110 protein-coding genes, 3 tRNA genes and 1 riboswitch (2 of these 114 cut by a window edge) are annotated in these 111,773 nt (G+C 72.2%); of the genes, 45 read left to right on the forward strand and 68 right to left on the reverse strand.

Annotated features, from left to right (window positions below):
- Both LQF12_RS10410 and LQF12_RS10415 read right to left on the reverse strand, forming a co-directional pair.
- On the reverse strand, window positions 1–1,146 hold the 5' portion of the coding sequence (locus tag LQF12_RS10410) for a cation:proton antiporter family protein (protein ID WP_231052868.1). It extends 429 nt beyond the left edge of the window; only the first 1,146 of its 1,575 coding nucleotides appear in the window; its start codon is at window positions 1,144–1,146; the stop codon falls past the left edge of the window.
- Window positions 1,147–1,240: 94 nt separating this feature from the next.
- Complete coding sequence (locus LQF12_RS10415; protein ID WP_231052869.1) at window positions 1,241–1,840, reverse strand: M15 family metallopeptidase; 600 nt, start codon at window positions 1,838–1,840, stop codon at window positions 1,241–1,243.
- An 86-nt stretch (window positions 1,841–1,926) separates the two neighbouring features.
- Here LQF12_RS10415 and LQF12_RS10420 point away from each other — a divergent pair, with 86 nt between their 5' ends.
- The 4 genes from LQF12_RS10420 (at window position 1,927) to LQF12_RS10435 (ending at window position 5,061) form a co-directional block, all read left to right on the forward strand.
- Entirely contained in the window at window positions 1,927–2,586 is a 660-nt protein-coding gene (locus tag LQF12_RS10420) for a response regulator transcription factor (RefSeq protein WP_231052870.1), read from the forward strand.
- The gene (locus LQF12_RS10425; RefSeq protein WP_231052871.1) at window positions 2,583–3,662 is read left to right on the forward strand and encodes a sensor histidine kinase; all 1,080 of its coding nucleotides are present in this window, start codon (window positions 2,583–2,585) and stop codon (window positions 3,660–3,662) included. The genes LQF12_RS10420 and LQF12_RS10425 overlap by 4 nt, the downstream gene beginning before the upstream one ends.
- Window positions 3,663–3,775: 113 nt before the next feature.
- Entirely contained in the window at window positions 3,776–4,264 is a 489-nt protein-coding gene (locus LQF12_RS10430) for a GyrI-like domain-containing protein (protein ID WP_231052872.1), read from the forward strand.
- The gene (locus tag LQF12_RS10435) at window positions 4,261–5,061 is read left to right on the forward strand and encodes a MerR family transcriptional regulator (RefSeq protein WP_231052873.1); all 801 of its coding nucleotides are present in this window, start codon (window positions 4,261–4,263) and stop codon (window positions 5,059–5,061) included. The genes LQF12_RS10430 and LQF12_RS10435 overlap by 4 nt, the downstream gene beginning before the upstream one ends.
- A 44-nt stretch (window positions 5,062–5,105) precedes the next feature.
- Here LQF12_RS10435 and LQF12_RS10440 read toward each other — a convergent pair whose 3' ends face one another.
- Both LQF12_RS10440 and LQF12_RS10445 read right to left on the reverse strand, forming a co-directional pair.
- Entirely contained in the window at window positions 5,106–5,813 is a 708-nt protein-coding gene (locus LQF12_RS10440) for a response regulator (protein ID WP_231052874.1), read from the reverse strand.
- A gap of 9 nt (window positions 5,814–5,822) precedes the next feature.
- The gene (locus tag LQF12_RS10445) at window positions 5,823–7,163 is read right to left on the reverse strand and encodes a sensor histidine kinase (protein WP_231052875.1); all 1,341 of its coding nucleotides are present in this window, start codon (window positions 7,161–7,163) and stop codon (window positions 5,823–5,825) included.
- Window positions 7,164–7,270: 107 nt separating this feature from the next.
- Between LQF12_RS10445 and LQF12_RS10450 the strand changes: the two genes are divergently transcribed.
- From LQF12_RS10450 to LQF12_RS10475, 6 genes are all read left to right on the forward strand, one after another.
- Entirely contained in the window at window positions 7,271–8,035 is a 765-nt protein-coding gene (locus LQF12_RS10450) for an ABC transporter ATP-binding protein (RefSeq protein ID WP_231052876.1), read from the forward strand.
- Window positions 8,020–9,813 carry a hypothetical protein gene (locus LQF12_RS10455; RefSeq protein WP_231052877.1) on the forward strand — a complete coding sequence of 598 codons (1,794 nt, stop codon included), beginning with the start codon at window positions 8,020–8,022 and terminating at the stop codon, window positions 9,811–9,813. The genes LQF12_RS10450 and LQF12_RS10455 overlap by 16 nt, the downstream gene beginning before the upstream one ends.
- 41 nt (window positions 9,814–9,854) lie before the next feature.
- On the forward strand, window positions 9,855–10,472 hold the full coding sequence (locus LQF12_RS10460; RefSeq protein ID WP_231052878.1) for a TetR/AcrR family transcriptional regulator: 618 nt from the start codon (window positions 9,855–9,857) through the stop codon (window positions 10,470–10,472).
- Window positions 10,469–11,293, forward strand: coding sequence for an NAD(P)H-binding protein (locus LQF12_RS10465; RefSeq protein WP_231052879.1), 825 nt, complete (start codon window positions 10,469–10,471; stop codon window positions 11,291–11,293). The genes LQF12_RS10460 and LQF12_RS10465 overlap by 4 nt, the downstream gene beginning before the upstream one ends.
- A gap of 87 nt (window positions 11,294–11,380) precedes the next feature.
- Window positions 11,381–12,466 (forward strand): YihY/virulence factor BrkB family protein, encoded by a 1,086-nt coding sequence (locus tag LQF12_RS10470; protein ID WP_231052880.1) that lies wholly within the window; start codon window positions 11,381–11,383, stop codon window positions 12,464–12,466.
- 201 nt (window positions 12,467–12,667) lie between these two features.
- On the forward strand, window positions 12,668–13,879 hold the full coding sequence (locus LQF12_RS10475) for an IS481 family transposase (RefSeq protein WP_231052881.1): 1,212 nt from the start codon (window positions 12,668–12,670) through the stop codon (window positions 13,877–13,879).
- A 57-nt stretch (window positions 13,880–13,936) separates the two neighbouring features.
- Here LQF12_RS10475 and LQF12_RS10480 read toward each other — a convergent pair.
- The 19 genes from LQF12_RS10480 to rplU form a co-directional block, all read right to left on the reverse strand.
- A tRNA-Ala gene (locus LQF12_RS10480) sits at window positions 13,937–14,009 on the reverse strand.
- Window positions 14,010–14,035: 26 nt separating this feature from the next.
- Window positions 14,036–14,686: a histidine phosphatase family protein gene (locus LQF12_RS10485; RefSeq protein WP_231052882.1), complete on the reverse strand. Its 651-nt coding sequence runs from the start codon at window positions 14,684–14,686 to the stop codon at window positions 14,036–14,038.
- Window positions 14,683–15,075: a ribosome silencing factor gene (gene rsfS, locus LQF12_RS10490; protein ID WP_231052883.1), complete on the reverse strand. Its 393-nt coding sequence runs from the start codon at window positions 15,073–15,075 to the stop codon at window positions 14,683–14,685. The genes LQF12_RS10485 and rsfS overlap by 4 nt, the downstream gene beginning before the upstream one ends.
- Before the next feature lie 8 nt (window positions 15,076–15,083).
- Window positions 15,084–16,238, reverse strand: a complete 1,155-nt coding sequence (locus tag LQF12_RS10495; protein WP_231052884.1) for a hypothetical protein — start codon at window positions 16,236–16,238, stop codon at window positions 15,084–15,086.
- On the reverse strand, window positions 16,235–16,870 hold the full coding sequence (gene nadD, locus LQF12_RS10500; protein ID WP_231055583.1) for a nicotinate-nucleotide adenylyltransferase: 636 nt from the start codon (window positions 16,868–16,870) through the stop codon (window positions 16,235–16,237). The genes LQF12_RS10495 and nadD overlap by 4 nt, the downstream gene beginning before the upstream one ends.
- 36 nt (window positions 16,871–16,906) lie before the next feature.
- Window positions 16,907–17,068, reverse strand: a complete 162-nt coding sequence (locus LQF12_RS10505) for a hypothetical protein (RefSeq protein ID WP_231052885.1) — start codon at window positions 17,066–17,068, stop codon at window positions 16,907–16,909.
- Between the two features lie 72 nt (window positions 17,069–17,140).
- Window positions 17,141–18,439, reverse strand: coding sequence for a glutamate-5-semialdehyde dehydrogenase (locus LQF12_RS10510; RefSeq protein WP_231052886.1), 1,299 nt, complete (start codon window positions 18,437–18,439; stop codon window positions 17,141–17,143).
- A 31-nt stretch (window positions 18,440–18,470) separates the two neighbouring features.
- The gene (locus LQF12_RS10515; protein ID WP_231052887.1) at window positions 18,471–18,899 is read right to left on the reverse strand and encodes an SRPBCC family protein; all 429 of its coding nucleotides are present in this window, start codon (window positions 18,897–18,899) and stop codon (window positions 18,471–18,473) included.
- Complete coding sequence (locus tag LQF12_RS10520; protein ID WP_231052888.1) at window positions 18,896–19,237, reverse strand: ArsR/SmtB family transcription factor; 342 nt, start codon at window positions 19,235–19,237, stop codon at window positions 18,896–18,898. Before LQF12_RS10520 ends, LQF12_RS10515 begins: the two co-directional genes overlap by 4 nt.
- 33 nt (window positions 19,238–19,270) lie before the next feature.
- Complete coding sequence (locus LQF12_RS10525; RefSeq protein ID WP_231052889.1) at window positions 19,271–20,518, reverse strand: MFS transporter; 1,248 nt, start codon at window positions 20,516–20,518, stop codon at window positions 19,271–19,273.
- A 210-nt stretch (window positions 20,519–20,728) separates the two neighbouring features.
- On the reverse strand, window positions 20,729–21,709 hold the full coding sequence (locus LQF12_RS10530; RefSeq protein WP_231052890.1) for an LLM class oxidoreductase: 981 nt from the start codon (window positions 21,707–21,709) through the stop codon (window positions 20,729–20,731).
- Between the two features lie 274 nt (window positions 21,710–21,983).
- A riboswitch (SAM riboswitch) is annotated at window positions 21,984–22,114 on the reverse strand.
- Window positions 22,115–22,177: 63 nt separating this feature from the next.
- Entirely contained in the window at window positions 22,178–24,520 is a 2,343-nt protein-coding gene (locus LQF12_RS10535; protein ID WP_231052891.1) for a CHAT domain-containing protein, read from the reverse strand.
- Between the two features lies 1 nt (window position 24,521).
- Entirely contained in the window at window positions 24,522–26,087 is a 1,566-nt protein-coding gene (locus LQF12_RS10540; RefSeq protein WP_231052892.1) for a S8 family peptidase, read from the reverse strand.
- A gap of 1 nt (window position 26,088) precedes the next feature.
- Window positions 26,089–26,511, reverse strand: a complete 423-nt coding sequence (locus LQF12_RS10545) for a hypothetical protein (RefSeq protein WP_231052893.1) — start codon at window positions 26,509–26,511, stop codon at window positions 26,089–26,091.
- Window positions 26,504–27,076, reverse strand: coding sequence for an RNA polymerase sigma factor (locus LQF12_RS10550; RefSeq protein WP_231052894.1), 573 nt, complete (start codon window positions 27,074–27,076; stop codon window positions 26,504–26,506). Before LQF12_RS10550 ends, LQF12_RS10545 begins: the two co-directional genes overlap by 8 nt.
- An 83-nt stretch (window positions 27,077–27,159) precedes the next feature.
- On the reverse strand, window positions 27,160–28,302 hold the full coding sequence (gene proB, locus LQF12_RS10555; protein WP_231052895.1) for a glutamate 5-kinase: 1,143 nt from the start codon (window positions 28,300–28,302) through the stop codon (window positions 27,160–27,162).
- Window positions 28,299–29,843 (reverse strand): GTPase ObgE, encoded by a 1,545-nt coding sequence (obgE, locus tag LQF12_RS10560; RefSeq protein WP_231052896.1) that lies wholly within the window; start codon window positions 29,841–29,843, stop codon window positions 28,299–28,301. The genes proB and obgE overlap by 4 nt, the downstream gene beginning before the upstream one ends.
- A gap of 122 nt (window positions 29,844–29,965) precedes the next feature.
- Window positions 29,966–30,223 (reverse strand): 50S ribosomal protein L27, encoded by a 258-nt coding sequence (rpmA, locus tag LQF12_RS10565; protein WP_231052897.1) that lies wholly within the window; start codon window positions 30,221–30,223, stop codon window positions 29,966–29,968.
- 55 nt (window positions 30,224–30,278) lie between these two features.
- The gene (gene rplU / locus LQF12_RS10570; protein WP_231052898.1) at window positions 30,279–30,599 is read right to left on the reverse strand and encodes a 50S ribosomal protein L21; all 321 of its coding nucleotides are present in this window, start codon (window positions 30,597–30,599) and stop codon (window positions 30,279–30,281) included.
- Between the two features lie 257 nt (window positions 30,600–30,856).
- On the opposite strand from rplU, the gene LQF12_RS10575 reads away from it, so the two are divergent.
- Both LQF12_RS10575 and LQF12_RS10580 read left to right on the forward strand, forming a co-directional pair.
- A complete protein-coding gene (locus tag LQF12_RS10575; protein ID WP_231052899.1) occupies window positions 30,857–31,594 on the forward strand; it encodes a Type 1 glutamine amidotransferase-like domain-containing protein in 738 nt (245 codons plus the stop codon).
- A gap of 40 nt (window positions 31,595–31,634) precedes the next feature.
- The gene (locus tag LQF12_RS10580) at window positions 31,635–33,689 is read left to right on the forward strand and encodes a hypothetical protein (RefSeq protein WP_231052900.1); all 2,055 of its coding nucleotides are present in this window, start codon (window positions 31,635–31,637) and stop codon (window positions 33,687–33,689) included.
- 6 nt (window positions 33,690–33,695) lie between these two features.
- Here the strand turns inward: LQF12_RS10580 and LQF12_RS10585 are convergent, their stop codons facing one another.
- Window positions 33,696–36,878: an Rne/Rng family ribonuclease gene (locus LQF12_RS10585; RefSeq protein ID WP_435531181.1), complete on the reverse strand. Its 3,183-nt coding sequence runs from the start codon at window positions 36,876–36,878 to the stop codon at window positions 33,696–33,698.
- Between the two features lie 408 nt (window positions 36,879–37,286).
- On the opposite strand from LQF12_RS10585, the gene LQF12_RS10590 reads away from it, so the two are divergent.
- The 5 genes from LQF12_RS10590 (at window position 37,287) to LQF12_RS10610 (ending at window position 44,821) form a co-directional block, all read left to right on the forward strand.
- Window positions 37,287–38,789 (forward strand): cytochrome ubiquinol oxidase subunit I, encoded by a 1,503-nt coding sequence (locus LQF12_RS10590; RefSeq protein ID WP_231052901.1) that lies wholly within the window; start codon window positions 37,287–37,289, stop codon window positions 38,787–38,789.
- 8 nt (window positions 38,790–38,797) lie between these two features.
- Window positions 38,798–39,841 carry a cytochrome d ubiquinol oxidase subunit II gene (cydB, locus tag LQF12_RS10595; protein ID WP_231052902.1) on the forward strand — a complete coding sequence of 348 codons (1,044 nt, stop codon included), beginning with the start codon at window positions 38,798–38,800 and terminating at the stop codon, window positions 39,839–39,841.
- Entirely contained in the window at window positions 39,838–41,496 is a 1,659-nt protein-coding gene (cydD, locus tag LQF12_RS10600; RefSeq protein ID WP_231052903.1) for a thiol reductant ABC exporter subunit CydD, read from the forward strand. The genes cydB and cydD overlap by 4 nt, the downstream gene beginning before the upstream one ends.
- A 134-nt stretch (window positions 41,497–41,630) precedes the next feature.
- Complete coding sequence (gene cydC / locus LQF12_RS10605) at window positions 41,631–43,241, forward strand: thiol reductant ABC exporter subunit CydC (RefSeq protein ID WP_435531238.1); 1,611 nt, start codon at window positions 41,631–41,633, stop codon at window positions 43,239–43,241.
- On the forward strand, window positions 43,238–44,821 hold the full coding sequence (locus tag LQF12_RS10610; protein WP_231052905.1) for a sensor histidine kinase: 1,584 nt from the start codon (window positions 43,238–43,240) through the stop codon (window positions 44,819–44,821). The genes cydC and LQF12_RS10610 overlap by 4 nt, the downstream gene beginning before the upstream one ends.
- Window positions 44,822–44,825: 4 nt before the next feature.
- Here LQF12_RS10610 and LQF12_RS10615 read toward each other — a convergent pair whose 3' ends face one another.
- From LQF12_RS10615 to LQF12_RS10625, 3 genes are all read right to left on the reverse strand, one after another.
- Window positions 44,826–46,211, reverse strand: coding sequence for a dipeptidase (locus LQF12_RS10615; protein WP_231052906.1), 1,386 nt, complete (start codon window positions 46,209–46,211; stop codon window positions 44,826–44,828).
- Between the two features lie 20 nt (window positions 46,212–46,231).
- Entirely contained in the window at window positions 46,232–46,876 is a 645-nt protein-coding gene (locus LQF12_RS10620) for a response regulator (RefSeq protein ID WP_290370684.1), read from the reverse strand.
- A 123-nt stretch (window positions 46,877–46,999) separates the two neighbouring features.
- Window positions 47,000–47,977: a LacI family DNA-binding transcriptional regulator gene (locus LQF12_RS10625; RefSeq protein WP_231052907.1), complete on the reverse strand. Its 978-nt coding sequence runs from the start codon at window positions 47,975–47,977 to the stop codon at window positions 47,000–47,002.
- 117 nt (window positions 47,978–48,094) lie between these two features.
- On the opposite strand from LQF12_RS10625, the gene eda reads away from it, so the two are divergent.
- The 4 genes from eda (at window position 48,095) to LQF12_RS10645 (ending at window position 50,817) form a co-directional block, all read left to right on the forward strand.
- A complete protein-coding gene (gene eda, locus LQF12_RS10630; protein WP_231052908.1) occupies window positions 48,095–48,733 on the forward strand; it encodes a bifunctional 4-hydroxy-2-oxoglutarate aldolase/2-dehydro-3-deoxy-phosphogluconate aldolase in 639 nt (212 codons plus the stop codon).
- A 33-nt stretch (window positions 48,734–48,766) separates the two neighbouring features.
- Window positions 48,767–49,867: a sugar kinase gene (locus LQF12_RS10635; RefSeq protein WP_231052909.1), complete on the forward strand. Its 1,101-nt coding sequence runs from the start codon at window positions 48,767–48,769 to the stop codon at window positions 49,865–49,867.
- A gap of 106 nt (window positions 49,868–49,973) precedes the next feature.
- Window positions 49,974–50,414 (forward strand): MerR family transcriptional regulator, encoded by a 441-nt coding sequence (locus LQF12_RS10640; protein ID WP_231052910.1) that lies wholly within the window; start codon window positions 49,974–49,976, stop codon window positions 50,412–50,414.
- Complete coding sequence (locus LQF12_RS10645) at window positions 50,350–50,817, forward strand: VOC family protein (RefSeq protein WP_231052911.1); 468 nt, start codon at window positions 50,350–50,352, stop codon at window positions 50,815–50,817. Before LQF12_RS10640 ends, LQF12_RS10645 begins: the two co-directional genes overlap by 65 nt.
- A gap of 16 nt (window positions 50,818–50,833) precedes the next feature.
- Here LQF12_RS10645 and mutM read toward each other — a convergent pair whose 3' ends face one another.
- The 5 genes from mutM to coaD are packed head-to-tail and all read right to left on the reverse strand — an operon-like array spanning window position 50,834 to window position 54,087.
- Window positions 50,834–51,760 carry a bifunctional DNA-formamidopyrimidine glycosylase/DNA-(apurinic or apyrimidinic site) lyase gene (gene mutM / locus LQF12_RS10650; RefSeq protein ID WP_231052912.1) on the reverse strand — a complete coding sequence of 309 codons (927 nt, stop codon included), beginning with the start codon at window positions 51,758–51,760 and terminating at the stop codon, window positions 50,834–50,836.
- The gene (gene rnc, locus LQF12_RS10655) at window positions 51,760–52,461 is read right to left on the reverse strand and encodes a ribonuclease III (RefSeq protein WP_231052913.1); all 702 of its coding nucleotides are present in this window, start codon (window positions 52,459–52,461) and stop codon (window positions 51,760–51,762) included. The genes mutM and rnc overlap by 1 nt, the downstream gene beginning before the upstream one ends.
- Window positions 52,458–53,057, reverse strand: a complete 600-nt coding sequence (locus tag LQF12_RS10660) for a YceD family protein (protein ID WP_231052914.1) — start codon at window positions 53,055–53,057, stop codon at window positions 52,458–52,460. The genes rnc and LQF12_RS10660 overlap by 4 nt, the downstream gene beginning before the upstream one ends.
- Window positions 53,054–53,584 (reverse strand): ATP synthase subunit B family protein, encoded by a 531-nt coding sequence (locus tag LQF12_RS10665; RefSeq protein ID WP_231052915.1) that lies wholly within the window; start codon window positions 53,582–53,584, stop codon window positions 53,054–53,056. Before LQF12_RS10665 ends, LQF12_RS10660 begins: the two co-directional genes overlap by 4 nt.
- Window positions 53,581–54,087: a pantetheine-phosphate adenylyltransferase gene (coaD, locus tag LQF12_RS10670; RefSeq protein ID WP_231052916.1), complete on the reverse strand. Its 507-nt coding sequence runs from the start codon at window positions 54,085–54,087 to the stop codon at window positions 53,581–53,583. Before coaD ends, LQF12_RS10665 begins: the two co-directional genes overlap by 4 nt.
- A 109-nt stretch (window positions 54,088–54,196) precedes the next feature.
- Here coaD and LQF12_RS10675 point away from each other — a divergent pair, with 109 nt between their 5' ends.
- Window positions 54,197–55,750, forward strand: a complete 1,554-nt coding sequence (locus LQF12_RS10675; protein WP_231052917.1) for a UxaA family hydrolase — start codon at window positions 54,197–54,199, stop codon at window positions 55,748–55,750.
- Window positions 55,751–55,768: 18 nt separating this feature from the next.
- On the opposite strand, the gene LQF12_RS10680 is transcribed toward LQF12_RS10675, so the two are convergent.
- Entirely contained in the window at window positions 55,769–56,062 is a 294-nt protein-coding gene (locus tag LQF12_RS10680) for a hypothetical protein (protein ID WP_231052918.1), read from the reverse strand.
- A 101-nt stretch (window positions 56,063–56,163) separates the two neighbouring features.
- The gene (locus LQF12_RS10685) at window positions 56,164–56,889 is read right to left on the reverse strand and encodes a ThuA domain-containing protein (protein ID WP_231052919.1); all 726 of its coding nucleotides are present in this window, start codon (window positions 56,887–56,889) and stop codon (window positions 56,164–56,166) included.
- Between the two features lie 122 nt (window positions 56,890–57,011).
- On the opposite strand from LQF12_RS10685, the gene LQF12_RS10690 reads away from it, so the two are divergent.
- Together LQF12_RS10690 and LQF12_RS10695 are read left to right on the forward strand one after the other, a co-directional pair.
- The gene (locus LQF12_RS10690; protein ID WP_231052920.1) at window positions 57,012–57,872 is read left to right on the forward strand and encodes a DUF6807 domain-containing protein; all 861 of its coding nucleotides are present in this window, start codon (window positions 57,012–57,014) and stop codon (window positions 57,870–57,872) included.
- Window positions 57,869–58,993 carry a Gfo/Idh/MocA family protein gene (locus LQF12_RS10695; protein ID WP_231052921.1) on the forward strand — a complete coding sequence of 375 codons (1,125 nt, stop codon included), beginning with the start codon at window positions 57,869–57,871 and terminating at the stop codon, window positions 58,991–58,993. The genes LQF12_RS10690 and LQF12_RS10695 overlap by 4 nt, the downstream gene beginning before the upstream one ends.
- Window positions 58,994–59,115: 122 nt before the next feature.
- Here LQF12_RS10695 and rsmD read toward each other — a convergent pair whose 3' ends face one another.
- From rsmD to LQF12_RS10715, 4 genes are read right to left on the reverse strand one after another with little or no spacing between them, the layout of a single operon-like run.
- Window positions 59,116–59,667, reverse strand: coding sequence for a 16S rRNA (guanine(966)-N(2))-methyltransferase RsmD (gene rsmD / locus LQF12_RS10700; RefSeq protein ID WP_231052922.1), 552 nt, complete (start codon window positions 59,665–59,667; stop codon window positions 59,116–59,118).
- Window positions 59,664–61,304, reverse strand: a complete 1,641-nt coding sequence (locus tag LQF12_RS10705; RefSeq protein WP_231052923.1) for a DUF6297 family protein — start codon at window positions 61,302–61,304, stop codon at window positions 59,664–59,666. Before LQF12_RS10705 ends, rsmD begins: the two co-directional genes overlap by 4 nt.
- Window positions 61,301–62,011 carry an ABC transporter ATP-binding protein gene (locus LQF12_RS10710; protein WP_231052924.1) on the reverse strand — a complete coding sequence of 237 codons (711 nt, stop codon included), beginning with the start codon at window positions 62,009–62,011 and terminating at the stop codon, window positions 61,301–61,303. Before LQF12_RS10710 ends, LQF12_RS10705 begins: the two co-directional genes overlap by 4 nt.
- Window positions 62,004–64,241, reverse strand: coding sequence for an ATP-dependent DNA helicase RecG (locus LQF12_RS10715; protein ID WP_231052925.1), 2,238 nt, complete (start codon window positions 64,239–64,241; stop codon window positions 62,004–62,006). The genes LQF12_RS10710 and LQF12_RS10715 overlap by 8 nt, the downstream gene beginning before the upstream one ends.
- Before the next feature lie 215 nt (window positions 64,242–64,456).
- On the opposite strand from LQF12_RS10715, the gene rpmB reads away from it, so the two are divergent.
- Window positions 64,457–64,648, forward strand: coding sequence for a 50S ribosomal protein L28 (gene rpmB / locus LQF12_RS10720; protein WP_231052926.1), 192 nt, complete (start codon window positions 64,457–64,459; stop codon window positions 64,646–64,648).
- Between the two features lie 76 nt (window positions 64,649–64,724).
- Here rpmB and LQF12_RS10725 read toward each other — a convergent pair whose 3' ends face one another.
- Together LQF12_RS10725 and LQF12_RS10730 are read right to left on the reverse strand one after the other, a co-directional pair.
- Window positions 64,725–65,156 carry a CBS domain-containing protein gene (locus LQF12_RS10725; RefSeq protein ID WP_231052927.1) on the reverse strand — a complete coding sequence of 144 codons (432 nt, stop codon included), beginning with the start codon at window positions 65,154–65,156 and terminating at the stop codon, window positions 64,725–64,727.
- A gap of 37 nt (window positions 65,157–65,193) precedes the next feature.
- A complete protein-coding gene (locus LQF12_RS10730; protein WP_231052928.1) occupies window positions 65,194–66,168 on the reverse strand; it encodes a thiamine-phosphate kinase in 975 nt (324 codons plus the stop codon).
- A gap of 42 nt (window positions 66,169–66,210) precedes the next feature.
- On the opposite strand from LQF12_RS10730, the gene LQF12_RS10735 reads away from it, so the two are divergent.
- Window positions 66,211–66,732, forward strand: a complete 522-nt coding sequence (locus tag LQF12_RS10735; RefSeq protein ID WP_231052929.1) for a DUF3515 family protein — start codon at window positions 66,211–66,213, stop codon at window positions 66,730–66,732.
- Window positions 66,733–66,735: 3 nt separating this feature from the next.
- On the opposite strand, the gene LQF12_RS10740 is transcribed toward LQF12_RS10735, so the two are convergent.
- A complete protein-coding gene (locus LQF12_RS10740; protein WP_231052930.1) occupies window positions 66,736–67,851 on the reverse strand; it encodes a D-alanine--D-alanine ligase family protein in 1,116 nt (371 codons plus the stop codon).
- A 56-nt stretch (window positions 67,852–67,907) separates the two neighbouring features.
- Here LQF12_RS10740 and LQF12_RS10745 point away from each other — a divergent pair, with 56 nt between their 5' ends.
- Both LQF12_RS10745 and LQF12_RS10750 read left to right on the forward strand, forming a co-directional pair.
- Window positions 67,908–69,080 (forward strand): trans-sulfuration enzyme family protein, encoded by a 1,173-nt coding sequence (locus LQF12_RS10745; RefSeq protein ID WP_231052931.1) that lies wholly within the window; start codon window positions 67,908–67,910, stop codon window positions 69,078–69,080.
- 32 nt (window positions 69,081–69,112) lie between these two features.
- Window positions 69,113–69,787 (forward strand): AMIN-like domain-containing (lipo)protein, encoded by a 675-nt coding sequence (locus tag LQF12_RS10750; protein WP_231052932.1) that lies wholly within the window; start codon window positions 69,113–69,115, stop codon window positions 69,785–69,787.
- A 4-nt stretch (window positions 69,788–69,791) separates the two neighbouring features.
- Here the strand turns inward: LQF12_RS10750 and LQF12_RS10755 are convergent, their stop codons facing one another.
- From LQF12_RS10755 to leuC, 5 genes are all read right to left on the reverse strand, one after another.
- Window positions 69,792–70,400, reverse strand: a complete 609-nt coding sequence (locus LQF12_RS10755; protein ID WP_231052933.1) for a response regulator transcription factor — start codon at window positions 70,398–70,400, stop codon at window positions 69,792–69,794.
- The gene (locus LQF12_RS10760; protein ID WP_231052934.1) at window positions 70,397–71,635 is read right to left on the reverse strand and encodes a sensor histidine kinase; all 1,239 of its coding nucleotides are present in this window, start codon (window positions 71,633–71,635) and stop codon (window positions 70,397–70,399) included. Before LQF12_RS10760 ends, LQF12_RS10755 begins: the two co-directional genes overlap by 4 nt.
- A 336-nt stretch (window positions 71,636–71,971) precedes the next feature.
- Window positions 71,972–73,285: a UDP-N-acetylglucosamine 1-carboxyvinyltransferase gene (gene murA / locus LQF12_RS10765; protein WP_231052935.1), complete on the reverse strand. Its 1,314-nt coding sequence runs from the start codon at window positions 73,283–73,285 to the stop codon at window positions 71,972–71,974.
- A gap of 67 nt (window positions 73,286–73,352) precedes the next feature.
- On the reverse strand, window positions 73,353–73,991 hold the full coding sequence (leuD, locus tag LQF12_RS10770) for a 3-isopropylmalate dehydratase small subunit (RefSeq protein ID WP_231052936.1): 639 nt from the start codon (window positions 73,989–73,991) through the stop codon (window positions 73,353–73,355).
- 26 nt (window positions 73,992–74,017) lie between these two features.
- A complete protein-coding gene (gene leuC / locus LQF12_RS10775) occupies window positions 74,018–75,499 on the reverse strand; it encodes a 3-isopropylmalate dehydratase large subunit (protein ID WP_231052937.1) in 1,482 nt (493 codons plus the stop codon).
- Between the two features lie 107 nt (window positions 75,500–75,606).
- On the opposite strand from leuC, the gene LQF12_RS10780 reads away from it, so the two are divergent.
- Window positions 75,607–76,329, forward strand: coding sequence for an IclR family transcriptional regulator (locus tag LQF12_RS10780; protein WP_231052938.1), 723 nt, complete (start codon window positions 75,607–75,609; stop codon window positions 76,327–76,329).
- 14 nt (window positions 76,330–76,343) lie between these two features.
- On the opposite strand, the gene LQF12_RS10785 is transcribed toward LQF12_RS10780, so the two are convergent.
- Window positions 76,344–78,293 carry a penicillin-binding transpeptidase domain-containing protein gene (locus LQF12_RS10785; RefSeq protein ID WP_231052939.1) on the reverse strand — a complete coding sequence of 650 codons (1,950 nt, stop codon included), beginning with the start codon at window positions 78,291–78,293 and terminating at the stop codon, window positions 76,344–76,346.
- Between the two features lie 54 nt (window positions 78,294–78,347).
- Between LQF12_RS10785 and LQF12_RS10790 the strand changes: the two genes are divergently transcribed.
- Both LQF12_RS10790 and LQF12_RS10795 read left to right on the forward strand, forming a co-directional pair.
- On the forward strand, window positions 78,348–78,893 hold the full coding sequence (locus tag LQF12_RS10790; protein ID WP_231052940.1) for a pyridoxamine 5'-phosphate oxidase family protein: 546 nt from the start codon (window positions 78,348–78,350) through the stop codon (window positions 78,891–78,893).
- Between the two features lie 199 nt (window positions 78,894–79,092).
- Complete coding sequence (locus LQF12_RS10795) at window positions 79,093–79,590, forward strand: FBP domain-containing protein (protein WP_231052941.1); 498 nt, start codon at window positions 79,093–79,095, stop codon at window positions 79,588–79,590.
- 71 nt (window positions 79,591–79,661) lie between these two features.
- Here the strand turns inward: LQF12_RS10795 and LQF12_RS10800 are convergent.
- The 7 genes from LQF12_RS10800 to LQF12_RS10830 form a co-directional block, all read right to left on the reverse strand.
- Window positions 79,662–79,734 (reverse strand) — tRNA-Glu (locus LQF12_RS10800).
- A gap of 56 nt (window positions 79,735–79,790) precedes the next feature.
- Window positions 79,791–79,862, reverse strand: a tRNA-Gln gene (locus LQF12_RS10805).
- A gap of 127 nt (window positions 79,863–79,989) precedes the next feature.
- A complete protein-coding gene (locus LQF12_RS10810) occupies window positions 79,990–81,099 on the reverse strand; it encodes an ATP-grasp fold amidoligase family protein (RefSeq protein WP_231052942.1) in 1,110 nt (369 codons plus the stop codon).
- Window positions 81,099–82,598, reverse strand: coding sequence for a glutamate--tRNA ligase (gltX, locus tag LQF12_RS10815; protein WP_231052943.1), 1,500 nt, complete (start codon window positions 82,596–82,598; stop codon window positions 81,099–81,101). Before gltX ends, LQF12_RS10810 begins: the two co-directional genes overlap by 1 nt.
- A 13-nt stretch (window positions 82,599–82,611) precedes the next feature.
- Window positions 82,612–82,818: a PLDc N-terminal domain-containing protein gene (locus tag LQF12_RS10820; RefSeq protein ID WP_231052944.1), complete on the reverse strand. Its 207-nt coding sequence runs from the start codon at window positions 82,816–82,818 to the stop codon at window positions 82,612–82,614.
- Window positions 82,802–83,830 carry a Gfo/Idh/MocA family protein gene (locus LQF12_RS10825; protein ID WP_231052945.1) on the reverse strand — a complete coding sequence of 343 codons (1,029 nt, stop codon included), beginning with the start codon at window positions 83,828–83,830 and terminating at the stop codon, window positions 82,802–82,804. The genes LQF12_RS10820 and LQF12_RS10825 overlap by 17 nt, the downstream gene beginning before the upstream one ends.
- On the reverse strand, window positions 83,827–84,615 hold the full coding sequence (locus LQF12_RS10830) for a ThuA domain-containing protein (protein ID WP_231052946.1): 789 nt from the start codon (window positions 84,613–84,615) through the stop codon (window positions 83,827–83,829). Before LQF12_RS10830 ends, LQF12_RS10825 begins: the two co-directional genes overlap by 4 nt.
- A gap of 87 nt (window positions 84,616–84,702) precedes the next feature.
- Here LQF12_RS10830 and LQF12_RS10835 point away from each other — a divergent pair, with 87 nt between their 5' ends.
- Window positions 84,703–85,695, forward strand: coding sequence for a LacI family DNA-binding transcriptional regulator (locus tag LQF12_RS10835; protein WP_231052947.1), 993 nt, complete (start codon window positions 84,703–84,705; stop codon window positions 85,693–85,695).
- Between the two features lie 10 nt (window positions 85,696–85,705).
- Here LQF12_RS10835 and LQF12_RS10840 read toward each other — a convergent pair whose 3' ends face one another.
- Complete coding sequence (locus LQF12_RS10840) at window positions 85,706–86,470, reverse strand: fumarylacetoacetate hydrolase family protein (RefSeq protein ID WP_231052948.1); 765 nt, start codon at window positions 86,468–86,470, stop codon at window positions 85,706–85,708.
- 79 nt (window positions 86,471–86,549) lie between these two features.
- Here LQF12_RS10840 and LQF12_RS10845 point away from each other — a divergent pair, with 79 nt between their 5' ends.
- The 3 genes from LQF12_RS10845 (at window position 86,550) to arfA (ending at window position 90,574) form a co-directional block, all read left to right on the forward strand.
- Window positions 86,550–87,605 carry a LacI family DNA-binding transcriptional regulator gene (locus tag LQF12_RS10845; RefSeq protein ID WP_231055586.1) on the forward strand — a complete coding sequence of 352 codons (1,056 nt, stop codon included), beginning with the start codon at window positions 86,550–86,552 and terminating at the stop codon, window positions 87,603–87,605.
- A gap of 90 nt (window positions 87,606–87,695) precedes the next feature.
- Window positions 87,696–89,018 carry a glycoside hydrolase family 27 protein gene (locus LQF12_RS10850; protein ID WP_231052949.1) on the forward strand — a complete coding sequence of 441 codons (1,323 nt, stop codon included), beginning with the start codon at window positions 87,696–87,698 and terminating at the stop codon, window positions 89,016–89,018.
- Between the two features lie 41 nt (window positions 89,019–89,059).
- On the forward strand, window positions 89,060–90,574 hold the full coding sequence (arfA, locus tag LQF12_RS10855; protein ID WP_231052950.1) for an arabinosylfuranosidase ArfA: 1,515 nt from the start codon (window positions 89,060–89,062) through the stop codon (window positions 90,572–90,574).
- 10 nt (window positions 90,575–90,584) lie between these two features.
- Here arfA and LQF12_RS10860 read toward each other — a convergent pair whose 3' ends face one another.
- Entirely contained in the window at window positions 90,585–91,391 is an 807-nt protein-coding gene (locus LQF12_RS10860) for a methyltransferase domain-containing protein (protein ID WP_231052951.1), read from the reverse strand.
- Window positions 91,392–91,452: 61 nt separating this feature from the next.
- On the opposite strand from LQF12_RS10860, the gene LQF12_RS10865 reads away from it, so the two are divergent.
- The 5 genes from LQF12_RS10865 (at window position 91,453) to LQF12_RS10885 (ending at window position 94,722) form a co-directional block, all read left to right on the forward strand.
- The gene (locus LQF12_RS10865) at window positions 91,453–92,523 is read left to right on the forward strand and encodes a heparan-alpha-glucosaminide N-acetyltransferase domain-containing protein (protein WP_231052952.1); all 1,071 of its coding nucleotides are present in this window, start codon (window positions 91,453–91,455) and stop codon (window positions 92,521–92,523) included.
- Window positions 92,520–93,380: a 3-methyladenine DNA glycosylase gene (locus LQF12_RS10870; protein ID WP_231052953.1), complete on the forward strand. Its 861-nt coding sequence runs from the start codon at window positions 92,520–92,522 to the stop codon at window positions 93,378–93,380. Before LQF12_RS10865 ends, LQF12_RS10870 begins: the two co-directional genes overlap by 4 nt.
- A 12-nt stretch (window positions 93,381–93,392) precedes the next feature.
- The gene (locus tag LQF12_RS10875) at window positions 93,393–93,797 is read left to right on the forward strand and encodes an NUDIX hydrolase (protein ID WP_231052954.1); all 405 of its coding nucleotides are present in this window, start codon (window positions 93,393–93,395) and stop codon (window positions 93,795–93,797) included.
- An 83-nt stretch (window positions 93,798–93,880) separates the two neighbouring features.
- A complete protein-coding gene (locus tag LQF12_RS10880) occupies window positions 93,881–94,381 on the forward strand; it encodes an SRPBCC domain-containing protein (RefSeq protein WP_231052955.1) in 501 nt (166 codons plus the stop codon).
- Entirely contained in the window at window positions 94,378–94,722 is a 345-nt protein-coding gene (locus LQF12_RS10885; RefSeq protein WP_231052956.1) for an ArsR/SmtB family transcription factor, read from the forward strand. Before LQF12_RS10880 ends, LQF12_RS10885 begins: the two co-directional genes overlap by 4 nt.
- Here LQF12_RS10885 and LQF12_RS10890 read toward each other — a convergent pair.
- Window positions 94,700–95,335, reverse strand: a complete 636-nt coding sequence (locus tag LQF12_RS10890) for a hypothetical protein (protein WP_231052957.1) — start codon at window positions 95,333–95,335, stop codon at window positions 94,700–94,702. The genes LQF12_RS10885 and LQF12_RS10890 overlap by 23 nt on opposite strands.
- A 1,388-nt stretch (window positions 95,336–96,723) precedes the next feature.
- Between LQF12_RS10890 and LQF12_RS10895 the strand changes: the two genes are divergently transcribed.
- Window positions 96,724–97,674, forward strand: coding sequence for a hypothetical protein (locus tag LQF12_RS10895; protein ID WP_231052958.1), 951 nt, complete (start codon window positions 96,724–96,726; stop codon window positions 97,672–97,674).
- A 6-nt stretch (window positions 97,675–97,680) separates the two neighbouring features.
- Here the strand turns inward: LQF12_RS10895 and LQF12_RS10900 are convergent, their stop codons facing one another.
- The 9 genes from LQF12_RS10900 to LQF12_RS10940 form a co-directional block, all read right to left on the reverse strand.
- Window positions 97,681–98,991: a glutamate-1-semialdehyde 2,1-aminomutase gene (locus LQF12_RS10900; RefSeq protein ID WP_231052959.1), complete on the reverse strand. Its 1,311-nt coding sequence runs from the start codon at window positions 98,989–98,991 to the stop codon at window positions 97,681–97,683.
- Entirely contained in the window at window positions 98,991–99,965 is a 975-nt protein-coding gene (gene hemB / locus LQF12_RS10905; protein WP_231052960.1) for a porphobilinogen synthase, read from the reverse strand. The genes LQF12_RS10900 and hemB overlap by 1 nt, the downstream gene beginning before the upstream one ends.
- Window positions 99,962–100,690 (reverse strand): uroporphyrinogen-III synthase, encoded by a 729-nt coding sequence (locus LQF12_RS10910; RefSeq protein WP_231052961.1) that lies wholly within the window; start codon window positions 100,688–100,690, stop codon window positions 99,962–99,964. Before LQF12_RS10910 ends, hemB begins: the two co-directional genes overlap by 4 nt.
- Window positions 100,683–101,585 carry a hydroxymethylbilane synthase gene (gene hemC / locus LQF12_RS10915; protein ID WP_231052962.1) on the reverse strand — a complete coding sequence of 301 codons (903 nt, stop codon included), beginning with the start codon at window positions 101,583–101,585 and terminating at the stop codon, window positions 100,683–100,685. Before hemC ends, LQF12_RS10910 begins: the two co-directional genes overlap by 8 nt.
- Entirely contained in the window at window positions 101,582–102,787 is a 1,206-nt protein-coding gene (locus LQF12_RS10920) for a ferrochelatase (RefSeq protein WP_435531182.1), read from the reverse strand. Before LQF12_RS10920 ends, hemC begins: the two co-directional genes overlap by 4 nt.
- Entirely contained in the window at window positions 102,784–103,470 is a 687-nt protein-coding gene (gene hemQ, locus LQF12_RS10925) for a hydrogen peroxide-dependent heme synthase (protein ID WP_231052963.1), read from the reverse strand. The genes LQF12_RS10920 and hemQ overlap by 4 nt, the downstream gene beginning before the upstream one ends.
- A 50-nt stretch (window positions 103,471–103,520) precedes the next feature.
- Window positions 103,521–104,906 (reverse strand): protoporphyrinogen/coproporphyrinogen oxidase, encoded by a 1,386-nt coding sequence (locus LQF12_RS10930; protein ID WP_231052964.1) that lies wholly within the window; start codon window positions 104,904–104,906, stop codon window positions 103,521–103,523.
- An 8-nt stretch (window positions 104,907–104,914) separates the two neighbouring features.
- Window positions 104,915–105,964 carry a uroporphyrinogen decarboxylase gene (hemE, locus tag LQF12_RS10935; RefSeq protein ID WP_231052965.1) on the reverse strand — a complete coding sequence of 350 codons (1,050 nt, stop codon included), beginning with the start codon at window positions 105,962–105,964 and terminating at the stop codon, window positions 104,915–104,917.
- Window positions 105,965–106,104: 140 nt separating this feature from the next.
- The gene (locus tag LQF12_RS10940) at window positions 106,105–107,598 is read right to left on the reverse strand and encodes an HNH endonuclease (protein WP_231052966.1); all 1,494 of its coding nucleotides are present in this window, start codon (window positions 107,596–107,598) and stop codon (window positions 106,105–106,107) included.
- A gap of 106 nt (window positions 107,599–107,704) precedes the next feature.
- Here LQF12_RS10940 and LQF12_RS10945 point away from each other — a divergent pair, with 106 nt between their 5' ends.
- The gene (locus LQF12_RS10945; protein WP_231052967.1) at window positions 107,705–108,412 is read left to right on the forward strand and encodes an alpha/beta fold hydrolase; all 708 of its coding nucleotides are present in this window, start codon (window positions 107,705–107,707) and stop codon (window positions 108,410–108,412) included.
- Here LQF12_RS10945 and LQF12_RS10950 read toward each other — a convergent pair.
- Window positions 108,402–108,872 (reverse strand): MOSC domain-containing protein, encoded by a 471-nt coding sequence (locus tag LQF12_RS10950; protein WP_231052968.1) that lies wholly within the window; start codon window positions 108,870–108,872, stop codon window positions 108,402–108,404. The two genes, LQF12_RS10945 and LQF12_RS10950, sit on opposite strands and share 11 nt — an antisense overlap.
- Window positions 108,873–108,936: 64 nt before the next feature.
- On the opposite strand from LQF12_RS10950, the gene LQF12_RS10955 reads away from it, so the two are divergent.
- From LQF12_RS10955 to LQF12_RS10965, 3 genes are all read left to right on the forward strand, one after another.
- Window positions 108,937–109,362 (forward strand): PPOX class F420-dependent oxidoreductase, encoded by a 426-nt coding sequence (locus LQF12_RS10955; RefSeq protein WP_231052969.1) that lies wholly within the window; start codon window positions 108,937–108,939, stop codon window positions 109,360–109,362.
- Window positions 109,363–109,507: 145 nt separating this feature from the next.
- Window positions 109,508–110,761 carry a glutamyl-tRNA reductase gene (locus LQF12_RS10960; protein ID WP_231052970.1) on the forward strand — a complete coding sequence of 418 codons (1,254 nt, stop codon included), beginning with the start codon at window positions 109,508–109,510 and terminating at the stop codon, window positions 110,759–110,761.
- Window positions 110,762–110,773: 12 nt separating this feature from the next.
- Window positions 110,774–111,583, forward strand: coding sequence for a serine hydrolase domain-containing protein (locus tag LQF12_RS10965; protein WP_231052971.1), 810 nt, complete (start codon window positions 110,774–110,776; stop codon window positions 111,581–111,583).
- Here the strand turns inward: LQF12_RS10965 and LQF12_RS10970 are convergent.
- Window positions 111,539–111,773, reverse strand: the final stretch of a protein-coding gene (locus tag LQF12_RS10970) for a glutamine amidotransferase (RefSeq protein ID WP_231052972.1). 551 nt of this gene lie beyond the right edge of the window; the window shows 235 of its 786 coding nt (coding positions 552–786); its start codon lies off the right edge, out of view; the stop codon is at window positions 111,539–111,541. The genes LQF12_RS10965 and LQF12_RS10970 overlap by 45 nt on opposite strands.

Here is a 111,773-nt window from a genome sequence, read left to right on the forward strand (position 1 = left end):
GATGGGCCGGTCGGCCGGCCGGAGCCGGGAGAGATCCTGCGCGGGCATCCGGGCCGCGATCGCGCTCGCAAGATGGGCTCCGCGGCCGTTCAGCACCGAGGAGACGACCATACTCACGGCCACCGCGATCGCCACGATCGTCAGCCAGCGCTCGGTGAGGATCCCGCTGGTCACCCCCACGGCCGTGACGATGATGGAGAACTCGGAGAAGTTGCCCAGCACCAGCCCGATCCGCATCGAGGTCCGGTTGCGCAGCCCGAACGCGCGGGTGAGCACCGCGAAGCCCGCGATGGTGATCGGCACCAGCACGACCACGAGCACGACGGCGACCAGCAGATCCGACCACCCGGGCCGCGCCCCCATCCCGATGGTGAGGAAGAAGCCGACGAGGAAGAGTTCCTTGACGCTGAACAGCGCCTTGGACAGGTCCAGGGCACGGGGGTGTCCGGCGATGAGCAGACCGATCACCAGCGCCCCGAGGTCGCCCTTGATGCCGACGGCCTCGAACAGGTAATAGCCCGGCCCGAGTGCGAGCACGATGCCGTAGAGGATGAGCAGCTCACCGCGGCCGACGTACTCCAGGACCCGGCGCAGGGCCCAGGCGGCCGGGATCAGCAGCACCAGCGCCAACGCCCACGGGCTCGGCGGCTCGTCGCCGGTGGCCGTGATGAAGATGACGGCGGCGAGGTCCTGGATCACCAGGATGGCGATCGCGGTCTGGCCGTAGAAGGACCCGTCGTCGGAGCGTTCCTCGAGGACCTTCACGCACAGCACCGTGGAGGAGAAGGACAGGGCGAAACCGATCAGCGCCAGCGTCTGCCAGTCCCCCACCTGCGCGGCCCCGACGACGCCCAGCAGACCGAGCGTGCCCGCTCCGATCAGCACGCTGACGACCATGTGGATCAGGCCGGCACCGTAGGCCTCCGGCCGCAGGATGCTGCGGATGTCGAACTTGAGCCCGATGGTGAACAGCAGCAGCGTGACACCGAGGTCGGCCAGCTCCGGCAGGCCGGAGAACGGTGCCACCTGCAGGCCCCCGAGCAGGAAACCCGCCGCGAGGAAGCCCACCAGCGGCGGCACCCGCACCAGGTGCGCGGCCACACCGAGGGCGATCGCTGCCACCAGCGTCAGCACGAGGTCCGGCATGGGACAGTCCTTCGCTCGCTCGTCCGGCCCGCTGCTGCGGGGAAGGTCCCAGCGATCGTACCGGTCCGGCGACGGACGAGAACGTCCGCTGCTCTCACCCTCCCATGCGCGGATCGTCGGTCGGGTCCTCGAACGGTGGCGGACACCCCTCCTGTGCGGCAGCCGGGCGCAACTCGTAGTGCCACGACTCGTTGGCGTAGGTCTGGCACAGCCCGAAGGCGGCGCCGAACCGCACCAGCCAGTCGATCGCGTCATAGGGCCCGATGTCGATGCCCTCCCCGAGGACATGGGCGGAGGTCTCCGCCGTCGCCACCCATCGCAGTGCCTCCTGTCTCGAGCCGTACTCGGCGATGGCCTCTTCCAGGAGCTGGTCCTGGAAGTCGGCGGAGCGCCAGCCACTGGTGATGGTGATGACCACGCCGTCCGAGCGGGCCTTGACGGTGGCGCGCTCGAGCGCGCCACGCAGCGCCGGATCGAGGTTCGCGATACCCGGCAGATGGTCGTCGAAGACGGTCGCATCCGCCGGGAGGTCGCCGCCGTCCGTGCCGATCTCCTCGGTGGCCGGACTCTCCGGTAGCGCCAGGTCGGCAGCCGAGCAGGCGCAGGTGCAGGCGAGCAGGGCGGCGGCCACGAGGGCGGCAAGCGCACCCGGGTGCCGGCGTGCGGTGCTGAGCGACGTATGAGCGGTGGTCATGCCACGACCTCAGCAGCCGCGATGTTGCCGGAGCGTATGCCGTTCCCGATACACCCGCGATAGGCCGCGCTCCCTACGCTTGGCCCATGCGCGTACTGATCGTCGAGGATGAGCCCCTCATGGCCGAGGCCATCCGGGACGGTCTGCGAGGGGAGGCCATCGCTGCCGACGTGGCGCCCGATGGCGTGACGGCGCTGGGGCTGCTCGGCACCCACCAGTACGACATCGCGGTCCTCGATCGTGACGTGCCGGGGCCCTCCGGCGACGAGATCGCCCGCCACATCGTCGACTCCTGCAGCGGCACGCCGATCCTCATGCTCACCGCCGCCGACCGCCTCGACGACAAGGCCTCGGGCTTCGCGCTCGGTGCCGACGACTACCTGACGAAGCCGTTCCAGCTGCGCGAGCTGGTCCTGCGGCTGCGCGCCCTGGACAGGCGCCGCGCGCACCATCGCCCGCCGGTGCGGGAGATCGGCGGACTCCGAGTGGACCCGTTCCGGCGCGAGGTCCATCGCGATGGCCGGTTCATCGCCCTGACCCGCAAGCAGTTCGCCGTGCTGGAGGTGCTGGTCGCCGCCGAAGGTGGCGTCGTCAGCGCCGAGGAGCTGCTGGAGAAGGCCTGGGACGAGAACGCCGATCCGTTCACCAACGCGGTGCGGATCACCGTCTCGGCGCTGCGCAAACGCCTCGGGGAGCCCTGGCTGATCGTGACGGTGCCGGGCGTGGGCTACCGGGTGTCGGGATGAGCGCGCGCTGGCGGCTGACGCTCAGCTACGCCGGCTTCCTGACGCTGGCGGGCGTGCTCCTGCTCGCCGTCGTCTGGGTGTTCCTGTTGCGGTACGTACCCGACGGCCGGATAGACACCCGCGGCGGTTTCGTCCCCAACCGCTCGGACCTGCTGCAGGCGTTCGCCCCGGCGGCGGTGGCGGCGTTGTGCTTCCTGCTCGGGCTCGGCCTGATCGGCGGGTGGGTGCTGGCCGGCCGGATGCTGGCACCGTTGCAGCGCCTCACCCGGGCCACGCGCATCGCCGCCGGGGGGACGCTCTCGCACCGGATCCGGCTCGAGGGCAGGCGCGACGAGTTCGGGGAGCTCGCGGACGCCTTCGACGCCATGCTCGCCCAGCTCGAGGAGCACGTCGCCGCGCAGCAGCGGTTCGCCGCCAACGCCTCGCACGAGTTGCGCACCCCGCTGGCGATCACCCAGGCGGTCCTCGACGTGGCCCGGCGCGATCCCACGCGCGATCGCGCGGCGGACCTGGATCGCCTCGACCGGCTCAACTCCCGGGCGATCGCCCTCACCGAGGCGCTGTTGCTGCTCAGTCGCATCGGGAAGGCGCCCCTGCACACCCGCGCGGTGGACCTGTCGCTGTTCGCAGAGGAGGCCACCGAGACGGTGCTGCCGCTTGCCGAGCAGGGCCGGGTGGGGATCGAGGTCGACGGCACCAGCGCCGTGGCTCACGGTGAGCCCACGCTGCTGCTGCAGGCGGTGACCAACCTGGTGCACAACGCCGTCGTGCACAACCACGCCGACGGCGGGGTCACGGTGAGCACGGGCCGGCGCGGCCGGACCGCCTGGCTCGTGGTGGAGAACAGCGGTCCGGTTCTCGACCCGGGCCTCGTCGCCACGCTCACCGAGCCCTTTCAACGCGGCAGTGAGCGCCGGCGAACAGGAGCGCACGACGGCGCTGGGCTGGGCCTGGCGATCGTCTCCCGGATCGTGGAGGTGCACCACGGGCGCCTGACCTTGACCGCGCGCGAGGCGGGCGGACTGCATGTCCGCGTCGATCTGCCGCTGGAGGCGGGAGCGGGAGCGGGAGGCTGAGGCGCACCGCCGTGCGCCGAGTTCCCGCGAGGGCCTTGACCTTGACCCTGGGGCCGACGGTCTGCTGTGGGTCAGCCCATCCGAACGCCGGATGGTGACCAGAAGGGATGATCATGACCGCTTTCGCCGTGGAGCAGCGCGCCGCCCGCCCCTGGGTGGGGGTGTCGATGACAGCCGAGCTGGCGCACTGGGATCGGGTCAACGCCCAGGTGCCGGCGATCTACGGCGCCCTGGCCGAGGCGGGCCACGCGCCGCTCGGCGGGCCGATCTACCAGTACCGGCGGCTGCGGACCGCATCCGACCCGATGGACCTGACCGTGGCCGTGCCGGTGGCCGGGACGGTCGAGATCGAAGGGTTCACCGCGGGCGCGCTCCCGGCCGGGACCTACCTGGTGGCGCGCCCGTCCGGCGGCCCGGATGCGCTGGCCCGCACCCACCGGCAGATGTGGGACTGGGCGCAGGTGCAGGGCCTGGACCTCGCCGTCGATGAGCGCTCCGACGGCATCCACTGGCAGGCGCGCACCGAGCAGTTCCTCACCGACCCCGAGACCGCACCCGATCGCAGCACCTGGGAGATCGAGGTCGCATACTTGGTGAGGTGACCGAGGCGCGGCTGTCGATCGGGGAGTTCAGTCGCCTGACGTGGCTCTCCCCGAAGGCGCTGCGGTTGTACGAGCGACGCGGGCTGCTGCAGCCCGACGCGGTCGATGAGTACACGGGTTACCGCTACTACGTCCGGTCCCAGGCCGGGCGTGCGCGCACGATCACGCTGCTGCGCCGTGCAGGAATGCCGTTGGAACGGATCGGCGCCGTGCTGGAAGCCACGGACGAGCAGCGCCAGGACATCCTCGCTGCCTACCGTCTCGAGGCGGTGCAGGCCCACGATCGTGCCCTCGCTCTGCTCGACGGCCTCGCGCATTCCCTGGACGCCGAGCGCGACGGTGCCGGTCAGGTCTCCTGCGCCACCGTGTCGACCCGTCGGGTCCCGGAGCAGCCCTTCGTCTCGACGACGGTACGCACCACGGCGGCCGATCTGCCCACGCACATCGAGCGCTGTGCCGCGGCGCTCTCGCAGCGGGCTGGGTCGGCCGTGGCCACCCACCGGCCGCTCGTGGTCGTCTATCACGGGGAGGTCAGCTGGGAGTCCGACGGTCCGATCGAGGTGCGCATCCCGGTGGGGACGACCCAGGACGCGGACGAGGTGGAGCCGGCCGGATCGGAGGTGTTCGTCGAGGTGCCCTACGCCGAGGTGCAGTTCCCCACGATCCTTCGCTCCTTCGACGCGGTGCGGGCTGCGGCAGGCCGTGTGCCGCGTCGCCCGGAGGGCTCGCCCCGGGAGATCTACCTCGACGGCGACCCCTTCCGTTGCCAGGTGGCGCAGCGATACGTCGTCCGATAGGGCCCATTCACGAGGCGCGTCAGGCGGCGGTGGGCAGGGCGCCCTCAGATCCCGCCTTCGACGGGTTGCTCGCTCCCTACTTCTCCTGAGCATGCGGTGTGGACCAGGATCGCCAGCTGAACGCGGTTCGAGAGCGCGAGCTTGGCGAGGGCAGCCGAGAGGTGCACCTTCACGCTCGAAGGTGACAGGTAGAGCTCCTGCCCGATCTCTGCGTTCGAGAGTCCCCGGGCAACCGCGGCCCCCACCTCGCGCTCACGAGCGGTCAGGGTCTCGAGACGGGCGAGGGCGGCCTGACGCTCCGTCGGCTCGGGAGGGGTCCGGCCGTCCGTGCCGCGGGTGGCCAAGGTGATCAACGACCGGGTGACCGCCGGGGAGAAGGCCGGTTCGCCGGCTGCCACGCGGCGCACGGCCTCGAGGATCTCGGCCGGCGGAGTGTCCTTGAGCAGGTACCCGCACGCACCGGCGCGCAGGGCCGAGACCACCGTGGCGTCCGCTCCGAAGGTCGTCAGCATCAACACCGACGGCGCCGCCTCGCCCATGCTCGACAGGGCTGCCGTCGCGGCCACCCCGTCCAGGCTCGGCATCCGGATGTCCATCAGGACCACCTGGGGTTGCAGGCGTGCCACGGCGCCGGCCACGTCCGCGCCGTCACCCACCTCGCCGACGACCTCGATCGAGGGGTCGGCGCCGAGCATCAGGCGCAGACCGGAGCGCACCAGCGGGTCGTCGTCGACGAGGAGCACGGTGACCATCGCCCCAACCTATGACGCCGGTTCGCCGCGCAGCGGGATCTGCGCCTCCAGCACGTGTTCGCCCTCGCGCACGGTGCGTTCGAAGGTCCCCGCGTGCACCTGCACCCGCTCGGCGAGTCCGAGCAGGCCCGAGCCTGTGCTCGCCAGCTCGGCGGCGCTGACCCCGGGCAGCACCCGGTTGCCGACCCGCACGGTCAGGCAGGGCGCCACACCCCGGGCGTGGGCGTCGAGACGGACCCTCACCCGGCTACCCGGAGCGTGCTTGCGCGCATTGGTCAGACCTTCCTGCACGATCCGGTACGCCGTGCGCTGCACCGATTCCGGTACCGGGACGCCGGAGATCCCGGTGGTCTCGAGTTCGACCTGCTGGCCACTCCCGCGCGCCTCGGCCACCAGCGCCGCCAGCGCGCTCAGGGTCGGGGCCGGCGGTGCGGTACCGCCCTCGTCGGTTCCCGGGCCGCCGGCCGGCCCCCGCATCAGCTGCAGGACCTCTCGCAGCTCGTCCAGGGACTGGTGGGCGCTACGGCGCACGACGGCCACCGACTCGGCCAGCGCCTCCACCGGCACCTGCGCACCGGACGCCTGCCCGAGGCGCAGCTCCAGCGCCCCGGCGTGCACGGCCAGCAGGGAGAGCCGGTGCGCGAGCACATCATGCATCTCGCGCGCGATCCGTTCACGCTCGGCGGTGCGCGCCGCCGCCACGGTGCGCTCCTGCTCCTGCCTGGCCTCCTCCACCCGCGCCACCAGCACCCGCACCAGCTGCCGGCGTGCCCGCACCATCAGGCCGGCCGTAGCGGCGAGCAGCACCCACAGGGTCACGATCACCGTCCATGCGACCGGGTTGCCGATCTCGGCCGGCACGAACATCAGCAAGTGCGGGACGGCCAGCAGCTGGGCCAGGATCGCCACGCCGTAGCCCCACCGCCACCCCCGGTGCAGTGCCAGCGAGAAGAACGCCACGATGAGAGCGAGGCCGCCGCTGTTGGAGACGGTGCCGATGACCGCCGCCATGACCCCCACGACGAGCGGGAACTCCCGCCGCCACCACAGCGCCAGGCACATGAGCGCGCCACTGACCAGGTCGACCCGCCACAGCCACACCGGCACCGGGGCCGTGGACGAGAGGCCGAACGCCTCCGCCGCCCAGCCGGCCAGGCACACCGCGAAGACCAGCGCATCGACGCCCCAGTCACGGGCCGTGCGAGGGCCGGCCCCCTCCCCCGGCGCGGAACGGGGGACCCCGGTGCGGCGTGACCGTCGCCGCACCGTCCGGGCGAGCTCGCCCGGCAGCAACCAGGTGTCGATACCGCGCGCGGGGTCGCCGGTGCCGTCGCGGTCGCTGCTGCTCATGGCCTCAGCGTAGGAGCGGGACGACCGGGATGGTCCTACCCGATCGGTCAGCAGGTGTGACCGATCGGCCGATCCCGGCGCGCCCGCCGGCCGTCAGGGTGGGGACCATGACTGAACCAGCACTCGCCCTGGACTCCCTGACGAAGGACTTCTCGGGCAACCTCGCCGCCGACCGGGTCTGCTTGGACATTCCTCGAGGCTCGCTGACCGGCCTCGTCGGCCCGAACGGCGCCGGGAAGACCACCTCGCTGTCGATGGCCGTCGGGCTGTTGCGCCCCGATACCGGCACGGCCCGTGTGGCCGGCATCGACGTGTGGCGGGACCCGACCCGGGCCAAGGCCCTGCTCGGTGTCCTCCCCGACGGTCTCGCCCTGCCGGAACGACTGACCGCGAGCGAGCTGCTGCGCTATTGGGGCCTGCTGCGCGGGATGGAGCCCGCCGTCGTGACCGCCCGGACCGCTGAGCTGCTGCGCATCCTCGAGCTCGACGAGGCCGACGCCGCCGGGGTGCTGGTGATGGAGTACTCCACCGGCATGCGCAAGAAGGTCGGGCTGGCGACGGCACTGCTGCACTCCCCGCGGGTGCTCGTGCTGGATGAGCCCTTCGAAGCGGTCGATCCCGTCAGCGCCCGGGTGCTGCGGGCCATCATGCGCCGGTTCGTCGCCGCCGGTGGATCCATCGTCATCTCCAGCCACGTGATGGCACTGGTGGAGGAGATGTGCGACCGGGTCGCGATCATCGCTCGGGGCCAGGTGCTCGCCGACGGCACCCTGACCGAGGTCCGCGGCTCCGGGAGCCTGGAGGACCGTTTCGTCGCCCTGGTCGGCGAGCGCACCATCACCGAGGAGGAGCTGTCATGGCTGGGACAGTGACGGTCGTGCGGCTGCTGGTCGGGCTGCGCCGCACCATCCAGGCACACAACGAGTCATGGAAACGCCCGACAGGCATCGCCCTCGGAGTCGTGGCCGCCGCCGCGACCTGGGCAGCGACGCTGCTCGCCGAGCCCGAGGCTCGTGGTGACGTCCTCGCCGTCGTGCTCGGGCTGTGGTCCCTCGGGTGGGTGATCGGACCGATCCTCGCCTCCGGGGCCTCGGTGCTGCGGCCCGAGTACTTCACCCTGCTGCCGCTCGAGCGACGCCACCTCGGCCTGGGCCTGCTGGCCTCGGTGTACGCGGGTCCGGGGGCGATCCTGACGTGCGCGGCCATGCTGGCCCTGGTGGCCCACGGCGCGCTGCTGCGCTGGTGGCTGGCGCCCGTCGGCCTGCTCGTCGCCCTGGTGTACACCCTGGGGCTGGTGGCCCTCTCCCGCGCCGTCTACGCCATCTTCGGAGCGGCCATGCGCACGCAGGTCGGCGTCGAGATCGCTGCCATGCAATACGGCCTGATGATCTCGTCGATGATGGCCGGCTGGCTCGTGCTCTTCCCCGCGGGCATCGCCGTGCCCGCGCTGCTTGCCGGCGGCGTCGGCGAGAGCACGGCCGCCACCGTCCTGCATGCGCTGCCGTTCGGCTGGCCGGGCGGAACCCTCGCCGCCGCCGCCGGGGAGCCGGCAGGGGTGCTCTGGCGCCTCGCCGCACTGATCGTGGGCGCCGCTCTGACGGTCACCGCCGCGGTGACGCTGCTGACACCGCACGTCGGCAACCGGACCGCGCGGCGCCGCCGGCAGCCGTGGGGCTCACGACGGGTGGCCCAGGGGCGAGCGGTCCGTGACCCCTGGCTGGCGCTCACCCCCACCCCGCTGGGTGCCGTGGTCGGCAAGGAGCTACGCAGCTGGCTGCGCGATCCGTGGCGCAGCCTCGAGGTACGCACCGCCGTCTGGCTCGCCGCGTTCCTCGCGCTCTTCCTCTGGATCGGCAGTCTCGGACAGGTCCCGGAGATGTTCGTCTTCGCACCGGCTGCGGCGCTGGCCACCGCGATGATGGTGGGCCTGTCGGGAGCCAACCTGTACGGGCAGGACGGCACCGCCCTGTGGATGCTCGCCGTCGCCGACTCGCCCGAGGCGGTGCGCGCGGACGTGCGCGGGAGGCAGATCGCGATCGTGCTGGTGGTGGGCCTGCCCGCCCTGGTGCTCGCCGTCGTGCTCGCCTGGCTCAGCGGTGGCTGGTTCCTGCTCGTCCCGGTGGGCGCTGCGCTGGCGGCGCTGCTCGGCGGCGGCGCCGGGATCTCCGCCCTGTTCTCCGTGGTCGGGGTGAGCGCGGGCGTGGATCCGGCCAAGCGGCGCAACGCCACCGACGCGGGTGAGAACCCGCTGCTGCTGCAGATCGGGTTCTGGGCCTCGACCCTGGTCAGCGCACCGACCTTGGCCCTCGCGGTGCTGACCGTCACCGGCGCGACGTTCACCACGCCACCCTGGTGGCCCCTCGCGCTGGTGGCCCTCGGCCTTGCCAACGGTGGGCTGGCCGCCTGGGGGCTCGGCCGCGTGGCCATGGCGGTTCTCGGGGCGCGGATGCCGGAGACCTTCGCACGACTGCGCTACCCCGGGCTGAGGCTGACACCCGGGGGGACCGGCGCCGCCGGCGATGCGGGCCCACAGTGGGCGCACACCCTCTCGGACGCGGCCCAGAAGTCCTATCTCGAGGCCCGCAAGCAGAAGGAGAAGGCGACCGGAAGGGTCACAGCCCGCGACGACGAGACGAGCGGGGCTCGCTGACCTCCCGTGCTACTCATCTTCATACGGTATCGTCATACGGTATGAGGAAGAGCAGCATGGGGGCGACGAGATCGCGACGCGCCGGCGGGGCCAGGCGAGCGCAGGTACTGGAGCACGTCGTGGAGGTGCTGTCCGAGCGGGGATATGCCGCGACCCGGTTCACCGATGTCGCCCAGGCGTCGGGTGTCGCGGTGTCGACGCTCCAGGGCTACTTCGGGTCACGTGAGGACATGCTGATCGAAGCACTCCAAGGTGCCACCACCGGCGAGGTCGAGGTACTCGCCCGCCTGGCCGACGGGTTCACGGACCCCTGGCAGCAACTGGTCGCGTTGGTCGACCGGGGCCTGTCCACACCCGTGCCGACCTGGCGGATGCTGATGGAGTTCTGGACCGCTGCGGCGCATGATCCCGAACTGCGCGACCATGCCGCCGTGCTGGCTGAGCAGTACCGGCAGCCATTCCGCGAGACCGTGCAGCGCGGCGTGGATGCGGGGGTGTTCTCGCCGCGATCCGAAGTCACCGCCATCGTGGACGTGGTGGTCGCGACCATGGACGGCTTCCTCTACCCCCTCGTTCTGGGACACCTGACTGCGCTCCATCCGGACCACCGCGCCGTGGTGCTGGACCAGCTCGCTTTCATGCTCGGGACCGACTCATGACGACGCTGGTCACCGCAGCGACCGGAAAGGTCGGCCGCCAGGTCACCGCGCAGCTTCGTGCCTGCGGCGTGGAGCTGAGGGCAGGGTCTCGCCGCGGCTCGCCGCCGCTGGACTGGACCGCACCAGCGACCTGGCCGGCCGTCCTGGACGGCGTGGACCGGATCTTCCTGCTCGTGCCCGGTGGTGACGACGGGCAACGGTCCGTTGCCGGCCTCGGCGAGGCGGTGGTCGAGTTCCTCGATCTCGCCGAGCACCGGGGCGTCCGGCGAGTCGTGCTGATGACCGCCCTGGGCATGGATGCGGCCCCGGCCGAGGTCGAGCAACGCGCCGTTGAGCTGCACCTGCAGCGCAGCGCCCTCGACTGGACGATCCTGCGGCCGAACTGGTTCTTCCAGAACCTCACCCACGGACCGCTGTGCGCGCTTGCCGAAGCGAACCACACCGTGCTGGCCCTGCCGGCCGGTGACGCGGCGGTCAGCTTCATCGACACGCAGGACATCGCCGCCGTCGCCGTCGAGGCGCTGGTGGGCGAGCATCACGGCCGCGAGTACGCGCTGACGGGGTCACGCAGCCTGACCTTCGCCGACGTCGCCACTGCGTGCCGCGACTCGGCCGTGCCCGTGAGCGCGTACCGGGCGGTCTCCGACCACGAGTTCCGCCGCGCTGCACTCGGCCTGGGCTGGCATCGCGACTATGTCGACACGCTCAGCGGGCTGTTCGCCGCGATCGCCGCCGGATATGCCGCACCAGTGCTGCGCGACACCGCCGAGATCCTGGGTCGGGCACCGCGATCACTCACGGCCTTTCTCGCGCAGGTGTGATGCCCCGGCCGGACGGTACGAGCGCCGTTCGAGTTGCCGAGTGCGCACCGACGTCTCACGCTCAGGTGAGTCGAAGGAGGCCAGACCATGGACCAGCAGCCGGACCACCGCTCATCCGCCCCGGAGGCGAAGCGCTCGCGGCACCACCACGACAAGCACGCGCACAAGCCTGACTCACCGACCGACCTTCACCGGGCGTCGTGGACGTACACCGCGCGCAAGGCGGTGCGCGAGTTCCTCGGCGACGGGTGCACGGACCTCGCCGCGGGGCTGACCTACTACGCCGTGCTGTCGATCTTCCCGGCTGCCATCGCGCTGGTCTCGCTGCTGAGCCTGGTCGGACAGGGAGGCACCACCACCACGCTCATCTCCATGGCGGAGGACCTCGTGCCGGCCGACGCGATGAGCACGCTGGAGCCAGTGCTCCGATCCCTGACCGAGGCACCCGCGCCCGGCCTCGGGCTGATCCTCGGTCTGGCGGCCGCGCTGTGGACGGCGTCGAACTACGTCAACGCGTTCTCCCGGGCGATGAACCGCATCTACGAGACGACCGAGGGGCGCCCGGTGTGGAAGCTGCGCCCCGCGATGTACCTGCTGACCCTCGTCCTGCTGGTGCTCGTCGCCCTCAGTGTGGTCCTGCTCGCGATCTCGGGCCCGGTGGCCGAGGCCATCGGCTCGGCGATCGGGCTGGGCGGGGTCGCGGTGACGATCTGGAGCATCGCCCGCTGGCCGGTCCTGCTCGCCGTCGTGGTGCTCGTGGTGGCCCTGCTCTACTACTTCACACCGAACGTGAAGCAGCCGAAGATGAGGTGGATCTCCCCGGGTGCGATCATCGCCATCGTCGTGGCGATCCTCGCGTCGGTGGGGGTCGGCTTCTATCTGGCCAACTTCGGCAGCTACAACCAGACCTACGGATCGCTGGCCGGGGTGATCATCGCGCTGCTGTGGATCTACGTGATGAACCTTGCGCTGCTCTTCGGTGCCGAGGTCGACGCCGAGGCCGAGCGCTCGCGCCAGCTGCAGGCCGGCATCGAGGCCGAGGAGGACATCCAGCTGCCCCCGCGCGACACCAGGGCGAGCGAGAAGAAGGAGGGGCAGGAACGCGAGGACGTCGCCCGCGGCAGGAGGCTGCGGCTCTCACGCGGCCGGTCGCAGAAGTCGGACGACTCCTGAGCCGATCACACGCGGCCACCGGGCACGAAAGAAGCCCGGATCCACCATCGGCGGATCCGGGCTTTCGGCGATCTCCTGCGACATCACCTCGGTGGAGCTAGGGGTGTGCTGGTGCAGGACATCGGAATAGGGTGTCGCGGGTCATGGGAATAGGGGTGTCGCACGAGATCGGTATAGCCGCTGTGGCCAGGCTCGTGGTCTATGGACAACAAGCGACGCCTGGTGGTGACCGCGGTGAACTCGGGCCAGTCTCAGTCCGCCATCGCTCGCCGCTACGGCGTATCCCAGAGTTGGATCTCCAAGCTGATGGCCCGCTATCGGCTCGAGGGCGAGGCCGCATTCGTCCCACGCTCGCGGCGCCCCCACACCACGCCGAGGGCCACCGATGCCGAGGTCGTGGAGCTGATCGTGGCCATCCGCGCCCGCCTGTCGCGTGCTGGCCTGGACTGCGGCGCCGAAACGATCGCCTGGCACCTGGGCCACACCCACCACATCGAGGTCCACCGGGCCACGATCCACCGGATCCTGACCCGCGCCGGGCTCATCACCGCCGAGCCGAAGAAGCGACCGAAGTCCTCCTACGTGCGTTTCGAAGCCGCGCAGCCGAACGAGTGCTGGCAATCGGACTTCACCCACTACCGCCTCACCCGCCCCAGCGGACGCGCCGGCGCCGACACCGAGATCATCACCTGGCTCGATGACCACTCCCGCGCCGTGCTGCACCTGAGCGCCCACAAAGCGATCACCTCCACCATCGTGGCCGCCACCTTCGCCCAGACCGCCCGCGAACACGGCTACCCCGCCTCCACCCTGACCGACAACGGCCTGGTCTACACCGTGCGCCTGGCCAGCAAGAAGCGCCGCGGTGGACGCACCGCACTGGAGACCGAACTGCACCGCCGCGGCATCATCCAGAAGAACGGCAAGCCTGGCCACCCCACCACCCAGGGCAAAGTCGAGCGCTTCCAGCAGACCCTCAAGAAGTGGCTACGCGCCCGCCCCGACCAGCCCACCACCATCACCGCCCTGCAAGCGCTGCTCGATGAGTTCACCACCGAGTACAACCACCGACGCCCCCACCGGTCTCTACCCCACCGGGCAACCCCGGCCACCGCCTACACCACCCGCCCCAAGGCCACCCCCGCCACCACACCCGGCGAACCTCACCACCGCGTGCGCCACGACCGCGTCGATACCGCCGGCAAAGTCACCCTCCGCCACGGCGGCACCCTCCACCACATCGGCATCGGACGAACCCACGCCCGAACCCCCGTGATCCTCCTCATCGCCGACCTCGACATCACCATCATCAATGCCGCCACCGGCGAGATCCTGCGCGAGCTCACCCTCGACCCCACCAAGCGCTACCAACCCACCGGACGCCCCCCAGGACCAGCCCCCACAAAGAACTAGCCCGAACCCACAATCCGTGGGTTCGGGCTATTCCGATGTCCTGCGACATCACATCGGTGGAGCTAGGGGGATTCGAACCCCCGACCTCTTCCATGCCATGGAAGCGCGCTACCAACTGCGCCATAGCCCCGGGTGCCCTTGCGAGCGGACTCGAGTCTAGACGATCCGTGCCGCTGGTGCGAAATCGAGGTCCGGTACGCCGACGTTGTGCGCGGCGAGCCGCCAGCCCGGGTGACCGTCGCCGGCGTGGTGCAACACCGACCAGTGGCAGTTGCCCACCCCCGTGATGCCGCGCCACTGCTCGGCGTCCTGCCCCAGCAGGGCGGAGATCCCGCACGAGATCGCCGCTCCGTGGGAGGTCACCACGAGCACGTCCGAGGCGCTCAGGGCCTGGGCCGCGTCCGCCACGGCCTGCGCCACCCTGTGACCAACCTCACGGCGGGTCTCGGCGCCGACACCCTGCGGGTGACCCCCGCTCTGCCACACCTGGAACTGCTCCGGCCAGCCTGCCTCGACCTCCGGGTGAGTCAGCCCCTCCCACTGCCCGAAACTGCGCTCGCGCACCCCTGCCTCGGAGCGCACCGGCAGCCCGGTCTGTTCCCCGAGCGCCTGGGCGGTCACCACGGCGCGCCCCAGGTCCGAGGTGAGGATCGCCGTCGGGCCGGCCTGGGCGAGCGCCGTGGCAGCGACCTTGGCCTGCTGCCGGCCGGTCTCGTTGAGGGGCGTGTCGACCTGCCCCTGCAAGCGTCCCTCGAGGTTGTAGTCCGTTTGCCCGTGGCGCCAGAAGATGACCGTGCCGGCGGTCACGGAGCCTGGTCCGGGCCGGTCTCGCCGCGGGCGTCATCGGGCAGCTCGACGATCGGGCAGTCCTTCCAGAGCCGCTCCAGGGCGTAGAACACCCGGTCCTCCTCGTGCTGGACGTGGACGATGATGTCGGTGAAGTCCAGCAGCACCCAGCGGCCCTCCGAGGCACCCTCCTTACGGACGGCCTTGACGCCCTCGGCCCGCATCGCCTCCTCCACGGCCTCCACGATCGAGCGGACCTGGCGCTCGGTCGAGCCCGAGGCCACCACGAAGACGTCCGTGAGCACCAGCTGTTCGGAGACGTCGAGGGCGATGATCTCGCGGGCCTTGATGCCCGTGGCGGCGCGGGCCGCGACGGCGGCGAGATGGCGGGAACGATCGTCAGCGGGCACGTGTCTCCTCAGTAGGTCGCGTCGGTCTGCGCGATGTCGGCGGATGCGGTGTCAGTGAACCATGCGGTGGCGGCAGCGAGCGCGTCACCGGTGAAGAGATCACCGGTGGCCATGCGCCACACCAGCAGCCCCAGGACGGCGACCGCCAGCACGAGCACGAGGATGTAGAGGGCGAGCAGCCAGCGCGGGGTGTGGTGGTGATCGTCGTCCTCGTCCTCGTCCTCGCGGTCCTCCACGGCGTGCTCACGCTCGGCGTCCATCCGGAGCACGGGGTTCTCGCCGGTGTCCGTGCCGGCGAGGCTGGGCCAACGAGGGCGCATGTCGAAGCGATCGTCGGCCTCCTCTGCCTCCTCCGGCTCGACGGGCTCCTCTGCCTCCTCCGGCTCGAGGGCGGCAGGGGTCTCGGGCTCGACGGCGGCGGGGGTCTCGGGCTCGGCCGGCGGCGCGGGCGGTTCGCCGGTCGGCTGCTCGGATTCGACGACCGGCTCGGCGGGCAGCTCGGGGCTCGATTCCGGAGCCTCGTCGATGTCGCGCACCGCTCGCTGGACCCCGGTCAACTCGCCGGTGGCGTCGACGGTACGGATCCCCCACGCGGTGGCCGGTGGCCGGATGACGGGGCGGCGGCCGGTGGAGGTCCGCTCGGCCGCGGGCTCGGCTCCTGCCGCGGCGGCAGCATCGGCATCGGCGCGCTGCTGGCGCAGCGACCGCCGGGACACCCGACGGCGCACCTTCGGCTCAGGCTCAGGCTCAGGCTCAGGCTCAGGCTCAGGCTCAGGCTCATCATCCACGGCGGCAGCGGCGTGCTGCGCGTCCGGATGCTCGGAGCCCTCGGGGCTCTCAGGGCTTTCGGGGCTCTCGGGGCTCGCAGCACTCTCGGGGCTTTCGGAGCCCGGGCCCTGCGGTGGGGAGTCCTCGGCCTCGGCAGGCTCCGCCGTCGGGGATGGTGCGAGGGCATGCTGGCCGGAGGTGATCGTGTCCACCTCGCCGGTGGGCTCGTAGCCCTTCTCGGTGACGCGGATGGCGCCACTGGCCAGCGCATCCTCGAGCGCTCGGCGCTCCCGGCGCGTCAGCGGTTGCCGGGTGGCCTGCTCGGCCAGACGCGCACGTTCGGCCTCGCGGCGCCGCCGCCGCTCCCCCAGGCCGCCGGTGGGCGTCTCGCTCATGGGCGTTCCTCCGGTGATTGGTAGGTGGTGGGATCGACGTAGAGCCCGTGCTTGCCGATGTATTGCACCACGCCGTCCGGCACCAGATACCAGACGGCCTTGCCGGCCTGCACCCGCTCGCGGCAGTCGGTCGAGGAGATCGCCATCGCCGGGATCTCCTGCACCGAGTACTCCCCCGAGGGCAGGTTCTCGGTCTCGAACTGGTGGCCGGGCCGTGTCACGCCCACGAAGTGCGCGAGGTCCCAGAGCGCGTCGGAGTCCTTCCACTTCAGGATCTGCCCCAGGGCGTCGGCCCCGGTGATGAAGAACAACTCGGCGTCCGGGTAGACCGCGTGCAGATCGCGCAGGGTGTCGATCGTGAACGTCGTGCCAGGGCGGTCGATATCGACCCGCGAGACCGAGAAGCGCGGGTTGGACGCGGTGGCGATCACCGACATCAGGTACCGGTGCTCGGCGCGGGTGACCTCGCGGTCGAGCTTGAACGGCTGCGCCCCGGTGGGGACGAAGACGACCTCGTCGAGGTGGTACTCGTCCGCCACCTCGCTGGCAGCGACGAGGTGGCCGTGATGGATGGGGTCGAACGTGCCGCCCATGATGCCCACGCGAGCGGGGCCGCGGGTGGCGGCGATCATCGCCACGTCCGGTCAGCGTTGCGGACCGTGCCCATGTCAGCGCGGACGGTTGCGGGTTCCCAGGCTCCGGAAAGCGAGAGTCACCAGGAGCAGGAACAGCAGCAGACCACCGGCGATCAGCCCGAAACCGATCGGATGCAGGCCTTCGGCGGCATGCTCGGTGCTCTCGGCGGCGATGATCAGCAGCGAGCTGCGCATCTACGTTCTCCTTCGTCTGCGTGTCACGACCCGAGCCCATAGTCTGTCATGCCCGGTCGGCCGAACTGCGCTTCAGGGGCGTACGTGTCCCTCGCCCTGCACGATCCACGTGGTGGTGGTCAGCTCGGCGAGGCCCATCGGGCCGCGCGCGTGGAGCTTCTGGGTGGAGATCCCGATCTCGGCCCCCAGTCCGAGCTGGCCGCCGTCGGTGAAGCGCGTGGAGGCGTTGACCAGCAGCGCCGCCGAGTCCAGCTCGGAGGTGAAGCGCTGCACGGCGCCGACGTCGTTGCTGAGGATCGCTTCGGTGTGGCCGGAGGACCAGGTGCGGATGTGCTCCAGCGCCTCGTCCAGCCCGGGCACCACCCGCACCGCGAGGTCCATGCTGAGGTACTCCCTCGCCCAGTCCTCCTCGGTGGCGGGGCTGACCTGCGCCGTCGGGCCGGCGTGGCCCAGGGCGATCTCGTCGCCGTGCACGTGCACCCCGGCCTGGGACAGCGCCGACATCGCCGCGGGAAGGAAGGTCTCGGCGGCGTCGGCGTGCACGAGCAACGTCTCGACGGCGTTGCAGACCCCCACCCGCTGCGTCTTGGCATTGAGGAGGATCGCGACCGCCTGGCCGACATCGGCGGTGGCGTCCACATACAGGTGGCAGTTGCCCACCCCGGTCTCGATCACCGGCACCTGCGACTCGGTCACCACCGTCTGGATGAGTCCCGCGCCACCGCGCGGGATGAGCACGTCGACCAGTCCGCGGGCGCGCATCAGCGCCCGGGCCCCGGCGCGGCCGTAGGCGTCCACGGACTGGATCAGCTCGCGCGGCAGGCCGACCTGCTCCAGCGCGTCCCCGAGGACCGCCACGATCGTCTCGTTGCTGCTCGCCGCGGCCGACCCACCGCGCAGCAGCACGGCATTACCGCTCTTGAGGGCGAGACCGGCAGCGTCGACCGTGACATTGGGCCGGGCCTCGTAGATCATCCCGACGACGCCCATCGGCACCCGCACCTGGCGGACCGTGAGTCCGTTCGGCAGCGTCTGGCCGCGCACCACCTCGCCTACCGGGTCGGGTAGTGCGGCGAGCTCACGCAGCGCGTCCGCGATGGCCTCGATCCGCTCCCCCGTCAGCCGGAGCCGGTCGACGAGTCCCGGGCTCATCCCGGCGGCGCTCTCGCGCTCGACGTCGACCGCGTTGGCGGTCAGGATCTGCTCGGTCTCGGCCACGAGGGCGTCGGCGAGGGTGTGCAGAGCCTGGTTCTTCGTGGCGGTGGTGGCGCTGCGCAGGGCGCGGGAGGCGACCTTCGCCGCCTCGGCGAGGTGGCGGACACCCTCGCTCGCCTGCTCGTCGGTGACCTGGGCCGCAGTCTCCACGCTCATCGCCCCAGGATACGGCGTGCCCGGCTCGTGGTCAGCGCTGTCGCCGGCCGGGGAGCCGGTCCAAGACGTCATTCCACCCCTGTTCGGCGCCGCCGTCGGCGACGTGCGTGGTGGAGGTGTGCAGCACGGTGACCACCGTTCCGCCCTCGGTCGGGACGAAGCTCACCTCCACGGTGTCCGTGGCGCCCTCGCCGGGGGCCTCGTCGTCGGAGATCCAGAGCCATGTCATGGCGAGACGGAGCGGAGGGTCGACCACGGTGAACCGGCCGGTGACGCCCACACCGGCGGCAGCGCTCACGATCCGGTACTCCCCACCCGGCCGGGCGTCGAGCTCGTACTCGGTGTCGGGCCACTGCGGCCACCACCACTGTGCCATCTGCGCAGGCTCGACCCAGGCGGCGAACGCCTGCTCGGGGTCAGCACTCACGAGGCGCGAGACCGTGATCGTCGTCGGTGTCATGACCGGTCCTTCCCGGACGTCGTCGAGTTCATGTGTGCCGCGAACCGGTCGAGATGGTTGCTCCAGAACAAGCGGGTCGAGGTGGCCCACATCACGAGTGCGTCGAGGCTGCCCGGGACGATCTCCACGGTGACGCTGCGGCCGGACTTGGTCCGGGTGACGAGCCCACCCTCGGTCAGCCGGTCCAGGTGACGCAGCACGGCGGGGCCGCTGATGCCGAGAATCTCGGCGAGCTCGGTGACGGTGGCGGGGCCGGCGGCGAGTCGGTCGAGCATCCGCCGGCGGGCCTCGTTCGCGATCGCGGTCGCCGCCGGGTCGAGGAGCGCCGTGGATGTCATGTCGCGCAGCCTAGCCGACACTTAACACATCTGTTAAGTGTTCTCGTCGACGTCGACGGACTGCGCCCGTCGCGCACCCTGGGCCCGGCGCAGCCCGCGTGCCCCCACCAGCGAGATGATGGCGGCCAGCGAGGCCCCCACGATCGTCACCGCGAACGCCGGCGTGTAGCCGCCCCAGTCGGCCAGGCGGCCGGCCGTGCTCGACCCGAGGGCGTAGCCCAGGCCCGTGGCCGCGGCCAGCAGTGTCATCGCCCCGCCCAGGCGGCTGGGTGGGTTGATCCGCTCGGCCAGCGTGAAGGTGGTGATCATCGAGGGGGCGATCGCCAGCCCGAGCACCACCAGCACCGGCACCAGCGTGGCGATCGAGCCCACGAGCAGCAGCGGCATGCTCAGCAGCGCCAGCGCCACCGTGAACACCCGCAGCCGGTTCTCGTACCGGAACACATCCGGCACGGCCACCACCGCCAGGCCGGCCGTCACCGAGCCGATCCCGAGCAGCGCGTGCAGCAGCCCGGTCAGCCCCGGCTCCCCCGCCTGCGTGGCCAGCACCGAGGCGCCTGCCTGAACTGAGCCGAAGATCATCCCGATGGTCAGCTGGGCGAGTACGAGCACCACGAGCACGGCCGGCAGCGGCTCCCGGCTCACCGTGGCATCGCGCCGGGGCACAACGGCGGCCGTGGGGTGCACGGCGAACCAGGTGCCGAACAGTCCCAGCAGCACACCGGCGGCGATCAGAGCGGCCGACGGGTTGAGCATCGCCGCCACCAGGCCGACCACCGCCGGGCCGAGCACGAAGCTCGCCTCGTCGGCCGCCCCCTCGTAGGAGAACGCGGCATCGACCAGCGGTTGCTCGGACCGGCCGGACCGGCGCGCGATCGGGCGCCAGCGCACCCGGGCCAGGGTGCCCACCTGCGGCAGGAATGCCCCGCTCGCCCCGGCGATGAGCACCAGCGGCCACCAGGGGTCGCCGGAGGTGTAGGAGGAGGCGGCCAGCACGAGCCAGACCAGCCCGGCGGTCCCGACCAGCGACTGCACCAGCAGGACCGGCCGCTGCCCGATCCGGTCGGTCAGCGCCCCCGCGACCGGGGAGGCGACGGCGTTGACCACCGCGGTCGCGCCCGCGGCCGCGCCGCCGGCGCCGTAGGAGCCGGTGGCGGCCGAGACCAGCAGCAGCGCGCCGATCTGGGACATCGCCACCGGCAGCCGGGCGAGGAATGCCACGAGGATGTAGACCACGCCGGTCAGCGAGAAGAGGTTCCGGTAGGAACGCAGGGGGGACATTCACGGCTCCAGGGTGCGCGGACGCGCGCACCACCCCACCGCTGGTGCGCAGAAGCCCTGATCGCAGTCGCGAGTTTACCTCCGCGACACGCCGGGTCGCCAGCGCTGGTGACGCAGCCGACACGGATGCGCCGGTCTGCAGCACCATCGCGCCGCAGACCGGCGCATCCGTGTCGACCCGGTCAGACGAGCCGGGTCAGACGGGCCGGGTCAGGCGGTGACCCGAGCGCGCGCGGCGCTCACGCGGCGGCGTCCGGCGGCAGCGGTCTCCACCGCCGCCGCGCGCGGGCCCCGCAGTCCGCGTGCCTGCAGCAGCGGCACCACGTCCTGCACCAGGGCGACGACGTCGGTGGGCACCGAGGCGGGGATGACGGTGAACCCGTCGGCCGCACCGGCGTGGACCCACTGCGCCCACAGGTCGGCCAGGTCGGTGGCGGTCCCGATCGAGCGCAGCGGCACCGGGCGCGGCTGCTCCTCGAGCGAGGTGAGGAGGTCCCAGCGGGCGCGCGCGCTGGGCGCATCCGCCGAGATCAGGGTGTGCACATCCACCAGTACCTGCACGTCATCGGCGTCGCGGCCCCACTCCACCGCCGCCTCCCGGATGGCGGTACGTGCTGCACGGGCCTCCTCCAGCGTGGCCACGCTCAGGCGGGCGACGTCGGCACGGGCGGCGGCGAGCTCGCCGTCGACCGAGGTGCGCACGGGGACGACCACCTGCGGGCGGGCCGCCACGGCGGACCCCCGCTGCGCCGTCGGCCATCCGGTGATGACGGACTCGACGGCCCGCAGGCTCCGGGCGCCGGAGGCGGCCACCTCGAGCTGCCAGCCGGCCCGGCCGGCGGAGGCGCGGTGCACGCTGGCCACGGCGCCGGCGACGTGCTCGGGTCGGTGGCTGCCGAGCGGGACGGTGGCGACCAGGGTCGCGCGGGAGGTGTGGCGGGACAGCCGGGAGGCGGCCACGGCACCGTCGAGCCAGTCGTCGCGGCGGCGCACACCGGCGTGGTGGAAGGTCTCGTCCAGGGTGAGCAGGTCGACGCCGCCCTTGTCGGCCAGCGAGGCCAGGCCGGCGAGGCGGCCCATGATGAAGGACTCGGCGTCGGAGTCCTCGGCACGGCGCCACTCACGGGGTGCGCCGGCGCCGGACAGGTCGAGGGAGATCAGCGAGGTGGGCAGGGTGGCCGTAGCAGGCATGAGAGTGTCCTTGTTCTGCGAGAGCGGGGAGCTCGATCGCCGGTGCACGCCGGCGTTGTCACGCCACCGGCAGGTGTGCAGCCGCGAACCGAGGGTGGTTCCGAAGGGGCCAGGCGCCCGAGGGACCGGTCGAGGTTCGGCTCAGGCCGACATGGAACAGCGACACATCATGCAGGCGGCGAAGCGCAGTGCGGGCCGTGCGGGCCGTGTGAACACTGGGGTCCGGTCCTGGATCATCTGTTGCTGTGTCCTTCTCTCGTCCACCGCGCTCGCGGTGTTGCGCTTGCCCTGCACCAGGTGGCCAGGGCCAGGTCGTCACCCGGGGCACCCCACCGCAAGTGGAGGGTTGCCGGTCAGCCGGCCGGGGCCGTGGCACTGCGTCCACGTGTGCTGACACTCAAGACCTTGGTCTGCACTGTACGAGCGAATTGGATGACGTGTCAACCAATCACGATCGGTGCGCCGCGCTCAGCCGGCTCCGTAGCACTGGACCGCACAGTCGAGGGCGTCCGTGCCGAACGCGAGCGCGGCCGCCGCGGCGGGCGTCCGCCCGACTGCGAGCGCCGCGTGCAGGGCGCCGAACCGTTCCAGCGCGGCGTCCTCGCAGATGTCCGCCGGCGCCGCCACCACCGTCCGGGCGCCCGCGTGCAGCCAGGCCCGGGCCATCCCGAGCGAACCCCCGGCGGCGCCGCAGGCCGAGAGCACGACCACCGGGGGCACCCGCGGGTAGAGCTCGACATCGTGACCGAACAGGTCGCCATCGGTCAGGGTGAGGGAGGCGAAGAGCGGGTGCGCCTCCCGGTCCTGACCGTGGGCGCTCACGTGCAGCAGGTCCACGTCGGCGGCGAGGATCTCGGCGTCGTGGCAGTCCTCCCCCTCCCGCACGGGGCGGGTGTGCCATCGCCGGCGCACCAGGTCCGCCTCCGCGCTCCCGGTGCGGGTCCCGGGCCCGACGACCACCCCGACACCGTGGATCGGCCGGGGCGCGGCCTGGCGCAGCCACGCGCTCGCCGAGGTCGGCACGGTCACCGGCACACCGGCGGTGCTCGGCAGCTGCCCCCACGGCATCCGGGCCATCACCGCCGGTGCGGTGATCGTCAGCGCGCCGGCGCCGTGCAACGCCGGAGCGAGGAGCCGGTCCAGGCCTTCGATCCGCTCCCGGAGCGCAGCACGGACCACCGGTGCGCGCAGCTGGGCCGCCATCGTCAGGTCCGCACCGAGACCGCCGAGAAGGCGATCCATCTCGCCCCAGGCACCGAGATCGAGGATGTCCTCGCGGTCACCGAGGGTGAGGGCGATCAGCCGGCCCTCGATCTCCATCAGGCTCACGTAGCGCCCTGGCCCCGCCGCCTGCCGTACCTCCGCCACCGTCACAGTGCTGGTCGTGCCTCTCGTGCCCAGCTCCCCGGCGGTCAGCCAGCGGCCGTGCCGGATCTCCTCCACCAGCCGGCGCCGCCGGTCCGGATCCCCGTCGGGGCCGAGCCGGCGCAGGTCGGCAAGGAGATCGCCGAGCTGTTCGGGCGGACGCGTCGCCGGTACCCGCGCCACCAGCTCGCGCGCCCGTTCCGACCACGTGAGCAGGTGCTGGGCGTCCCCGCTGAGCCAGGCGGCCCGCTGCCCCAGGCGGATCACCCGCGCCCCCACCCGCCTGCTCACCGACTGCAGCTCGAGGCTGCCGATCCCGCGTTGCCACCGGTCCAGCTCGTCGATGGCGTCCGAGGCCGCCGCCAGTGCCGCGCCGGTGTTCCCCGATCCGAGCGCCAGCTCGGCCGAGACCTCTCCGGCGAGCAGGCGCACGGTCAGCGGTGCCTCCGGACCGGGCGGCACCGGCTCCCGGCCTCGTAGACCGCTGGCACGCATCCGCAGGGCGGTGGCGGTGTGGGAACGTCCCGCCGCCCCGAGGCGATCGGCGAGCCCGTCCAGCACACCCGCCTCCGGGGGCGAGGTGGTGCGGCACCTCAGCAGCAGCCCGACGGCGCGCGCCTCGTCCGCCTCGACGGCGTTCTCGTGCTGGACGAAGCGGCGCACGGCACGCTCGGCCGCCCACCGGGCGTCCTCGCCCTCGAGCCGGCGCGCCAGGTGCAGGTCGACGTCCCCCTGCAGCCGCCACAGGTCGGTCTCCGCCAGCCGTGCGGCCACCTGCCGCAGCAGGGCGACCGCCTCTCCGCGCAGGCCGGCGGCATCCAGTGCCTCGGCGCGGTCGATGTCGAGCGTGGCGGTCACGGCCGGACCGAGGTCGGCCAGACCGAGGCGTGCCTGGTCCATCCGGCGCAGGGCGTCCACCAGCTCCCCGCGCAGCAGGTGCACGTAGCCGAGGTTGTGGGCGCACTTGGCGGCCGAGACCGGGTTCGGGCCCCTCGCCCCCTCCTCGAAGTCGCGGCGCGCGGCGTCGTAGGCGGCGACGGTCAGGTGTGCAGTCCCTCGGTTGAGGAGCATGCGGCAGCGCTCCTCCCCCACCAGCGTCTCCAGAGCCGTGCTGAAGAGCTCGATCGCGGCCTCGGTCTCCCCGCGCACGAACCGGATCGTGCCGAGCTGGCCGGCCAGCACGGCGTGCTCCGCCGTCCCGCTCCGGGCTCCCTGGTAGGCGGTCACGCACCGGGCCAGGCCCTCCTCGGCCCGGCCCTGCTCCACCTCGACGAACGCCAGGGTGCCCTCGATCCGCGCGATCTCCTCCGCGCTCGTGGCGCACCGGCGCGCCCGGTGGAGCAGGCGCTCCGCCTCGGGGAGGTCACCGCCGTTGGCCGCGCGCCTGGCCTCGGCATGGAGGGTGGCGGCGGTCTCGGGCGCACCGCCTGCGAGCACCTGGGTCACCTCATCGGTCCTGTGCCTTCTCCACCGCGCGCAGTGCCGCCCCGGCGGCCCGGATCCGGTCCGGCACGTCCTTGCCGGGCGGCACGCTCGGTTCGAGCATCGCCGCCACCCGGGCGGCGAGCAGCGGAGCGGCGAAGGACGTCCCGCTCCAGACGGCGAAGCCGCTCCGGAAGTCGTCGAGGTCGAGTGTCTCGCTGCCCGGCCCGGTGCGGACCGTGGGCTGGCGCCCGGAGTCCAGCTGCGGGCTCGTGCTCACCAGCGCCGCGCCCTGGTCCCAGCCGGTGACCCACTTACCCTGGTTGCTGAAGGCGGCGATCGTGCCGTTCGGATTGAGCGCGCCGACCGAGACCAGCGGCGCCACCGCCGGGTCCGGTGAGAGCGTGAAGGCGGCCGGCAGGTGTGGTCGCGTGGTGGCGGCGTTCCCGGCGGAGGCGATCACCGTGGTGCCGTCGGCGCGCAGCTGATGCAGTGCCCCGTACAGGGCCGAGCTGTAGGCCCGGTCCTCGGGTCGTTCGTGGGTATAGCTGAGGGAGAGGTTGACCACATCGACCGGACCCGAGCTGCGCTGGTACTGCGCCAGCTGCGCCAGGACCGTGATCAGCTCGAGCTCGGTCACCACCCCGTCCCCGTCACAGACGCGCACGGCGAGCACATCGGCATCGGGAGCGACCTGGCGCACCAGACCGGCGATGAAGGTCCCGTGCCCAGCCGCACGGCCGGCGAGCCCGCTGATCTGCGGGCCACCCGCGGGGTCACGCTCGGGGTCGGGAGACCCGTGGCGCCCGACCGGCGCACCCGCCAGCTGCGGCACCCGGACCACCCCTTCGAGCCACTCGTGGTCCCCGCACCCGGTGTCCAGCACCGCCACGGTCACCCGGCGGCCGGCCTCGGGGCGGCGGGGCGGCGCGGGGATCGGCAGGCTCACCGGCTGGCGCCCGCCGAGCCCGGGGCGTGTGTACGAGCCGGCAGGGTTGGTCTCGATGAACGGGTTGGTCTCGATGAAGGGGTTCGTCTCGATGAAGGGATTGGTCTCGATGAACGGGTTCGTCTCGATGAAGGGGCCCAGGGTGAGCGGGTGGTCGAGACCGAGCACGGCGCCCGGATGCCGCTCCTGCACCGCCTTGAGGACCACGGCAGCGTCCGGTCGATCCACCGGGCTGCCGTGGCGGCGGGCCAGCCTCACCTCGAGCACGCCGGCGGCGATCGGTTCGCCCTCGGGCCCGGCCCGGCGGCCGCTCCCGAACAGCGGCTTCCACACCTCGCGCAGCTCCGGCGGGCCCGCCCCCGGTTTCGTGCCGTAGCTCTCCTGGAGGCGTCCGACGGCGCCGGTGAGCCCGGTCTCGGCGCTCACCCGCTCAGGTGGGTACAGCACCGCCTGGCCGATCCTCGCCGACCACTGCCGCTCCCCCAGCACCTCCTCCAGGACCGCCAGGTCCTCCTCGACGCCGGGGACGAGCGGGCACAGCAGCGCATCGCCCAGGTAAGTGGTGCCGGACCAGCCCGCCTCCGGATCGGCACCGGTGCGGCGGATCCGCGACCATACGGCGGGAGGCTTCCAGCCCGTCATCTCATACCTCGAATCCTGGAGTCAGATACGCACCGTCATCACTGCGCAGTCGTAGTCGTACCGGTCCGCCGGGCACCCTGTCGAACTCGAACCGCCCGGCAGGCGAGACCGTGGCGGTGCGTGACCACTCCTCATGCACCAGCGCCACCTCCCGGATCCCCTCGGCCCAGCCGTCCACCCGGCGCCGGCCGTCGGCCTCCTGGCCAAGCCGCACCACCAGGGTCAGGCTGTCGGAGACGAACTCCAGCACCTGCGCGGACTCGCCGCGCACATCGGCGAGCTCGACCGGGCGCAGGCTGAGCAGCTCGGCGTCCAGGTCTTCGGAGGCCACGGCCACGATGACCGAGTCGACCAGCCCGTCCGGCACCGGATCGGCGCGCTCCCACATCTTCCGCAGCGCCTCGAGCGCCTCGTCCTCACGCATGGTCGACCCCCTCAGCAGCAAGCAACGTCCGTAATCGGGCCAGGCACCGCGAACGGGTCGGCCCGATGCTCCCCATCGGCATGTCGAGCTCCCCGGCGAGCTGCCGGTAGTTGGGCCGGTCCAGGAAGGCCGCCACCCGCAGCAGCCGCTGGCACCGCTGCGACAGCTGCGCGACGGCGTCCCACAGCACCCGTCCGGTCCACCGCGTGGTCGCCTCCTGCTCGGCGGAGGCGCCCTGACCGGTCTCCGGCAGCTCGCCCATCGGCTCGGTCCGTGCTCCGGCCTTGACCACCCGCCATGCCTCACGCCGTGCGGTGGTCACCAGCCATCCCCCGACGGCGTCGGCGTCCCGGATGGCGTCGGGGTGGCGCACCAGTGCCAGCCAGGTGGACTGGACGACGTCGGCGGCGGTCTCGGCGTCGAGGCGCTGGGCCCGCACGACCTGCCACAGCACCGGTGTCAGGCAGCGGACGAGCTCGTCCATGGCCGTGGGCGAGCCGTCCCGCCATTGGCGGTAGTGCTCGGCTGCCACGGTCCACACCGTGGGCTGCGCGGATCGATCCATGATGGGAGTACTCTTCACGCTTGTTCAGGAGCGCACAAGCACCCGGGTGATACATCGCCGATGCGACCGCCGGCCCGGTGGAGTCAGCGAGGCCGCACGAGCACCAGGTCGTCACGGTGCACCACGGCCCGTACCGAAGCCTCACCGTGCTCGAGGGCCAGCTCCTCGGAGCGTCTGCCCATCCGCTGCGGCAGCTCCTCCGCGGAGTAGCCGACCAACCCCCGGGCGACCACGGCACCCGCCTCGTCGGCGACCTCCACCGGGTCACCTGCCTCGAAACCGCCTTCGACGCCGATGACGCCCGCCGCCAGCAGCGATTTCTTGCCCGCCGTGATGGCCCGGACGGCTCCGGCGTCGATGATCACGCGGCCGCGGGTGCGGGCGGCGTGGGCGAGCCACAGCCGCCGGGTCTGGATACGCCGTCCGGTGGGGGCGAACCAGGTGCCGACGTCCTCACCGGCGAGGGCGGCGGCAGCGTTCGCCGCCGAGGTCAGCACCACCGGCACCCCGGATCCGGTGGCGATCGTCGCCGCCTCGATCTTGGTGACCATCCCCCCGGTCCCGACGGCGCTGCCCGGCGCCGAGATCTCCAGGCCCGCCAGATCCTGCGGGCCGCCCACCCACGCGATCCGCCGGGCTCCGGGGCGCTGGGGCGGCCCGTCGTAGAGCGCGTCGACGTCGCTGAGCAGCAGCAGCGCGTCGGCGTGGGTCAGGTGCGCCACCAGCGCCGCGACGCGGTCGTTGTCACCGAACCGGATCTCGTGCGTGGCGACCGTGTCGTTCTCGTTCACGATCGGCACCACGCCGAGGTCGAGCAGCCGGCTCAGGGCACGCCGGGCGTTGCGGTAGTGCCCCTGCCGCACCACGTCCTCGACCGTGAGCAGCACCTGCCCCACGTGCCGCTCGTGCGCAGCGAACGCGCGGGTGTAGTGCGCCATCAGCAGTCCCTGGCCCACGCTGGCGGCGGCCTGTGCGGTCGCGAGGTCGCGTGGCCGCCCGGTCAGGCCGAGCACGGTCAGGGCCGAGGCGATGGCGCCGGAGGAGACCAGGGTGACCTGGCCGCCGTCGGCGATCCGGGCGGCGAGCACATCGACCAGCGCGGTCAGGCGCCCCACGTCGAGGCGCCCGGAGGCGTCGGTGAGGGAGGACGAACCCACCTTCACCACGATCCGCGCGGCCCGGGAGGTGTCGGCGAAGGCCGCCCGGTCGGCGACGGCGGGGCTCACGCCGAGCCTCCGTCGCCCTTCCCGTCGGGGTCGCCGGAGCGAACCGGCGCGGAGTCCTCGCCCTCGGCCCACAGCTCGGCCCGGGCTGCGGCCTTGGCGTCCATCTTGCCGTGGAACGCCTCGCGCTTCTCCGCCCGGGTGGGCCGGTGGTGCTCCTCGAGGCGCAGGTCGGTGCCGCGGGGACCGGCGAGCAGCTCGGCACCGACGGCCATCGTCGGCTCCCAGTCGAAGACCACGCCGTCCGGGCCATCGCCGATCACCACCTCGTCGCCCGCCACGGCGCCGGCCTTGAAGAGCTCGTCCTCGACGCCGAGCCGCGCCAGCCGGTCGGCCAGGTAGCCGACGGCCTCGTCGTTGGCGAAGTCGGTCTGACGCACCCAGCGTTCGGGCTTGTCCCCGCGCACGAGGTAGTAGACGTGGTCGCTCTGACGGCGGGTGACGGTGAAGCCGGCGTCATCGACCGCGCGGGGCCGCAGCACCGTGGGGGTCGCCTCGGCCACCGGCGCCGCCGCGCGGGCGGCCAGCACCAGTTCCGAGAGGGCGAACGTCAACGGCCGGAGCCCCTCGTGGGAGGCGGTGGAGATCTCCAGCACCCGCAGGCCGCGGGCCTCGAGCTCGGGACGCACCATCTCGGCCAGCTCACGCGCCTCGGGCACATCGATCTTGTTGAGCACCACCAGTCGGGGGCGCTCGGCGATCGGCACGTGCCCGTCACCGACGTCGAGGTCGGCCTGGTAGGCGGCCAGCTCGGCCTCGATCACGTCGAGATCGCTGATCGGGTCGCGTGCGGGCTCGAGGGTGGCGCAGTCGAGCACGTGCACGATCACCGCGCACCGCTCGATGTGACGCAGGAACTGCAGACCCAGTCCCTTGCCCTCGCTGGCGCCGGGGATGAGGCCCGGCACATCGGCCACGGTGAACCGTTCGGACCCGGCCTGCACGACGCCCAGGTTCGGCACCAGCGTGGTGAAGGGGTAGTCGGCGATCTTCGGGCGCGCCGCGGAGATGGCCGCGATCAGGGAGGACTTGCCCGCGCTCGGGTAGCCGACGAGGGCGACGTCGGCCACGGTCTTGAGCTCGAGCACCAGCTCACGCTCACGCCCGGGTTCACCGAGCAGGGCGAAGCCGGGCGCCTTGCGCTTGGGTGAGGCCAGGGCGGCGTTGCCCAGACCACCCCGGCCGCCCTCGGCGGCCACGAACCGGGTGCCGGCGCCGACCATGTCGGCCAGGACCTCCCCGCCGGGGGTCTTGACGACCGTGCCATCCGGAACTGCCAGCTCCAGCGGCTGGCCCACCTTCCCGGTGCGCATGTCGCCCATCCCCTGGGTGCCGCTCTCGGCCCGGCGGTGGGCGGCGTGGTGGAAGTCGAGCAGGGTGGTCACCTGCGGGTCCACCACCAGCACGACATCCCCGCCGGAGCCGCCGTTGGCCCCGTCCGGTCCGCCGAGCGGCTTGAACTTCTCGCGGTGCACGGATGCGCAGCCGTGCCCGCCGTCACCGCCGCGCACGTGCAGCACGACGCGGTCGACGAAGTTCGCCATGGTGTTCCCTTCAGTACTGACTACCGACTACCGACGCTGCCGGGAGCGACCGTGCGCCGTCATGAAAAAAACGGCGGGGGCACAGCGACTCAGCCGCTGTGCCCCCGCCGTCGAGACGTTGCTCAGACCTCGGCCGCGACCACGTCGATGACCTTGCGGCCCCGGCGCTGTCCGAACTGGACCGCGCCCGGCTGCAGGGCGAAGAGCGTGTCGTCGCCACCACGGCCGACGTTCTGGCCCGGGTGGAAGTGCGTGCCGCGCTGGCGGACGATGATCTCGCCGGCCTTGACGGCCTGACCGCCGAAGCGCTTCACGCCGAGCCGCTGGGCGTTGGAGTCGCGCCCGTTCCGGGAGGAGCTGGCGCCCTTCTTGTGTGCCATGGGTGACCCTTTCTCGTTCGTGTCCCTGGCCGCTGGTCCCTGACGGGAACGGCGGTTACTTGATGCCGGTGACCTTGAGGCGGGTCAGCTTCTGGCGGTGCCCCTGGCGCTTGCGGTACCCGGTCTTGTTCTTGTACTTGAGGATGGTGATCTTCGGGCCCTTGTCCGCCCGGACGATCTCCGCCGTCACCGTCACCTTCGCCAGCGCACCGGCGTCGGAGGTGACCTTGTCACCATCGACGAGCAGCACGGGCTGGAGGTCGACGGAGTCGCCAGCGTCCCCGGAGATCCGGTCCACGACGACGATGTCGCCGACGGACACCTTCTCCTGCCGGCCGCCGGCCTTCACGATCGCGTACACCACGTTCTTGCTCATCTCTGTCGTCAGACTGCTGGGGGCGCCCGTGTGCAAGCGCTACTCGGCTGCCGACTGTCATGCTCGAAATCAGCGACCGGCGCCACCGTAGGCGCGCACGGGAGGCGGTACTCACGCACCGACGCCCCAGATTACGCGACTCATCCCCCGAACGGCAAACCGCCCCACGTGACCTGGGCCTCGTGCGGGCCGGTTGAGCCGACCGGCCATCGTAGGCTGCTCCCGACCCCACCCCCGTACGAGTCCAGGAGTCCTGCGTGCCTGCCTCCACCCCCACGATCGTGGCCACCTCGGGCGGCTACCGCCCCGGGCACCGAAGCCGGCTGGAGTTCGACGCCCTGGTCCACCACGCCGTCGACCGCTCCGGCGTCCACGGCCGCACCCCGCGGCTGACGTACCTGGGCACCGCGCATGGTGATCAGGACTGGCGGATCGCCTCGATGCACGAGGCCGGGCGGGTGGCCGGTTTCGACGTCTCCGCGCTGCGCCTGTTCACGATGCCGAACGTCGCCGACGTCGAGGCCCACCTGCTCGCGCAGGACGTCGTCTGGGTCGATGGTGGATCCGTGGCCAACCTGCTCGCCGTCTGGCGCGTGCACCAGCTCGACGAGATCTTCCGGCGGGTCTGGCAGGCCGGTGTCGTGCTCGCCGGTGTCAGCGCCGGGTCCATCTGCTGGTTCACCGGTGGCACCACCGACTCCTTCGGGCCAGGCCTGCGCCCGGTCACCGACGGGCTCGGGCTGTTGCCCTACGCCAACGGCGTGCACTACGACAGCGAGTCGCGCCGTCGCCCGCTCGTGCACGAGCTGGTGGGCGCGGGTGTGCTGGGTGAGACCCATTGCACCGACGACGGCGTGGGCCTGGTCTACGAGGGCACCGCGCTGAGCGAGGTGGTCGCCGAACGCCGCGGGCCGGCCGCCTACCGCGTGGTTCGCGAGAGCTCCGGGCAGGTGCAGGAGGAACGCTGGGAGCCGAGGCTGCTGCCTTCGCCCTGACCACTGACCGGCCCGCTCGGAGCGCTAGTTTGTGACCACGATGACCGACACCCCGCTGCACCCGGCCCGGCCGCACACGGCCACCCAGCTGCTCGTCGCCCAAGGTGGGGACCCCTTCGAGCGTGCCCGCGAGAGCGTGCTGCGGGCGCGCGAGGCCGTGGACGAGTTGCTCACCGTGCTTCCGCAGGACCAGCAGCGCCTGCGCGAGAGATTCACCGAGCTGACCGACTCCCTGCGGCGGGGGCACGGGCAGCTGGCGCACCGGCAGCTCAGCCAGGCCGAGCGCTCGGCGCTGGCGCTGCCCACCCTGCCCTCGTGGGGAGAGCGCGCGAGTGCGCACGAGGGACCGGTGGGGAGCCGCCCGCCGGCCCTGCGGGCCGAGGACGAACCGGTCTACGGGTTCGCCGATGCACTCGAGGCGGTCAGCCGGGACCTCGCCGGTGCGGCCGCGCACCTGTCCGGATCGCAGGCGCCGGCCGGGGGGCTGCACCGGGTGATGCGCGCGGGGGCGATGGCCGAGGCGGCGACCGCGGCCGAACATCTCACCCACGTCTTCACCGCGGCGGTGTGGGACTTCGAACGCCCGGCGATGCCACCGGTGCCGCCGGACCTGGGCCGGGTGGAGCTACGGTCGGCCCCACGGGCGGCGCCGCAGCGGCGCTGGGCACGGCAGGCGCGCGTGATCTTCACGCCCGGTCGGGTGGAGATCCTCGGCGCGGACGGTTCCCGGGTGATCGGTGATTCCGAACCGATGGCGATGGCCGTCCACGTGGCACCGGCGGCGCCACGGGAGGTGCTCATGCCCTACGACCCGGCCGAGCGGTACCGCCGCACGCCCTGCTGGGATGAGCTCGGCGTCCTGCACTTCTGCTCCGCCTCCGGGTACAGCCTCGGCGCGATCGCCGTCGCGGACTGGCTCGCCCAGCCGGAGTACCTGCTGGCCCAGGAGCGGGCGATGCTCCCGGGCAGCGAGCACCTGCGCGCCCGGGAGCTGCTCGTGCGCGGCCTGGATGTGGCCGGCATCAGCGCCGGCCTGGCGCTGCTCGGCGTGGAGCTACGGCGCGGGGTGCTGCACCCGCCCAGCGCCCGCTCGCTTGAGAGCGCCACCATGCGCCGTACGCGCGGCCAGCAGGCGAGGATGCCGGCCGGTGCCGTGGTGCACCCGGGCTCCGAGGCGCCCGGCTCCCCCGGCTTCGATCCGCCGCCGGTGGTCGATCTGATCCGGCCGGCGCCGCACCTGCAGCCCTATCGCGGCCTCGCCGCCCGGGCCGCGCCGGCGTACAAGCGGCGCCTGCGCCGGCACAAGCGCTGGCGGGGTGACACCGGCCCCGCCTCGCCGGTCAACCTGGTCCTGCGCGCCCCGGCGTCGGCGGCCATCGTGATCGCTGGCCTCGGTGGCGCCTACCTGCTCGCGGAGACGTGGTTCATCCGGCTCTGCGCCGTGTGGGCCGTCCTGGCGGTGCTCGAGCCGTGGGCGTGGACGGCGCTGGAACGCCTGCGTGACCGGCGCCGGTGGCGCCCCGTGGCCCTCTACCGGCCGGGGCCCTCCGCCGGGGTGAGCCGCGCGTTCGCCACGCGGGCCGCGCTGGTCTTCGACGGGCGTGACATCGCCGTGCGTGGCCCGGGCGGTCACGAGGCGTGGCTGTCCGGGCCCGGTCAGCCAGAGCCGGGCGTGGTGGCCGTGCAGCGGCTCAGCGATGAGACCGGCCCGTGGGCCGTGGCGCTGGCGGGGCGGGCGGGTGAGTGGCGGGTGGTGCTTCCGCTGGCGACCTGGGTGCCCGACGGCGATCTGACCGGCCTCGCCGGATTCGCCCGGGAGGCCGGGCTGAGCCTGTCGGACGTCCACGCCGAGCGGCTGAGCGCGAGTGACGACGTCTTCGCGGACGGCTCCGCCTCGGCAGCGGCCCGCTCGCGCGGGCCGGCGTCCGCGGGTCTGCTGATCCTCGCCTTCTGGGCGCTCGTCACGGCGCCGCTGACGCTGCTGGGCTGGCGGGTGGCGACGGCGGGACTACTGATCCTCGCCGTCGCCGCCGTCACCCCGGTGCTCGCGCGTTGGATCCGGGAGCGACGCCTCGCCCGGACCTTCCCGCCCTGAGGGGCCTCAGCCGGTGGTCGGGGTGTCCGCCTGCTCCGTCTGCTCCTCGTGGGTGCCTTCGGGCTCCTGCGCGGCGGCCTGCGGTGCCTCCTGCTGGACGGCCTCGGTCGCCTCGGTCTGAACGGCCTCGGCCTCCGCCGCGTGCACTGCCATGGCAGCGATCTCTGCCGCCACCTCGGCGCCCTCGGTCTGCGTACCGCTCTCGGCCGGGCTCTCGCTCGTGCCGCTGCCCGCGTCGCTCGTGGTGTCGGCCTCGGCGTGCAGGTGATCGGACTCGTGCGCGTGCGCGGCAGCGGCCGCGATCGTCGCGAGGGTGGCGCGCACCTGGGCCTGCTTCTCCGGGTCGACCTCGTGCTCGGGCGCAGGCTTCTCGGGCCGGCTCTTGCGCCGTCGGGATGACTTCGAGCCGCCCTCGGCGGACCCGTTGCCGTTGCCGTTCCCGTTGCCGTTGCCGTTGGACTTGGAGCTCTCCTTCGACTCCACCGGGTCGGAGTGCACGAGGAAGCCGCGGCCGTTGCAGTGCTCGCAGGTCTCGCTGAAGGCCTCCACCAGGCCCTGGCCCACCCGCTTGCGGGTCATCTGCACCAGCCCGAGCGAGGTGACCTCGGCGACCTGGTGACGGGTGCGGTCCCGGCCCAGGCACTCCACCAGGCGGCGCATGACCAGGTCCCGGTTGGCCTCGAGGACCATGTCGATGAAGTCGACGACGATGATGCCGCCGATGTCACGCAGCCGGAGCTGACGCACGATCTCCTCGGCCGCCTCCAGGTTGTTCCTGGTGACCGTCTCCTCCAGCGTGCCCCCGGAGCCGGTGAACTTGCCGGTGTTGACGTCCACGACCGTCATGGCCTCGGTGCGGTCGATGACCAGCGACCCCCCCGAGGGCAGCCAGACCTTGCGGTCCATGCCCTTGGCGAGCTGCTCGTCGATGCGGTGCTCGGCGAAGACATCCTTGGTGGAGGTCCAGTGGTGCAGACGTTCGCGCAGGTCCGGCGCAACCGAACCGACGTACTCCGCGATGGTCTTCCACGCCTCGTCGCCGGCGACCACCAGCGACTTGAAGTCCTCGTTGAACACGTCCCGGACCACGCGGGTGGCCAGTTCCGGCTCACCCTTGAGCAACACCGGGGCGCTGACGGACTTGCGGCCGACCTTGGCCTGGATGTCGTCCCACTGCTTGGTGAGCCGCTCGACGTCGTGACGCAGCGCGTCCTCGCTGGCTCCCTCGGCGGCGGTGCGCACGATCACGCCCTGCCCCTCCGGGACGATCTCCTTGAGCAGCTTCTTCAGCCGCTGGCGCTCGGTGTCGGGCAGCTTGCGGGAGATACCGGTCATCGAACCCGAGGGCACCAGCACCAGGTAGCGGCCCGCGAGGGTCACCTGAGCGGTCAGGCGTGCACCCTTGTGCCCGATCGGGTCCTTGGTCACCTGCACCAGGACCGAGTCACCGGAGGTGAGCGCCTGCTCGATCCGGCGCGGCTGGCCCTCGAGCCCGGCCGCGTCCCAGTTCACCTCACCGGCGTACAGGACGGCGTTGCGCCCCTTGCCGAGGTCGACGAACGCCGCCTCCATCGAGGGCAGCACGTTCTGCACCCGCCCGAGGTAGACGTTGCCGACCATCGAGCTCTGGGTCTTGCGGGCGACGTAGTGCTCGACGAGCACGTCGTCCTCGAGCACGGCGATCTGGGTGCGGCCGTCGCGCTCGCGCACCACCATCGAGCGATCGACCGACTCACGCCGGGCGAGGAACTCGGCCTCGGTGATGATCGAGCGCCGGCGGCCGGAGTCCCGGCCCTCCCGGCGGCGCTGGCGCTTGGCCTCCAGGCGGGTGGAGCCCTTGAGGGCGGTCACCTCATCCTTGGCCGAGGTCTCCTCGCCGTTGCCCCCACGCGAGCCGCGGCTACGACGGCGACGGCGACGGCGCGAGGAGCCCGACCCGTCCTGATCGCCGGAACCGTCCTCGTCCGAGTCGGCGGAGTCGTCCTCCGGTGTCTGCTCGTCCTCGGCCTCGTCCTTCGCACCGGACGACCCTCGGCCACGGCCGGACCGCTTCTTCGAGCCCTTCGACGGCTCGGAGCCTTCCGATGCGGAGCCCTCGGTCACCTCGGCGTCGGTGGACTCGCCGGAGTCCTCGCCGGAATCGTCCTGACCACCCTGACCGCCACCGGACTTGCGCCGGCCGCGCCCGCCACGGCGACGACGGCGCTTATTGCCGCCGCCGGACTGCTCGTCGGTGTCGGAGGAACTGTCGGTGGAACTGTCGTCGTCGCGCGGTGAGGTCTCGGTCTCGTCCGCGGCGGGCTGCTGGTCCTCGCTCGGCCCGGACCCGGTCTCCTCGGCCACGCCGGCGCGGGGGGCGCCACCGTCACTTGCCGCCCTGCGGCGGCGGCGGGCGCGGGAGGCGTCGGGGGCCTGGAAGAGCAACGCCGTGGCGGGCAGCCGCGGTGAGTCGTCCTCAGCCGTGCCTGCTACCTCGTCGCCATCGGCCTGGTCCGCCTGCTCCGCCTCGGCGGTCACGCCGGCCTGGGCTGCCTGCTCGGTGGTCGCGGGACTCCCGGCGTCATCGGTCTTCTTCGAGTCACCGGAGCGCCGCCGACGTCCGCCGCGAGCGCTCGGCGCCCGGACGGCACCGTCCTCGCGCGCGGGAAGGTCGAGGTCGATCGCCGGGCGGCCGGTCTCGTCGGCCTCGTCGGTCTGCTCGGCCTCGTCCGCGGACCCGGCGGCCACGCCGAACGCGGCGAAGACGTCCAGCGCCGGCTCGGGCGTCCCCCCGGACGAGGTGGCGCGGCGGCCGCCGCTGCGGCGCTGGCGCGCCGGAGGCTGCTCGGGCTCGGCCTCGGGGGCGGGTCCGGCCTGGGTGTCGGTCCCCGCCTCGTCCGCACCGGAGCCGGACTCGTCATCGGCCTGCTCCTCGTCCTGCACGGGCTCCTCGGCCACAGCGGGAGCGGCATTCGCGGCCTTGCGCCGGCGCTTGGGCTTGGTGGGCTCCTCCGCGGGCGCTGCCTCTTCGCTCGCCTCCGGCGCCGCGTCCGGCGTCACGTCCGGTGTGGTCGCCTCGACCTCGGCGGCGACCTCCGGTGTCATCGCCGGCGCCGTGGCCCGGCGGGAGCGGCGCTTGCGCGGCTGCTCGGCCGGTGCGGTGGTGGCGTCTTCGGTGGTCTCGGTGGTGTTCTGCTGCTCGTCTGACACGGGTGGTTCCCCTGGCCGCGGGCGCCAGCCATACCCACCTGGTGCCCGGGCCTGCTCGGTGGTGACCTGGTGGCCACCTCGTAAAAGTCCTGGGTGCTCGGGCCTCGCGATGTTGCTCGCGCTGACCGTCTGCCAGTGCCATCCAACGCCATGGGGGCGCTCTCGGGTGGTCGGTCCTGAGCCGCGCCAAGCCGCCAGAGGCGGCGCGTGTCTCATGACCCCAACTACCTGTGCTGATGTCACCGGGCTTCCGACAGGTATGGATCACGCCGGTCGCCACGGGCAGTATCGCACACCGGGGCCGCCCGGGCCGGGGCGGCGCACCCGCTCCAGGGACCTTCGTCCCGGATCGGCGGGCCGGCGCGCTCCTAGCGTGAGGGCACCGACCCATCCGAGGAGGACGAGCGCGTGGACACGCTGGACCTGGCCCGGTGGCAGTTCGCCATCGTCACCGTCTACCACTTCATCTTCGTCCCGCTCACGATCGGGCTCGCGCCGCTGGTGGCGATCATGCAGACGATCTGGGTGCGCACCGGCAGCGAGCACTGGCTCAAGCTCACCAAGTTCTTCGGCAAGCTGCTGCTGATCAACCTGGCGCTCGGCGTGGTCACCGGCATCGTGCAGGAGTTCCAGTTCGGAATGAACTGGAGCGAGTACTCCCGGTTCGTCGGTGACGTGTTCGGCGCGCCGTTGGCGATCGAGGGCCTCGCCGCCTTCTTCCTCGAGTCCACGTTCATCGGGCTGTGGATCTTCGGCTGGGACCGGTTGCCCCGGAAGGTGCACCTGGCCAGCATCTGGATCGTCGCGGCCGGCAGCAACGCCTCCGCCTTCTTCATCCTCGCCGCCAACTCGTGGATGCAGCACCCCGTCGGTGCGACCTACAACGAGGTCACCGGCCGCGCCGAGATGACCGACTTCGGGGCCGTGCTGACCAACTCCACCCTGCTCGCGGCCTACGCCCACACGATCGCCACGTCCTTCCTGGTCGCCGGCACCTTCGTGGCCGGGGTGGCCGGCTGGTGGATCGTGAAGGCCGTGCGGGCCGGCGACCGCACGAGTGCCCGGCAGATCTACCGGCCCGCCGCGATCCTGGGGATGGTCACGATCCTGCTCTCCGGCGCCGGCGTGGCCGCCAGCGGCGACTGGCAGGCCAAGCTGATGTACGAGCAGCAGCCCATGAAGATGTCCGCGGCCGAGGCCCTCTGCGAGGGCGAGCACGGGGCCGCGTTCTCCATCCTCACCATCGGGGACCTGTCGAACTCCTGCGAGGGCGTGCACCACGTGGTCACGGTGAACGGGCTGACCAGCTTCCTCGGCACCGGCGACTTCGAGGGCTATCTGCCCGGTGTGCAGGAGCTGCAGACCCAGTACGAGGCCGCCTACGGCGAGGGTGTCGACTACCAGCCCAACCTGGCGCTGACGTACTGGTCCTTCCGGTTCATGATCGGCTTCGGCGCCTTCAGCGCCGCTCTCGCCGCGGCGGGTCTGTGGCTGCTGCGCCGCGGCCGACTCACGCAGAACCCCTGGTTCGCGCGGCTGTGCCTGCTCGCCCTGCCGATGCCGTTCGTGGCCGCCTCCTTCGGATGGATCTTCCGCGAGACCGGCCGGCAACCGTGGGTGGTGGTGCCCAACACCGGTCCCGGCGGGGTCGACGCCATCCGCCTGCTCACCGCCGACGGGTTGTCCAGCTCGGTGCCCGCCGGTGAGGTGATCGCCTCCACGGCCGCCTTCACCGCGATCTACGGGGTGCTCGCGGTGGTCTGGTTCCGGCTGATGCGCCGGTATGCGGCCGCGGGCGTCGCCGCGACCTCACCGCCCGCCACCCGGGACACCACCGATGACGACACCGACAGCGACGGCGGCGGCGGCGATGCCGATCGGACCGACACCCCCCTCTCCTTCGCCTACTGAGGACAGCCATGGACCTCCCCGTGCTCTGGTTCCTGCTCATCGCCGTGCTCTGGCTCGGCTATCTCGTGCTCGAAGGGTTCGACTTCGGCGTCGGGATGCTGATGCGCCCGCTGAGCCGCAACGACACCGACCGCCGGCTGATCATCAACACCATCGGCCCGGTCTGGGACGGCAACGAGGTGTGGGTGCTGGTGGCGGGCGGGGCGATGTTCGCCGCCTTCCCGGAGTGGTACGCCACGATGTTCTCCGGGTTCTACCTGCCACTGCTGCTCATCCTGGTGGCGTTGATCGTGCGGGGCGTGGCCTTCGAGTTCCGCGGCAAGATCGACGACGACATCTGGCGCGCCCGGTGGGACTGGGCGATCACGTTCGGCTCGTGGACCCCGGCGGTGCTGTGGGGGCTGGCGCTGGCGAACCTGGTACGCGGCGTCGAGCTGACGCCCGATCACCAGATGACCAGTTCCTTGCTCGATCTGCTCTCCCCCTACGCCCTGCTCGGCGCGGCCACCACCACGCTGCTGTTCGCCACCCACGGAGCGATCTTCATCGCCCTCAAGACCGCCGGGCCGATGCGCGAGCGCGCCGGCCGGACCGCAGCCGTGCTCGCCGTCCCGACGACGGGGGTCGCCGGGGTCTTCGCCATCTGGACCCAGCTGGCCCACTCCGGCCACCTCTGGACCTGGGCCGCTGTCGCCGCAGCCGCCGCCGGGCTCGTGGCCGTCCTGCGTGCCACCCGGGCGCGGCGTGAGGGGTGGGCCTTCGGTGCCAGCGTGCTGGTGATCGCCGCGGCGGTCACGCTGCTCTTCGGCTCGCTCTTCCCGAACGTGATGCCCGCCCTCAACGACCCGGCGAACTCGCTGACGATCGCGAACGCCTCCTCCACCCCGTACACGCTGACGATCATGACGTGGGTGGCCGGATTCCTGACCCCGCTGGTGATCGGCTACCAGGCCTGGACCTACTGGGTCTTCCGCAAGCGGCTCACCGCCGAGGTGATCCCCCCGCACACGGGCCTGCCCGGCCGGGCCGGGACCACGCCGTCGCGGCGATGAAACCACTCGACCCCCGGCTGCTGACCCGGGCACGCGCCGCCCGCGGGTACGTGCTGCTCACCACCGTGCTCACGGTGGCCACCACCGCCTGCGTGCTCGCCACCGCGGTCCTCCTCGCCCGCTCCCTCGCACCGGTGATCCAGGGCGAGGGGACCTGGGCCGATGCCGCGCCCGCGGTGGCCGGCGTCGCCGGACTGGTGGTGCTCCGCGCGGTGCTGGCCGCGGCGGGCGAGCGTTTCGCCCATCGCAGTGCCACCCGGGTGATCGCCGAACTGCGCGCCCAGGTCCTCGCCCGCGCCGCCGCGCTCGGGCCGCGCTGGCTGGCCGCTCACGGCAGCGAGGTGCGCACCACGCTCACCCGGGGTCTCGACGACCTCGAGCCGTACTTCGTGCGCTACCTGCCCCAGCTGCTGCTCGCGGCGATCCTCACCCCCGCCGTGCTGGTGCTGATGGCCACCCTCGACCTGACGGCGGCTCTCACGGTGGCCGCCCTGCTGCCCGTGATCCCGGTGTTCATGTGGCTGATCGGCGTGGTCACCCAGGCCTACGCCCGGCGCCGGCTGGCCGAGTCCGAGCGTCTCGGCGCCCAGCTGCTGGACCTGCTCGCCGGTCTGCCGACGCTACAGGCGTTCGGCCGGGCACTGGGGCCGGCCGCACGTGTGCGTTCGCTGGCCCAGGCCTCGCGCCGCTCCACGATGGCCACGCTGCGGGTGGCGTTCGCCTCCTCGGCCGTGCTGGAGCTGTTCGCCAGCCTGATCGTGGCCGCGGTCGCCGTCGGGGTGGGCCTGCGGCTGGTGGCGGGCTCGGTGACCCTGGAGGCGGGCCTGGCGGTGCTCGTGCTCGCGCCGGAGGCGCTGCTGCCGATCCGGCAGGTCGGCGCGCACTTCCACGCCTCCGCCGACGGCCTGGCCGCCGCCGAGCGGGTGCACGCGGTGCTCGACGCGGACCCGCCTGCCCGCGGCACAGCCTCCACACCCGGCGCGGTGCAGGCGATCGGGTGGGACGCCGTCACCGTACGTGCCGGGGAGCGTGGTTACGCCGCCCCCGGCGGACTGACCGGGCGGGCCGAGGCGGGACGGATCACGGGCCTGACCGGCCCGAACGGGTCCGGCAAGTCGACGGCGCTGCTCGCCCTGGTGGGCGCCCTCGCCCCGGACGAGGGTCAGGTGTTCGTGGTGGGCCCGGACGGCGTCGCCTCGGTGGCCGAGCTCGCCCCCGAGCAGTGGTGGCGGCAGGTGGCATGGGTGCCCCAGCGGCCGGTGATCGAACCGGGCACGGTGGCCGAGTACCTCGGGCTGGACGATCCGGAGCGGGATCCCCGGGTGGCGGAGGCGGCGGGTGCCACCGGACTGGCGGAGGTCCTCACCTCGCTGCCGCAGGGATGGCAGACCCGGATCGGGCAGGGCGGCTGGGGGCTCTCGCTCGGGCAGCGGCAGCGGCTCGCGCTCACCCGCGCGCTGCTCGACCCGGCGCCGGTGCTGGCCCTGGACGAGCCCACGGCGCATCTGGACGGGCCGGCGCAGGCCGAGCTGGTGGCGGTGCTGCGGCACGCCGCGGCGGCGGGCCGGGTAGTGGTCGTGGTGGCGCACCGGCCGGAGCTGATCGCCGCCTGCGATGCCCTGATCCCGGTACGGGCCGAGGAGCGGGTCCCGTGATCGCCGGGCCGGGCCGCCGTGGCCGCTCGTCGGCCCCCCTCCACGGGCCGAATATTCGACCCCTTCTCGGTTCCGACCCTGACGTTCGGACCCCTGGAGGACTGATCGCGGATCTGCGGGCCGTCCGGACGGTCCTGCCGCTGCTCGAGATCTCGCCCCGCCGTGCCGTGGTGGCCATCGCCTGGGGGGTGCTCACCCTCACCGCCGCGGTGGGCCTGACGGCGGTCTCCGCCTGGCTGATCGCCCGCGCGAGCCAGATGCCGCCCGTGCTGGACCTGACGATCGCCGTGGTGACGGTGCGGGCGCTGGGGATCTCCCGCGGCCTGTTCCGCTATCTCGACCGCCTCGCCTCCCATGACGTGGCCCTGCGCGGGGTCGCGGCCCTGCGCGAGCGCCTCTACCGCTCGCTGGCCACCGGGCGCACCGAGGCGGTGCTGGGCCTGCGCCGCGGCGATCTGCTCACCCGCCTGGGCGCCGACGCGGACGCCCTCGGGGACGTGCTCGTACGCGGGCTGCTGCCGGCCGCCGTCGCCGCGGTGGTCTCGGCAGCGGGCGTCGGACTCGTCGGGGCCTTCTCCCCCGCCGTCGCGCTGGTGTTGGCGGCCTGCCTGGTGCTGGCGGGGATCCTCGCGCCGGCCCTCGCCGCCCGCGCAGCGCGGCTCGCCGAGATCGAGGCCGCGCACCAGCGCCGGGAGGTCACCGTGGCCACCACCACCATCCTCGACGGCGCCACCGAGCTGCAGGTGCAGGGCCGGATGGACCGTGCCCGCCACGCGCTCGAGTTCGCCGAGGAGGGGCTGCGGCGGGCGCGGGACCGCGCCGCCGCCCCCGCCGCGCTCGCGCACGGGATCGGGCTGCTCGCCTCCGGGATCGCCACGGTCGCCGCACTCGTGATCGGGATACCGGCGATGACGTCCGGGGCACTCGCACCGGTCGAGCTGGCCGTGGTGGTACTCACCCCGATGGCAGCGTTCGAGGCGACAGCCGTGCTGCCGGCGGCGGCCATCCAGATCACCCGCTCGGCCGCGGCGGCGCGGCGGGTCACCGACCTGCTCGAGGCTGCCGCGCGTTGCCCCGAATCGTCGCTTCCCGCGGCCGCCGAGCGACAGAACGCGGCACCACGCGTGTCTGCGCGCGGTCTCGTGTGCGGATGGGAGGGTCGCGCGGTCGCCGACCCGATCGACCTGGACCTGGAGCCCGGCCGGGCCGTGGCGCTCCTCGGCCCCAGCGGCTCGGGCAAGACGACCGCCGCCCTCACCCTCGCCGGGCTCCTCCGGCCGGTCGCGGGCACCCTGCAGATCGACGGCGGCGCCACCGCTCCCGACGTCCTCACCTACACCCCTGAGGACGCGCACCTGTTCGCCACCACCGTGCTGGAGAACCTGCGCGTGGCACGGGGGGACGTCGGCCCGCACGAGGCGTGGGACGTGCTGGCCCGGGTCGGACTGGAAGACCTCGTCTCCTCCCTACCGGACGGGCTCGACACCCTCGTCAGCGCCGAGACCCTCTCCGGCGGCGAGCGCCGCCGGCTGCTGCTGGCCCGGGCGCTGTGCTCACCGGCCCCGCTGCTGATCCTGGACGAGCCCACCGAGCACCTCGACGCCGCCACCGCACTGGCCCTGCAGCGCGACATCCTCACCCTCGGCCGCGAGCGCGGCGTGCTGCTGATCACCCACGACGAACGGGGCACCGGCGCCGCCGATGAGGTGCTCCGCCTCGGCGCATCGAGGAGACTGGTCCGATGAGGACCGCACCCACCGAGATGCTGCAGGCGATGCTCGCGGTCACCTCACACCTGGACCTGGAGGAGGTGCTGCACACCGTCGTCGAGGCGGCGGCCGACCTCACCGGCGCCCCGTACGCCGCGATCGGGGTGCTGGACGCGGCCGGGGAGGTGGAGACCCACATCGAGACCGGCGATGCCCCGCACGTGCAGGCGCTGCTCACGCATCCGCACGGGGTGGAGGTGCTGGAGGCGATCGGCACCGAGCCGCTGCTGCTGGAGGATCTGGTCGACCACCCGCGGTTCGCGGACCTGCCGCCGGGCCATCCCCGCACGGCCCGCTTCCTGGGGGTCCAGGTGCGCGTACGCGGGCAGGTGCACGGACGCCTCTACGTGGCCGGCAAGTCGGCCCCGTTCACCGACGAGGACGCCGCCGGGGTCCGGCTGCTCGCCACCGCTGCCGGGATCGCCGTGCAGAACGCACGCCTCTACGAGGCGGCGCGCACCCGCGAACGGTGGCTCGCCGTCGGGCAGGAGATCACCACCACCCTGCTCTCGGGGGCCGACATCGAGGACGCCCTCGCGCTCATCGCACGCCGGGTGCGGCAGGTCGCCGAGGCCGACACCGCGGTGCTGGTGCTGCCCGGGGTCGGCTCGGACTGGGTGATCGAGTTCGCCGACGGCGATCCCGTGGGTGACCTCGTCGGCATCGTGATGCCGCCGAACGGGCGCGCGATGACGGTCCTGCGCGACGGCTACGGCATCATCGTGGACTCCTTCGCCCGCGCCCGGAACCTGCGGGTGCCGCAGTTCGGCCGGTACGGGCCCTCCCTGTATGCGCCGCTGATGGCCGGCGATGAGGGCCTCGGTGTGCTCATCCTGCTGCGCCGCACCGGCGCGGTGGAGTTCACCGAGAACGAGCTGACCGTGGCCGAGTCGATCGCCCGGCAGGCAGCGCTGGCGATCACGCTCTCCCAGGCGCGGCAGGCGCAGAACCTGGCCGAGCTGCTCTCCGAGCGCAGCCGTATCGCCCGTGACCTGCACGACCTGGCGATCCAGCAGCTCTTCGCCACCGGGTTGCGGCTGGGGCACCTGCAGGAGCGGCTCGATCCCGCGCAGGCCGGTGAGCTGCAGAGCGCGCTGGACGGGGTGGACGAGGCGGTCGGGCAGATCCGCCGGATCGTGCATGCGCTGCGGGCCGAGGACGAACACCTCCCGCTCGGCGACCGGCTCGAACGCGAGGTCGCCCACGCTCGCACGGCACTGGGCCTGCAGGTGCGGCTCACCACGGGCGCGGACCTGGCGCGGGTCGAGGAGGACCTGGCCGACGACGTCGTCGCGGTGGTGCGCGAGGGGCTGGCCAACGCGGCCCGGCATGCCCGGGCCGAGTACGTCACGGTCACGATCGCGACCGGCGAGGACGCTCGGCTCGTGGTCACCGTGGCCGACGACGGCGTGGGGCCGGATCTGTCCGTCGCGCGCCGCTCCGGCCTGGCGAACCTGGCCGGGCGGGCCCGCCGGCACGGCGGCCGGTGCACCCTCGAGCCGGGGCCGGACGGCGGTACGCGGCTGCAGTGGAGCGCCGCCCTCGAGGGGCGCTAGTGCCTCAGCGCTGCCGACCCAGGCGGCGCAGGAAGGTCGCCACCCCGGTGGCCATGTGCTCCAGCTCGCCGGGATGGACGCTCTCGTTCGCGGCGTGCATCTGGCTGGCCGGGTCGCTCAGGCCGAGCATCACGATCGAGGCATCGGGTTGGGCGGAGGCGAGGGCCGCCGTCAACGGGATGGACCCACCCTGCCCGGCGGTGATGGTGGGCGTAGCGAAGGCGTCGGTGAGCGCCTGCTCCAGCAGTGCGAACGCCGCCGTGTCGGTGCGGGCCCCGAAGGCCGCCCCCTGGCCGACCAGCTCGGTGCTCACCCGTACCCCCCAGGGGGCGGCGCGGCGCAGGTGCGCCTGCAGCTTCTCGGCAGCCTCGGCGGTGTCCGTGCCGGGCGGCACCCGCAGGCTCACGCGGGCCGCGGCACTGGGTTGGATCGCCGGGACCGACCCCACCACGGCGGGCGCGTCGATCCCGAGCACGGTGACGGCGGGGCGTGCCCAGATCATGTCGGCCACGGTTCCCGACCCGGTCACCTCGGCGCCCTCGAGGATCCCGGCATCGGTGCGGAAGTCGGCCTCCGCGTAGGGCGCCCCGGGCCAGGTGCCGGTCGCGTCGAGCCCGTCGATCGTGGTGTTGCCGCGCTCGTCCTTGAGGGAGGCGAGCATGGCGATCAGGGCAGCCAGCGCATCCGGCGCGGCACCCCCGAACGCGCCCGAGTGCAGCTGCCCGGCGAGGGAGTCCACGCGCACGGTCACGTCCACCATGCCGCGCAGGGCGGTGGTCAGGGTGGGCCGGCCGACCTTCACGTTGCCGGTGTCCTGGATGAGGATCACGTCGGCCGCGAACTCCTCCGGGTGGGCGGCCACGTACTGCTCCAGGCCACCGGTGCCCTGTTCCTCGGAGCCCTCGATCACCACCGTCAGGGACACCGGATACGCCTCGGAGCCGGTGTCCCGTAGGGCGCGCAGCGCGGTGAGGTGGCTGATCACGCTGCCCTTGCAGTCGGCCGCGCCGCGGCCGTAGTAGCGGCCCTCGGAGAAGGTGAGCGTGAACGGGTCCGTGTGCCAGCCCTCGGCGGGCGCCGGCTGGACGTCGTAATGGGCGTAGAGCAGCACCCGCGGGGCGCCCGGCGGGCCCTCGTAGTGACCGATGACGGCGTCACTGCCGTCGGGGGTGGGCACCAGGTCGGTGTCGGTGAGGCCGAGCTCGATGAACCGGTCGCGGACCCACTGCGCGGCGAGGCGGCACTGCTCGGGGTCCTCCACGGCCGCGTCCTGCACGGAGCGGTAGGAGACGAGCTCGCTCAGATCGGAGATCGCCTGCGGCATCACGCCGGCCACGGCGGCGGCGAGGGTCGTGCTGTCCTCGGGGGCTTCGCTGGTGTGTTCGGGCATGGTTCGAGCGTAATCGGCGCTCAGGTCGGGGCGTGCCGCCACTGCGGGTCCTGGTCCCGCCGCCGGCCGGTGACCCAGGCGACCACCTGGGTGCGGCGCTGCAGTCCGAGCGTGGCCAGCAGTGAGGTGACGTGGTTCTTGACCGTCTTCTCCGCCACGCCGAGCCGCTCGGCCACCTCCCGGTTGGACAGGCCGTCGCCGATGAGCTCCACGATGCGGCGCTGGGAGGGGGTGAGCAGCTCGAACGGGTCGTCGGCGCGCGGTTCGGCGGGTACCTCGCGCAGCAGCGTCCGGCCGGCGGCCACGGCGCGCACCGCCTCGAGGATCTGGCCGCCGCGCACGGACTTGAGCACGAATGCCTGGGCGCCGGCGGCCTGGGCGGCGGACCGGGCCTGCGGGTCCCCGAAGGAGGTGAGGACGACGGCGCGCACGTCGGGCAGCGCGGCGCGGACGCCGTCGATGACGTCCACACCCGTGCCGTCGGGCAGCTGCAGATCGACCAGCAGCAGATCGGGGCGGGTCAGCTCGGCCCGCTGGATGGCCTCGGCCACCGTGGAGGCCTCGGCGACGACGGTCAGGTCGTCGGCCATGTCGATCACGTCGACCACGCCGCGGCGCACGATCTCGTGGTCGTCGACGATCAGGACGCGGACCGGATCACTCACGTTCCCAGCCTACTGGGGTCCGGCACCGCGGCGTCGGTGACCGGAGCGACCGTCATGCGTGATCTGCGGGGACATGCTGCCGCAGATCCACGCAGCCGTGTCGGTCCGGTCAGGCGGAGTCGCTCACCCCGCGGGCGGCTCCGCGGTGGAACGCCGCACCTGCAGCTCCACCGGCAGGATCCGGGTGATCGGCTCGGCGCCGAGCAGCAGATCCACGGCCGCCGCTCCCATCTCCAGCGCCGGTACTGCGACCGTGGTCAGTGGCGGCGCGAGCAGCCGGGCGACCGGGACGTCGTCGAAGCCGACCACGCTCATCCGCTGCGGCACCGCGATCCCCCGGTCGGCCAGGCGGCCCAAAATCCCCAGGGCGAGCTGGTCGTTGAAGGCGAGTACCGCACTCACCCCGCGGGCCAGCGCCTGATCGGCCGCCGCGATCCCGCCCGCCGAACCCGGGCGGAACGATCCCAGGTCCACCACCGTGTCCGGGCCGACGATCCCGGCGCCGACCGCCGCCTGCAGACCCTCCCGGCGGCGCGCATCCGACCAGGAGGTGGCCGGCCCCCCGGCGTAGCCGATCCGGGAGTGTCCGAGGGCTGCGAGATGCCGCAGCGCCTGGGTGATGCCGTCGGCGTTGTCACCCACCACGGCGGGGACCCCGTCCAGCACCCGGTTCACCAGGACCACCCGGGTGCGGCCGGCGACCTCGGCGAGTTCGGCGTCCGTGGTGCGGGAGGAGGCCAGCACGGCACCCTCGCACACCATCGCCAGCTGGCCGAGCACCTCCAGCTCGCGACCGGGATCCTCATCGGTGTCCGCGATCATCGCGTTCAGCCCGGCATCGCGCACCCGCCGCTGCACCCCGGTGGCGACCGAGGCGTGGAAGGCGTTCTGCAGGTCCGGCACCACCAGACCGATCGCCTGCCCGCGCCCGGTGACCAGCTGCCGGGCCGCCCGGTTGGGCTGGTAGTCCAGCTGCTCGGCGAGGCGCCGCACGCGTTCGCGCGTACCGGCGGCCACCACGGTGGAGCCCGCCAGGGCGCGCGAGACGGTGGCCATGGAGACGCCGGCGGCATCGGCCACGTCCCGGAGCGTCGTCGGCATGCGCACCCTTCTGCAAACGTTTGTGGATCATTGTCGACCCGAGGCCACTCATGTTAGCGTGATCGGCAATTACATCACTGCAAACGTTTGTGGTCCTGCGACCGCACAAGGAGAGATATGACAGCGCAGTCCCCCGAGATGCTCGAGCGCATCGGCGCCGCCCGCCTGGTGCCCGTCGTCGTTCTCGACGACGCCGCCTCCGCCGCTCCGCTGGCCGAGGCCCTCGTGGCCGGTGGCCTCCCCGTGGCCGAGGTGACCTTCCGGACCGCTGCCGCGGTGGACTCGATCAAGGCGATGAGTGCCCGGGGCGACATGCTGATCGGGGCCGGCACGGTGCTCACACCGGAGCAGGTCGACGCCGCCGTGGACGCCGGCGCCTCCTACGTCGTCTCCCCCGGCTTCTCCCAACCGGTGGTGCGCCGCTGCATCGAGCGCGGTGTGCTGCCCCTGCCCGGCGCCGTCACCGCCACCGAGGTGCAGGCGGCCCTGGCCGAGGGCCTGACGGTCGTGAAGTTCTTCCCGGCGGAGACCTCCGGTGGGGCCAAGGCCATCAAGGCGCTCGCAGCACCGTTCGGGGACCTGCGGTTCGTGCCCACCGGCGGGATCGGGCCGAAGAACCTGGCCGAGTACACCGCGCTGTCCGCCGTGCTCGCCGTCGGCGGTTCCTGGATGGTGCCCCGGGACGAGATCGCCGCCGGCCACTTCGAGAAGGTCACCGACCTGACCCGCGAGGCCGTCGCGCTCGCCACCGCCTGACCTGACCCAGCAACCGATTCGACGAGGGATCCCATGAGCCTGTCCATCCGCCCCGCCTCCGAGTGCCGCTACGACATCGCCTCCCTGGGCGAGATCATGCTCCGCATGGATCCGGGCGAGGGCCGTATCCGCACCACCCGCCAGTTCCGCGTCTGGGAGGGTGGCGGTGAGTACAACGTCGCCCGTGGTCTGCGCCGGGCGTTCGGTCTGCGCGCCGTCTCGGTCACCGCCCTCGCGGACAACGAGGTCGGCCGCCTGGTCGAGGACTGCATGCTCACCGGTGGGGTGGACACCTCCTTCATCACCTGGGTGCCCTACGACGGCATCGGGCGCGAGGTCCGCAACGGCCTGAACTTCACCGAGCGCGGGTTCGGGGTGCGCGGCGCCGTCGGCGTCTCCGACCGTGGCAACACCGCGATCAGCCAGCTGAAGCCCGGCCAGGTGGACTGGGACCACCTCTTCGGCGAGCTCGGCGTGCGGTGGCTGCACACCGGCGGCATCTTCGCCGCCCTCTCGGAGTCGACCGCCGAGGTCGTCATCGAGGCGGTCACCGCCGCCAAGAAGCACGGCACGGTCGTCTCCTACGACCTCAACTACCGCCCGAGCCTGTGGAAGACCATCGGCGGCCAGGCCAAGGCCCAGGAGGTCAACAAGGCCATCGCCCCGCTGATCGACGTGATGATCGGCAACGAGGAGGACTTCACCGCCTCCCTCGGCTTCGAGGTCCAGGGCACCGGGGACAACCTCGACAACCTGGAGATCGACAGCTTCAAGGCGATGATCACCGAAGCCGGGCAGACGTACGAGAACTTCCAGGTCATCGGCACCACCCTGCGCACCGTGCACACCGCCTCGGACAACGACTGGGGCGCGATCGCCTGGTCGAGGGACGAGGGCTTCGCCGAGGCCACCCACCGCGAGCACCTGGAGATCCTCGACCGGGTCGGTGGCGGCGATTCCTTCGCCTCGGGCCTGATCTACGGCCTGCTCGAGGGTGAGCCGATCCAGACGGCGGTCGAGTACGGGGCAGCCCACGGCGCCCTGGCCATGTCCACCCCGGGCGACACCACCATGGTCACCAAGGCCGAGGTGCTCAAGCTCGCCGGTGGTGGAAGCGCCCGCGTGGACCGCTGATCACCGGTTCCTGATCGCCCGTCGGCGGTCCGGCCGCGGGTCCGGCAGTCTGGGTGCCGGGCCCGCGACCAGGCCGCCGACGGGCGGCGTCAGCCATGATGGGCCCATGAGAGTCGGTGAGCTCGCGCGACGCACAGGGGTGAGCGTGCGCTCCCTGCGCTATTACGAGAATCAGGGCCTTCTCGCGCCCTCCCGCTCCGCGGCCGGCCAGCGCATCTACGGCACCGAGCACGAGACGATCGTGGGTGAGATCCAGGAGCTGTTCCGCGCCGGGTTCTGCAGCTCGGTCATCCGCGAACTCCTTCCTGCGCTGACCGCCCCCGTCAAGGACACCGCGCTCCTCGGCCAGGCACTGACCTCGGCCCGGGAACGGCTGACCAGCGAGAAGCGGGCGATCGATGCCGAGCTGCTCCGGCTGGAGCAGTGGCGTGACCGCTGGGGACTTGCCCCTGACACCCATGTCAGCGTCCAGGATGAGCGCCATGACGACACCGACGAATCCTCCCCGCCAGCTCCGCCTGATCATCGAGACCGACGACTTCGATGAGGCAGTGCACTTCTACCGCGATGTGCTCGGCATGCCCGAGCAGCCCGCATTCGCCACCGAGGGGGACGATCGCGTCTCGATCCTGCATGCCGGGACCGCCACGATCGAGCTCGCGAGTCCCGCCCACGTGAGAGCCATCGACGCGATTGAAGGCGTCCCCGAGTCCCAGCAGCCGACGCTCCGGATCGCGCTCGAGGTCGATGACACCGAGAGCGCCGTCGCTTCGGTCGCCGAGCACGGCACCGCGACGCTGGCTCCGGCCACCCGCACCCCTTTCCAGACCATCAACGCCCGGGTCCAGGGGCCGGCCGGGTGGCAGGTCACCTTCTTCCAGGAACTCGAGACCGTGCAGGACCGCTCCGCTCGGGACGGCTTCACCACCGACGACCGGCGCCCGCGGTAGCGGCCCGCCCGAGCCCTCACCGCGGCGCGCGCTGGCACCTCGGGCAGAAGAACGAGGACCGGTTGGCGAACGCCTCCCGCACGATCGCGGTCCCGCACCGCGGGCACGGGCGGCCCGCCTGGCCGTAGACCGCCAGCGACCGGTCGAAGTAGCCCGAAGCCCCGTTGACGTTGACGTAGAGCGCGTCGAAGCTCGTCCCGCCGGCCACGAGCGCCTCGCGCATCACCTCCTCGGCGGCCTCCAGCACCGACGCCACCATGCCCGGCCGCATCCGGTCGGCGGGCCGGGCGTAGTGCACGCCCGCTCGCCACAGCGCCTCGTCGGCGTAGATGTTGCCGATGCCCGAGGTCACCGTCTGGTCCAGCAGCACGGTCTTGATGCCGCGGCGTCCCCGCCGCACCCGCCGGTTCAGCGCGGCCCGGGCGGCCGGCTCGGCTAGCACCGGATCGAGCAGGTCCCGGCCGATGTGGGCCACGGCATCGGGAAGCAGCCCCGCCACGGGGGCGCCTCCGGCGTCACCACCGGGGCCGCCGTCGGGGGTGGGCACCAGATCGGCCACGGTGACGTATCCGAAGGTGCGCTGGTCCACGAACCACAGATCGGGGCCGCCGGCGAGGGAGAGGTGCACACGCAGGTGCGGGTGAGGTGCGCCGTCGGGAACCTCGTCCCGCACGAGCATCTGCCCGCTCATGCCCAGGTGGACCAGCAGGGCGTGGTCCTCGGGCTCACCGTCCGGGCCGGCCATCGTCAGCCAGCAGAACTTGCCGCGGCGCACCGCGGCCGTGAACGTCCTGCCCGTGAGCAGCGCCGCGAGCTCGGCCGCTCCGCCCTCCTGACGGCGCACGGCCCGCTCGCGCAGCACCTGCACCCCGGTCACGGGCCGGCCAAGCACATGCGCAGCCAGGCCCGACCGCACGGTCTCCACCTCGGGCAGCTCGGGCACTAGGCCTCGCCGCCGCCGGCGGCCTCCAGGGCCCGGTAGGCGTTCTCGGCGGCGCGCTGCTCGGCGATCTTCTTCGACGAACCCTCACCCTCGCCCCAGTCCTGGCGGTCGAGGGCCAGGGTGGCGACGAAGTGACGCTGATGGTCGGGGCCGGTCGCCTCGATCCGGTAGACCGGCGCCCCCAGCCCGCGCTCGGCCGCGAGCTCCTGCACGCTGGTCTTCCAGTCCAGCCCGGCCCCCAGGCCGGCGGCGTCGGTGAGCCGCGCGCCCACGAGCCGCTGGACGAACGCGCGGGTCGGCTCCAGCCCGTGGCACAGGTACACGGCCCCGATGACGGCCTCGAGCGTGTCGCACAGGATCGAGTCCTTGTCGTGCCCACCGGTGCCCTGCTCGCCGCGTCCGAGCAGCAGGTACTGCCCGAGCCCGATCTCGCGTGCCACCGCCGAGAGCGCCCGCTGGGAGACGGTGGCGGCCCGCATCTTGGCCAGATCACCCTCGGCGCGATCGGGGTGGGTGCGGTAGAGGTGCTCGGTGACGACCACACCCAGGACCGAGTCGCCCAGGAACTCCAGGCGCTCGTTGGTGGGGATGCCCCCGGCCTCGTGCGCGAAGGAGCGGTGGGTCAGGGCGAGCACGAGCAGCTCCGGGTCGACCTCGATGCCCAGCGCCTCGACCAGCTCGTCGAGGGCGCGGGCGGTCACCTCTCGCGCTCCTGCTGGTCGGTCTCGTCGGTCTCGTCCTCGGCGCCCTCGGCGTCCTGGTCACCCTCGGCGCCCGCGAGCGCCGCCAGGGCCGACCAGCGCGGATCGAGGTCCTCGTGGGCGTGACCGGGCTCGGCCTCGTCGAGGCGGATGCCGCAGTCCGGGCACAGGCCCGGGCAGTCCGGGCGGCACAGCGGCCGGAACGGCAGGGAGAGCACGACGGCGTCGGTCACCGTGGGCTCGAGATCGAGCGTCTCCCCGTCGAGCTCGGGCAGCGGGTCCTCGTCCTCGCCCAGCTGGTCGGTGTCCTGCGTGCCCGGGTAGGCGAAAAGCTCGGTGATGTCGGCATCGATGTCGACGACCACCTCGGTCAGGCAGCGCACACACTCCCCCTCGGCCACCGCGGAGGCGGTGCCGGTGACGAGCACACCCTCCATCACGGACTCGAGGCGGAGGTCGAGCGCCACCTCGCGCCCGGCGCGTACGGCGATCACCTCGTTACCCATCGGCTCCGCGACCGGCGCGTCGAGGGTGTGGGTGCGCATCGACCCGGGCCGGCGGCCCAGGTCGCGGGTGGAGATCTGGAAGTGGGTCATGTGCCGGTCGTCTCCTTGTCGTTGTCGCCGGCTGCCTCCGACGGACCGCTGCGGCCCCGGGTGCGTTCCATCAGGCGTGCCCGTCCGGCCGCCACCTGGGATGAGATCGAGTTGAGATCGATCTCGAACTGGGCGAGCTGGCGGTCGCAGTAGTCGTCCGCCTCCCGGGAGAGCTTCTCGGCCGAGGCCTTGGCCTCGGCCACGATGTTCTGGGCGCGCTCGTCGGCAGCGGCGACGACCGCCTCGCGTGAGACGAGCTCCTCGGCTCGCTGCTGCGCTTTCTCCACGATCGCGGCCGCCTCTCGCCGGGCGCGCTGGAGCACGGCATCGGCGTCGGCCACCACGGAGTCGGCCCGGGTGATCTGGTCCGGGAGCACCCCGGTGGCCGAATCGATCAGCTCCAGCACCTCGGCGCGGTTGACCAGCACCGAGGCCGACATCGGCATCGAGCGAGCGGAGGAGACCAGATCGGCGAGCTCCTCGAGGATCGCGACGAGCGACTCGCCCTGTTCTGCGGCCTTGCTCATGAGCGTCCATCCTTCGGGGGCGGTGCCGAGATCGCCGCGTGGACGGCATCACTGACGGCGGGCGGGACCAGTCCGGCGATGTCGCCGCCGTACCGGGCGACATCCTTGACCATGCTGGAGGAGACGTGCGCGAGCTCGGGAGCGCCGGTCACGAACACCGTCTCCACCCCGCTCAGGTGCCGGTTCATCAGCGCCATCGGCTGCTCGGCGTCGTAGTCGGCTCCCCCACGCAGGCCCTTGACGATGGCGGCGGCGCCGAGCTCGGTGCACAGGTCCGCGAGCAGGCCCGGCATCCGGACCACCCGGACGCCGTCCTGGCCGGCGACGGCCTCGGTGAACAGCCGCACCCGCGTCTCGGCGTCGAGCAGCGGCGCCTTGCCGGCATTGATGCCCACGGCTACGACGACCTCGTCGAAGAGGCTCCGCGCGCGGCGCACGATGTCCAGGTGCCCGAGCGTCACGGGATCGAAGGATCCCGGGCACACAGCGATACGAGTGGTCACGGCGGACAACTTACCTTCCGGGCGCCGCAGGAGGGCACCGCAGAGCCCGAGAGACCGGTTTCTCCGGTAGACTGGGCGATCACGAACCGCCCCAAGCGAAGGTCTCTGCGTGTCTGCCGATCCCGCCCTGTCCGAGCTGCCCGTCCTGCACCTGCGGGAGGAGGACCACGTGGTGGTCGCCACGGCCGATCTGGTGGCCGGCCTCGAGATCAGCCTGCCGGGCATCCCGTCCTTCCGCACGACGGCGCCCATCACCCAGGGGCACAAGCTGGCCGTGCGCGGGGTGGCCCAGGGTGAGCGGGTGCTCAAGTACGGGCAGTCGATCGGGCGCGCGACGGCGGAGATCGCCCCCGGTGAACACGTGCACTCCCACAACCTCGGCATGGACACCGGCGAGCGCGAGCACGAGTTCGGGACCGCGCGGGTGCAGCCCACCTTCCCCGAGGACCGTGACCTGCCGCGCACCTTCCTCGGCTACCACCGCCCCGACGGGCGGGTCGGCACGCGCAACTACATCGGCGTGATCACCTCGGTGAACTGCTCGGCGAGCTCGGCCACCATGATCGCGGACCAGTTCCGCCACGACGGGTTGGCCGAGTTCGAGAACATCGACGGCGTGATGGCGATCACCCATCAGAGCGGGTGCGGGCTGGTGCCCGACTCCGAGGGCGGGCAGATGCTCTTGCGGACCCTGCGCGGGTACGCCAACCATCCGAACTTCGGCGGGCTGCTGGTGCTGGGCCTGGGCTGCGAGATGATCGCGGTGAACCAGCTGCTGGACGGCCTGGGGCTGCCCGAGGGTGCCTACGTGGAGACCATGACCATCCAGGACATGGGCGGTATCCGCGCCACGGTGCGAGCCGGGGCGGAGAAGATCCGCGAAATGATGCCGCAGGTGAACCAGGCCAGGCGGGAACCGGCCGATGTGGCGCACCTGACCCTGGGACTGAACTGCGGCGGCAGCGACGGCTACTCGGGGATCACGGCGAACCCGGCACTGGGCTACGCCTCGGACCTGCTGGTCGCCGCCGGCGGTACCTCGGCGCTGGCCGAGACGCCCGAGGTGTACGGGGCCGAGCACCTGCTCACCCGCCGCGCGGTGTCCACCGAGGTCGGTCAGAAGCTCCTGGACCGGATCGAGTGGTGGAAGAACTACACGGCCGCCGGCGAGGGAACCATGGACAACAACCCCTCCCCCGGAAACAAAGCCGGCGGGTTGACCACGATCCTGGAGAAGTCACTCGGCGCCGTCGCCAAGGGTGGGACGGCCGAGCTGGCCGGGGTGTACGAGTACGCCGAGCCGATCACCGCCAAGGGCTTCACCTTCATGGACACCCCGGGCTATGACCCGGTGTCGGTAACCGGGCTGGTGGCCGGCGGCGCCACGGTGGTGTGCTTCACCACCGGCCGCGGCTCGGTGCTGGGCTGCAAGCCGGCACCGTCGATCAAGCTGGCCACGAACACCCCGATGTACGAGCGCATGCACGAGGACATGGACCTCAACTGCGGGCGGATCGTCGACGGCACCGCGACGCTCGCCGAGGTCGGCGAGGAGATCTACCGGATGATCGTCGAGGTCGCCTCCGGCCGCGAGACCGTCAGCGAGGAGCTCGACCTCGGCCAGGACGAGTTCATCCCCTGGCACGTGGGCGCGGTGACCTGACCTGCGCCGTCGGGGGATTCAGGGGACGGTGACGGTGAGTTCGAGGGGCTCGGCTCCCGCGACGTCTGGCGCATCCACGACGATCGGGCCAGCGACGAGCGAGTCGGGAACTGCGAGCGTGGTGACGAACGAACCATCGTCCTCGATCGCGATGGCGTCCAGAGTCGCGACGATCTGGTTATCCTGCGTCAACTCGAGACGGACCGAGTCGAGGGGGCTCTGCGTCACGTAGGGGGTGCCGTTGCCGGCGTGGTCATCGCATCCGTCCATGAAGGCGTGGCCGGTGATGCTGATCGATTCTCCGGGTTCCACCGCCCCGGACGCGATCTCCCTCCGGCGGCCCCGACCCATGATCCAGGCAAGGAATCAGGTTAGACCCTGAGTCCGCGCCCGGACCTTGTGTCGGGGCAGGCTCAGCTCAGCAGCCAGGCCAGCTCCCGGTCGAGCAGCAGGGTGCGCACCCGCGCGCGGACGGCGTCGCCGTCGTGGCCCAGCGCGTCATAGACCGCACGGCCGCGCAGGCCGGGAACTGCCTCGGCGGCCCAGACCAGCGCGTGGGTGCGGCCGTCCTCCTCGTGCTCGAGGAGCACGGTCGAGTCCGGGGAGACCTCCAGGTCGGTGTAGCGCTCGTCGTCGATCTCGACCTCGCCGGTCAACCCGGCGGTGATCGGGTGCAGGCGATCGGTGAGGCGCACCTGTGCCGGCCCCCGCGGCGGGTGCCACGATGCACGTTCGGCGCGACCGGCCTCGACCTCGGGCTTGGGCACCCACCGGCCACCGAGCACCTGCGCCCACTGGTCGTGCTCGTAGAAGGTGTTCGACCCGGTATGCGTGGCCAGGACGGGTACGCCGGCAGCCAGGGCGGCGAGCACCGCATCTCGCAGGTCACGGGCGCGCACATCCTCCGCGTCCTGCGACTGCGCCACCGGCGTGCTGCCGCCACCGGCGTTGACCACGATCAGATCCGGCTCACCGAGCTGGCCGGCCTCGACCTCGCCGGTGCGGAGCACGCGGGCGTCGAGGCCACGCTCGCTCAGCATCTCGGCCAGTGCGGCCGAGGTGCCCTCGAAGTCGTGCCACGGGTCGGCGTAGCGGCCTGCCCCGCTGATCACGACGGCGGTGCGATGGTCTGCAGACACGTGCTCTCCTTCGATCGTCCGGTCAACGCGGTGGTAAGCGGTTGCCGATAGGGTGTCACGCGAGTCACCTTCTCCGCGAGGCGAAGGTGAGCATCCGATTCCCGTGGACCAAGGAGCACAGCGTGAGCGCCCCTGATGGCGAGCCCGTGCTGCGCATCGGAGCGCGCGACGTCGCCCGGTACGCAGCCGGCCAGGACATGGCCCCCACCCTCTCCCCCCGCCCGTACCTGCACCCGGTGACCACCCTCGACGGCGTGGAGCTCACCGAGATCCTGCCGGAGGACCACACCCACCACTACGGGGTGAGCAACGCCGTCGTCGAGGTGAACGGCACCATGTTCTGGGGCGGCAAGTCCTACGTGCACCCCACCGGCTACGAGATGCTCGACAACCACGGCCGGCAGGTGCCGGTGCGCACCGAGTCCGGCGACCACCGCATCGCCGAGCAGCTGGAGTGGGTGGACGGCGCCGGGGCGCACGTGCTCACCGAGCAGCGGGAGATCCTCGCCGACCTGCTGCCCGAGCACGAGGCCTGGGCGCTGCGGTGGCACTCGCAGCTGATCGCCGACGGCGGAACGGACCTCGCACTCGGCTCCCCCGCCACCCGGGGCCGGGTGGGCGCCGGGTACGGCGGGCTGTTCTGGCGGCTCTCGGGCGAGAACGTTCTGACCACCGCCACGGTGGCCGACGGCCCTGACGTCGACCCGCTCGGCAACGACACCTCCCCCTGGCTGCTCCTGGTGCAGGAGCGCTCCACCGGCCCGGTCAGCCTGCTGCTGGCCCAGCCGCGCAATTCGATGCTGCCGTGGTTCGTGCGCACCAGCGGTTACGTCGGCGCAGGACCGGCCGTCGCCTGGGATGCCGAACGCTCGATCGCTGCTGGTGAGCGGCTCGATCTGCACCTGTGGGCGGTCCTCGCCGACCGGGCGCTGACCACCGCCGAGGCCACCGCCCTCTATGAACGACTGGAGCAGCTCGCGTGAGCACCACCTTCGCCGTCGTGGGTATCCACGGGTACGGCTCCCAGCACCTGAGCCACATCAACGAGCTCGTCGAGGCCGGGCGGGCGCAGCTGGTGGCGGTGGCCGACCCGCGCGGCGGCGAGGGTGCAGTCAACCTGCCCCCAGGCACCCCGGTCTATCCGGACCTGGACAGCCTGCTCGCCGAGGTCAGCCCGGACGTGGTCACCATCGCCACCCCGATCCACACCCACCTGCCGCTGGCGGTCCGCGCGATGCGCGCCGGCGCGCACGTGCTGCTGGAGAAGCCGACGACCGCCTCCATGGCCGAGTTCAGCGAGCTCGTCCGTGTCAGCGACGAGACCGGCCTGGTGGTGCAGGTGGGCTTCCAGAGCTTCGGTTCGCACGCGTTCGACCGGATCCGCCAGATCGTGGAGTCCGGGCGGATCGGCGAGCTGCAGGGCATCGGCGGCTACGGCCTGTGGCGCCGGGCCCGCAGCTACTACGACCGGTCCCGGTGGGCGGGTCAACGCCGCCTGGACGGGGTGGAGGTGGTCGACGGCGCGGTCACGAATCCGCTGGCCCACTCGGTCGCCTCGGCACTGCGGATCGCCGGGTGCTCCCGGGTGGAGGACGTGGCCGAGGTGGTCGTCGACCTCTTCCACGCCAACGACATCGAGGCCGACGACACCTCCGCTGTCCGGTTGCGCACCACCTCCGGTACCCCCATCGCCATGGGCCTGACCCTGGCGGCCGAGGAGCCGGAGGTGTGGCCACGCGTACTCGTGCACGGTACCGAGGGCACGATCGACTTCCAGTACACCTCCGATGTGCTCACAGTGCGCACGGCCGATCACGAGGAGACGGAGGAGGTCGGGCGCACGGGGCTGTTCGTCAACCTGCTCGATCATCTGCAGCAGGGCACGCCGCTGCTCGCCGATGTGCGTGACACGGGCGCATTCATGTCCGTACTGGAGGCGGTCCGCACCGCCGAGGACCCGGCACAGATCCCGGCCGACTGCTTCACCCAGGTGGGCGAGGGACCGGACTCCTACCGGGTGATCGATGGCGTCGACGAGTGGTGCCGGCGGGTGGCGACCGAGCTGGCGACGTTCTCCGAGCTCGGCGCTCCCTGGACTCGCTGACCACCGCTCCGCGGGCCCGAAAGTCAGGGTCGAACCCGAGAAGGGGTCAAATATTCGGCCCGGGGAGGGCCGGAGGAGTGAGCCGGGCGGGTGCGCCGGTGTCCGCTCCCGGGGCCCGGAACTCAGGGCACGAGCGCGTAGTGGACGCTGGTCTCGCCGTAGGACTTCGTGCCGTCGTCGGACCAGCCGGGCGGCCAGGCCGGGGCAGGTGACCGGGTGGAGCGCTCGAGCACGATCGTCGCCTCGGGCGCGAGCCACCCGGGCTCGCTGAGCGCCGAGAGCACGTCCTCGATAGCAGCCGCATAGGGCGGGTCGATGAGCACCACGTCGTAGCCCGCCGCAGGCGGGCGACCACCCAGGTACCGCTCGACCGGCGCAGCCACCACCTCCACCCGGTCGGCCAGCCCGGTGCGGCGCGCATTCGTCCGGCAGATCCCGACGGCGCTGCGTCCGGACTCCACCAGGGTCACCCGGGCGGCACCCCGGCTGGCAGCCTCCAGACCCAGCGCCCCCGATCCCGCGTACAGGTCGAGCACCCGGGTGCCCTCGAGCACGCCGAGGTGGTCGAGCCGGGAGAAGATCGCCTCCCTGACCCGGTCGCTGGTGGGCCGCGTACCGACCGGGGGCACGTCGAGGCGCTGCCCGCCCGCACTGCCGGCGATCAGTCGTGTCATCGCCCGGCCTTGCGGCGTGCCTTCTCCTGCTGCTGGCGCTCCTGCTCGGCCTGCGCCTGCTCCATCCAGCTCGGCTTGGTCTCATCCCGTACCCGGGTGGCGACCACGAAGCCCAGCGCGGAGGTGCTCGCCTGCAGCAACAGCAGGATCGGCGCGGGGCCGATCGCGATCGCGGCGATCACCAGCGGGATCAGCGCCAGCACCACCAGGTCCGGGCCACGCGCGAAGGCGAGCATCACCCCCGGCGCGACGGGGCCGGCGGGGCCGTTCACGAGCGGCTTGTTCCAGTCCGGCGGCTTGCGGTACGCGGCGCGGACCACACCGGCGGCGAACGTCGGGGCGCAGAGCAGACCGAAGATCATCCACCCCACCTGGTGCCCGTGCGCGGCTCCCCACAGCCCGAAGATCGGCACGCACCACAGGACCATCACCACCAACGGCACGATCGCGCGCGCCTTGCGCACGTCGAACGCCGAGATCGGGAAGTGGCGATCGAGCACCGGCGCCATCTCGGCCCGGCGCGAGCCCTCCCCGGTGGCCATCGCCGCCAGGTAGCCGCCGACGATCAGCGCCAGCAGGTTCAGCCAGATCGGCCAGCCGGCCAGCACCGGCAGCAGCCCGAGGCTGGCGGCCACGAACACCTGGATCACGTGCCGCGGCGAGCGCAGGAAGACGGTCGCATCCCCGGTCATGATCGCCGTCACGGGGCCACGCACCCACCCGAAGGAGATCGAACGCCGTCGGGAATCCGGGGCAGTGACCACGCTCAGGGCCCGCCCCAGCTCGCGGGTGTCCATGGACGTGACCGCACCCCCGGCGTAGGCGCTGACCGCGCCGCGCGCGCGCAGCTCCCGGCCGGCGATCTTCTCCAGGCTCCGCTCGGCCCACACGATCAGCACGACGGCGGCCCCGGCGAGTATTGCGGCGACCACCGGCCAGGCGGTGAAGTCCAGCAACGCGGGCGCGGGCGGGCGCACGAGGGCGACCACCACCCCGAGCAGCGGCCCGGCGGCCATGAGCAGGTCCCCGACCAGGATCGCCGGGCGGACCCGGCGCTCCTTCCGGTTCCCGCGCAGCACCTGGCCGGCGGTGGTCGTCAGGGCCAGGACCGCTCCCCCGGCGGCGAAGGCGGCCACTCCCCACAGGATCTGGGCCGGCGTTCCGTCGGCGAGGAACAACGCGAGCGCCCCACCAGCCGCACCCACCCCGGCGCCCAGCACGGGCACGAGCACGAACCGTGGCCGTAGCAGACCGCGCCGGTCAGCGGGCGCGGTCAGCCACCAGGTGGCCCGGCCCCCGCCCATCCCGACCGGTCCCAGCCGCGCCGCCAGTCCGACGATGCCACCGACGACGATCAGCGCCGCCACCAGGGAGAGCCAGGTCGGGTCGAGCGTCGCCTCCTCCGGGCCGGTGGCCAGGGTCGCGTTCAGTGCCTGGACCGCCCCCAGCGCCACGGCCAGGGCGATGGCCATCGAGAACAGCACCGAGTAGACCTCGGAGAGGGCCTCCATGAAGCTGCCGCCGGTATGGGCCTCGGTCGCATCACGGGTGAGCCGGCGCAGCTGCCGGCCGGTGGCCCAGTTCGCCGGGTCGGCCTGCTCGGGATGGAGCCTCCCTGGGCTGATCTGCTCGCTCACATCGCCTCGATCGCCTGGGCGCCGGCCTCCGCGGAGACCACGCGGACCTGATCCTCGGCCAGCACCACCACGGTGGAGGCCACCTCGCGCACCAGCACCGGATCGTGGGTGGCCATCACCACCCCGCCACCGCTGCGGCGCTCGGTGACCAGCCGCGCCGCCAGCCGGTCGCGCATCCCGGAGTCCAGCCGCTGCTCGGGCTCGTCCAGCACCAGCAGGGTACGCGGGCGCACGAACGCGGCGGCCAGCAGCAGCCGGCGTCGCTGCCCGGAGGAGAGCGCCGTGGGCGCTGCGTGCTGGCGGGCGGTGAGACCGAACTCCTCGATCGCCTCGTTCACGCGCGCGGTCACCTGATCCATCCCGTGACCGCGCGCGGTGAGCAGCAGGTGCTCGCGCACGGTCAGCGCCGGGAGGTAGGAGTCCTCGTCCAGGACGACCGCCACCTGGGCCCGGAAGCGCTGGGTGCGCTCGTCCACCGGCCGTCCCAGCACCTGGATCGAACCACCGAGCAGATCGAGCAGGCCGGCCACGGCCCGCAGGAAGGTCGACTTCCCGGTGCCGTTGGAGCCCACGATCGCGAGCGCACCACCGGCGGGAAGCTCGACGCTGATCGGCGGGCAGACCGCGCTGTCGATGGTGGAGCCGTAGCCCACGCTCACCCCGGAGGCGCGGATGAGGGACGGCGTCGATGACTTGCGCTTAGGCACGGTCGAGATACTCCTCGTGGTCGGGATCGACAAGGCGGGTGACGGCAAGCAACACCTCGGGGTGCGTCACCAGGTTCGGGTCGTGGGCGATCAGCCCCCGGGCATCATCGCGTGCCTGCTCGATGAGGTCACGATCGCGGACCACCCGCAGCATCGTCAGCGAGTTACCCCGCCCGGACTGGGCGGCGCCGAGCACATCCCCCTCGCGGCGTTGCTCGAGGTCCTGCTCGGCGAGGGCGAAGCCGTCGGTGCTCGCCACCAGGGCCTGCAGCCGCTGCCAGGCGGGGGTGCCCGGCTCGGCCGAGCTGACCAGCAGGCACGTCCCCGGTGCACTGCCGCGTCCGACCCGTCCGCGCAGCTGGTGCAGCTGGGAGATCCCGAATCGGTCGGCGTCGAGGATGACCATCACGGTGGCCTCCGGCACGTCCACGCCCACCTCGATCACGGTGGTGGTCACCAGCACGGGGGTGCGGCCGGCCGCGAAGTCGGCCATCGCCCGGTCCTTCTCCTCGGTGGACAGCCGTCCGTGCATCATTCCCAGCGCGGTGCCGGCGAGGGTGCGGTCCCGGCCGAGCGTGGCGAAGGTGTCCTCGACGTTGGCCGCATCCTTGCCGGCCACCGCATCGGTGGCCCGCAGCGCGGTGACCGGGGTGGGGGCGTCGTCGTCCTCGACCACGGAGGAGCTGATGCGAGGGGCGACCACATAGGCCCGCCCACCCCGGGAGACCTCTTCGGCGACCTTCTCCCAGGTGCGGGTCAACCAGCGCGGGTTGTCGGCGGGGACGGCGAAGGTCTGGACGCCGGGGCGCCCGGCCGGGATCTCCCGCAGGGTCGAGACGTCGACGTCGCCGAAGAAGGTCATCGCCACCGACCGTGGGATCGGCGTGGCGGTCAGGAAGAGCTGGTGCGGCATCGTCCGGCCCTTCGAACGCAGCGCGTCACGCTGCTCGACGCCGAACCGATGCTGCTCGTCGATGACCGTGAGCCCGAGATCGGCGAACTGCACCTGCTCCGAGAGCAGGGCATGGGTGCCGATCACGATCCCGGCGGCGCCGGAGGCCGCATCTGCGAGCGCCTGGCGCCGGGCGGTGGCGCCCATGGAGCCGGTGATGAGGGCCACCCGGGTGGCATCGCTCGCCCCGCCGAGCATGCCGGCCTCGGCGAGCGGACCGAGCATCGCGCTGATCGATCGGTGGTGCTGCTGGGCGAGCACCTCGGTGGGGGCCAGCAGTGCCGCCTGCCCGCCCGCATCGATGACCTGCATCATCGCCCGCAGCGCAACGACCGTCTTGCCCGAGCCGACCTCACCCTGCAGCAGTCGCTGCATGGGTTCGGCGGCAGCGAGGTCGGCGGCGATCTCCTCCGCCACCGTGCGCTGACCGCTGGTGAGTTCGAACGGCAGCTGGGCGTCGAGGGCGTCCATGAGCCCTCCGGCTCGGCTCGGCCGGGGTGTGGCGTCGTGAGCGGCGATGTCCGCACGACGGCGGGCGAGGGCGGTTTGGAGGATGAACGCCTCCTCGTACCGGTAGCGGCGCTGGGCGTCCCGCCATTCCTGATCCACCGAGGGCAGATGGATCATCCGCAGGGCCGCGCCGGCCGGTGGGAGGCTGCGCCGCTGGACCACCTCCTGCGGCAACCACTCCGGCACATCGGCGTCGGCCATCGGGTCCAGCACCATCCGCACCGCCTTGGCGATCTTCCAGCTGGGCAGCTTCGCGGTGGCGGGGTAGACCGGGACGGGCCGGTTCACCCGTGCCTGCACGAGCGACTCATCGGCAGTCTCGCCCAGCGGCTCGTACTCGGGATGGGTGAGCTGCAGCTCGCTGCGGTAGAGCGAGACCAGCCCCGAGAACATCGCCGAGGCCCCGATCGGCAGCTGGCGGCGCAGGTGGGTGACCATCCCGGCATTGCGTGCGAAGAACGTCAGCGGCAACCGCGTGGTGCCGTCGGTGATCGTCACCGTCGCGATGTGCAGGCGGCGATTGCGGGCGGGGCGGCTCTCGATCTCGGCCACCTCGGCCATCACGGTGGCGTGCTCACCGGGGACGAGGTCGGCCAGGCGCGTGTACCGGCCACGATGGAGGTAGCGGCGCGGGAAGTGGCGCAACAGCTCGTCGACGGAGCGGACCCCGACGCCGGCCAGGGCCTTGGCGGTCTTCTCCCCGACGGCGCGCGCCAACTGCCGCGTGAGCTGTTCCGCGGCGTGCTCGTCGTCTACGTCTGCCACCATGGCGATGGTATCCGCACGCCCGGACATCCCTGCGTGTGCGGCAGAACACGACGGCGGCCTCGCTCCGGTTTGAGCCGGGCACGGCACCTGGAGTACTCTGCTCTGGTTGCCCTTCCTGGGCATGCGCTCCGGCCCGCCCGCGCGGCGACCGGCCGAGCCCTTCACAGACCCTGCCGCTTCACCCGTGGCGAGCACTGACCTAGAGGAGACCCACCGTGGCTGCTACGTGTGACGTCTGCGCCAAGGCCCCGAGCTTCGGCCACAGCATCTCGCACTCCCACCGCCGGACCAAGCGGCGCTGGAACCCGAACATCCAGAAGGTGCGCACCGTCTCAGGCGGCACGCCCAAGCGCATGAACGTGTGCACCTCCTGCCTCAAGGCCGGGAAGGTCACCCGCGCCGTCTGAGATCGCGCATCCTCGCACGAGGCCCTCGCCACTGGTGGCGGGGGCCTCGTCGTGTCAGCACGCCCGCAGCGGCACGTCAGTGCGAGACGTAGTCCACCAGGGAGTCCCGCTCGCTCTGCAGCTCGTCCAGCCGGTGCTTGACGATGTCCCCGATGGAGACGATCGCCTCCAGTTTGCCGTCCACCACCACCGGCAGGTGCCGGATCCGGTGCTCGGTCATCGTCCGCGCCAGCACCTCGAGCTCGTCCTCAGGGACGCAGGTGTGCACGTGGACGGTCATCACCTCGGCCACGGCGGCCTCGAGCACCCCGGCCCCGCGCGCGTGCAGGTGCCGGACCACATCGCGTTCGGTGACGATTCCGGCCACGCTGGCACCCTCGTCCTCGGAGACGACCACGGCCCCGATGTTGCGGTCGTCCAGGACGGCGAGCAGGTCGGCCACGGTGGCCTGCGGCGGGACGGTGACGACCGCAGCACCCTTACGACGGATCACTTCTGAGATACGCATACTTCACGATACGCCGACTGTGACCCCGATCACAGACTCATCGGCCGGCGAAGTGGTCCCAGCCCGAGGTCGTCGTGGACGGAGACCGTCCGTCCACCCTCACACCCGGCTCCCCCGCGGCCACGGCGCCGATCTGCCGGAACCCCTCGGGCAGCGGTCCGTCCGGGCCGAAGACCGCGAGCAGGCCGTGGTCCTCGCCGCCGGTCAGTACCCAGTCGCCGGCCTCCCGGCCGAAGGTGCGAGCCAGCGGCTCCAGTGCCGCGACGTCGCCGGCGAGGGCCTGCGTGCTCAGGTCCAGCACCACCCCGCTGGCCCGCGCCATCCGCCCGGCGTCACGCAACAGCCCGTCGCTGACGTCCATCATCGCCCGCGCACCCGCCACGGCGGCCTGCGCCCCCGCCCCCACCGGTGGCTGCGGCCGCAGGAAGGCCCCGACGGCGTCCCCCGCCCCGGGCGCGTGCGAGCCACCCGATTCCAGCACCACCAGCCCGGCTGCTGCCCGTCCCAGGACGCCGGCGTGACAGAGACGGTCACCCGGCCGGGCGCCGTCCCGGCGCACCGGCGCACGGCCGTCCAGATCGCCGTGCGCGGTCATCGCCACCATCACCACCGGACCACCGGAGAGGTCGCCGCCCTCGGCCCCGACGGCGTGGCGCCGGCACGCCTGGGCGATCCCGTCCGCGAAGTCCTCCACCCAGGCGACCTCGAGGTCACCCGGCAGCACCAGCGAGGTGACGATCGCCGTCGGGCGGGCGCCCATGGCGGCCACGTCGGCGAGGTTCTGCATCACCGCACGCCATCCCACGTCGGCCCCGGTGCCCCAACCGAGGCGGAAGTGGCGGTCCTGCACGAGCACGTCGGTGGTCACCACGAAGCGGCCGTCCGGGGCCAGGACCACGGCCGCGTCGTCGCCGGGCCCGACCACCCGGCCCGTCCCTGCGGGCAGCCGCGGCACCACCCGGGCCAGCAGCTCGTCCTCGGTGAGATCCTGGACCCGTTCGACCTGATGCACCCGCCGAGCCTACCCAGAGCCGGCACCGATTACGGTGGAGGGGTGCCCGACTCCCCCACCCACCGGCGCGGCCGCGCCACCGCCCTGACCACGGCGGCGATCGCCGTCGCGCTCCTGGGCGCCTGCCAGTCCACGGTGGAGGTGGCCCCGGCCCCCACCGCGAGCGCACCGGTGTGCGCCGAGGTGCTGCGCGCGCTGCCGGAGGAGCTCGCGGCAGCCGAGCGCCGGTCCACCACCTCCCAGGCCAGTGCCGCCTGGGGGGAGGATCCGGCGATCACCTTCCGATGCGGGGTGGCCCCGCCCGGGCCCACCACCGACCGGTGCATCACGGCCGAGGCCGCGAACGGCACCTCGGTGGACTGGGTGGTCAACGAGATCGGCGATGTGGACAGCGGGTGGCGGTTCACGACCTACGGCCGCGTGCCCGCCATCGAACTGACGGTGCCGGTGGAGCGCGTGGGCAACGCCTCCGATGCCGACCCGACCACATTGCTGGTCGACATCGGCGAGGCGGTCGACCTCATCGGCGCCGAGCGCTCGTGCCTCGCGCTCGAGGACCTCTGAACCTCAGCGCAGGCCGGTGCGGCGCTGGCGTGCCAGCTCGATCAGCTCGGTGATCAGATCGCGATAGGCCAGGCCGGATCGCTCCCACATCATCGGGTACATCGAGAACGGCGTGAAGCCGGGCATCGTGTTGATCTCGTTGACGACCACACCGGAGGCGGTGACGAAGAAGTCCACCCGGGCCAGGCCCTCGCACCCGAGGGCGTCGAAGGTCTGCGCGGCGAGGGCGCGTACCTCGGCGGTGGTCGCCTCGCCCACCTCGGCGGGCCAGGCGAGGGTGACGCCGTCGGCGTCGAAGTACTTGGCCTGGTAGTCGTAGAACCCGTGGCCGGTGTCGGTGACGAGGATCTCCCCCGGCAGCGTCGTGCGCGGCGGGGCGTCGTCGCGGCCCTCGAGCACGGCGCACTCGATCTCCCGCCCGACGATCGCCGCCTCGACGATCACCTTCGGGTCGTGCTCGCGTGCGGCCTCGACGGCGGCGGCCAGATCCTCGGGCCGGTCCACCTTGGAGATGCCGATGCTGGACCCGGCGCGGCACGGCTTGACGAACACCGGCCACCCCAGGGCGTCCACGGCCGCGAGCGCGTCCTCGCGGCTGGTGCGCCAGGCACGATCGGTGATCACCGTGTAGGGCCCCACCGGCAGCCCGGCGCCGGCCAGGACGATCTTCATGTAGTGCTTGTCCATGCCGACGGCCGAGGCGAGGACCCCGGAACCGGCGTAGGGCAGCCCGGCGAGCTCGAGCATCCCCTGCAGGGTGCCGTCCTCTCCGAACGGCCCGTGCAGCAGCGGCAGCACCACATCCACCTGGCCCAGCAGCGCGGGCGCGGAGCCGGAGCCGGGCCCGTAGCTGACGACGTCACCGGAGGAGTCCATCGGCAGCAGCACCTGGTCGCCGTCCCCGGCCTCGACCTGCGGAGGGGTCGGGCCGGTGATCTGCCAGCGCGCCGGATCGTCGGCGGCGAGGATCCACTCGCCGGTGCGGGCGATGCCGATCGGCACCACCTCGTAGCGGTCGCGATCGATCGCGGCCAGCACGCCGGCGGCGGTCGCACAGCTGACAGGGTGCTCATCGCTGCGACCGCCGAACAGGATCGCCACACGGGTACGTTCGCTCATCAGCGCCAGCGTACGGCAACACCACCTCCCGGCGCCGACGCGTAGGCTCGGGGACCGTGACCGAGAACCACGAGCCCCACCTCCACCCGGACACCCGCACCGTGACCGCGGGCCGGCCGGCCCGCCAGGAGCAGGCGCCGGTGAACCCGCCGGTGGTCCTCTCCTCCACCTACGTCTCGACCGGCTCCCCCGACTCCGGGGACCTGGTCTACGCCCGCCTGGGGACCGAGACATGGCTGCCGCTGGAGGAGGCGCTCGCCGCTCTCGAGCAGGCCGCCCTGCCGGCCCTGGTGTTCGGTTCCGGGATGGGAGCGATCTCCGCGGCGCTGGACCTGGTGCCCGCCGGTGGTGAGGTGATCATCCCCCGGCACAGTTACCACGCCTCGCTCGTGGCCGCCCGGCACCTGGCCGAGCGCTCCCGGGTGAGGGTCACCGAGGTCGACATCGCCGACACCGCGCAGGTCGTCGCGGCGGTGCAGGCCTCGGCCGACGGTGGCCACGAGCCGGTGCTGTGGGTGGAGTCGCCCACCAACCCGATGCTGGAGGTGGCGGACCTGCCGGCACTGGCGGAGGCGACCCACGCCGTCGGCGGCCTGGTGATCGCGGACAACACCTTCGCCACCCCGCTGGGGCAGCGCCCGCTCGGCCTGGGCGCAGACGTGGTGGTGCACTCGGTGACCAAGTACCTGGCCGGGCACTCCGACGTCGTCCTCGGGGCAGCACTCACCGACGATGCCGGCCTGCACGAGCGGTTGCGCACCCGCCGCAGCATCGGTGGCGCCGTGGCCGGCCCCTGGGAGGCGTGGCTGGCGCTGCGCGGGATGCGCACGCTCGCGCTCCGGGTGGAGCGCTCGCAGCGCAACGCCGCGGCTCTCGCCGAGCACCTGCGCGACCACCCACAGGTGGTGGCCGTCAGCTACCCCGGCCTGCCCGACCACCCCCAGCACGCGCGTGCCGCCGCTCAGATGTCCGGCTTCGGCTCGATCCTCACGCTCCGGCCGGCCGGCGGCGTCCGCGGCGCCGAGGCGCTCACGCGCGCGCTGAGGCTGTGGGTGCCGGCCACGAGCCTGGGCGGGGTCGAGTCCTCCCTGGAGCGGCGACGCCGGTTCGCCGCCGAGGCCGTGACCGTGCCCGAGGACCTGCTGCGGCTGTCCGTCGGGATCGAGGATGTGAGCGACCTGATCGCCGATCTCGATCAGGCGCTGGAGGTGGCGAGCCACTACGCTTGAGCCGGACGTTCCCTACCTCGAGGAGGTGGCTGATGCGACCGATGCACACGCGATATCTGCCGCTGGCGGTCCTGACCGCGACCGCGCTCTCGCTCGCCGGCTGCACCGATGCCCCGGAGGAGTCCGGTGAGGGAACGACAGACCAGCCCGATCCCACCACCAGCGCCCCGGCCGAGGACGACACCGAGAGCCCGTCGCCGGAGCCGACCGAGGAGGAAAGCACCGAGGACACCTCGCAGGACAGCCCGGCGGAGGGGTCCGAGCCCTTCCCGGCCGACACCTCGCGTGATACCCAGGCGGCCGAGGGTGGCTACGACCTGCTGCTGGTGGAGGCACGCACCGGGCGGCACGACGGCTACGACCGGGTGGTGCTGGAGTTCACCGGGTCCGGGACACCGGGCTGGGTGGGCGAGTACGTCGAGGACCCCGTCGAGGACGGCAGCGGACGCCCGATCGACATCGAGGGTGAGGCCGCGCTGCAGGTCACGGTCGAGGGCACCCGCTATCCCGACAAGACCGACGACTACTTCTCCCCCGCCGTGCTGCCCGTCGAGGGCGAGGCCATCGAGGAGGCCGATATCGGCGGCACCTTCGAGGGATACACGCAGGTCATCGTCGGCGTCGAGGACGAGGGCTCCCCGTTCCGGGTGTTCTCACTGACTGATCCGACCCGGGTGGTCATCGACGTCCAGGACGTCGAGGACTGACGGCTCAGATCCAGCCGCGGGCCCGGGCCGTGCGCGCGGCCTCGTGCCGGTTGGCGGCGCCGAGCTTGGACGCCGCCGAGGACAGGTAGTTGCGGACCGTACCCGGGCTCAGTGAGGCGCGCACGGCGATCTCCTCCACGGGGGCGCCGTCCGCGGCCAGTTCGAGCACGTCCGCCTCACGCGCCGTCAGCGGGCTGGCGCCGGCGGAGATCGCCTCCGCCGCGAGCTCGGGATCGACGTACCGGCCCCCGGCCACCACCTGGCGCAGCACGTCGGCCAGGACCTTGGCGGAGACGGTCTTGGGCAGGAAGCCGCGCACGCCCGCCTCCAGGGCTTTCTTCAGGTAGCCCGGCCGCCCGTGACTGGTCACGATCACACACGCGCACCCCGGCACCTCGGTGAGGATCTGCGCGGCGGCCTCGATCCCGTCCAGCCCCGGCATCTGCAGGTCGAGCACGGCCACGTCCGGGGCGAGCCGGCGCGCCAGCGCCACCGCCTCGGTCCCGCTCGCGGCCTGTCCGACGACGTCGATGTCCTCCTCCAGATCCAGCAGGGAGGCGACCGCATCCCGGATCAGGTTCTCGTCGTCGGCCAGCATCACCTGAATGGTCATCGCGTCTCCTCGATCGCTGCGTCGGGCACCCGGGCCCGGACCCGGAAGCTCCCGTCCGGTCCGGCACCGGATTCGATGCTGCCTCCGACGGAGGCGAGCCGTTCGGACAGGCCCCGCAGCCCCGATCCCGGGCGTGGGGAGGCGAGCGGACGCACGCCGTCGTTGGCGACCTCGACGGTGGCTGCGCCGTCGGCGGAGAACAGTGAGATCGTCGCGATGCGGGCGTCGGCGTGGCGGACCACGTTCGTGACCGCCTCGCGCACGACCCACGCCAGCGCTTCCGCGGCGCGCTCCCCCACCGGAGTGCTCTCGCCGTGCACGCTCACGCTCACGCCCGCCGAACGCAGGATGTCGGTGGCGCCGGCGAGCTCGGTCGGCAGGTCGGCACGCCGGTAGCCGTCGACGACGGACCTCACCTCGCGCAGCGCGTCCTGGGAGATCTGGCGGACCTCGAGCATCTTCTCGGCGCCGCGCGGGTCACCGCGGCGTGCCAGCTCGGCAGCGAGCTCACTCGTCACCGCGACGGTGGACAGCGTCCGGCCGAAGATGTCGTGCAGGTCCCGGGAGAAGCGCAGCCGCTCCTCGGCCACGGCGAGGCGGGCATCGACCTCCCGGCGGCGGTCGAGGTCCCAGACCACGCCGATCATCCAGGCAGCGACGCGGAAGGAGAGCACCACGCCGACCATGACGAGAGCACCGGAGATCCCGAAGGCGAGCAGCGCCGAGGCATCGCCGACGAACACGGCCACGGCGGCGCCGGACAGCGCGACCAGTGCGACCCCGATGGCCGCCAGCACCCGCGTGCGGATCATCGGAGCGGCGGCCGAGAGTGCGATGGCGAGGGGGGCGAGCAGGAGCCATCCGGCCATCCGCGCCGTCGGCACCGGCGTCGACTCCCACGGGATCGCCTGCAGCAGCACCGCGGCCAGCACCAGCAGGCTCGTGGTCGCCGCCACGAGACCCGCCACGAGCCTGCGCGGCCAGGCCCGCCGGCCCAGATAGTGATCGAGCGCGCCGGCCAGGGTGACCTCGGCGGTCACGGTCTGGGCCAGATAGGCGAGGAGGTAGAGCGGCGCGAACCAACCCGGCAGGCCCGCCTCCGCGGAGAAGCTCGCGGTCGCCAGCACGCCCACGAACGGCCCGAGCATCACGAGCACGTACAGCGACCAGCGGTTGTAGGTCTCGAACCGCTCCGGGTCGCTCTGACCCTGCCACCATCCTGATCGCACGGGCATCACGCTACTCGTCACCACCATGACCCCACCGTCGCACCGGGCCCGGGGCGCCGGTAGTGCTCCGGATCACGAGAGTTCTCGGCGCGGGCACGGGTCCGCGATGACAGATGTCATGACGAAGGGCGCCGGACCCGAGGGCCCGGCGCCCTGTGGCGCGGTGCGCGGGAGAGTGGACGCACCGACGCCCGCGCCCCGGCGGGAGACAGGCACCGGGGCTACTGCGTCACGACCGGATCTCGGGGTCCGGCCGGTCGGGGTCCCGCCCGACACCCTCAGTCTGGGCAGTGAACCTGGTGATTGCCTGGGAGCAGGCTGGCAGATGCCTTGGGATCGACCTCAGGCGGACGTGAACTTCGCCCCGAGCGCCTCGAGCTTGCCGGCGAAGTTCTCGTAGCCGCGGTTGATCAGCTCGATGCCGCGCACGTGGGAGGTCCCGTCGGCGGCGAGGGCGGCGATCAGGTGGGAGAAGCCACCGCGTAGGTCGGGCACCTCGATGTCGGCGGCGCGCAGCGGCGTCGGGCCGGAGACGACCGCGGAGTGGAAGAAGTTGCGCTGGCCGAACCGGCATTCGAGTCCGCCCAGGCACTCGCGGTAGACCTGGATCGTCGCACCCATCTTGCGCAGCGCCTCGGTGAACCCGAACCGGTTCTCGTACACCGTCTCGTGCACGATCGACAGGCCGGTGGCCTGGGTGAGGGCGACCACGAGCGGCTGCTGCCAGTCCGTCATGAACCCCGGGTGGACGTCGGTCTCCAGCACGATGGAGCGCAGCTCGGTGCCCGGGTGGCGGAAGCGGATCCCGTCGTCGTCGATGTCGAACTCGCCACCCACCTTCCGGAAGGTGTTGAGGAAGGTCATCATGTCGGGCTGCCGGGCCCCGCGGACGTAGACGTCACCGTGGGTGGCCAGGGCGGCGGAGGCCCAGGACGCAGCCTCGATGCGGTCGGGCAGCGCGGCGTGGGTGTAGCCGCCCAGGCGCGGGACCCCTTCCACCCGGATCACCCGGTCGGTGTCGACGGAGATGATCGCGCCCATGCGCTGCAGCACCGCGATCAGGTCCATGATCTCGGGCTCGATCGCAGCGCCGGCGAGCTCGGTGACCCCCTCCGCCCGCACGGCCGTGAGCAGCAGCTGTTCGGTCGCACCCACGCTCGGGTAGGGCAGATCCACCTTCGTCCCGCGCAGACCGCGGGGAGCGGTGATGAGGATGCCGGTGTCGAGCTTGTCGACCTGGGCGCCGAAATGCCGCAGGATCTCCAGGTGGTAGTCGATCGGCCGGTCCCCGATCCGGCAGCCGCCGAGGTCGGGGATGAACGCCTCACCCAGGCGGTGCAGGAGCGGCCCGCACAGCAGGATCGGGATGCGGCTGGCGCCGGCGTGGGTGTCGATGTCGGCCTTGTGCGCGGTCTCGACGTTGCGCGGGTCCAGGCGTACGACGCCGCCCGCGACGTCCCGTTCGACCTGCACGCCGTGCAGCTGCAGCAGGCCGGCGACGACGTTCACGTCACGGATCTCGGGCACGTTGCGCAGCTCGCTGGGTTCCTCGCCCAGCAGCGCCGCCACCATCGCCTTGGAGACGAAGTTCTTCGCCCCGCGTACCGTGATCTCGCCGTGCAGCGGGGTCCCGCCGTGCACCTGCAGATGACTCATGCCACCGTCCTCGTCGTCGTCCCCCGACCTGGTACCCGTCCGGTGGGACGGGCCAGACCAGGGTACGTCAGGAGGTCGAGCGGGCCGCCTCGATCTCGACGGTCGGCAGGTGCTTGGCCGGCAGCGTCCGCGGCCGCCACGGGCCACGAGTCGCCTCGAAGGCCGTGATGTCCTCCTCGTGACCGAGCGTGAGGCCGATGTCGTCCAGGCCCTCCATCAGGCGCCACCGGGTGTACTCGTCGACGTCGAAACGGGCGACGACCGCGCCGCACGTCACGGTGCGGTTCTCCAGGTCCACGGTGATCTCGGTGCCGGGCTCGGTCTCGAGCACCTTCCAGATCTGCTCGATGTCGTCCTGGGCGAGCTGGGCGGCGAGCAGGCCCTGCTTGCCGGAGTTGCCGCGGAAGATGTCCGCGAACCGCGAGGCCAGCACGGCCTTGAAGCCGTAGTCCTTGAGCGCCCAGACCGCGTGCTCGCGCGAGGAGCCGGTGCCGAAGTCGGGTCCGGCCACCAGCACCGAGCCCGAGCGGTAGGCGTCCTGGTTCAGCACGAAGTCCGGGTTCCCGCGCCAGGCGGCGAACAGCGCGTCCTCGAAGCCGGTGCGCGTGACGCGCTTGAGGTAGACGGCGGGGATGATCTGGTCGGTGTCGACGTTGCTGCGGCGTAGCGGAACCCCGACGCCGGTGTGCGTGGCGAACTTCTCCATGGTCTTTCTCCTGACGATTCTCGGGCTCAGACCTGCAGCGGCACGCGCGGGTCGAGCGGGGCCAGCGGGGTTCCGTCGAACGAGGTGAGGTCGACGTCAGCGCCCAGGTCCAGATCCGCCAGCGAGGACAGGGTGCCGCGGATGGCCGTGGCGGCAGCGACCAGCGGGGAGACCAGGTGGGTACGCCCACCCTTGCCCTGGCGGCCCTCGAAGTTGCGGTTGGAGGTGGAGGCAGAGCGTTCCCCCGGCGCGAGCTGGTCGGGGTTCATGCCCAGGCACATCGAGCAGCCGGCGTTACGCCACTCGGCGCCGAAGTCCAGGAAGATCTCGTCCAGACCCTCGGCCTCGGCCTGCAGGCGCACGCGCGCCGAGGCGGGGACCACGAGCACGCGGACGCTCTCGGCCTTCGTGCGGCCCTGGAGCACCTTGGCCACCGAGCGCAGGTCCTCGATCCGGCCGTTGGTGCATGAACCGATGAAAACGGTGTCGACGGCGATCTCGCGCAGCGGCATCCCGGGCACCAGGCCCATGTACTCGACCGCGCGCTCGGCGGCGACGCGCTCGTTCTCGTCGGCGATCTCCTCCGGGACCGGCACGTTCGCGCTCAGCGGCAGGCCCTGGCCGGGGTTGGTGCCCCAGGTGACGAAGGGCTCCAGGTCGGAGGCCTCGATGACGACCTCGGTGTCGAAGACCGCGTCGTCATCGCTGCGCAGCGTCTTCCAGTACTCGACGGCCTCGTCCCAGTCGGCGCCCTCCGGAGCGTGCGGGCGGCCCTGGAGGTAGTCGAAGGTGGTCTGATCCGGGGCGATCATGCCCGCGCGGGCGCCGGCCTCGATCGACATGTTGCAGACCGTCATCCGCGCCTCCATGGAGAGCCTGCGGATGGCCTCACCGCGGTACTCGAGCACATACCCCTGCCCGCCGCCGGTTCCGATCTTGGCGATGATCGCCAGGATGATGTCCTTCGAGGTCGCACCCGGGGGCAGGTCACCGTTGACGGTGATCGCCATCGTCTTGAAGGGGGCCAGCGGCAGCGTCTGCGTGGCGAGCACGTGCTCGACCTCGGAGGTGCCGATGCCGAAGGCGAGCGCACCGAAGGCGCCGTGGGTGGAGGTGTGGGAGTCGCCGCAGACGACGGTCAGGCCGGGCATGGTCAGCCCGAGCTGGGGGCCCACCTGGTGCACGATGCCCTGGTCGGCGTCACCGAGGGAGTGGATGCGCACACCGAACTCCTCGGCGTTCGCCCGCAGGGTGTCGATCTGGGTGCGACTGGTCAGGTCCGCGATCGGCAGATCGATGTCGACCGTCGGGGTGTTGTGGTCCTCGGTGGCCAGCGTCAGGTCCGGGCGGCGCACCGTGCGGCCCGCCAGCCGCAGCCCCTCGAAGGCCTGCGGACTGGTCACCTCGTGCACGAGGTGAAGATCGATGTAGAGCAGGTCCGGAGCACCGTCGGTACCCTTGCGGACCACGTGGTCCTGCCAGACCTTCTCGGCCAGCGTTCCAGCCATGCGTGTCACCTTCTTCGTTCGTGGGCCCCTGGGGTGGCGGGGCCGGTTCCGCCTGGGTCGAAGTCCGAGACTTGCAGTCTCACGCTGTGAGATGGCAGTATCGACCTATGGACAACTCTAGCGGAGTCGGCGTCCTCGACAAAGCCGCGATCGTCCTGGGCGCCCTCGAGGCCGGCCCGGCGACGCTGGCACAGCTGGTCGCCGCGACCCACCTGGCTCGCCCCACGGCACACCGCCTCGCCGTGGCGCTCGAGCACCACCGATTCGTCGCCCGCGACATGCAGGGACGGTTCGTGCTCGGCCCGCGCCTGGCCGAGCTGGCCTCCGCCGCCGGCGAGGATCGGTTGCTCGCGGCCGCGGGATCGGTGCTGCTCGCGCTGCGCGACCACACCGGGGAGAGTGCCCAGCTGTTCCGCCGCCAGGCCGATCAGCGCATCTGCGTGGCCGCCGCCGAGAAGCAGATGGGCCTGCGGGACTCCATCCCGGTCGGTGCCACGCTGTCGATGCTGGCGGGTTCGGCTGCACAGGTGCTGCTTGCCTGGGAGGAGCCGGACCGGCTGCACCGCGGGCTGCACGGCGCCAAGTTCACTGCCACGATCCTGTCGGGGGTGCGCCGGCGCGGCTGGGCCCAGAGCGTCAGCGAGCGTGAGATCGGCGTGGCCTCGGTCTCGGCGCCGGTGCGTGGGCCGTCGGGACGGGTGATCGCGGCAGTCTCGGTCTCCGGTCCGATCGAGCGGATGACCCGCCAGCCCGGGCGGTTGCACGCCAACGCCGTGATGGCGGCGGCGAACCGGCTCAGTGACGTGCTGCGCACCGGCGACAACGACTGACGGACGGCGGCCTCTCAGTCGGATCCGAGGAACTCGGCCATCAGCGGCCCGGCGGCACCGGCGCCGTCGGAGCCCTCCTCCAGGAAGACGGCGACCGCCAGGTCGTCCTGCGCAGCGATCATCCAGGCGTGCGTGCCGCCGTCGTACTCGGCGGTGCCGGTCTTGGCGAGCAGGTCACCGTTGTCGCTCACGTCCGCGAGCGCCTGGCTCGCCGTGCCGTCGGTCACGACGGCGCGCATCGCCTGCCGTAGCAGGGTCGCCTCGGTCTCGGTGAGTGGTGTGGGCACGTCCTGCTCTGCCTGCGCCGTCTCGCGGAACTCGTCGGTGTCGACCAGGACCGGCGTGACGGCGTGGCCGGCGCTGATCGAGGCGGCCACGGTGGCCATGGCCAGTGGTGAGGCAAGCACCTGGCCCTGACCGATGAGGCCGGCCGCGTGGAGGGTGCCCTCGGCTTCCGTCGGCACCGAGCCGAGCCACACCGGATAGCCCAGGCCCTCCAGCTCACCGCGACCCAGGCCGAGGCTGGCGGCCGCGTCAGCCAGATCGGCGGCGGTGATCTCGTCCCGCACCGACATCAGCGCCGTGTTGCAGGACTGGGCAATCACCTGCTCGAGGGTGATATCGCCGAGGGCGGACTCCGGGTACCCGGGGTAGTTCTCGAACTCGCGTCCGTTCACGGTGAGGGTGTCGGTGCAGGCGAGGCTGTCATCGAGGTCCATGCCGGAGCGGAGCAGCGCGAGCAGGGTGACGACCTTGAACGTCGAGCCGGGCGCGTACTGGCCGAGAGTGGCGGTCGACCACCCGTTGCTCGCGGCGCTGCTGGAGGCGGCCAGCACATTGCCGGTCCCGGGTTCGATCGCCACCAGGCCGGCGGGCACGTCGAGCCCGTCCACGAGCTGCTCGGCCCGTAGCTGCATGTCCTCGTCGAGGGTGGTGCGCAACGGCTCCCCCTGCACGGCCTCGGAGGTGTACAGCTCGGTGGTTTCCTCCCCCGCCGTGGCGGTGATCGTCAGGCCGCCGAACCCCCGCAGCTGCTCGTCGTAGGCGAGCTGCAGGCCGGCCAGGCCGACCTGATCGCCCTCGGCGATCGCGCCGTCGGATGCCTCGATGATCTCCCCGGTGGCGGTGCCGACGCGCCCGAGGATGGAGTAGGCGAAGTACTCCGTCGGGCCCATCTGCCGCTCATCGCCGACCAGGTTCACGCCATCGATCCCTCGCACGTCCTCCACCTCGGGGGCGTCCTGCGATACGACCACCGCCACCACGAAGGCACGCTCCCCGGCGGCGAGCACCCGGTCGGCGTAGGCCTGCGGGTCCTCGAGGTCGAGCGCCTCGGCGAGCTCGATCGCCTGGTCCTCCCAGTCCTCGGACTCGATGTAGGTCTTGTCGATGCCCACGCGGTAGACATCGATGGCCGTGACGAGCACCTCATCGTCACGCCCGAGCACCTCCCCGCGTGGCGCCTCGGACTGCTCGACGGTGAGCACGCCGTCGTCCCCGAGCTCCGGGGCGAGGACGGAGCGCTGCCAGTCGACGACGTAGCTGCTCTCGTCGCTCGAGACGAGATGGACCGAGGCCGGGTAGGTCCAGTCCTCCTCGGTACCGGGCACGTCCCAGGTCCAGGTCAGGGCCGCATCGGCCGCCATGGAACCGTCGTCCTCCTCATACGGCGTGGAGGACCAGGTGACCTCGACGACGTGCGGGACCAGCGCCGTCAGGTCCCCGAGCACCTCCTCGTACTGCTCGGCGGCCCGGGACGCGTCGTCCTCCGCCAGCGGCGCCGCGGTGAGGTCGCCGTCCGAGAGCGCGGTGGCGAGCGCCTCGGCAGCGTCGACGTGCGGGGTGGCCGGCTCCTGCGGCTCGGGGTCGGAGTCCGAGCAGGCGGCGAGCGCGAGCGAGGCGGAGGCGAACGCCGCGAGTGCCGGCATCCTCCGGGAAGATCGCTGCGCCGTCGGGGTGACCATGGTCCTACGGTAGCCGCGGGACCTGACAGCGCCGGAGCACGACACAATGACGTCATGGCTACGCAGTACACCGAGATCACCGACCGGCTGCGCACCTTCATCGAGGCGCAGCAGCTGTTCTTCGTGGGCACGGCCGCGAGCGAGGGACGCGTGAACGTCTCCCCCAAGGGCCTGGACTCCTTGCGGGTCCTCGCCCCGACGCAGGTGGTGTGGTTGAACGGCACCGGCAGCGGCAACGAGACGGCCGCACACGTGCTCGAGGACCCGCGGATGACGGTGATGTTCTGCTCCTTCGAGCGTCAGCCGATGATCCTTCGGTTGTACGGGACCGCCCGCGCCGTGCACGAGCCCGACGCCGACTGGGAGGAGCTCTACGGCCTCTTCCCGCCCATGCGCGGGGCCCGGAACATCTTCGCGCTCGACATCGACCTGGTGCAGACCTCCTGCGGGTACGGGGTCCCGTTCTACGAGTTCGAGGGCGAACGGCCCCTCATGGACTCGTGGGCGGCGAAGAAGGGCGAGGACGGTCTCGTCGAGTACCGGCAGACCAGGAACCGCGCCAGCATCGACGGCTTCCCCACAGGGCTTCCACCCGCCTGAAAACACCTGGCCCACTCCGGTCGGAGGCGGATACGCTGGCACGGCCACCACCCAGGTGGCGAACGAGAGGACGCACGTGCGAGGGAGAGCCGAGGTGGCCCCCAGGGCCTGCTCCAGGCCGGCCTGCCCCCGCGCCCGGTGCTGAGAACCGGCGGTCGGGCGCGGCGCTGAGCCATGCCCACCGACTGGAGAACCCCTCATGAACCCCCTCACGGACCCACAGATCCGTCGCGCCCTCGTCAACACCACCCGTGGCGAGGCCAACCGCGCCGTCCTACCCGACCTCGCCGCGCTCGACTGGGAGCGTCTGGACTACCTGGGCTGGCGCGACCCGAAAGCGCCCCTGAACGCCTACGTCGCCCTCGAGCTCGACGGCGAACCCATCGCCATTGCCCTACGAGCCCCGGAGAAGGGTGGCAAGCACCGCAAGGCCATGTGTGCCTGGTGCGAGGACATCGTGGCCGTGGACGACGTCAGCCTCTACGTCGCACCTCGGGCCGGCGCTGCCGGTCGTCGCGGCGACACCATCGGCACGCTCGTGTGCACCGACTTCCTCTGCTCGAAGAACGTGCGACGACGGCCCACCCGCACGGAGGCCTCCTCCGCCGAGGATCGTGCCCGGCTGATCGCCGGCAGGATCGCCGGCCTGCAGGAACGCTCGGCGCGCTTCGTGGCCGAGGTGTGTCGCATGCGCTGATCTCGCGTCCCGTTCCGGGTCTGCCCGGACACGACGAAGGCCCCCGCTCGATGAGCGGGGGCCTTCCGGTGTAGCCCCGACCGGATTCGAACCGGCGCTACCGCCTTGAGAGGGCGGCGTCCTAGGCCACTAGACGACGGGGCCGAGCAAACACAGGGAATCGTACCGGACTCCGGAGAGTGACCCGGGACGATTCTCCGCTGGGGTACCAGGACTCGAACCTAGACTAACTGTACCAGAAACAGTCGTGCTGCCGATTACACCATACCCCATGGTGTCAAGGCCTTCTCACTCACAAGATCCACGCACTGCTCCGAGGACCAGGAACGGGAAGGCCGTGCCGACCTGAAACTGTACCGGAACTCGATGCCCGACCCAAACCGGCGCGCGTGTGCGAGGTCACAGCGCACACCAGTTCTCACACGGTGCTGTGACGATCGGCCAAGCGCCGGGAAAGAACTCCGGTGCCTCAGCGCTGCGCGTTGGGTAGAGATCCTCTATCGGGTGATCCCCGTGCAGTGCGCCGAAGGGCCGACCACGTGCCAGATCGAGAGCGAGACGCGCTCGCGCCTTGACCCACAGCCTGCCCAGTTGCTCGTCGTGATCGTCGCGGTAGATACGCCGGCCTCCCGGTGCTCGGGTGATCTCGCCCAGCAACGGGCCATTCGGACCCGTGTAGAGGTCCACGCGGCAGAAAGGGAGCCCGACCGCCCTCGAGAGGTGGCGAGAGATCCGCACCATCTCTTCGAAGTCCGCCGGCAGCGGAATGTCAGGCGTCACCCGCTGCGCGGGCATCACAGCGCCCAGATCAGAACCGCGGGGATCGACGTAGCGATACTGCACGATCGTGCCCTCGGGGCCGGGAAGAACACGGCGCAACAGCACGTGGCCGACCTGTCCGTAGAAGCTGAAGAACTTCACATCAACCGGGACCGACGCTTCCTCGTCACCCGTCTCGATGAAGCGCTCAACGAAATAGGGTGGGCGCACGCCGGAACGGGCGGCCACTTCCGGACCGACCTCCTCGTCCCGAAAGGGGCGGCCGGTTCCGATCTCGATAAGTGCGCCGGAGCCGGAGCGCTCTAGCAGGAGCACTCCGCGGCCGCCCGCCCCGCCGTCCCCCTTGACGACGAACCTGCCGGTCGCCTCGGCAAGATCGAGGTCCTCTCCAGTGTCGGCAACGTCAAGTATGGCTGGAACGGCTACACCGTGCGACTGGGCCAGCATGTAGTTGCGCAACTTGAACGGCACCTGTGCCAGTGGCGTCAGCCGGGCGGTGTCCACGTTCGGCGTGTACGCCGCCTCGGCGCGAAGAAGCTCGAGTTGGGTCCAGAACGACGGCCCACGTTTGGCCACACGCTCTTGTTGGAGTTCACGTACCCGTTCGCGCAGCTCGCCGATCTGCCGCCGATGCTCGGCCACCTCGACCTGGCGCGCCGCCAACGCTTCGTCTCGCCAAGCGATGGGCGGGAACAGGCGGCGCAACCGCTGCCGCACCGGCCTGGCCACTACAGCCTCGCCCGCAACGCCTGCAGCCGTGTGAGCGCGGACTCCTTGCCCAGGATCTCGATCGACTCGAACAGCGGCGGGGAGACCCGTCGCCCGGTGATCCCCACGCGCAGCGGGGCGAACGCGAACCGCGGCTTGATCCCCATCTCCTCGACCAGTACGGCTTTGAGGGCCTCCTGCTGCGGCTCCGGGCTGAGGTCCTCGAGCCCCTCCAGCACCGCGATCGAGCGGTCGAGCACCTCGGCCGCCTCGGGGCGCAGCGCCGAGAGCGCGTCCTCCTCCACCACGAGGGCGTCATCGGCCACGAACAGGAAGCCGAGCATCCCGGGGGCCTCGCCGAGCAGGGTCATCCGCTCCTGCACCAGCGGTGCCGCGAGGTTCAGCAACTGCTGGTGCTGCGCCGGCAGGCCCTCGTAGGTGGCGGAGGGCACCACCCCGGCCTCGTGCAGGTAGGGCACCAACCGGGCGCGGAAGTCCTCCGGGGCGAGCAGGCGCAGGTGGGCGGCGTTGATCGCCTCGGCCTTCTTCTGGTCGAAACGCGCCGGGTTCGGGTTCACGTCCGTGACGTCGAAAGCGGCGACCATCTCCTCCCGCGTGAAGATGTCGTGGTCCGGGGAGATGCTCCAGCCCAGCAGCGCCAGGTAGTTCAGCAGACCCTCCGGGATGAAGCCGCGCTCGCGATGCACGAACAGGTTCGACTCCGGCGCCCGCTTGGAGAGCTTCTTGTTCCCTTCGCCGGTCACCATCGGCAGGTGCCCGTACGCCGGCACACCCTCGGCGATCCCGAGCTCGGTGAGCGCCCGGTGCAGGGCGATCTGCCGCGGCGTGGAGGAGAGCAGGTCCTCCCCGCGCAGCACGTGCGTGATCCGCATCAGGGCGTCGTCGAGCGGGTTGGTCAACGTGTACAGCGGCTGGCCGTTGCCGCGCACGATGACGAAGTCCGGCACCGAGCCCGCGGCGAAGGTCACCTCCCCGCGCACCAGGTCGGTGAAGGTGAGGTCCTCGTCCGGCATCCGCAGCCGCAGCACGGGCGCACGTCCCTCGGCCCGGAAGCCCGCCTTCTGCTCCTCGGTCAGGTCGCGGTCGAAGGCGTCGTAGCCGAGCTTGGGGTCACGGCCGGCCGCCTTGTGCCGGGCCTCGATCTCCTCCGGCGTGGAGAAGGACTCATAGGCGAACCCGGACTGCAGGAGCTTGGCCGCGACGTCGGCGTAGACCGCCGCCCGCTCGGACTGACGGTAGGGCCCGTCCGGCCCGCCGACGCGCACGCCCTCGTCCCAGTCGATCCCCAGCCAGTCCAGTGCGTCGAGCAGCTGGTCGTAGCTCTCCTGGCTGTCCCGGGCGGCGTCGGTGTCCTCGATCCGGAACACGAAGGTGCCGCCGTGATGGCGGGCCTGCGCCCAGTTGAACAGGGCGGTGCGGATCAGCCCGACGTGCGGGGCTCCGGTGGGCGAGGGGCAGAAGCGGACGCGCACATCGGCGCCGGAAGCGGGAGTCGTCATGATGGCGCCCAGCCTACTGGTGAGTGGCCCCATTCCTCCGGCCGGCCACGAACCACAGGATCGGGCCCACCACCGGCGCGAGAACGATCAGCGCGAACCACGCCACCTGCAGCAGCCCACGCAGCTCCCGGTGGCGGACGGCACTGACCAGGGCCACCACCATCAGCACCAGCGGCAGCACCACCACCAACGTGAAGGCCAGGTCATAGTTCGCGATCATCAGTCCCCTCCCGTGCGGACGCCATCACCTCCGCCAGCGTAACCACCCGCCCCTCGCGCGAGGAGAGCACCGCCGCCTCCACCATGGCCACACTCAGCACGTTCCGCCGACCGGCCGTGGCCGGTTCGGTCCCGGTGCGCAGGCATCCCACGAACTCGGCCAGCGATCCGGCGATCTCCTCCGGCACGTCCCGCTCCGGCACCGGGACCCTGCCGCCGTCCAGGTCGTACGCCTGCGGCAGGCTGTCCCCGTCCCAGCGCACGCCCCCGCCGGCCGCACCGAGATTCCACACCCCGTTCCAGGACGTTTCCGGGTGAGGCCCGCACCAGGTGCCGGTGTAGGCGAAGGAGGCTCCGCCGTCGAAGGTGAACGTGGCCGTGGCCACGGCGTTGCCCGCGTACCAGGACCAGCTCGGGTTGGACGAGGAGCAGTACACGCTCACCGGGTCGCGGCCCATCAGATCGCGGGCGAGGTCGAACTGGTGGATCGCCATGTCCACGATCAGCGGCTCGGCCATCTGCTCGCGGAAGCCCCCGAAGCGGGGCGCCCGCGCGAACTCGCACCGCGCTGTCTCCACCGGCCCGAGCGTGGCCAGCACCTCCCGCAGCGAGGCCAGATGGCGGTAGTAGCGCCGGGACTGGGAGATCATCAGCAGCTGCCCGGCGCGCTCAGCCGCGTCGATCATCGGCAGGCAGCCGGCCACCGATTCGGCCATCGGCTTCTCGCACAGCACCGGCAGCCCGAGCCCGAGCGCCTCGAGGTTCACCGGCAGGTGGGCGGCCGGCACCGTCACATTCACGACGGCGTCCGCTCGCCCGCCGCTGAGCGCGTCGGTCAGTGAGGTGGTCACCGGCACCTGCGGTGAGCCGGTGGCCACCAGCGCGGACGATGCCGTGGCCGGATCGAGATCGACCACGCCGACGAGTTCGACGTCGGGGTTCGCCGCGATGGCGTGCAGCCAGGCCCGGCCCATGCCACCGGCGCCCACCTGGATCAGGCGCAGGGGCGTCATTCGGCCGCCTTGATCGCGCCGGTGTAGCCGTGCCCGGTGAAGAACTCCCCGCTCTCGTAGCGCAGCAGGGTCGGGGTGGCACGCTCGGGGCGGACAGTACGGGCCCAGCCGACGCCGTTGGCGATCACCCGGCGCACGTGCTCGTGGTGGTAGACGGGGAAGTCCTGGTCGCCCGGGGAGAAGAAGAAGATCTTGCCGTGGCCGCGCCGGAAGGTGCAACCGGAGCGGAACACCTCTCCCCCGGTGAAGGAGGAGATGAAGACCAGCTCGTCCGGGGTGGGGATGTCGAAGAACTCCCCGTACATCTCTTGCTGGTCGATGATGATCGGACTCGGCACCCCCTGGGCGATCGGATGCGTGGGGTCGACCGTCCAGACCAGCTCCCGGTCCTCCTCACTGCGCCAGCGCAGGGTGCAACTGGTGCCCATGAGCTTGCCGAAGATCTTCGACCAGTGCCCCGAGTGCAGCACCAGCAGCCCCATCCCGTCCAGCACGTGCCGGTGCACCCGGTCCACGACGTCGTCGCGCACTTCTCCGTGGGCAGCGTGCCCCCACCAGACGAGCACGTCGGTCGCGGCGAGCACCTCCTCGGTGAGGCCGTGCTCGGGATCGTCGAGGGTCACGGTGGAGACCTGGGCGTCGGGGCGGTGCTCCCGGATCCCGGCGGCGATCGTCTCGTGCATGCCGTCGGGGTAGATCTCGGCCACATGCGGCTCGACCTGCTCGTGCCGGTTCTCGCCCCAGACCAGGACGCGCAGGTCCTTCGTTTCCGGCTGAGTCGTCATCGTCCTCACTCCTCTGGTTAAGCGCTTTAACACCTGTCATCCTCTGGCGTACGCTCGGACCCTGTCAAGACCCGGGAGGACAGTGCGATGGCCACGATGAAGGATGTCGCCGAGCATGCTGGTGTCTCGATCGCCACCGTCTCGTTCGTGGTCAACGACACCAAGCCCGTCAGCCCTGCCACTCGCGAACGCATCGAGGCATCGATGGCCGAGCTCGGATACCGCCGCAACGCGGTGGCACGCGCTCTCGCCAGCCGCCGCACCCGCATCCTCGCCCTGGCCTACCCCATGCTCGAGCGCTCACCAGGGACGGGATCGGTGGAGTTCTTCACCAGCGCGGCCGCCGCGGCAGCCGAGCGGGACTACCACCTGGTGATCTGGCCGGTGAGCACCGACGGTCATGAGCTCACCACCCTCGCCGGGCAGGGGCTTGTCGACGGCGTGCTGCTGATGGAGGTCCGGCTGCAGGACGAGCGCGTGCGGTTGCTGGAGCAGGCCGGAATGCCGTTCGCGCTCATCGGGCGCACCGAGATTCCCGACGCCCACCCCCACGTGGACATCGATTTCCAGGCCACGGTGTGCGCCGCCGTCGACCACCTCGTCGGGCTGGGCCATACGCGGTTGGGCCTGCTGCTGCACGACGACGACGGCTACGGGCCGGACGTGCGCACCCGGACCGCCTTCACGCAGATGTGCGCCGACCGCGGAGTGCAGAGTCACCTCGTCGACGCCGGCGAGCACACCGACCCGAGCGACCTCGCACGCAGCGTCCGGCACCAGTCACCCGACAGCACCGCGATCCTGGCGCTCGGCGAATTGGCCGCGATGCACCTCGTCGCCGGCATGCGGAGGATCGGGCTCGCGGTGCCGGACCACCTCTCCGTCCTGGCCTTGTGCGCGACGACGGCCGGCGCCGGACTGTGCGATCCGGAGCTGACGATCCTGCGTTCACCCGGCCCCGAGCTCGGCCGCCTCGGCGCCGAGGCGCTCATCCGCTCCCTGGAGGGCGAGCCCGCCCTGCCACCGGCGCTCGTGCCGTGCACCTTCGAGCCCGGCGGCACCACCGCGCCGCCGCCGTAGCTCGTGCGGCTCAGCGCCGCAGCACCGGGTTCCCGAGCGTGCCGATCCCCTCGATCTCCACCTCCACCCGCTGGCCCGCCTCGATCGGGCCGACGCCGGCCGGGGTCCCGGTCAGCAGCACGTCCCCGGGCAGCAACGTGAAGATGCTCGAGGCGTAGGCCACGAGATCGGCCACGGAGCGCACCATCTGAGAGGTGCGCCCGTCCTGGCGGACCTCACCGTCCACGCGGGCACCGATGCGCAGGTCGGCCGGGTCGAGGTCGGTCACCAGGTACGGCCCGAGCGGGCAGGAGGTGTCGAACATCTTCCCGCGGGTCCAGGTCTTGTCCTCGTGCTGCACGTCCCGGGCGGTCACATCGTTGGCAGCGGTGTAGCCGAGGATCACCTGCCCCGCCTGCTCGGCGGAGATGTCCTTGCAGATGCGCGAGATCACCACGGCGAGCTCGGCCTCGTGATGGACCTGCTGGGACCAGGAGGGCAGCACGATCGGATCGTCGGGGCCCACCACCGTCGTGTTCGGCTTGATGAACAGCAACGGGCGCTCGGGCACCTCATTGCCCAGCTCGGCCGCGTGCTCGGCGTAGTTGCGGCCCACGCACACCACCTTCGAGCGCGGGATGACCGGGGCCAGCAGCCGCACCGAGTCCACGGGTACCCGCGCTCCCGTCGGGGTCGGCGTGGTGTAGAGCGGGTCACCGGTGAGCACCACCAGGTCCTCACCGTCGAGCACGCCGTACCGGGGGTCCTCACCTGAGGTGAATCGAGCGATCTTCATACCTCAGAGCCTACGGCCAGTAGGGTGTCGGCGATCGAGGAGGTAGGACGTGGCCAGCAGCAACGAGCGCCCGGTCACCATGGCCGACGTGGCCCGGCACGCCGGGGTGTCGGTGAAGACCGTCTCGAACGTGGTCAACGACTACCCCCACATCCGCCCGGGAACCAAGGAGAAGGTCGAGGCCTCCCTCAGCACGCTCGGCTACCGGATGAACGTCTCCGCCCGGCATCTGCGCACCCGGCGCTCCGGCCTGATCACCCTGGCGGTCCCGGAACTGTCGCTGCCCTACTTCGCGGAGCTGGCCGACGCCGTCATCGAGGAGGCCGGCGCCCACGGGCTGACCGTGCTGATCGAGCAGACCGGCGGCCGCCGCGAGCGTGAGCTCGACGCCCTGTCGGGCTCACGGCGCCAGCTCACGGACGGGCTGATCATCTCCCCGCTCGGCCTGGAGCAGCCCGATCGGGCGGCCTTCGAGGTCGACTTCCCCCTGGTCGTCCTCGGCGAGCGGATCTTCGGCGCGACGGCGGACCACGTCACCATGAACAATGTGGCCGCCGCTCGCGCAGCCACGGAGCACCTCATCGCGCTCGGCCGCCGCCGGATCGCCGTCGTCGGCTCGATCCCGGGCGATACGTGCACCGGTTCGGCCGGGTTGCGGCTGAGCGGATATCGCGACGCACTCGCCGGCGCCGGGATCGCGTTCGACCCGGCACTGGTGGTTCCTGCCGCGCCGTGGCACCGCTCGGCCGGTGCGGACTCCCTCGGCGCACTCCTGGATGCGGGTACGCCGGTGGACGCCGTGTTCGCGCTGAACGACGCGCTCGCCCTCGGTGCGCTGTACGCCCTGCACGCGCGCGATGTGGACGTCCCGCGCGACGTCGCCCTGATCGGCTTCGACGACGTCGACGACGTCCGCTACGCCACCCCCACGATCAGCTCGGTGGCACCGGGCCGGGACGAGATCGCCCGCACGGCCGTGGCCCTGCTCCGCTCCCGGCTGGCCGGCGACGACGGCCCCTACGTCCGCGTGATCAGCGAGGCCCACGTGGTGGCTCGCCAGTCCACCGGTTCGGCCGCCGAGCACGTCGTCTCGGTCCAGCCCGGATCGCAGGTGCCCGCCGACGCACCGGTCTGAGCGTCACGTCCCGCTCAGGTGGTTGACCCCCGCTCCCAGACCGGGCACACTAGGTCTACATCGATGTAAATCGCTCGCGAAAGGTTATGCGTGCACCGCACCGCCTCCCTGACCCCGCCGATGGGGTGGAACTCCTGGGACTGCTACGGCACCACCGTCACCGAGGACGAGATCCTCGCCAACGCCGCCGTGATGTCCGAGCGCATGCTCGCGACCGGCTGGGACACGGTGGTCGTCGACATCCAGTGGTACGAGCCCACCGCCCGCGCCGGTGGCTACAACACCGACGCCCCGCTGCTGCTGGACCCCGACGGTGTGCAGATGCCGGTCGAGGCACGTTTTCCCTCCTCGGCCGGGGGGCGCGGGTTCGGCCCTCTCGCCGACCGCGTGCACGAGCTGGGCCTGCGGTTCGGCGTGCACCTCATGCGCGGGATCCCGCGCCGCGCCGTCACCGACCCCCGCCCGGTCCCCGGCACCGACGCCACGACGGCGGACATCGCCCTGCCCGAGTCCCACCCGGCCGCGCGCTGCCCGTGGAACGGGGACAACCTCGGCCTCGACTTCTCCCACCCGGCCGCCCAGGCGTGGCTGGACACCCAGATCGAGCGGATCGTGGGCTGGGGGGTGGACTTCCTCAAGGTCGACGACATGCTCTTCCCCTACCACCACGATGCGATCGAGGCCCTCGCCCTGGCCATCACCCGCGCCGAGGAGCGCCACGGTCGCGACGTGACCCTCTCCCTCTCCCCCGGTACCGACCTCTCCGTCGCCCATGTCCCCCACCTGCGCCGGCACGCCGACATGTGGCGCATCTCCGACGACCTGTGGGATCGGTGGGAGGACATCGCCGCCCAGTTCACCCGGCTCGCGCGCTGGGCCCCGCACCAGCGCGCCCACGGCTGGGCCGACGCCGACATGCTCCCGCTGGGCCGTATCGGCCTGAGGGCCGAACGGGGTGACCCGCGCGAGAGCCTGCTCACCACTGCCGAGCGCCGCACCATGCTCTCGCTGTGGAACCTCGCGCGCTCCCCGCTGTTCATGGGCGGTGACCTGCCCACCACCGACGAGGCGACCCTGGCCGACCTCACGAACCCCGACGTGCACGCCATCGGCGCCCACTCCACCGACAACGGCGAGCTGGTCCGCGAACGCGAGCTGATCGTCTGGGGTGCACGAGGCACCGGCTCCCACGCCGGCAGCCGTTGGGCCGGGGTGTTCAGCACCGCCGACGGCGCACGCACCGTCCGCGTGCCCCTCACCTCCACCGGACTCACCTCCCCCGACCTGCCCACGCCCACCGTCATCACCGAGCTGTGGAGCGGTCACCGTCTCGAGATCGACCCGGCCGACCCCTACGCCACGCTCGAGCTGGCACTGGACGCCCACGGCGTCGCCCTGCTTCGCGCCACCTGATTCCCCCCGACCCCGACCCCTGTACCTGGAGAGAGCACCTCATGGCCACCAACGCCCGCATCACCCTCGACCCGGCCTTCGCCGTCGGCCCGGTCCGCCGGCGCACCTTCGGCTCCTTCGTGGAGCACCTCGGCCGCGCCGTCTACACCGGCATCCACGAGCCCGACCACCCGACCGCGGACGAGAACGGCTTCCGCCAGGACGTCATCGACCTCACCCGCGAGCTCGGCGTTTCCACCGTGCGCTACCCGGGTGGGAACTTCGTCTCCGGCTACCGCTGGGAGGACGGCATCGGCCCGCTCGACCAGCGCCCCACCCGCCTCGACCTCGCGTGGCACTCCTCCGACCCCAACCACGTCGGGGTGGACGAGTTCCTCACGTGGACGAAGGCCTCCGGCACCGAGCCGATGATGGCCGTGAACCTCGGCACCCGCGGGGTGCAGGAGGCCCTCGACATCCTCGAGTACTGCAACGTGCCCGGCGGCACCCACTACTCCGACCTGCGCCGCGCCCACGGTGCCGAGGAGCCCTACCGCATCCGCATGTGGTGCCTGGGCAACGAGATGGACGGCCCCTGGCAGATCGGGCACAAGACCGCCGAGGAGTACGCCCGTCTGGCCACCGAGACCGCGCGCGCCATGCGGATGATCGACCCGGACATCGAGCTGGTGGCCTGCGGGTCCTCCAACTCCTCCATGCCGACCTTCGGGGACTGGGAGCGCATCGTGCTCACCGAGGCCTACGAGGATGTCGATTACATCTCGGCCCACGCCTATTACTTCGAGGAGGACGGCGACCTCGCCTCGTTCCTGGCCTCGGCAGTCAACATGGACCACTTCATCGACTCCGTCGCCGCCACCGCCGACGCCGTCCGCGCCGCCCGTCAGCTCACCAAGCGCATCCACATCTCCTTCGACGAGTGGAACGTCTGGTACCAGAAGCGCGCGGAGTCCCGCCCGCCGACCGGGGACGACTGGCCGGTGGCACCGGTGCTGCTGGAGGACCACTACAACGTGGCCGACGCCGTGGTGGTGGGCAACCTGCTCATCTCGCTGCTGCGTCACACCGACCGGGTGCACGCGGCCTCCCAGGCGCAGCTGGTCAACGTCATCGCGCCGATGATGACCGAGCCGGGCGGGCGCGCCTGGAAGCAGACGATCTTCCACCCCTTCGCCCTCACCTCGGCCAACGCCAAGGGCCAGGTGCTCCAGCTCGCGATCGACTCCCCCGTGCACGAGACCGCGAAGTTCGGCGAGGTCGCCGCCCTGGACGCGGTGGCCACCCACGACGCCGAGACCGGCGAGGTCGTGGTGTTCGCGGTCAACCGCTCCACCACCGACGAGCTCACCCTGGCGGTGGACACCGCCGGCTTCGGTGAACTGCGGGTGGTCGAGGCCCTCACGCTGTCCAACCCGGACCACACCTGGCAGGCCAGCGCCGACGACGACACCTCCGTGGCGCCCCGGTCGAACGACTCGGCCACGGTCACCGGCGGTCAGCTCACCGCGACCCTGGCACCGGTGTCCTGGTCGATGCTGCGCCTGGCCAAGGCCTGAGGCGCGGGGACTACACCCGGATGAGCAGCTCGCCGTGGGTCACCGAGAACCACCCGTCCTCGTGCTCACCCCAGGCGCGCCAGGCCTCGGCCATCTCGTCCAGCTCATCCCCGGTCACGAAACCCTCGTCGACGGCGTGGGTCGCGAACGCGGAACGGGTGACCCGCTCGGCCCACGAGCGCGACCACCACAACCTGTCGTCCTCTCCTGAGTAGCACCAGACCCCGGCGCTGGGCGTGACGTCCTCGAAGCCGGCCTGGTGCGCCCAGGCGAGCAGGCGGCGTCCGGCGTCGGCCTGGGCGCCGTGCGCCCGGGTGACCTGGTGGTACACCTCGAGCCAGCGGTCCAGGCCCGGGAACTCGGGGTACCAGCACATCGCGGCGTAGTCGGCATCGCGCACGGCGATGATGCCGCCGCGGCGGGTCACCCGGGCCATCTCCCGCAGGGCAGCCACGGGGTCGGAGAGGTGTTGCAGCACCTGGTGGGCGTGCACCACGTCGAAGGTGCCTTTGCTGTAGGGCAGCTCGTAGGCGTCACCCTGCTCGAACTGGATGTTCTCCATCCCGCGCGCGTCGGCGAGCTCGGAGGCCTTCAGGAGCACGTCCTGGGAGCGGTCCAGGCCCAGCACCCGGCCGGGGTTGACCCGTTCGGCGAGGCCGACGGTGATCGTGCCGGGACCGCAGCCGACATCGAGCACGTCGTTCCCGCGCTCGAGCAGCGGGATCAGGTAGCCGGCCGAGTTCTCGGCCGTTCGCCACCCGTGGGACGCCAGGACGCTCTCGTGATGCCCGTGGGTGTAGGTGTCGGCGCTGCTCATGTCGAGAGTCTAGACCTGGACCCCCGCTCCTACCCGGCGTGAGGGTCGGTAGCCTGAGCCGGTGAGCGAGCAGCGTACCCGCATCGTCGGGATCGACACCGCCCGGGGCCTGGCCGTGCTCGGCATGTTCGTGGCACACCTGGGGCTGGAGCGCGAGACCGGCCTGCTGACTCCCACGGGCTGGTTCTTCGTCACCGACGGCCGCCCCTCCGCGCTGTTCGCCATGCTCGCCGGCGTGGGCCTGGCGTTCATGACCCGCAGGGCCTTCGGGTCCGGCGACCGCTTCGAGTGGTCCCGGCAGCGCCGGCGCATCCTCGCCCGATCGGCGATCCTGTACGCGCTCGGCTGGATCCTGACGTTCCTGATGACTCCGGTGGCGGTGATCCTGCCCTCGTACGCGGTGATGTTCGTACTGGCACTGCCGTTCCTGCGCCTGCGCGCCCCGGCGCTGCTGGGTTGGGCGGCGGCGGTGCTGGTCATCGCACCGATCCCGGTGGTGGCGGTGCGCGAGGCGATCGGTGAGGGTTCGCAGCTGCGCGCGATGCCGGTGGCCGGTGAGCTGCTGACGGGCTACTACCCGGCGCTCGCATGGATCGCCTACCTGCTGGTGGGGATCGCCGTCGGGCGGGCCGACCTGCGCTCGGCCGCGACCGCGACGATCCTGCTGATGTTCGGCACCGCCGCGGCACTGATCGGCTACGGCGCCGGGGCCTTCCTCCCTTCGGCCCTGCAGCTCGACCCGGGGTCGCTGCCCGACCTGCTGCTGAGCATCGAGCCGCACGCCGACACCGGGGTGGAGATGCTCGGCAACGTGGGGGTCGCCGTCGGGGTGGTGGGCCTGTTGCTGCTGGTGACGCGGCCGGCGGCGGTGCGGGTGCTGCTGATGCCGGTCACCGCGACCGGCGCGATGTCCCTGACGGTGTACTCCCTGCACATCGTCTACATCCGGATCCTGGGCAACGACGCCGTCTGGTACCCCGAGTCGAACTGGCCGTTGATCTGGCTGATCGTGGGCACCTTCGTGTTCGCGACCGGGTGGCAGCTGACCCTCGGCAAGGGCCCGTTCGAGCGAGCGATCAGCGCGATGATCCGCACCGAACGAGAATCAGCACCCGTACCGACGCACCCATGACTGTCCTCTCCCCCGCACAGTGGCACCCGTACGCCGAGGCACACGCCGAGCGCGCCGACGCCCTCACCCGCGGCCACCGCGAGCGCCGCCGGCACGGCCACACGCACCCGGTCGAGGACTTCCTGTTCACCTACTACCCGACCAAGCCGGCCCAGCTACGCGTGTGGCACCCGGGCGCCGGCCTCGCCCTGGCGCAGGCACCCGAGTACGCCCGACGGCGGTGGTACTCCTCGCAGCACGGTGCGGCCGGCCTGGACGTCGCCGCCTTCCTCGCCGAGCGTGCCGATGCCGTCGAGTACATCCACCACCTGATCAGCCGGACCCGCGCGCGCCCGGCCCGGCTGAGCTGCTTCGGACTGCACGAGTGGGCCATGGTCTACCGGGCCGAGGAGGTCCGGCACACGCAGGTGCCGCTGCGGCTGGGAGCCGCCGGAACCGACGAGGTGGTGCGCGCCCACCCGCTGCGGTGCTCCCACTTCGACGCGTTCCGGTTCTTCACCGAGCCGGCCGTGCCACGCAACGAGCGCCCACTCACCCGTGCCGACCAGCCCGCGTCGGAGCAACCGGGCTGCCTGCACGCCAATATGGACGTCTACAAGTGGGCCACGAAGCTCGGGCCGGCGGTGCCGGGCGAGCTGCTGCTGGACGCGTTCGCGCTGGCGCGGGAGATCCGCGAGCTGGACATGCGCGCCTCGCCCTACGACCTCACGGACTGGGACTACGAACCGGTGCCGATCGAGACGGCAGCGGGCAAGGCCACCTATGTGAGTGCCCAACGATCCTTCGCCGAGCGGGCGAACGCGCTGCGGGACCGGCTGCTGCAGGTGACCACCGCACTGCGCGCGCCCGCGTCGTAGGCTCGCCGCACCATGTCGCTCTCACCTCCCACGATCCTGACCATCGCCGCCGTCTGCTTCGTGCGCCGGGGCCGGCTGCTCACCGTGCGCAAGCAGGGCACGTCCCGCTTCATGCTCCCGGGCGGCAAGGTCGATCCCGGCGAGACCGTGGCGCAGGCGGCGGTCCGCGAGGTGGCCGAGGAACTCGGTCTGCACCTGCGGGAGGAGGACCTGACCGCGCTCGGCAGCTACGAGGAGGCGGCCGCCAACGAGCCCGACACCCGGGTGGACGCCTCGGTCTACACCGCCGAACTGCCGGGCGAGCCCACGGCGGCACGGGAGATCGCGGAGCTGCGATGGACAGCCCTGGCCGAGCCGCCCGCCGACCTCGCACCGTTGCTGGCACGCCACGTGGTCCCCGCTCTGCTCCGGTCCTGAGTTCGTTGCAACCGCACGGTTGCAATCTGCCTCGGTAAGACCGTACGTTGGTGCAACCGAACAGTTGCACCCGAGAGGACATCATGTCGCACCACACCGATCCAGCCATCGACCCGGCCGTCGCGGACATCGACGCCGGCACCATCACCCGGACCATCCGGATCGCCGCCCCCCGCATGCGCGTCTGGGAGGCCCTGGCCAGTCCCGAACACATCGAGACGTGGTGGGGCCACCCCTCGGAGTTCCCGGACGGCTGGCGCACCGGATCCGTCGGCTCCTTCTTCTGGGAAGGCAGACCCTTCCCGGTGCGGCTGGACGTGATCGACCCGCCGACGGAGCTGGTCTTCACCTGGGGCGATCTCGAGGGCGAGATCGACGCGACCGCCACCACTGTCCGCTTCACCCTCACCGACCACGACGGCGGCACGCACCTGGCCATGGTGGAGTCGGGCTTCCTCAACAAGTCCGCCGCGGCTCGCCGGTCCGCGATGGAGGAGAACACCGAGGGGTGGAACGCCGTGCTCGATTGGCTCTCCGAGTTCGTCACCACCGGCGGCGTGCAGAAGGCGCAGGCCCAGGCGTGACGTCTGCGACCACCGCGCTCGAGGCTCCCCCCGAGGAGGTCCGGTCGGTGTGCGCCGCCCTGGCGGATGAGACACGGTGGCAGATCCTTGCGGCCCTCGCCTCGGCGGACCTGTCCGCCAGCGAGCTCGCCCGGGCGCTGCCGGTGAGCCGGCAGGCGATCGCCAAGCACCTGGGGGTCCTGGCCGCGGTCGGGCTCGTCGAGCAGGTGGACCCTGGCCAGCGCCAGCTGCGCTATCGCGCCGTCGGTGCGCCGCTGTCGAGGCTGGCCGGGCAGCTCGAGACCATCGGCCGCGGATGGGACCGGCGCCTGGCACGTATCAAGGAGATCGCGGAGTCCTGAACCTGAACCACGCCCACACCGCCACCGAGACCACGCCGAAGGCGCCGAACGCTCCGCACCACAGCAGCGCCGCGCGCGTGGCCTCCTGCCAGGATCCGGGCAGCGGGGCCACCGCGAGCAGGAAGAGTCCGATCACAACGGCGTAGAGCGCCGCCCACACGAGCCTGGACCAGCGCACGATCCGCTGCCCGTCCAGGAACGTCAGGGGCAGCAGGGCGACCACGCAGTACCCGATGGCCCCGGTGAGCAGAGTGGTCAGGTACTCGCGCAGCAGCTCCGCGCCGTAGCCGGTGGCACCGGGAGCGATCAGACCGTGGCCGAGCCAAGCCAGCAGCCCCAGCCCGGTGAAGGCCGCACAGACGGCAGCCGCGAGCCTGCCCCGCTGTGCGCTGGTCATGCCGGCGCCGAAGGTCGTCATCACCAGCACCCCGAAGATGATGGCCGGTTGCAGGCTGAGAAGACGCGAGAGGAGTGCCCCTGCAGCGGTGAGCAGGATGAATCCGGGCATCAGGGTCAGCCGGGGCCCGGCGCCGTAGCGGTGACCGAGTGCCCAGCCGATCGCCACGCCGATGCCGTTGGTGGTCGCGAAGGCCAGCCACATCGCCAGCCACATCCAGCCAGCCGGGCAGCGTGAGTCGCTCGAGCCGGGCCCAGCGGCGGCGCCACAACGCGAGGAATCCGAAGGCGCGGGCATAGTTGCTCCGCAGCGTCGCGTGCAGTAGCTCGGAGGGCAGCGCGACCAGCACCAGGAACCCGGCCATCGTCACCGCGGCGCCACCCAGCGCCGGCGGGCTCGTGACCGCCTCGGTCACCGCGGTCAGCGCGTGCCCATAGGTGGAGGGCGCTGACGACCCTGCGGTCACCGGCGACGCCGGTGAGGCTCCGGTGACGGGCGCGGTGGGTTCCTCCGAGGGCTCGTCCGAGGGCACGTCCGTGGGCTCGGGCGCCCGGGTCCGGTCGGGTACTGGAGTCGGTTGAGGTACCGGAGAGGGGTCAGCCTCCGGGCTCGGCTCCGGGACCGCTTCAGGGGTGGGGTCCGACGTGGGCTCAGGCGTCGATTCGGGGGCCGGTTCGCGAGTGGGTTCGGGCGTGGGTTCCGGCTCCGGCGTCGGCGTAGGTTCAGGCGTCGGCTCGGGCTCCCGCTCCGGTTGTTCCACCTCGATCCAGCGATATCCGGAGGCGATCGGATACTCGATCCCGCCCGGGTCGCCCTCGATCGGGACGTGGCGGACGCTGTAGACATGGCTGCCCGCCTCGAAGCCGCTGGTGTCGACCTCGCACGACCACTGCGGCTGTGACCAGGCGAGGTCGGCGCACACCGGCTCGGCTCCCTCCGGCGGGTTCGCACCGACGTGCCGGCCCTCGTAGACCTCGATCCCCATGCCTTCGAGGCGCGTGCCCCCCAGCACAGCCTCCTCGCCGTCGGAGGTGACGTCCCGGGAGTCCACGTCCGGTGAGCCGAGGGTGCGCATGATGCCCAGTCCTGCGATCGCCTCGCTCTCGTCCTCGCCCGGGACGAACATCTCGGCCAGCAGGCCGTACGTCGTCGGCATCGGGCCCTGATCCGGGACGTGGTACCGGCAGGCCCAGCGCAGCTCACCTGGCTCGTAGGTCGGGACTCGCAGATCGTCACGGTGGTCCCGCCCAGGGTCGTCCCCGAGACGCGGACAAAGAACTCCTCCGGCCCGGAGGCCTCACCGCTGAACAGGTAGGAGGGGCGCGAGCCCGGATCCGAGGGCAGCAGGTAGTAGTCCTCCCACGGCCCCTGCACGGCCTCGTCCGGGACGTCCGCCGTCAGCGAGGTCTCAGTGGGCGTCTGCCCCACCCCTGCGGGCACGAGGAGTGCCAGGGCGACGGCCAGGGCACGACCCGCCCGCACCCATCCCGCCATCGCCTGCTCCCGTCCACCGAACCCTGACCTCAGCGACGGTAGTGGCCACCTCGTGGCCAGAGGCTGCCCATGGCCTAAAGTGGCCATACAGGTGTACATCGGGAGGTCCCATGCCGCTGTCGAGCGAGCTGACCCGACTGCTGAGCGAGGCCCTGAGCAGTCGCGCCGCCAGCGCATCCGAGCTGGCCACCGCTACCGGGAGGTCCGAGCCGGAGGTCGCACGCGGCCTCGACGAGCTCCGCGACCTGGGCTACCTGGAGGGTGCCGACGGGGCGCTGACCTATCGCCGCCCGGAGATCCCTGCCACCGAGGCGGTCGGCCGCGACCTGCGGTCGATGGTCGAGCACCTCGCCGGGGCCGCCGACGACATCGCGGCCCGGCTCGGCACGCTACCGGCCCTGCTGCAGGCCTGGGAGGCCGGCGGCGCGGACGAACGCAGCATCCCGGTCGACGTCGCCCGCGGCCCGCGCGCCCCGAACGAGGCGTGGATGACCCACTTCACCCGCGACACCCCGCGCCACTGCGACCTGTGTCTGCCCGACCTGTCCCCGCTGCTCGCCGGGCGCAGCGAGGACATCGGGGACTGGGCGCGGACGGCGATGACCAACCTGCGCGTCCGGCTGGTGGTGAGCCGGGCAGACGCCACCGATCCGCGCTGGCGGGAGCCGCTGGCGCGGATGCTGGCACGCGGTACGCAGGTGCGTGCACACCCCGACCCGCCCAGCTTCCTGTGGGTGTCCGACGGCGCGGTCGCCGGCATTCCCGACGCCTGGGGCGAGGCGTGGCCCACCCCCGTGCTCACCATCCGCTCCACGCCGGTTGCCGAGGCGGTGGCCGCGATCTTCACGGCCACCTGGCAGGCAGGCACGCCGATCGGGCGGGAGCCACAACCGTGGGATCCGATGCTGCACCTGATGAATCAGGGCATGACGATGGAGGCGGCGGCCGCCCGGCTGGGACTGGCCCACCGCACCGCCAGGCGCCGGGTGGCCGAGGCCATGGCTTACTACGACGTCTCCAGCCATTTCACGCTCGGAGCGGCCTGGGCGCGCGACCGCTGAGGCCCATCAGTCCCGGGGCCGCACCTGGGCCGCCGCGCGAGCGGCGGCCGGTAGCGCGGCCAGGATGCGCTCCACCGCGGCGTCGTCGTGGGCCGCCGAGACGAACCACGCCTCGAAGGCCGACGGCGGCAGGCTCACCCCCGCCTCCAGCATGGCGCGGAAGAAGGCCGGGTAGCGCCAGGCCTGGGACGCCTGGACCTCGGCGTAGTCGCGCGGGTTCGCTCCCGCCCAGCCGCATTCGGCGGCGGACCCGAAGGCGAACGAGAACAGCGTCCCGGCGCGCTGCACAGCGGCCGGCACACCTTCGGCGACGAGCGCCTGCTCCACCGCGAGGGAGACGGTGTCGGCCACGTGCTGCACGCGGGCGTAGACGGCGGTGTCGGCCCGCCGTAGCGTGGCGAGCCCGGCGGCCACGGCCACCGGGTTCCCCGAGAGCGTCCCGGCCTGGTAGACGGGACCGGTGGGGGCCAGCGCGCGCATCACCTCGGCGCGCCCGGCGAGCGCCGCGACCGGCATCCCCCCGCCGATGACCTTGCCGAAGGCGAGCAGGTCGGGAGTCCAGTCCCCCTCCACGCCCCACCAGCCGGCGGGGCCGGAGCGGAAACCGGTCAGCACCTCGTCGGCGATGAACAGTGCGCCGTCGGCGCGGGCCATCTCGGCGAGGGCGGCGTTGAACCCGGGCTCGGGCGGGACCACGCCCATGTTCGCGGCGGCCGCCTCGGTGATCACGGCGGCGATCTGGCCGGGGTGGGCGGCGAACGCAGCGCGGACGGCGTCGAGATCGTTGTAGGGCAGCACGATCGTCTGGGCGGCGAAGGCCGCCGGCACCCCGGCCGAGCCGGGCAGGGAGAGGGTGGCCACGCCGGAGCCGGCGTCGGCCAGCAGCCCGTCGGAGTGGCCGTGGTAGTGCCCGGCGAACTTGATGACGAGGTCCCGGCCGGTGACTCCGCGCGCCAGCCGCAGCGCCGTCATGGTGGCCTCGGTGCCGGTGGAGACCAACCTGACCAGCTCGGCCGGCGGTACCCGGTCCCGGATGGTCTCGGCAAGCTCGACCTCGGCCAGGGTCGGTGCCCCGAACGAGAGCCCGCGCGCGGCGGCCTCCTGCACGGCGGCCACCACCTCGGGATGGGCATGGCCGAGGATGGCCGGGCCCCACGAGCCGACCAGGTCGACGTACTCGCTCTCGCCGGAGTAGACGTAGGGCCCGGCGGCGCGGTCGAGGAAGACCGGGTCTCCCCCGACGCTCGCGAACGCACGGACCGGCGAGTTCACCCCGCCGGGGATGACGGCGGCGGCTCGATCGAACAGGGACGTCATCACAGCTCCTCGTTGCGCAGTCGATGGGCCAGCTCGGTGGCCCAGTAGGTCAGCACCGCCTCGGCGCCGGCACGGCGGATCGCCAGCACGCTCTCGGCGATCACGGCGTCGCGGTCCAGCCAGCCCTGGGCGGCAGCCGCCTCGACCATCGCGTACTCGCCCGAGACCTGGTAGGCCCAGACGGGCACCTCACTGATCGCGGCGACGTCGGCGAGCACGTCCAGATAGGACGAGGCCGGCTTGACCATGACCACGTCGGCGCCCTCGGCGATGTCGAGCTCGGCCTCGCGCAGCCCCTCGCGGCGATTGCCGGGGTCGAGCTGGTAGCTGCGCCGGTCCCCGGTGAGCTGGGAGTCGACCGCCTCGCGGAAGGGTCCGTAGTAGGCGGAGGAGTACTTGGCGGCGTAGCCGAGCAGCGCCACGTCGGTGAAGCCCTCGGCGTCGAGGGCCTCGCGCACGTGGGCGACCTGGCCGTCCATCATGCCGCTCAAGCCCAGCAGCGCCGACCCGGCACGGGCCTGCGCCAGCGCCATCTCGGCATAGCGGGTGAGGGTGGCCTCGTTGTCCACCCTGCCCCGCTCGTCCACCACGCCGCAGTGCCCGTGGTCGGTGAACTCGTCCAGGCACAGGTCGGTCTGGACCACGAGTGCCTCCCCCACCTCGGCCACGGCCACCTCGGTGGCGGCGTTGAGGATCCCGGCGGGATCGCTCGCGCCGCTACCCACGGCGTCCCGCTCGGCGGGCACGCCGAAGAGCATCACGCCGCCCAGACCGGCGCCGGCGGCCTCGACCAGCGCACCACGGAAGGAGTCCATCGAGTGCTGCACCACCCCGGGCATGGAATCGATCGGGCGCGGGTCCTGACCTTCGCGCACGAACATGGGCAGCACCAGCTCGCTCGCGTGCAGCCGGGTCTGGCGTGCGAGCCGGCGCATCGCCGGGGACTGGCGCAGCCGGCGCGGACGGATCCTCATGACTTCTCCTCCTGTGCAGCGGCCAGGGCGTCGAGCATGGCGTCGAGGGTGCGCTCGCCGGCCTCGGCTCCCACGGTCAGCCCGGCCTCGCGGGCCTCGGCCGTGGTGAGCGGGCCGATGCTCACCACCACCGTACTCGCCGGTGGTCGCAGCTCAGCCAGGGCCCGGGCCACCGACCCGCTGGTCACCAGCACCGCGTCCGCCCGCCCGTCGCGCACGCCGGCCGCGTCCTCATCACCCACCGGGGCCGCGGTCGTGCGATACCCGACGACGTCGCTCACCCGGCACCCTCGCTCGGCCAACCCGTCGGCCAGGCTCGCCCGGGCCAGGTCCGAGCGCAGCATCAGCACCCTCTCACCGGGGGTCTCGGGCCAGACCTGCAGCAGCCCGGTGGCCGAGTAGGTGTGCTCGGGCACGAGGTCGACGGCGATCCCCGCCTCCCGCAGGGTGCTCGCCGTGGCGGGCCCGACCGCCGCGACCCGGGCGCAGACATCCCAGCCGCGCACGAGGTCGACCGTCGCGGCGGAGGTCACCACGAGCCAGTCGAACTCACCGGCGGCCAGCCCGGCGCGGGCGGCGTCGATCTCGGGCCCCTCGACCGGGGTCGTGGACAGCAACGGGACCACCCAGGGCGTCCCGCCGCGGGCTCGAACAGAGCCGGCCGCCCGGTCTCCCCAGGCGCCGCCCCGGGGCAGCAGGACCGTTCCTTGCAGACGCTCAGTCATGGATCCATTCGGCGGCCCCGTCGGCGAGCAGCCGGCGGGCGACGTCGGCTCCGGCGGCCACGGCCACGCCGGGATCCACCTGGGCCGAGGCCTCGAGCACCTCTCCCCCGCCGGGCCGGTAGGCCTGGGCGCGGAGGGTGAGCCGGTCGCCGTCGAGGGTGGCGTGGGCGGCGACGGGTGCCGCGCACCCGGCCTCCAGGGTGGCCAGCACGGTGCGCTCGGCCTGGGCGCACGCCCAGGTTCCGCCGTCGTGGATCTGCGCCAGCGCCTGCGGGAGATCACCTGCGGGATCGGTGCGTACCTCCACCGCCAGGACGCCCTGGCCGGGCGCGGTGGGCCATGCGAGGAGTTCGGTGATCCGCTCGTCCAGACCGAGCCGGTGCAGGCCGGCGGCGGCCAGCACGACGGCGTCCAGGTCGCCGGAGGTCACGAAGCCGAGGCGGGTGCCGACGTTGCCGCGGATGTCGACCACGTCGAGGTCGGGGCGCTGCGTGCGCAGCTGGGCCACGCGGCGCGGGGACCCCGTGCCCACCCGGGCCCCGTGCGGCAGCTCGGCGAGGGTGAGGCCGTCGCGGGCGCAGAGGGCGTCCCGGTGGTCCTCCCGGGAGGGGCTGGCCAGCACCTGCAGGCCGGGGTGAGGGGTGGTGGGCAGGTCCTTGTAGGAGTGGACCACCAGGTCGCACTGGTCGGCCAGTAGCGCGGTGCGCAACCGGGCGGCGAACACGCCCGTCCCGCCGAGGCTGGCGAGGGAGGCGCGGGTCAGATCACCCTCGCTGGTCATCGGCACCAGCTCGCACGGCGCCCCGACGGCGGCCAGGGCGTCGGCCACGGTGCCCGCCTGGGTGCGGGCCAGGTCCGAGGCGCGGGTTCCCAGCCTGAGGGGCCCGAGTGTCACGGCTGCAGACCCGAGACCGCGGGCCCGAACCCGCGGCGGACGTTCTCGCAGCAGCCGGGTCGGCACACGTCGTACCAGGGGCCCAGGCCGGTCCGCGCGGGCCGGTCCGCGGCCGGTGTGGCCCGGATGCGCTCGAGCACCAGATCCACCAGGCCGGTCACGAACGCCGGGTGCACCCCCGGGGTGGCCACCCGCACGGCGTGCAGGCCGTGCTCACCGGCGGTCTCCATCGCCTCGTTGTCGAGGTCCCACAGGACCTCCATGTGATCGGAGAGGAAGCCGAGCGGGACGATCACCACGCCGTCGCGCCCGCTGGCCGGGAGGGCGGCGATGGCGTCGTTGACATCGGGCTCGAGCCACGGCTGGGTCGGCGGGCCGGAGCGGGACTGGTAGACCAGCTGCCAGGGCACGTCCTGGGCGCCGACGGCGTCCATCACCACCTGCGCAACCGCCTTGTGCTGGGCGGCGTAGGCGCCACCCTCGCCGAGCTCGAGGTGGGCCGGACCGGAACGCTCGGCGTCCGCCGTCGGGATGGAGTGGGTGGCGAAGAGCACCTCGACGTTCGTGGCGCCCTGCTCGCGCAGGGTGGCGAGCCCGCCGGCGACGGCGTCGCAGAACGGGGTGACGAACCCGGGGTGGTCGAAGAACTGGCGCACCTTGTCCACCTCGAGCTCACCGGCCAGGCCGGTGGCCTCGAGGGCGTCGGCGATGTCCTCGCGGTACTGGCGGCAGCTGGAGTAGGAGGAGTAGGCGCTGGTGGCGATCGCGAGCAAGCGGCGGTGGCCGGCGGCGTGGGCCTCGTGCAGGGCGTCCGGCACGTATGGGTCCCAGTTGCGGTTGCCCCAGTAGACCGGCAGGTCGATGCCGCGGGCGGCGAGCTCGGTCTCCAGGGCAGCCTTGAGCTGGCGGTTGTGCTCGTTGATCGGGCTCACCCCACCGAAGTGGCGGTAGTGGGTGGCGACCTCCTCGAGCCGTTCGTCGGGGATGCCGCGCCCGGCGGTGACGTTGCGCAGGAACGGGATCACGTCGTCCTGACCCTCGGGACCGCCGAAGCCGGCGAGGAGGATCGCGTCGTAGGCGGTGGGTTCGCTCACGTGCTCGGGTCCGTGCGCGGCCGCGGGACTGGCGGCGGGTACGAGGGCGCCCGGGGCGAGGTGGGCCTCGGTGGCCGGGGGCGGCTTCATGCCGGTGCCTGCGCTCATGACAGGATCTCCACCAGCTCGGCCGCGCCGACGCGCCGTCCGGTGTAGAACGGCACCTCCTCGCGCACGTGCATCCGGGCCTCGGTGTAGCGCAGGTCGCGCATGAGGTCGACCAGCTCGGTCAGCTCGTCGGCCTCGAGGGCGAGGATCCACTCGTAGTCACCGAGAGAGAACGCGGCCACGGTGTTGGCGAGCACGCCCCGGAAGGCCGCGCCGCGGCGGCCGTGGTCGGCGAGCATGGCGCGCCGCTCCTCCTCGGGCAGCAGGTACCACTCGTAGGAGCGCACGAAGGGGTAGATCGTCAGCCAGTCCTTCGGTTCCTTACCGCGCAGGAAGGCCGGCACGTGCCGGGCGTTGAACTCGGCCTCGCGGTGGATGCCCATGGCGTTGAAGGTGGGCAGCAGGGCGCCGAGGGTGCTGGTGCGGCGCAGCGTGCGCCAGGCGGCCTGCAGGTCCTCGGCGCGGTCGCCGTGCAGCCAGATCATCACGTCGGAGTCGGCCTTGAAACCGGAGACGTCGTAGAGCCCTCGGACCGTGACCCCGGGGGTGGCGGTCAGTGCGGTCTCGAGCTCGGCGACGGCGTCGGAGCCTGGGCCGGCGGTGGGCCGCCGGTGGGGGTCCTGCCGGAGCACGGCCCAGAGCGTGTAGCCGTGCGGTTGCGCGTCAGTCTCTGCCTCATCCACCTCATCAGCGTAAACCGGGGGGATGGGGCCGATTGCGACTGGCTGTCAGTTCACGGCCGGTGCGCTGCCGCCGCACCCGCCGTCTGGGCGTGCGGCACCACCGAGGCGAGGCCGGATCCGCAGATCCATGCGCCCGTCAGGTGCAGGTTCCCGACGGCGTCGCTCGCCTCCCGCAGCGGGCCGACCCGCTGTGATGTCTCCCACCCGAGCACCGGGGCCGGTGGGGTGAGGCGGGTGCGGGCGAGTCCGAGCAGGGCATCATCCGGCCAGGGCGGGCCGGTGCCGGTCAGCCGGGCTGCATCGCGCAGGCCGAGGGCGCGCTGGGCGCGCTCGTCCTCAGGGACGATCGGGCTGCCGTCGGCGCGGGTGCTGTAGGACAGGCGCACGACGATGCGCTCGGGCCCAGCCACGCGCCCGACCCAGTCCCACTTGGCGCTGGCGTAGGTGAGGGCCTTGGCGCCCTCCCCCGGGTCGGCCACGAGGGTGCCTGCCTGATCGTGCGGCGGGAGGGAGGTGGCATCCAGGACGAGGGTGAGCAGATCGATCTGCTGCGGCGCGGGCCAGTCGGCGGCGTAGGAGGCCAGGCCGGGGTGGTCGGCGAGGGCGGGCCAGGTGTGCGGGGCCGAGGCGAGCACGAGGGAGGTGGCCTGCAGGAGGCGGGGGGCGCCGTCGTGATCGGTGACGGTCAGTTCCCAGCCTGCGGACGTGCGCCGGGCCTCGCGCACGAGCGTGGCGGGAGCGAGGGTGACGCCGCGGGTGGTGAGGTCGCGCACGAGTGCCTCGATGAGGCGGTGGACACCGCCGTCGATCGCGGCGACGGCGCTGCCGGCGGGTGAGGCGGCGCGGAGGTCGGCCAGGGCGGCGGCCAGGGAGCCGTGGGTGGTGAGGCGCTCGTGGATGCGCGGCAGCAAGACCTCCGCGCGCAACTCCTCCGGTTCCACCGAGTGCACGCCGCGCACGATGGGGCGCACCAGCCGGTCCAGCACCGCGGGGCCCATGCGCGAGCGGATCAGCGTGGCGAGCGAGGCGTCCGGGTCCGGTGTGACCGGGAGGGTCAGGTCCTCGCGGGCCCGGGCGAGGCCGCCGGTGCCGAGGACGTCAGCCAATCCGGGGGCATCCAGGTCGGTGGGGATGCCGAGCACACCGGCCTGCGGGAGCGGGTGCAGGACGCCGTCGATGAGGACGCGGGCGGGAACGGGGAGGGGGGTGACGACGTCGAGCCCGAGCTCCTCGGCGAGGGCGGCGACGTGGGCGCCACGGGTGGCGAAGCTCTCCGCCCCGGCGTCGAGCGTGAGGCCGGCGAGCTCGTGGTGGCGGACGAGGCCGCCGAAGTTCGGCGAGGCCTCCACCAGCGTGACCGAGGCGCCGGCATCGGCGGCGGCGCGGGCGGCGACCAGGCCCGCCACTCCCCCGCCGACCACGGCGACGTCGCTCACGCGGGAGGTCACTGCTCGTGCGCCCAGGCGACCAGGCGGGTCAGGACGTCGGGGTCGGTAGCCGGGGGGACGCCGTGGCCGAGGTTGAGCACGTGCGCGGGCGCGGCCCGGCCGGCGGCGAGGACGTCGGAGGCGTGGGAGGTGAGGGAGCCCCACGGGGCGGCGAGCAGGGCGGGGTCGATATTGCCCTGGAGGGGGACGCCGGGCAGGGCGGCGGCGGCCTGGTCGAGGGGGGTGCGCCAGTCCACCCCGACGACGTCCACGCCGACCTCGTGCATGGCGCCGAGCAGGTGGCCGGTGCCGACGCCGAAGTGCACGGTCGGCACGTCGAGGCCGCGGACGGGCCGCAGCGCCCGGGCGGAGTAGGGCGCGACGTAGGCCTGGTAGTCGGCCAGGGAGAGTCCGCCGGCCCAGGAGTCGAAGAGCTGGGCGGCCGAGGCGCCGGCCATCACCTGGGCGCGCAGGAACTCCCCGGTCAGATCGGCCAGCCAGGTCATCAGGTCCGCCCAGACCTCGGGCTGGGCGTGCATGAGGGTGCGGGCGGCGAGCTGGTCCTTGGAGGGCCCGCCCTCGACGAGGTAGGCGGCAAGGGTGAAGGGGGCGCCGGCGAAACCGATGAGCGGGGTGGGGCCGAGCTCGGCGGCGAGGCGGGCGATGGCGGTGGTGATGGGCGCGAGGTCATCGAGGGTGCGCTCGCGAAGCGCGGCCACATCTGCCGCGGTGCGGACCGGATGCTCGATCACCGGGCCCGTACCGGGCACGATGTCGACATCGACACCGGCGATCTTCAGCGGGACGACGATGTCGCTGAAGAAGATCGCGGCGTCCACGCCGTGCCGGCGGACCGGCTGCAGGGTGATCTCGGTGACGAGGTCGGGATCGAGGCAGGCATCCAGCATCCGGGTACCTTGGCGCAGCTCGCGGTACTCGGGCAGGGACCGCCCGGCCTGCCGCTGGAACCAGACCGGCGTGGTCTCGGGGCGCTGCCCACGGTAGGCGCGGATGAGCGAGGAGTCGGAGGTGGCGGCGTGGAGGGGATGCTGCTCGGGAAGAGTCACGCGCTCGATTCTGACATCGACGGGCGGCGCCGCTGCACCATGGGCGGCCTGGATGCGCTCCAGCGACGCTCCCTGGCGTGCCCTGCACATGCCGGTGTCCCCGTCGGAGGTGGTGGTCGGCGGGGTCCGGGGCGGGGTGATCAGAAGGGTGGCGGGTCGGTGCTGCCGGTGCGACTGCCGGCTCTGGGGCTGTGAGGACGTGGCGAGATCGCTTTGGCGGCGGCGTGCATCGAGTCCAGGGCTCGTTGGCGCACCCGTGCGGTCGAGGTCGCTGTGGTCCCCGGTGTGCTGGGCAGGTTGTAGGTGCCGGCGGGGGTGACCAGGTAGGCGCCGCCGTCGGGACTGGCCCAGTGGTAAGTGCCGGGGGTGATCACCTGGTAGGTCCAGCCCGCGTGCGTTTTCGCGCGGTGGTGGCGCCGGCACAGGGCGGCGAGGTTGGTCGAGGTGGTGGGCCCGCCGTCCTCGTGGGGGTCGATGTGGTCCAGGTCGGCTGATCGGGCGGTGCGGTGGCAGTAGGGGAACCGGCACGTGCCATCGCGCAGGATGACCTGCTCGCGCAGCCTGGGGCTGGCTTCATAGGTGGTGGCCGCGTACTCGGTGTTGAGGTCGATCACCGGCCGCACCAGCACCCGCCCGGCGGTGGCGCACCAGGTGCGGACCTGCTCGGCGGTGATCGGGGAGCGGGTGTTCTCACACCGCCCCACACCAGAAGACTGCTCATCGAGGTCGGCGGCGGACAGGTGCAGATACAGCAACACCGTCCGCCCCGTCGCTTCGTTGGGGTCGCCGGAGTCACTGGCACTGTCATCGTCCCCGGTGGCCCGGGCCAGGGAGGTGTGGCCGCGGGCGAGGTCGCCGAGGGCGACCGAGCGTCGCACGTCCTCACTGGCACCGGGCATGAGGGCCTTCAACGCGGCTGCGCGGGCGGAGATGGCTGCTTCCAGGTCCAGTGCGTCGGCGAGGTCGAGGCCGCCGCCGAAGGTGATGACCGCACCGGCGCTGGGATCGGTCGCGGTCGCCACCTGATCGAGGTCGATGTCGACGCGTCGCCCCTCCAACGCCGCCTCGCGGTCCTTCTCGGCCTGCTCGGGGTCGAACCTCGCCACCGCCGCAGCCACGGTGCGTTCGATCTGAGCCACCGAGCAGGTCCCGATCGTCCAGGCGACCTGGGCATCGACCCGGGCGGCACCAGCGGCGGGGAGCCTCTTGCTCAACCGCGCCACCGTCCTGGCCCGATGCACACTGACCTGCCCGGCCCGCACCCGGGACCACAACACCGGCAGGCGGTAGGCCAGCTCGACCACCGCACCGACGTAGTTCATGGCGGCTTCGTTGGACTGTCCCAGCGCTGCGGCCAGGCGGGTGAAACCGAGATCGGCCACCCACGGGGCACCCTCCCCGGCCAGCCGCATCGGCTGCTCGGTCCCCGGCACCCCGACATGAACGTCGGGGTCGAAGACCGCGTCCTGGGTCGTCTCCTCCGGGTCCACGACCGACTCACGCACCCACGCCAGCACCAACTCCGCGCGCTCGACCTCCACCGCCCGAGCCGCCACCCCATTGGCCCGCACGGCAGCCAGCAGTTCCTTCTCGGCCGGAGCCGAGAACGAGAATGCGGTGGCTGTCGATGTCATGAAAGAAGCCTCCCACCGACCACCGACACCGCCCCATCACCCCAGGTCAGAGCGCACATCGCCGCAGTCCGTCGCCGGCCCCGGTTGTCACGCAGTAGCGTGCCGCATGGCTACCTCGCCGTCACCCGCGCACCGACCCCATCTGCTCCTGATCCCCGGCGCCGGCTGCGACCCCGCCTACTGGGACCCGCTCCGCGCACGGCTGACGGCCCTGGGCCACTCGAGCACCGCCGTCGACCTACCGTGCGAGGACGAGCAGGCCTCGCTCGAAATCTACGCACAGACCGCGGTGGACGCCGCCGAGCGCGACGGCGCCGCCGGCAAGCCCGTGCACGTGGTCGCCCACTCCTTCGGTGCCTTCACCGCCGGGCTCCTGCCCGGCCTGCTTCCGGTCACGCGCCTGACCCTGCTCAGCCCGATGATCCCCGCCCCGAACGAATCCGGCAGCCAGTGGTGGAGCGCAACCGACCAGGCCCGTGCGCACGAGCGGGCCGCAGCCCGCGAGGGTCTGACCCTGCCACTCGCCATGGACGACCTCTTCTACCACCAGTTCAGCGCCGAGCAGCGTAGGGCAGCCCAGGCCTGGGAACGCGACCAGTCCGACCGCGCGTTCTCCCAGCCCTGGCCCGGCCCCCGCTGGCCACCGACCCCGACGGCGGTGCTCGCCTTCGCCTCGGATCGTCTCTTCCCACCCGAGTTCCTCGAACGCCTCGCCGCCGAGCGGATCGGCCCGCACACCGTCGCTCAGGTCCCCGGGGGCCACATGGGGATGGTGAGCCACCCCGACGCCCTCGCCGCGGCGATCACGGCCTGAGCTCCATCCGGTCCCCGATCTCGATCGGACCCGAGGTCAGCGCCCGGAACACCGTCCCCGCCCGGCCGCGCAGCACGATTCGCGCACCGTCGCTGATCCAGTCGTCCAGCAGCCGGCAGGGTGCCGCGATGCGCACGACCTCCAGCTCGACGTGCCCGATCCGGATCCGCTCGCCCGGCCGGGAGGGGATCTCACCGTGGGAGACGGTGATGTTGCGGCGGGTGCCGGAGTGCTCGATCGGCGCCCCCAGATCCTCGGCCGCGGCCCGCAATCCCTCCAGCGACTGCACCGTCACGTGGCGATGCTTGGTGCCGTGGTACCGGTCCCCCACGATCCCGCGACCGGCCTCCACCTCGACCCCGGCCACGTCCTTGGTGGGCAACCGCGAACCCGGGGCGATGGTGAGCGCCACCACGGTGGGCGGCTGCGGGGAGGAGGGGACGCCGTCGTGATCTGCCATGAGGTCATGGTGACAGGCAGGGAATGCGGCGACCTGCCCCGCGGTTGCCACCTCCATGGCATCGATGACCGACGACGAGGTCCAGGCGTTCATCCGCGCGACCCCCGCCCGCACCGTGGCAGCAGCGACCACCCGCAAGGACGGCCGTCCGCATGTGGTGCCGGTCTGGGTGGCCTTCGACGACGAATCCGGGCAGATCGTGTTCAACACCGGCGCCGAGACCGTCAAGGGGCTTTCCCTGCGCCGCACCGGTCAGATCGCGCTGAGCTTCCACGACGACGTCCCCCCCTTCACCTTCGTCACGGTCGAGGGCACGGTCGCGCTCGTCGACGACCTCGACCAGGTGCGCCGCTGGGCCACCACCATCGCCGAGCGGTACATGGGCGCCGAGCGTGCCGAGGAGTTCGGCGCGCGCAACGGCGTGCCCGGCGAACTGCTCGTTCGCGTCACACCCACCAAGGTCATCGCCGAACGCGACCTTGCCGACTGACCGGTCGACTGACCGGCCTGCCCGCGTAACCTCCCCCACACCTGCAGCGACCGCAGCCGCGCCACCGCGCGCACCGCGCGTCCTGCCACCTGGGATGTGACACCCCGTCCCGATCTGCGCCACCCGGCGCTCTTACGATGGACGGGTGCTGGTATGTGTGAGTGCAAGTCACCGGACGGCTGACTTCACGCTCCTGGAACGACTCTCCGCCGCCGGCGGATCGGCCCCGCACCTGGACGATCCCGAGGTGCGTGGTGCCGTCGTGGTGGCCACCTGCAACCGGTACGAGTCCTATCTCGACGTGGACGCCAAGACCGACCGACAGGCCGAGGTCGTGCTCGCGCGCACGGTGGACCGCATCGCCTCCCATGCCGGGGTCGATGTGACCGAGCTGCGTCACCGCACTCGCACCATGAAGGCGAGCCGGGTGGCTGCCCACCTGTTCGCGGTGGCGAGCGGTCTGGACTCGGTGGTCCTGGGCGAGGACGAGATCGCCGGTCAGGTGCGCCGCTCACTGGCCGAGGCGCGCACCGCCGGTACCACCACCGCGAGCCTGGAGCGGCTGTTCCAGATGGCCTCCACCACCTCCCGCGGGGTGAAGAACACCACCAGGATCAACGCCGCCGGCCGCTCGATGGTGCGCCTCGCGCTCGACCTGGCCGAGACCCGGCTCCCCGCCTGGCGGGACGCGAACGTGCTCATCGTCGGCACCGGAGCCTATGCCCGAACCACTCTAGCGGCGCTGCGTGATCGCGGCGTCGGGGTGGTCGACGTGGCCTCCCCCTCGGGGCGGGAGCAGAAGTTCGCCCTGCGCGAGGGCGTGCGGGCCGTACCGGCCGAGGACCGGGTCGAGGCGCTGCGCCGGGCAGATCTGGTGATCACCTCCACCAACGTCCTCACCCTGACGGCGCCCGACCTGGCCGAGGCGCAGCGTGCACCCGGGCACCCGCTGCTCGTGGTTGACCTGGGCCTGCCGGCGAACGTCAGCAAGGATGTCGCCCACCTGCAGGGCGTCGACCTGCTGGACCTGGAGACGATCAGCCTGCACGCACCGGTGCAGGAGCTCAACGCCAGCGCCGAGGCGTTCGACCTGGTCGACCAGGCGGCGCAGGAGTTCGAGCAACGCTCGGCCGAGGACGCCGCCGCACCGGCGATCGTGGCCTACCGCTCGCACGTGGAACAGGTGCTGGAGTCCGAGCTGGCCCGCGCGCGCTCGCGCGGAGATGCCGACGACGACACCGAACGCGCCCTGCGCCACTTCGCCAGCGTGCTGATCCACACCCCGACCACCCGCGCCCGCGAGCACGCCTCGACCGGCCGGCTGGAGGAGGTCGTCGCCGCGATGCGCACCCTGTACGGGATCGAGCTCGGCGACGCTGAGAGCGGCCGGGAAGTCTGAGACGCTAGCCGGGTGAGCACCTACCCCACGCTGGACGCGTTCGACTTCCCCGTCGCCCTCGCCGTCTCCTCCGACACCCGGATCCTCAGCCTCGACGGTGAGGTCGAGGCCGCACGGCCGTGGAAGTCGGTGACGAAGCTGCTGACCGCCTTGGCGACCCTGATCGCCGTCGACCGCGGTCACGTGCACCTGGACGACCCGGCCGGGCCGGAGGGCTCGACCGTGCGGCACCTGCTCGCCCACGCCTCCGGGCTCCCCTTCGAGGCCGGCGGTCCGACCCAGACCCCCGGCCAGCGCCGCGTCTACTCCAACGTCGGCTTCGAGACTCTCGCCGGGCACGTCTCCGACGCCGTGGACACCGACTTCGCGCTCTGGGCCCGTGAAGTGGTGCTCGAGCCGCTGGAGCTGAGCACGGTGGAGTTCCACGGCAGCGCCGCCTACGCCGCCGGCGGCTCCACCCTGGACGCGCTCGGCCTCGGCCTGGAGCTTCTCACGCCGACCCTGCTCGACGGCGATCTGGCGCAGCAGGCGCGCACGGTGGCCTTTCCCGGGCTCGCCGGGGTGCTGCCCGGTTTCGGCAACCAGACCCATAACGACTGGGGGCTGGGGTATGAGATCCGGGCGGGCAAGTCACCGCACTGGACCGCACCCGAGGCCGATCTGGCCACGTTCGGGCACTTCGGCCAGTCCGGCAGCTTCCTGTGGGTGGACCCCCAGGCCCGGCTGACGGCGGCCTTCCTGGGTGCTCAGCCGTTCCGTGCCGATCTGCACGGGGAACTATGGCCGCGGCTGAACAGCGAGATCCTCTCCGCGCACGCCTGAGTGGCCCACCGGTGACCGGCACAGTCGCGCGAACGAGGTGAGCACGGCGTGGGCCTCCGCGACCTCGGCGCTGGCGGTGCGGGCGATCACCTCGGCCACGTCCTCGGGCGCGAAGTAGCCGGAGTTGACGTACACCTCGATGCGCAACCGGACCGCTGCGGCGTCCATCTCCGGGTGGAACTGCGTGACG

Origin of the sequence: Ruania suaedae (genome assembly GCF_021049265.1) — a bacterium.
Classification (GTDB): Bacteria; Actinomycetota; Actinomycetes; order Actinomycetales; family Beutenbergiaceae; genus Ruania; species Ruania suaedae.

Bases quoted from the DNA above. Each gene is read 5' to 3' on its own strand.
- LQF12_RS10415 (WP_231052869.1), bottom strand. From the start codon at position 1,840: ATGACCACCGCTCATACGTCGCTCAGCACCGCACGCCGGCACCCGGGT.
- LQF12_RS10420 (WP_231052870.1), top strand. From the start codon at position 1,927: ATGCGCGTACTGATCGTCGAGGATGAGCCCCTCATGGCCGAGGCCATC.
- LQF12_RS10425 (WP_231052871.1), top strand. From the start codon at position 2,583: ATGAGCGCGCGCTGGCGGCTGACGCTCAGCTACGCCGGCTTCCTGACG.
- LQF12_RS10430 (WP_231052872.1), top strand. From the start codon at position 3,776: ATGACCGCTTTCGCCGTGGAGCAGCGCGCCGCCCGCCCCTGGGTGGGG.
- LQF12_RS10440 (WP_231052874.1), bottom strand. From the start codon at position 5,813: ATGGTCACCGTGCTCCTCGTCGACGACGACCCGCTGGTGCGCTCCGGT.
- LQF12_RS10445 (WP_231052875.1), bottom strand. From the start codon at position 7,163: ATGAGCAGCAGCGACCGCGACGGCACCGGCGACCCCGCGCGCGGTATC.
- LQF12_RS10450 (WP_231052876.1), top strand. From the start codon at position 7,271: ATGACTGAACCAGCACTCGCCCTGGACTCCCTGACGAAGGACTTCTCG.
- LQF12_RS10455 (WP_231052877.1), top strand. From the start codon at position 8,020: ATGGCTGGGACAGTGACGGTCGTGCGGCTGCTGGTCGGGCTGCGCCGC.
- LQF12_RS10460 (WP_231052878.1), top strand. From the start codon at position 9,855: ATGAGGAAGAGCAGCATGGGGGCGACGAGATCGCGACGCGCCGGCGGG.
- LQF12_RS10465 (WP_231052879.1), top strand. From the start codon at position 10,469: ATGACGACGCTGGTCACCGCAGCGACCGGAAAGGTCGGCCGCCAGGTC.
- LQF12_RS10470 (WP_231052880.1), top strand. From the start codon at position 11,381: ATGGACCAGCAGCCGGACCACCGCTCATCCGCCCCGGAGGCGAAGCGC.
- LQF12_RS10475 (WP_231052881.1), top strand. From the start codon at position 12,668: ATGGACAACAAGCGACGCCTGGTGGTGACCGCGGTGAACTCGGGCCAG.
- LQF12_RS10495 (WP_231052884.1), bottom strand. From the start codon at position 16,238: ATGAGCGAGACGCCCACCGGCGGCCTGGGGGAGCGGCGGCGGCGCCGC.
- nadD (WP_231055583.1), bottom strand. From the start codon at position 16,870: ATGATCGCCGCCACCCGCGGCCCCGCTCGCGTGGGCATCATGGGCGGC.
- LQF12_RS10505 (WP_231052885.1), bottom strand. From the start codon at position 17,068: ATGCGCAGCTCGCTGCTGATCATCGCCGCCGAGAGCACCGAGCATGCC.
- LQF12_RS10510 (WP_231052886.1), bottom strand. From the start codon at position 18,439: ATGAGCGTGGAGACTGCGGCCCAGGTCACCGACGAGCAGGCGAGCGAG.
- LQF12_RS10515 (WP_231052887.1), bottom strand. From the start codon at position 18,899: ATGACACCGACGACGATCACGGTCTCGCGCCTCGTGAGTGCTGACCCC.
- LQF12_RS10520 (WP_231052888.1), bottom strand. From the start codon at position 19,237: ATGACATCCACGGCGCTCCTCGACCCGGCGGCGACCGCGATCGCGAAC.
- LQF12_RS10525 (WP_231052889.1), bottom strand. From the start codon at position 20,518: ATGTCCCCCCTGCGTTCCTACCGGAACCTCTTCTCGCTGACCGGCGTG.
- LQF12_RS10530 (WP_231052890.1), bottom strand. From the start codon at position 21,709: ATGCCTGCTACGGCCACCCTGCCCACCTCGCTGATCTCCCTCGACCTG.
- LQF12_RS10540 (WP_231052892.1), bottom strand. From the start codon at position 26,087: ATGACGGGCTGGAAGCCTCCCGCCGTATGGTCGCGGATCCGCCGCACC.
- LQF12_RS10545 (WP_231052893.1), bottom strand. From the start codon at position 26,511: ATGCGTGAGGACGAGGCGCTCGAGGCGCTGCGGAAGATGTGGGAGCGC.
- LQF12_RS10550 (WP_231052894.1), bottom strand. From the start codon at position 27,076: ATGGATCGATCCGCGCAGCCCACGGTGTGGACCGTGGCAGCCGAGCAC.
- obgE (WP_231052896.1), bottom strand. From the start codon at position 29,843: ATGGCGAACTTCGTCGACCGCGTCGTGCTGCACGTGCGCGGCGGTGAC.
- rpmA (WP_231052897.1), bottom strand. From the start codon at position 30,223: ATGGCACACAAGAAGGGCGCCAGCTCCTCCCGGAACGGGCGCGACTCC.
- rplU (WP_231052898.1), bottom strand. From the start codon at position 30,599: ATGAGCAAGAACGTGGTGTACGCGATCGTGAAGGCCGGCGGCCGGCAG.
- LQF12_RS10580 (WP_231052900.1), top strand. From the start codon at position 31,635: ATGACCGACACCCCGCTGCACCCGGCCCGGCCGCACACGGCCACCCAG.
- cydB (WP_231052902.1), top strand. From the start codon at position 38,798: ATGGACCTCCCCGTGCTCTGGTTCCTGCTCATCGCCGTGCTCTGGCTC.
- cydD (WP_231052903.1), top strand. From the start codon at position 39,838: ATGAAACCACTCGACCCCCGGCTGCTGACCCGGGCACGCGCCGCCCGC.
- LQF12_RS10610 (WP_231052905.1), top strand. From the start codon at position 43,238: ATGAGGACCGCACCCACCGAGATGCTGCAGGCGATGCTCGCGGTCACC.
- LQF12_RS10615 (WP_231052906.1), bottom strand. From the start codon at position 46,211: ATGCCCGAACACACCAGCGAAGCCCCCGAGGACAGCACGACCCTCGCC.
- LQF12_RS10625 (WP_231052907.1), bottom strand. From the start codon at position 47,977: ATGCCGACGACGCTCCGGGACGTGGCCGATGCCGCCGGCGTCTCCATG.
- eda (WP_231052908.1), top strand. From the start codon at position 48,095: ATGACAGCGCAGTCCCCCGAGATGCTCGAGCGCATCGGCGCCGCCCGC.
- LQF12_RS10635 (WP_231052909.1), top strand. From the start codon at position 48,767: ATGAGCCTGTCCATCCGCCCCGCCTCCGAGTGCCGCTACGACATCGCC.
- LQF12_RS10640 (WP_231052910.1), top strand. From the start codon at position 49,974: ATGAGAGTCGGTGAGCTCGCGCGACGCACAGGGGTGAGCGTGCGCTCC.
- LQF12_RS10645 (WP_231052911.1), top strand. From the start codon at position 50,350: ATGACGACACCGACGAATCCTCCCCGCCAGCTCCGCCTGATCATCGAG.
- LQF12_RS10660 (WP_231052914.1), bottom strand. From the start codon at position 53,057: ATGACCCACTTCCAGATCTCCACCCGCGACCTGGGCCGCCGGCCCGGG.
- LQF12_RS10665 (WP_231052915.1), bottom strand. From the start codon at position 53,584: ATGAGCAAGGCCGCAGAACAGGGCGAGTCGCTCGTCGCGATCCTCGAG.
- rsmD (WP_231052922.1), bottom strand. From the start codon at position 59,667: ATGACACGACTGATCGCCGGCAGTGCGGGCGGGCAGCGCCTCGACGTG.
- LQF12_RS10715 (WP_231052925.1), bottom strand. From the start codon at position 64,241: ATGGTGGCAGACGTAGACGACGAGCACGCCGCGGAACAGCTCACGCGG.
- LQF12_RS10725 (WP_231052927.1), bottom strand. From the start codon at position 65,156: ATGCGTATCTCAGAAGTGATCCGTCGTAAGGGTGCTGCGGTCGTCACC.
- LQF12_RS10740 (WP_231052930.1), bottom strand. From the start codon at position 67,851: ATGAGCGAACGTACCCGTGTGGCGATCCTGTTCGGCGGTCGCAGCGAT.
- LQF12_RS10750 (WP_231052932.1), top strand. From the start codon at position 69,113: ATGCGACCGATGCACACGCGATATCTGCCGCTGGCGGTCCTGACCGCG.
- LQF12_RS10755 (WP_231052933.1), bottom strand. From the start codon at position 70,400: ATGACCATTCAGGTGATGCTGGCCGACGACGAGAACCTGATCCGGGAT.
- LQF12_RS10760 (WP_231052934.1), bottom strand. From the start codon at position 71,635: ATGCCCGTGCGATCAGGATGGTGGCAGGGTCAGAGCGACCCGGAGCGG.
- murA (WP_231052935.1), bottom strand. From the start codon at position 73,285: ATGAGTCATCTGCAGGTGCACGGCGGGACCCCGCTGCACGGCGAGATC.
- leuD (WP_231052936.1), bottom strand. From the start codon at position 73,991: ATGGAGAAGTTCGCCACGCACACCGGCGTCGGGGTTCCGCTACGCCGC.
- leuC (WP_231052937.1), bottom strand. From the start codon at position 75,499: ATGGCTGGAACGCTGGCCGAGAAGGTCTGGCAGGACCACGTGGTCCGC.
- LQF12_RS10780 (WP_231052938.1), top strand. From the start codon at position 75,607: ATGGACAACTCTAGCGGAGTCGGCGTCCTCGACAAAGCCGCGATCGTC.
- LQF12_RS10785 (WP_231052939.1), bottom strand. From the start codon at position 78,293: ATGGTCACCCCGACGGCGCAGCGATCTTCCCGGAGGATGCCGGCACTC.
- LQF12_RS10790 (WP_231052940.1), top strand. From the start codon at position 78,348: ATGGCTACGCAGTACACCGAGATCACCGACCGGCTGCGCACCTTCATC.
- LQF12_RS10795 (WP_231052941.1), top strand. From the start codon at position 79,093: ATGAACCCCCTCACGGACCCACAGATCCGTCGCGCCCTCGTCAACACC.
- gltX (WP_231052943.1), bottom strand. From the start codon at position 82,598: ATGACGACTCCCGCTTCCGGCGCCGATGTGCGCGTCCGCTTCTGCCCC.
- LQF12_RS10820 (WP_231052944.1), bottom strand. From the start codon at position 82,818: ATGATCGCGAACTATGACCTGGCCTTCACGTTGGTGGTGGTGCTGCCG.
- LQF12_RS10825 (WP_231052945.1), bottom strand. From the start codon at position 83,830: ATGACGCCCCTGCGCCTGATCCAGGTGGGCGCCGGTGGCATGGGCCGG.
- LQF12_RS10830 (WP_231052946.1), bottom strand. From the start codon at position 84,615: ATGACGACTCAGCCGGAAACGAAGGACCTGCGCGTCCTGGTCTGGGGC.
- LQF12_RS10835 (WP_231052947.1), top strand. From the start codon at position 84,703: ATGGCCACGATGAAGGATGTCGCCGAGCATGCTGGTGTCTCGATCGCC.
- LQF12_RS10840 (WP_231052948.1), bottom strand. From the start codon at position 86,470: ATGAAGATCGCTCGATTCACCTCAGGTGAGGACCCCCGGTACGGCGTG.
- LQF12_RS10845 (WP_231055586.1), top strand. From the start codon at position 86,550: ATGGCCGACGTGGCCCGGCACGCCGGGGTGTCGGTGAAGACCGTCTCG.
- arfA (WP_231052950.1), top strand. From the start codon at position 89,060: ATGGCCACCAACGCCCGCATCACCCTCGACCCGGCCTTCGCCGTCGGC.
- LQF12_RS10860 (WP_231052951.1), bottom strand. From the start codon at position 91,391: ATGAGCAGCGCCGACACCTACACCCACGGGCATCACGAGAGCGTCCTG.
- LQF12_RS10870 (WP_231052953.1), top strand. From the start codon at position 92,520: ATGACTGTCCTCTCCCCCGCACAGTGGCACCCGTACGCCGAGGCACAC.
- LQF12_RS10875 (WP_231052954.1), top strand. From the start codon at position 93,393: ATGTCGCTCTCACCTCCCACGATCCTGACCATCGCCGCCGTCTGCTTC.
- LQF12_RS10880 (WP_231052955.1), top strand. From the start codon at position 93,881: ATGTCGCACCACACCGATCCAGCCATCGACCCGGCCGTCGCGGACATC.
- LQF12_RS10890 (WP_231052957.1), bottom strand. From the start codon at position 95,335: ATGTGGCTGGCGATGTGGCTGGCCTTCGCGACCACCAACGGCATCGGC.
- LQF12_RS10895 (WP_231052958.1), top strand. From the start codon at position 96,724: ATGCCGCTGTCGAGCGAGCTGACCCGACTGCTGAGCGAGGCCCTGAGC.
- LQF12_RS10900 (WP_231052959.1), bottom strand. From the start codon at position 98,991: ATGACGTCCCTGTTCGATCGAGCCGCCGCCGTCATCCCCGGCGGGGTG.
- hemB (WP_231052960.1), bottom strand. From the start codon at position 99,965: ATGAGGATCCGTCCGCGCCGGCTGCGCCAGTCCCCGGCGATGCGCCGG.
- LQF12_RS10910 (WP_231052961.1), bottom strand. From the start codon at position 100,690: ATGACTGAGCGTCTGCAAGGAACGGTCCTGCTGCCCCGGGGCGGCGCC.
- LQF12_RS10920 (WP_435531182.1), bottom strand. From the start codon at position 102,787: ATGAGCGCAGGCACCGGCATGAAGCCGCCCCCGGCCACCGAGGCCCAC.
- LQF12_RS10940 (WP_231052966.1), bottom strand. From the start codon at position 107,598: ATGACATCGACAGCCACCGCATTCTCGTTCTCGGCTCCGGCCGAGAAG.
- LQF12_RS10945 (WP_231052967.1), top strand. From the start codon at position 107,705: ATGGCTACCTCGCCGTCACCCGCGCACCGACCCCATCTGCTCCTGATC.
- LQF12_RS10950 (WP_231052968.1), bottom strand. From the start codon at position 108,872: ATGGCAGATCACGACGGCGTCCCCTCCTCCCCGCAGCCGCCCACCGTG.
- LQF12_RS10955 (WP_231052969.1), top strand. From the start codon at position 108,937: ATGACCGACGACGAGGTCCAGGCGTTCATCCGCGCGACCCCCGCCCGC.